79 protein-coding genes are annotated in these 101,548 nt (G+C 71.1%); 37 read left to right on the top strand and 42 right to left on the bottom strand.

Features of this window, described 5'->3' with window-relative positions; all coding sequences use genetic code 11:
• From R3E98_17835 to R3E98_17825, 3 genes are all read left to right on the top strand, one after another.
• Window positions 1-229 (top strand): hypothetical protein (locus R3E98_17835; GenBank protein MEZ4425264.1); only part of this gene is annotated, 229 nt, incomplete at its 5' end.
• Between the two features lie 116 nt (window positions 230-345).
• Window positions 346-597 (top strand): type II toxin-antitoxin system VapB family antitoxin, encoded by a 252-nt coding sequence (locus tag R3E98_17830; protein ID MEZ4425263.1) that lies wholly within the window; start codon window positions 346-348, stop codon window positions 595-597.
• Between the two features lies 1 nt (window position 598).
• Window positions 599-991, top strand: a complete 393-nt coding sequence (locus tag R3E98_17825; GenBank protein MEZ4425262.1) for a type II toxin-antitoxin system VapC family toxin — start codon at window positions 599-601, stop codon at window positions 989-991.
• Between the two features lie 18 nt (window positions 992-1,009).
• Here the strand turns inward: R3E98_17825 and R3E98_17820 are convergent, their stop codons facing one another.
• The 6 genes from R3E98_17820 to R3E98_17795 form a co-directional block, all read right to left on the bottom strand.
• Window positions 1,010-1,960: an aldo/keto reductase gene (locus R3E98_17820; GenBank protein ID MEZ4425261.1), complete on the bottom strand. Its 951-nt coding sequence runs from the start codon at window positions 1,958-1,960 to the stop codon at window positions 1,010-1,012.
• A gap of 159 nt (window positions 1,961-2,119) precedes the next feature.
• Complete coding sequence (locus R3E98_17815) at window positions 2,120-2,554, bottom strand: type II toxin-antitoxin system VapC family toxin (protein MEZ4425260.1); 435 nt, start codon at window positions 2,552-2,554, stop codon at window positions 2,120-2,122.
• Window positions 2,551-2,802, bottom strand: a complete 252-nt coding sequence (locus R3E98_17810; protein MEZ4425259.1) for an antitoxin — start codon at window positions 2,800-2,802, stop codon at window positions 2,551-2,553. Before R3E98_17810 ends, R3E98_17815 begins: the two co-directional genes overlap by 4 nt.
• A gap of 68 nt (window positions 2,803-2,870) precedes the next feature.
• The gene (locus tag R3E98_17805) at window positions 2,871-3,746 is read right to left on the bottom strand and encodes an MBL fold metallo-hydrolase (protein MEZ4425258.1); all 876 of its coding nucleotides are present in this window, start codon (window positions 3,744-3,746) and stop codon (window positions 2,871-2,873) included.
• Between the two features lie 269 nt (window positions 3,747-4,015).
• On the bottom strand, window positions 4,016-5,305 hold the full coding sequence (locus R3E98_17800) for an OmpA family protein (protein ID MEZ4425257.1): 1,290 nt from the start codon (window positions 5,303-5,305) through the stop codon (window positions 4,016-4,018).
• 196 nt (window positions 5,306-5,501) lie between these two features.
• On the bottom strand, window positions 5,502-8,276 hold the full coding sequence (locus R3E98_17795; protein ID MEZ4425256.1) for a serine hydrolase: 2,775 nt from the start codon (window positions 8,274-8,276) through the stop codon (window positions 5,502-5,504).
• 165 nt (window positions 8,277-8,441) lie between these two features.
• Between R3E98_17795 and R3E98_17790 the strand changes: the two genes are divergently transcribed.
• Window positions 8,442-9,041, top strand: coding sequence for a hypothetical protein (locus R3E98_17790; GenBank protein MEZ4425255.1), 600 nt, complete (start codon window positions 8,442-8,444; stop codon window positions 9,039-9,041).
• Between the two features lie 27 nt (window positions 9,042-9,068).
• Here R3E98_17790 and R3E98_17785 read toward each other — a convergent pair whose 3' ends face one another.
• The 3 genes from R3E98_17785 to R3E98_17775 form a co-directional block, all read right to left on the bottom strand.
• Complete coding sequence (locus R3E98_17785; protein ID MEZ4425254.1) at window positions 9,069-10,190, bottom strand: hypothetical protein; 1,122 nt, start codon at window positions 10,188-10,190, stop codon at window positions 9,069-9,071.
• Window positions 10,187-12,478, bottom strand: coding sequence for a hypothetical protein (locus R3E98_17780; GenBank protein MEZ4425253.1), 2,292 nt, complete (start codon window positions 12,476-12,478; stop codon window positions 10,187-10,189). Before R3E98_17780 ends, R3E98_17785 begins: the two co-directional genes overlap by 4 nt.
• 100 nt (window positions 12,479-12,578) lie before the next feature.
• Entirely contained in the window at window positions 12,579-14,804 is a 2,226-nt protein-coding gene (locus tag R3E98_17775) for a DUF11 domain-containing protein (protein MEZ4425252.1), read from the bottom strand.
• Between the two features lie 318 nt (window positions 14,805-15,122).
• Between R3E98_17775 and R3E98_17770 the strand changes: the two genes are divergently transcribed.
• Window positions 15,123-15,737 carry a TetR/AcrR family transcriptional regulator gene (locus tag R3E98_17770; protein ID MEZ4425251.1) on the top strand — a complete coding sequence of 205 codons (615 nt, stop codon included), beginning with the start codon at window positions 15,123-15,125 and terminating at the stop codon, window positions 15,735-15,737.
• A gap of 13 nt (window positions 15,738-15,750) precedes the next feature.
• Window positions 15,751-15,999 carry a hypothetical protein gene (locus R3E98_17765; protein MEZ4425250.1) on the top strand — a complete coding sequence of 83 codons (249 nt, stop codon included), beginning with the start codon at window positions 15,751-15,753 and terminating at the stop codon, window positions 15,997-15,999.
• A gap of 60 nt (window positions 16,000-16,059) precedes the next feature.
• On the opposite strand, the gene R3E98_17760 is transcribed toward R3E98_17765, so the two are convergent.
• Together R3E98_17760 and R3E98_17755 are read right to left on the bottom strand one after the other, a co-directional pair.
• Window positions 16,060-17,322, bottom strand: coding sequence for an HD domain-containing protein (locus tag R3E98_17760; GenBank protein ID MEZ4425249.1), 1,263 nt, complete (start codon window positions 17,320-17,322; stop codon window positions 16,060-16,062).
• Window positions 17,319-19,454: a hypothetical protein gene (locus tag R3E98_17755; protein MEZ4425248.1), complete on the bottom strand. Its 2,136-nt coding sequence runs from the start codon at window positions 19,452-19,454 to the stop codon at window positions 17,319-17,321. Before R3E98_17755 ends, R3E98_17760 begins: the two co-directional genes overlap by 4 nt.
• 227 nt (window positions 19,455-19,681) lie before the next feature.
• On the opposite strand from R3E98_17755, the gene R3E98_17750 reads away from it, so the two are divergent.
• Both R3E98_17750 and R3E98_17745 read left to right on the top strand, forming a co-directional pair.
• Window positions 19,682-20,998 carry a M20/M25/M40 family metallo-hydrolase gene (locus tag R3E98_17750; GenBank protein MEZ4425247.1) on the top strand — a complete coding sequence of 439 codons (1,317 nt, stop codon included), beginning with the start codon at window positions 19,682-19,684 and terminating at the stop codon, window positions 20,996-20,998.
• Window positions 20,999-21,093: 95 nt separating this feature from the next.
• Window positions 21,094-21,621: a hypothetical protein gene (locus tag R3E98_17745; GenBank protein MEZ4425246.1), complete on the top strand. Its 528-nt coding sequence runs from the start codon at window positions 21,094-21,096 to the stop codon at window positions 21,619-21,621.
• Between the two features lie 28 nt (window positions 21,622-21,649).
• Here R3E98_17745 and R3E98_17740 read toward each other — a convergent pair whose 3' ends face one another.
• Both R3E98_17740 and R3E98_17735 read right to left on the bottom strand, forming a co-directional pair.
• Window positions 21,650-23,248 carry a M28 family peptidase gene (locus R3E98_17740; protein MEZ4425245.1) on the bottom strand — a complete coding sequence of 533 codons (1,599 nt, stop codon included), beginning with the start codon at window positions 23,246-23,248 and terminating at the stop codon, window positions 21,650-21,652.
• Window positions 23,245-24,714 (bottom strand): amidohydrolase family protein, encoded by a 1,470-nt coding sequence (locus R3E98_17735; protein ID MEZ4425244.1) that lies wholly within the window; start codon window positions 24,712-24,714, stop codon window positions 23,245-23,247. The genes R3E98_17740 and R3E98_17735 overlap by 4 nt, the downstream gene beginning before the upstream one ends.
• Before the next feature lie 161 nt (window positions 24,715-24,875).
• Here R3E98_17735 and R3E98_17730 point away from each other — a divergent pair, with 161 nt between their 5' ends.
• Entirely contained in the window at window positions 24,876-25,376 is a 501-nt protein-coding gene (locus R3E98_17730) for a cytochrome c biogenesis protein CcdC (GenBank protein MEZ4425243.1), read from the top strand.
• Here R3E98_17730 and R3E98_17725 read toward each other — a convergent pair.
• The 3 genes from R3E98_17725 to R3E98_17715 all read right to left on the bottom strand — a co-directional run bounded on the left by R3E98_17725 (window position 25,346) and on the right by R3E98_17715 (window position 29,985).
• Window positions 25,346-26,890: a M81 family metallopeptidase gene (locus R3E98_17725; GenBank protein ID MEZ4425242.1), complete on the bottom strand. Its 1,545-nt coding sequence runs from the start codon at window positions 26,888-26,890 to the stop codon at window positions 25,346-25,348. The two genes, R3E98_17730 and R3E98_17725, sit on opposite strands and share 31 nt — an antisense overlap.
• Before the next feature lie 76 nt (window positions 26,891-26,966).
• Window positions 26,967-28,685 carry an amidohydrolase family protein gene (locus R3E98_17720; GenBank protein MEZ4425241.1) on the bottom strand — a complete coding sequence of 573 codons (1,719 nt, stop codon included), beginning with the start codon at window positions 28,683-28,685 and terminating at the stop codon, window positions 26,967-26,969.
• A gap of 37 nt (window positions 28,686-28,722) precedes the next feature.
• Window positions 28,723-29,985, bottom strand: coding sequence for a CapA family protein (locus tag R3E98_17715; GenBank protein ID MEZ4425240.1), 1,263 nt, complete (start codon window positions 29,983-29,985; stop codon window positions 28,723-28,725).
• A 458-nt stretch (window positions 29,986-30,443) separates the two neighbouring features.
• On the opposite strand from R3E98_17715, the gene R3E98_17710 reads away from it, so the two are divergent.
• Entirely contained in the window at window positions 30,444-31,829 is a 1,386-nt protein-coding gene (locus tag R3E98_17710; protein ID MEZ4425239.1) for a CapA family protein, read from the top strand.
• 80 nt (window positions 31,830-31,909) lie between these two features.
• Entirely contained in the window at window positions 31,910-32,506 is a 597-nt protein-coding gene (locus tag R3E98_17705) for a hypothetical protein (GenBank protein MEZ4425238.1), read from the top strand.
• On the opposite strand, the gene R3E98_17700 is transcribed toward R3E98_17705, so the two are convergent.
• The 4 genes from R3E98_17700 to R3E98_17685 all read right to left on the bottom strand — a co-directional run bounded on the left by R3E98_17700 (window position 32,461) and on the right by R3E98_17685 (window position 40,292).
• Window positions 32,461-34,593 carry a hypothetical protein gene (locus R3E98_17700; protein MEZ4425237.1) on the bottom strand — a complete coding sequence of 711 codons (2,133 nt, stop codon included), beginning with the start codon at window positions 34,591-34,593 and terminating at the stop codon, window positions 32,461-32,463. The genes R3E98_17705 and R3E98_17700 overlap by 46 nt on opposite strands.
• A complete protein-coding gene (locus R3E98_17695) occupies window positions 34,563-35,336 on the bottom strand; it encodes a TonB-dependent receptor plug domain-containing protein (GenBank protein MEZ4425236.1) in 774 nt (257 codons plus the stop codon). Before R3E98_17695 ends, R3E98_17700 begins: the two co-directional genes overlap by 31 nt.
• 160 nt (window positions 35,337-35,496) lie before the next feature.
• Window positions 35,497-37,050 (bottom strand): hypothetical protein, encoded by a 1,554-nt coding sequence (locus R3E98_17690; protein MEZ4425235.1) that lies wholly within the window; start codon window positions 37,048-37,050, stop codon window positions 35,497-35,499.
• Window positions 37,051-37,100: 50 nt separating this feature from the next.
• Window positions 37,101-40,292, bottom strand: a complete 3,192-nt coding sequence (locus tag R3E98_17685) for a SusC/RagA family TonB-linked outer membrane protein (protein MEZ4425234.1) — start codon at window positions 40,290-40,292, stop codon at window positions 37,101-37,103.
• Window positions 40,293-40,704: 412 nt separating this feature from the next.
• On the opposite strand from R3E98_17685, the gene R3E98_17680 reads away from it, so the two are divergent.
• Window positions 40,705-41,535 (top strand): peptidylprolyl isomerase, encoded by an 831-nt coding sequence (locus R3E98_17680; GenBank protein MEZ4425233.1) that lies wholly within the window; start codon window positions 40,705-40,707, stop codon window positions 41,533-41,535.
• The gene (locus tag R3E98_17675) at window positions 41,532-42,536 is read left to right on the top strand and encodes a HupE/UreJ family protein (protein MEZ4425232.1); all 1,005 of its coding nucleotides are present in this window, start codon (window positions 41,532-41,534) and stop codon (window positions 42,534-42,536) included. The genes R3E98_17680 and R3E98_17675 overlap by 4 nt, the downstream gene beginning before the upstream one ends.
• 43 nt (window positions 42,537-42,579) lie before the next feature.
• Here R3E98_17675 and R3E98_17670 read toward each other — a convergent pair whose 3' ends face one another.
• Window positions 42,580-45,270, bottom strand: coding sequence for an AAA family ATPase (locus R3E98_17670; GenBank protein ID MEZ4425231.1), 2,691 nt, complete (start codon window positions 45,268-45,270; stop codon window positions 42,580-42,582).
• Window positions 45,271-45,407: 137 nt separating this feature from the next.
• On the opposite strand from R3E98_17670, the gene R3E98_17665 reads away from it, so the two are divergent.
• Window positions 45,408-46,448, top strand: coding sequence for a zinc-binding dehydrogenase (locus R3E98_17665; protein ID MEZ4425230.1), 1,041 nt, complete (start codon window positions 45,408-45,410; stop codon window positions 46,446-46,448).
• Here R3E98_17665 and R3E98_17660 read toward each other — a convergent pair.
• The 4 genes from R3E98_17660 to R3E98_17645 form a co-directional block, all read right to left on the bottom strand.
• Window positions 46,435-46,935 carry a hypothetical protein gene (locus R3E98_17660; protein MEZ4425229.1) on the bottom strand — a complete coding sequence of 167 codons (501 nt, stop codon included), beginning with the start codon at window positions 46,933-46,935 and terminating at the stop codon, window positions 46,435-46,437. The genes R3E98_17665 and R3E98_17660 overlap by 14 nt on opposite strands.
• A 98-nt stretch (window positions 46,936-47,033) precedes the next feature.
• Entirely contained in the window at window positions 47,034-48,101 is a 1,068-nt protein-coding gene (locus R3E98_17655) for a DUF1028 domain-containing protein (protein MEZ4425228.1), read from the bottom strand.
• Window positions 48,102-48,214: 113 nt separating this feature from the next.
• Window positions 48,215-50,872, bottom strand: a complete 2,658-nt coding sequence (locus tag R3E98_17650) for an ABC transporter permease (protein MEZ4425227.1) — start codon at window positions 50,870-50,872, stop codon at window positions 48,215-48,217.
• Entirely contained in the window at window positions 50,869-51,210 is a 342-nt protein-coding gene (locus tag R3E98_17645; GenBank protein ID MEZ4425226.1) for a PadR family transcriptional regulator, read from the bottom strand. Before R3E98_17645 ends, R3E98_17650 begins: the two co-directional genes overlap by 4 nt.
• Before the next feature lie 155 nt (window positions 51,211-51,365).
• Between R3E98_17645 and R3E98_17640 the strand changes: the two genes are divergently transcribed.
• From R3E98_17640 to R3E98_17625, 4 genes are all read left to right on the top strand, one after another.
• The gene (locus R3E98_17640) at window positions 51,366-53,879 is read left to right on the top strand and encodes an ABC transporter permease (GenBank protein ID MEZ4425225.1); all 2,514 of its coding nucleotides are present in this window, start codon (window positions 51,366-51,368) and stop codon (window positions 53,877-53,879) included.
• A 135-nt stretch (window positions 53,880-54,014) separates the two neighbouring features.
• Window positions 54,015-54,419, top strand: coding sequence for a hypothetical protein (locus R3E98_17635; GenBank protein ID MEZ4425224.1), 405 nt, complete (start codon window positions 54,015-54,017; stop codon window positions 54,417-54,419).
• A gap of 62 nt (window positions 54,420-54,481) precedes the next feature.
• Window positions 54,482-57,661: a glycosyl hydrolase gene (locus tag R3E98_17630; protein MEZ4425223.1), complete on the top strand. Its 3,180-nt coding sequence runs from the start codon at window positions 54,482-54,484 to the stop codon at window positions 57,659-57,661.
• 80 nt (window positions 57,662-57,741) lie between these two features.
• Window positions 57,742-59,079, top strand: a complete 1,338-nt coding sequence (locus tag R3E98_17625) for a M24 family metallopeptidase (protein MEZ4425222.1) — start codon at window positions 57,742-57,744, stop codon at window positions 59,077-59,079.
• Between the two features lie 135 nt (window positions 59,080-59,214).
• On the opposite strand, the gene R3E98_17620 is transcribed toward R3E98_17625, so the two are convergent.
• Window positions 59,215-61,299 (bottom strand): M3 family metallopeptidase, encoded by a 2,085-nt coding sequence (locus R3E98_17620; protein MEZ4425221.1) that lies wholly within the window; start codon window positions 61,297-61,299, stop codon window positions 59,215-59,217.
• A 27-nt stretch (window positions 61,300-61,326) separates the two neighbouring features.
• Window positions 61,327-63,561 carry a hypothetical protein gene (locus tag R3E98_17615; protein MEZ4425220.1) on the bottom strand — a complete coding sequence of 745 codons (2,235 nt, stop codon included), beginning with the start codon at window positions 63,559-63,561 and terminating at the stop codon, window positions 61,327-61,329.
• A 289-nt stretch (window positions 63,562-63,850) separates the two neighbouring features.
• Here R3E98_17615 and R3E98_17610 point away from each other — a divergent pair, with 289 nt between their 5' ends.
• The 4 genes from R3E98_17610 to R3E98_17595 all read left to right on the top strand — a co-directional run bounded on the left by R3E98_17610 (window position 63,851) and on the right by R3E98_17595 (window position 67,000).
• A complete protein-coding gene (locus R3E98_17610) occupies window positions 63,851-64,906 on the top strand; it encodes a 2-dehydropantoate 2-reductase (protein MEZ4425219.1) in 1,056 nt (351 codons plus the stop codon).
• Window positions 64,903-65,883 (top strand): isoaspartyl peptidase/L-asparaginase, encoded by a 981-nt coding sequence (locus R3E98_17605; GenBank protein ID MEZ4425218.1) that lies wholly within the window; start codon window positions 64,903-64,905, stop codon window positions 65,881-65,883. Before R3E98_17610 ends, R3E98_17605 begins: the two co-directional genes overlap by 4 nt.
• Before the next feature lie 18 nt (window positions 65,884-65,901).
• Window positions 65,902-66,411 carry a DUF4143 domain-containing protein gene (locus R3E98_17600; protein MEZ4425217.1) on the top strand — a complete coding sequence of 170 codons (510 nt, stop codon included), beginning with the start codon at window positions 65,902-65,904 and terminating at the stop codon, window positions 66,409-66,411.
• 283 nt (window positions 66,412-66,694) lie between these two features.
• Window positions 66,695-67,000, top strand: coding sequence for a carboxypeptidase-like regulatory domain-containing protein (locus tag R3E98_17595; GenBank protein MEZ4425216.1), 306 nt, complete (start codon window positions 66,695-66,697; stop codon window positions 66,998-67,000).
• A 44-nt stretch (window positions 67,001-67,044) separates the two neighbouring features.
• Here R3E98_17595 and R3E98_17590 read toward each other — a convergent pair whose 3' ends face one another.
• Both R3E98_17590 and R3E98_17585 read right to left on the bottom strand, forming a co-directional pair.
• Window positions 67,045-67,803, bottom strand: a complete 759-nt coding sequence (locus tag R3E98_17590; protein MEZ4425215.1) for an SDR family NAD(P)-dependent oxidoreductase — start codon at window positions 67,801-67,803, stop codon at window positions 67,045-67,047.
• Between the two features lie 31 nt (window positions 67,804-67,834).
• Window positions 67,835-68,536, bottom strand: a complete 702-nt coding sequence (locus R3E98_17585) for a creatininase family protein (protein MEZ4425214.1) — start codon at window positions 68,534-68,536, stop codon at window positions 67,835-67,837.
• 310 nt (window positions 68,537-68,846) lie between these two features.
• Here R3E98_17585 and R3E98_17580 point away from each other — a divergent pair, with 310 nt between their 5' ends.
• Genes R3E98_17580 through R3E98_17565 form a run of 4 tightly spaced genes read left to right on the top strand, consistent with a single transcriptional unit; the run spans window position 68,847 to window position 71,822 of the window.
• Window positions 68,847-69,815, top strand: coding sequence for a homoserine kinase (locus R3E98_17580; GenBank protein MEZ4425213.1), 969 nt, complete (start codon window positions 68,847-68,849; stop codon window positions 69,813-69,815).
• Window positions 69,812-71,137 (top strand): threonine synthase, encoded by a 1,326-nt coding sequence (gene thrC, locus R3E98_17575; protein MEZ4425212.1) that lies wholly within the window; start codon window positions 69,812-69,814, stop codon window positions 71,135-71,137. The genes R3E98_17580 and thrC overlap by 4 nt, the downstream gene beginning before the upstream one ends.
• A 32-nt stretch (window positions 71,138-71,169) precedes the next feature.
• Window positions 71,170-71,442: a type II toxin-antitoxin system VapB family antitoxin gene (locus R3E98_17570; protein MEZ4425211.1), complete on the top strand. Its 273-nt coding sequence runs from the start codon at window positions 71,170-71,172 to the stop codon at window positions 71,440-71,442.
• Window positions 71,439-71,822: a type II toxin-antitoxin system VapC family toxin gene (locus R3E98_17565; protein MEZ4425210.1), complete on the top strand. Its 384-nt coding sequence runs from the start codon at window positions 71,439-71,441 to the stop codon at window positions 71,820-71,822. The genes R3E98_17570 and R3E98_17565 overlap by 4 nt, the downstream gene beginning before the upstream one ends.
• Before the next feature lie 47 nt (window positions 71,823-71,869).
• Here R3E98_17565 and R3E98_17560 read toward each other — a convergent pair whose 3' ends face one another.
• Both R3E98_17560 and R3E98_17555 read right to left on the bottom strand, forming a co-directional pair.
• Window positions 71,870-72,940: a Glu/Leu/Phe/Val dehydrogenase dimerization domain-containing protein gene (locus R3E98_17560; protein MEZ4425209.1), complete on the bottom strand. Its 1,071-nt coding sequence runs from the start codon at window positions 72,938-72,940 to the stop codon at window positions 71,870-71,872.
• A gap of 120 nt (window positions 72,941-73,060) precedes the next feature.
• Window positions 73,061-74,728: an SDR family oxidoreductase gene (locus tag R3E98_17555; GenBank protein ID MEZ4425208.1), complete on the bottom strand. Its 1,668-nt coding sequence runs from the start codon at window positions 74,726-74,728 to the stop codon at window positions 73,061-73,063.
• Window positions 74,729-74,992: 264 nt separating this feature from the next.
• On the opposite strand from R3E98_17555, the gene R3E98_17550 reads away from it, so the two are divergent.
• Both R3E98_17550 and R3E98_17545 read left to right on the top strand, forming a co-directional pair.
• Window positions 74,993-77,662 carry a tetratricopeptide repeat protein gene (locus R3E98_17550; GenBank protein ID MEZ4425207.1) on the top strand — a complete coding sequence of 890 codons (2,670 nt, stop codon included), beginning with the start codon at window positions 74,993-74,995 and terminating at the stop codon, window positions 77,660-77,662.
• A 101-nt stretch (window positions 77,663-77,763) separates the two neighbouring features.
• On the top strand, window positions 77,764-79,353 hold the full coding sequence (locus R3E98_17545; GenBank protein ID MEZ4425206.1) for a M20/M25/M40 family metallo-hydrolase: 1,590 nt from the start codon (window positions 77,764-77,766) through the stop codon (window positions 79,351-79,353).
• A gap of 97 nt (window positions 79,354-79,450) precedes the next feature.
• On the opposite strand, the gene R3E98_17540 is transcribed toward R3E98_17545, so the two are convergent.
• Both R3E98_17540 and R3E98_17535 read right to left on the bottom strand, forming a co-directional pair.
• Entirely contained in the window at window positions 79,451-80,881 is a 1,431-nt protein-coding gene (locus R3E98_17540) for an amidohydrolase family protein (GenBank protein MEZ4425205.1), read from the bottom strand.
• Window positions 80,882-80,939: 58 nt separating this feature from the next.
• Window positions 80,940-81,161, bottom strand: a complete 222-nt coding sequence (locus R3E98_17535) for a hypothetical protein (protein MEZ4425204.1) — start codon at window positions 81,159-81,161, stop codon at window positions 80,940-80,942.
• 208 nt (window positions 81,162-81,369) lie between these two features.
• Here R3E98_17535 and R3E98_17530 point away from each other — a divergent pair, with 208 nt between their 5' ends.
• Entirely contained in the window at window positions 81,370-82,365 is a 996-nt protein-coding gene (locus tag R3E98_17530) for a hypothetical protein (protein MEZ4425203.1), read from the top strand.
• Between the two features lie 58 nt (window positions 82,366-82,423).
• On the opposite strand, the gene R3E98_17525 is transcribed toward R3E98_17530, so the two are convergent.
• On the bottom strand, window positions 82,424-84,109 hold the full coding sequence (locus R3E98_17525; protein ID MEZ4425202.1) for a DUF885 family protein: 1,686 nt from the start codon (window positions 84,107-84,109) through the stop codon (window positions 82,424-82,426).
• Between the two features lie 269 nt (window positions 84,110-84,378).
• Here R3E98_17525 and R3E98_17520 point away from each other — a divergent pair, with 269 nt between their 5' ends.
• Window positions 84,379-84,975, top strand: coding sequence for a hypothetical protein (locus R3E98_17520; protein ID MEZ4425201.1), 597 nt, complete (start codon window positions 84,379-84,381; stop codon window positions 84,973-84,975).
• A gap of 453 nt (window positions 84,976-85,428) precedes the next feature.
• On the opposite strand, the gene R3E98_17515 is transcribed toward R3E98_17520, so the two are convergent.
• Together R3E98_17515 and R3E98_17510 are read right to left on the bottom strand one after the other, a co-directional pair.
• Window positions 85,429-86,010, bottom strand: a complete 582-nt coding sequence (locus R3E98_17515) for a nitroreductase (GenBank protein ID MEZ4425200.1) — start codon at window positions 86,008-86,010, stop codon at window positions 85,429-85,431.
• A gap of 51 nt (window positions 86,011-86,061) precedes the next feature.
• On the bottom strand, window positions 86,062-87,402 hold the full coding sequence (locus tag R3E98_17510) for a serine hydrolase domain-containing protein (protein MEZ4425199.1): 1,341 nt from the start codon (window positions 87,400-87,402) through the stop codon (window positions 86,062-86,064).
• Between the two features lie 293 nt (window positions 87,403-87,695).
• Here R3E98_17510 and R3E98_17505 point away from each other — a divergent pair, with 293 nt between their 5' ends.
• Both R3E98_17505 and R3E98_17500 read left to right on the top strand, forming a co-directional pair.
• Complete coding sequence (locus tag R3E98_17505) at window positions 87,696-88,046, top strand: hypothetical protein (GenBank protein MEZ4425198.1); 351 nt, start codon at window positions 87,696-87,698, stop codon at window positions 88,044-88,046.
• Between the two features lie 78 nt (window positions 88,047-88,124).
• Entirely contained in the window at window positions 88,125-88,553 is a 429-nt protein-coding gene (locus tag R3E98_17500) for a peptidylprolyl isomerase (protein ID MEZ4425197.1), read from the top strand.
• A 117-nt stretch (window positions 88,554-88,670) separates the two neighbouring features.
• Here the strand turns inward: R3E98_17500 and R3E98_17495 are convergent, their stop codons facing one another.
• The 4 genes from R3E98_17495 to R3E98_17480 form a co-directional block, all read right to left on the bottom strand.
• Window positions 88,671-88,979: a hypothetical protein gene (locus tag R3E98_17495; GenBank protein ID MEZ4425196.1), complete on the bottom strand. Its 309-nt coding sequence runs from the start codon at window positions 88,977-88,979 to the stop codon at window positions 88,671-88,673.
• Between the two features lie 109 nt (window positions 88,980-89,088).
• A complete protein-coding gene (locus R3E98_17490; GenBank protein ID MEZ4425195.1) occupies window positions 89,089-89,646 on the bottom strand; it encodes a DUF4287 domain-containing protein in 558 nt (185 codons plus the stop codon).
• 27 nt (window positions 89,647-89,673) lie between these two features.
• Complete coding sequence (locus tag R3E98_17485) at window positions 89,674-90,204, bottom strand: SRPBCC domain-containing protein (protein MEZ4425194.1); 531 nt, start codon at window positions 90,202-90,204, stop codon at window positions 89,674-89,676.
• A gap of 14 nt (window positions 90,205-90,218) precedes the next feature.
• Window positions 90,219-90,596, bottom strand: a complete 378-nt coding sequence (locus tag R3E98_17480) for a metalloregulator ArsR/SmtB family transcription factor (protein ID MEZ4425193.1) — start codon at window positions 90,594-90,596, stop codon at window positions 90,219-90,221.
• A 168-nt stretch (window positions 90,597-90,764) separates the two neighbouring features.
• Here R3E98_17480 and R3E98_17475 point away from each other — a divergent pair, with 168 nt between their 5' ends.
• The 5 genes from R3E98_17475 (at window position 90,765) to R3E98_17455 (ending at window position 98,678) form a co-directional block, all read left to right on the top strand.
• Window positions 90,765-93,269 carry a DUF1592 domain-containing protein gene (locus R3E98_17475; GenBank protein MEZ4425192.1) on the top strand — a complete coding sequence of 835 codons (2,505 nt, stop codon included), beginning with the start codon at window positions 90,765-90,767 and terminating at the stop codon, window positions 93,267-93,269.
• A 12-nt stretch (window positions 93,270-93,281) separates the two neighbouring features.
• Window positions 93,282-94,694 carry a DUF1552 domain-containing protein gene (locus R3E98_17470; protein MEZ4425191.1) on the top strand — a complete coding sequence of 471 codons (1,413 nt, stop codon included), beginning with the start codon at window positions 93,282-93,284 and terminating at the stop codon, window positions 94,692-94,694.
• 2 nt (window positions 94,695-94,696) lie between these two features.
• Window positions 94,697-96,694: an ankyrin repeat domain-containing protein gene (locus R3E98_17465; GenBank protein MEZ4425190.1), complete on the top strand. Its 1,998-nt coding sequence runs from the start codon at window positions 94,697-94,699 to the stop codon at window positions 96,692-96,694.
• A 190-nt stretch (window positions 96,695-96,884) separates the two neighbouring features.
• Window positions 96,885-97,964: a hypothetical protein gene (locus R3E98_17460; protein MEZ4425189.1), complete on the top strand. Its 1,080-nt coding sequence runs from the start codon at window positions 96,885-96,887 to the stop codon at window positions 97,962-97,964.
• 183 nt (window positions 97,965-98,147) lie between these two features.
• Window positions 98,148-98,678, top strand: a complete 531-nt coding sequence (locus tag R3E98_17455) for a hypothetical protein (GenBank protein MEZ4425188.1) — start codon at window positions 98,148-98,150, stop codon at window positions 98,676-98,678.
• A gap of 130 nt (window positions 98,679-98,808) precedes the next feature.
• On the opposite strand, the gene R3E98_17450 is transcribed toward R3E98_17455, so the two are convergent.
• Both R3E98_17450 and R3E98_17445 read right to left on the bottom strand, forming a co-directional pair.
• Window positions 98,809-101,118 carry an ABC transporter permease gene (locus tag R3E98_17450; protein MEZ4425187.1) on the bottom strand — a complete coding sequence of 770 codons (2,310 nt, stop codon included), beginning with the start codon at window positions 101,116-101,118 and terminating at the stop codon, window positions 98,809-98,811.
• Window positions 101,115-101,459: a PadR family transcriptional regulator gene (locus R3E98_17445; GenBank protein ID MEZ4425186.1), complete on the bottom strand. Its 345-nt coding sequence runs from the start codon at window positions 101,457-101,459 to the stop codon at window positions 101,115-101,117. Before R3E98_17445 ends, R3E98_17450 begins: the two co-directional genes overlap by 4 nt.
• Between the last annotated feature and the right edge of the window lie 89 nt (window positions 101,460-101,548).

The following is a 101,548-nucleotide window of genomic DNA, read 5'->3' as shown; positions in this document are numbered from 1 at the left end:
CGAATACTGGTCCAAACACCGCGAGTTCGTGGCCGGCCGCATTGCGCGCGGGATCGCCGCACCCGCCGAGGATCCGGACGTCCTGTTCACGGTCCCGGATCTGAACTCGAACCGGCGCATGGAGCGGATCGCCGACCGGATGTCCTCTCGCGGCCATCCAGACCGCGTCATCGAGAAGGTGATCGGAGCGAACTGGTTGCGGCTGTGTGGGGAGGTGTGGAAGGGCTAGGCGCCGGCCGAAGAGGTGCGGGTCAGCGTGGGAAGGGTGTCGATGAGCGGCCCTTTCTAGAATCGAGTCGATCGTATCGAACCTGTATCCAGCTCCCCTGGCGGCCCCCACCTATCATGGCCATCAGCATCAAGGACCCGGAAACCGACCGCCTCGCGCGCGAGCTTGCCCATCGCACGGGCGAGTCGCTCACGGAAGCGATCCGGCGCGCCCTGGAGGAGCGGCTGCGGCGGGTGAGCCGCTACGCCCAGCCTGCGTTGCGGGACGAGTTGCGCATGGTCCGGGAGCGGGTGGCCGAGCTTCCCGTGCGGGACACGCGCTCGGCGGACGAGATCCTTCGCTATGACACCAGCGGCCTCCCGGACTGAGATGGTGCTGGACACGTCCGTCGTCACCTGCATGCTGCTGGGGGAGCCGGAGGCGGCCCGCATGGAAGCGGCCGTCGAAACCGACCCCGTCCGCCTGATCTCGGCGGCGACGGTGGTGGAAGCTTCCACCGTCCTCGAGACCCCATTGGGGGAAGCGGGCGTGTGGGCGTTCGATCACTGGCTGAACGTGATGGCGGCCGTGACCGTGGACGTGACCGCCGAGCATGCCGAACTGGCCCGACGTGCGTATCGGCGCTTCGGCAAAGGTCGAGACGTGGCCGGGCTGAACTACGGCGACTGCTTCGCCTACGCCGCGAGCGTGGCCAGCGGCGAACCGCTGCTCTTCAAGGGTGGGGATTTCACCCGCACGGACGTGGCGGGAGTGGCCTACTGAACGACGCCGGGTCCCGCCCTACAACCCGTCGAAGAACGCCTCCATCCGTCGGCGCTGTGCCTCATCGGGCAGCGCGCCCAATCCGGCGCCCATGTTGTCCGTCAGGTGTTCAGGGTCGGACGTGGCGGGGATGACCACGGTGATCGCGGGATGGGCCAGGACGTACTTGAGGAAGAACTGGCCCCAGCTCGCGCAGTCGAACTCGGCGGCCCATTCCGGCACGGAGCGGCCGCGCACGGCGCGGAACACGTTGCCGGCGTTGAAGGGCTCGTTCACGATCACCGCCAGGCCGCGGTCCTGGGCCAACGGCAGCAGCCGCTCGGCCGCCTGTCGCTCGCCCAGCGAGTAGTTGAGCTGCACGAAGTCCATCGGCTCCCGGCGGAGCACCGCTTCGGTGGCGTCGTGCTGCGGGATCCGGGACGTGGTGACCCCGATGTAGCGCACCCGTCCCGCCTCCTTGGCCTCGCGCAGGTAGGGCAGGTGCTCCTCCACGTTGCGGAGGTTGTGCACCTGGTTCAGATCGATGACCTCGCGGTCCCACACCTCCCGTGAGCCACGCTCCTGTGCGGCGGCCGACTGTCGACCCCCGCCGGTCGAGATCTTTGTCGCCAGGAACAGCTCGCGGTGGATGCCGAGCTCGCGCGCGAGCATCCCGGACACGTCCTCCGCTCCCCCGTAGGTCGGCGCCGTGTCGAAGACCCGTCCGCCCTGCGCATGGAAGAGCCGCAGCACCTCGCGCAACGCATCCACCTCCGGGCTTCCCGGACGCACGCTGAACGTCCGCGCGCTGCCGAGGCCCACCACCGGCAGCTCCTCCCCGCTGGAGGGGATGGCGCGGGTGCGCTGTGCGGCGGCCTGGAGTGCGAACGTCCGGGACCCCTGCGCCGCGTCCAGACGGAAGGGATCCAGGTAGAGCGCGGCGGCCGCGGCGCTGGTCGTACGCAGCCACTGTCGGCGGTCGAAGCCCATGTGCGATCTCCGGCAGCAGGACGATCCCGCGCACCGGATCGGCGCCAGCGGGTCAGGGATGCGGAGCGGCCTCGAGGGGGGTCGTGGCGCCCGGGTGCGGCGCGACGCAGGGCGCGCGCACACCTGGGTGTCCATACGAGCGAACGTCCGGGCCGTTCCCTACGCCGCGTGCAGCGGGTTGATCCAGGAAAGCCCCGGAAACCGCGCGAAGTCCCCGTCGGTGCTGCAGAGCGTCAGCCCGTACTCGATGGCCAGCGCCGCGAGATGGGCGTCCGGGACCAGATTGGCGCGCCCGGCCGTGTGCGGGATGAGCTCCGCCAGGATGCCGGCATGGCGCTCGGTCGGATCGGGCGTGTAGACCACGGGGCTGCGGCGCCACGCCTCCACCTGCTCCCATGCCTGAGCGGTGGAGAGCGGCCGGCTGAAGACGCGCGGGTTCGAGACCAGGCGCGCGAACGCCAGCAGCGAACTCCAGGGAAGGCCCACGGCCAGGGGGCCGTTCAGCCGTTCGTCCAACCAGGTGCGGGCGGGCTCGTGCTCGGCCATCCCGGCCACCTTGGCGTAGACGAGCAGGTTCGCGTCGACGAGGATCACGACCGGAAGCGCTCCCCCTCCGCCAGCGCCAACGCCTCGGCGATGTCGTCGAGGGACCCGATGAGACACGGTCCCAGGTCCACCGGGTCGGTGGAAACCGGTGCGTTCCGCTCGGGAGCACGGGCTCGGGCCGCCACGCCCATCCGGATCAGCGTGTTGACCGCCTGCTTGAAGGAGCTGCCGTCCTCCTGCTGGACCCGTTCGAGGGCCTGCACGACGTCGGGGTCCAGCGTCAGGGTGGTCCTCATGCATCACAGCATCAGACAATGATGCCTTGATGTCAAACCCTGCTCGAGCCCGCGGGAATACCCCTCCCCTACCGGCCTCCCAGCCCGTGGTGGATGGTGGCCACGAAGGACTCCTCGGCCGCCTGGTCCTGACCCCACTGCTGCGCCTGGGCGCGCAGGGGCCGGGCGGCCTGGATCTGCTCCAGCGTCATCCCGCGCTCCATCATGGCCGCCACGGAATCACGCATGGTCTTGAGCGCGTCCCGGTAGCGCTGCAGGTCCTCGCGGGTGGAGAGCGCACCGTGGCCGGGGATGACCTGCGTGTTGGCGTCCATCACCGCCAACGCCCGACCCGCCGCCGCGATCACGCCGTCGATCGAGCCGCCGCTCGCGGTGTCGATGAACGGGAAGCGGTCGCGGAAGAACGTGTCGCCCATGTGCACCACGTTCGCGCGCACGAAGTGCACGATGGCGTCCCCGTCCGTATGGGCGTTGTCGACGTGGAAGGCGTGCAGCTCATCCCCATTGATGTGGAAGCTCACGTCGTCCGTGAACGTCACCACCGGCAGCGCCCCCTCCGGGGACGCGGGGGTGGTGCTCACCGGCCGCCCGATCCGCTCCAGCACCTGCTCCACGCTCATGCGCTGCCGCACGTTCTCGTGCGCCACGATCAGCGCGCCCGCCTCACCCATGTTCTCGTTGCCTCCCGTGTGGTCCCCGTGCCAGTGCGTGTTGAACACGAAGCGCACCGGCTCCGACGTCACCTCGGAGATGGCCCTGAGGATCTTCTCCGTGAGCGGGGCGAACTGGTCGTCGATCACGAAGGCGCCGTCCGGTCCCACCGACAGGCCGATGTTGCCGCCCTGACCCATCAGCATGTAGACGCCGTCGGCCACCCGCGTCGTGGTGATCTGCACGGCGTCCATGTCCTGGGCGGCGGCGGGCGTCGCGACGGCGGTGACCATCAGCGCGGCGAGAACGACGCCTCGCCCGCGACTCGCAAGAGCGGAGGAGGTGGCCCACCACCCGGAAGGGGAGACAGCGGAGCGGACCCGAACAGGGGGGCCGACGTGCCGACGGACGATGGAGTGGGGCATCGGAACTCCTGGGCTGGCTCGGGACAGGGGCATGACCTGGGGGGTCGGCGCTGCACCCAGCGCCGACCCCCGCAACATGCCCGCCCCGACCTGATCCGGAAAGCGCTGGCCCCCGGTCCGGCGTGGGGCCGCGCCCTCTACGGCAGCCGTACCAGGTCCACCCGCCGGTTCTGCTGCTTGCCCTCCGGGGTGGTGTTGTCCGCCACCGGCTGCGACTCGCCATAGCCGTGGGCTTCGAGCCGGCTGCCGTCGATCCCGTAGCGCTCCATCAGGAACTCCTTCACCGCCTGCGCCCGCCGCTCGGACAGATCCAGGTTGTGGGCCTCATCCCCGTCCGCGTCCGTATGCCCCTCTACGGCGAGCCGCAGGTCGGGATGGTCGGCCAGCATGGTGCCGATCTCCTCCAGGGTCGGTGTGGATTCCGGACGGATCTGGTCGCTGTCCACCGCGAAGAGGATCCCCTGGGTCGAGACCCGGCCCTCCGCCTCGAGGCGCGAGTACAGGTCCAGCCCACCCGCCGCGATCCGGATCGGCCCGATCAGGGTGGGCCGCCCTTCGCTGGCGGACGAGGTGTGGATATAGAGCGCGTCACTGCGGGGAAAGACCGCGTTGGGCACGTTGGCCACGCGCTTCTCGCCCACGTAGACCTTCATGTAGTCGCCGTCCGCCATCACCCGGAACGGCGCCGTGCCCTCCTCGGAGAACCGATGGTCGTGCCGGGTCCGCGCCTCGGGCCCCGTCTTCGCGACCGGCAGGAGCCCGGCATCGTTCAGCATCAAGGAGACGGCCGACCCCTCGAACGTGCGGTCGGGACCATGATACGCGGGCGCGGTGGTGATACGGATGTAGCCGTTCCCGTGCTCCAGGCTCGCGTCGAATTCCATGGTGAAGCGGTCGGGCAACGTCTCCGGCAACGGAATCTTGACCGAGCCCCCCGACGTCCCGCGCAGGTAGCGCCGCTCGCCCGACTCGACCACGTCCCAGTTGCCCATGATCAGCTCGAAGCGGCGCGGGAAATCCCCCACGCGGTCGTGCTGGAAGTCGTCGTAGAAGACGATCCGGTCCCCGGGCACGAAGTCGTAGTTGGCCCACAACCCCTCACCTGGCGCCTCCAGGGCCGGCGAGCGCTTCGCAGCCTCCTCGCGGTCGGTGATCGGCACGCCGTCGTCGTCCGTGATGATCTCTCCGTCCGCGTCGACGTAGATGACCTCCTTGCCGTCCGCTTCGGCCTGGCTGGTGCAGCGTGGATCGTCCACTGCGCAGCGGATCGCGTCACTCACCAGGCGATCGACGATGGCGCTCGTCTCCCGCTCCGCGGCTCGCTTGGCGGCGTCGCGGAGACGACGGAGCTGCGCGTCGGCGGGCTGGGGAAGCGCCAAGAACAGCGTGCACAGGAGAAGTCCGAGGATCGTCGGGGTGGTTCGCATCGCCCTGCTCCCGTGGAACGGATGAGAAAGGATCTGGACGGCGGACCTGGACGACCCGCTCACTTCCACCAACGCAGTCCGGGCGCCGACGCCGCCAGGGATGGAGATCGGGGAGCGCCACGCGCGTGCCAGGCCCAACGGCCGGGAGCTCCGCACGGGGTGCGCGCCGGACGGCTGCTCGGCCCCCGGATTCCGGTCAGGGGGGTGGTGGAGGCCGCAGGAACACCAATCGGGCGATTCGGGTGCCCAGGCCCTGGATGTCCGTCGCGCCTCCCGCGAAGGTGTTCTCCTGGTTGCTCAGGACCGCGACGACCAGGCGTTGTTGCGCCGTGGGACCGCGCCACAACCCCAGCCACGAGCGGGCGCCCAGGGCATATCCGCCATGCATGGCCACGGGCCTCCCCGCGTTCGCGGTCCCGAGCACCCAGGCCAGTCCCACCGGAGGCGCCACCCGCCGCCGCGGTCGGGACCAGGTGCGTGTGTTGTCGGTGTGCGAGGTCCAGAGCCGAGCGGTGTCGGCGATCTGCCCCATCAAGGTCAGCTCTCCGAAGCGCGCCAGATCACGCGCGTCCGCCTGCAGCCCACCCCCGAGGATCTTCCAGCTGTCGTCGGTGCGACGCGGGATCGTCAGCCCAACGGGTTGACCCTGCACCGTGGTGGTGTCGTACGAGTAGAGCTGCGCCTGGTTGAACCACGGCACACCGAACACGGGCCCCACGTCGGAGGAACGGTCCAGGCTCCAGAGCCCGAACGGTTCGACGATCTCGTCCCGCAGGAGCTGGACGATGTCCTTGCCCGTGACCTTCTCCAGCGCGGCACCCACGAACGTGAAGCCGTGCGTCGAGTAGTGATAGTGGCTGCCGGGGATGCAGCCTGTCATGATGGAGTCCGTGGCGCTGTACTGCGCGATCACCGAATCGCGCAACATGTAGAACCGCTCCGGCGGCTCCGGGCCCTGCGGGTAGTGCCACACGCACCCCGTCTTGGACAGCAACTGCTCCAGCGTGTGCGTGTGCGACGCGTTGGGCACCGAGACGTAGTCGCTGGTGCGGCGCGTCAGGTCGATCAGGCCGCGACTCTCCAGCCGTACGGCGAGCGTGGCCGCGATGGCCTTGGCCACGGAGGCCGTGGGATACAGGGTACCGGAGTGCGCATCCTTCTGCGCCGCGCGGTCCGCCTGGCCCGCTCCACCACGGTAGAGGACCTCCCCATCCCGCATCACCACCACCGAGACGCCGGGCACGGGATTGGTGGTGACGTAGGTGGTCAGCACCGTGTCGATGGCCATCCGGAACGGCATGTCGTAGCGGTCGTCGTTCTCCGCCCACACGCCCGCATACCGCGGTCCCGCCGCCGTCGTGTAGGACTCGTAGTCCACGAGCCGCATGCCCTGGTCCTCGTAGCGGCGGTGGTCGTTCAGGAATCCGTTCAGGTCCCTGCCGAACTCCACCGCCCACCCGCGCGCCGGATCCTTGGCCTCCCACACCGCCGCATAGCGCTGGCCTCCGGACGTCTCATACGACTCCACGTCGATGACCTGGAAGCCCGCGGCCGACTGCGTCTGGATCCGTTGTCGGAACGCGGTGGAATCCATGCCCCGGACCTCCGACCAGTTGGAGGCATCGCAGCTCCGGTACCAGATGGCCGAATGCAGGAGTCCGTTCGGTGTGGACCGCACCTCGAGGTCCACCAGCCGGTGCGAGCCGGGAACGGAGCTGCGCAGCACGTTCGCGAGCTCGGCCGAGGTGACCTCCACGTCCACGCGCCAGTCGACGCCCTGCAGGTTCGTCTCCCAGATGCCGGCATAGCGGACGCCCGCGGGCGTATCGTACGCCTCGACGTCCGTCGGTCGCAGGCCGGCGGAGCGCGCGGCCTGCATCCGCTGGTCCAGCTCCGCGCGCGTCAGGAGGAGGTGATGCTGCGTCTGGATGCGGCGCGAGCGTGCCTCGTGGATGAACGCGAAGCCGTCCGGGAAGCCGGGCAACAGCGAATGCTCCAGGTCCACGGGGGCCAACGCGGGCCCGCTGGGAAGCCCGCTCATCATGGCCTCCTGCACGCCCAGCACCTCGGCGAGCGAGTCGTTCCGGACGGGGACCGTAAGCCCCCACTGCCAACGCACGTCTTCGGCGTCGAGCGGTGTGGAGGTGGCCACGCACGCGCCACTCGCTGGCGGCGGGGTGAAGGTCGTGGGTGGGGTGACTCCCGGCGGACCGGCCGGCGGCTGCAGACCCGATCCGGGCGCGTTCGGATTGGCGGGCGGACCGGCGGGGGCCGTGCGCGCGGCCGCGACGGCGGTCGGACGCACCCAGATGGCGCCGTTCGACACCATGGGGGAGGCGCTGTCGATCCGCAGGCTGTCCGTGCCCAGGAGCGTGACCGTGGCAGGATGGTAGCGACCGTCCGAGCCCAGCACGTCGAGCGCGCCCTGTGCGCGGATGCCCTGCCACAGTCGACGTCCCACGCGGAAGCTGCGCGGAGCGGCCGCCGGGAGATAGCGGATGGACGCCTCGCTCCCGGTGGCCTGCACCCGCATGCCGTCCTCCGGATCGCCAGGGGGCGCGATCCGCACCCAGTCGCCCAGCACGGACGGTCCGGCGCGCGTCCACGTCTGGTCGTAGCCGGCTCCCGACGCCTGCACGTGCAGGCGCAGCGTGTCCGATCCCTGCCACGTGAACGCACCCGGGTAGTAGCTGCCGTCGCTGCCGCGCACGGCGACTTCGCCGCTCGGCTGGATGGCCCGCCACAGGATCTGCCCCACCTGCCAGTAGCGCGTGGACGAGCTCGGCACGACCGTGAGCGTGGCGTCGCCGTCCACGTGGATCCGCATCTGGTCGTTGCGGTTGTTGTTGCTGACGACGCGCACCCAATCCCCACGGAGCGAGGTGCCCTGCACGGTCTGGGCGATCAGGGCAGGAGGCACACCGGCCTGGAGCGCCAGCACGGACAGGAGGCGGAGGGTCTTGAAGGTCATGGCGCGGCTCACACAGGACGGACGGACCCCTCCGGGTCGGGGGCCCTACCTGCGTGAACGCAGAACGGGCGCCGGCGCCGACACCGATGCTCCGCGCGGGCGCCGCACCGGGACCGTTCGATTACCTTCACGCATCCCCTGGTCCTCCGCTTCCCCTCTCCGCCCATGCTCCCGCGCCCGCTGCTCTTCCGGCTGCTTCCCGCCCTGTGCGTCGTGCTCGGCGCCTGTCAGACGGTGCGCACGCCTCGCTCGGCGGAGGTGGCGCAGGGATGGGGAGGCTACGTGTCCGCGAGCCTGGCCAGCGCGGCCGACACGACGCTCGACGGCCGCCTCTGTCTGGACACGTGCGGGCCCGCGGGTGGTGAGGCGGGAGTGACCTGGAGTCCGGACGGGCGGATCCACACGGCGCTGGTCGTCAGCCCGGGAGACCTGCTCGTGGAGGCCGGCTACCAGCTCCATGACGGCATGCGCACGGACGCGACGGCCGCCGTCCTGCTCGGCGTGGGGGACACCCGGGGTGCGGTCGGACGTTTCGACTGGGCTCCGGTTCCCGATCTCCGTCTCGTGTGGGCCTCTTCGGTCGAGGACCGGCCGGGGGAGGAGTTGCTCCTGCACACGCACGGGCTGGCGAGCGAGATCCGCCTGGCGCCGTTCCGCCTCTGGCCCGCGCTCGCGCTGGCCTTCGCGCACGACCGGAGGATCCCGCAGCGAGAAACACGGCGATTCCTCGTCGTGTCGGTGGGTGTCGCGCTCGGCGGCACATAGCGACTCGAAGGGGCTGCCGAGCCGGTCCTACCCGGCGATCGCCTTTCCTGCCTCCTCCACCCACTGCCCCAGCTCGATCAGCCGATCCTCCGGCTCGGCCTCGTACGCGCTGCCGCACACGCACCGCAGCACCCATTCGGCGATGGCGCGGTGCTCCGCTTCGCGGGCGCGGGTCCGAAGCCCGCGCGTCTCCCGCTCGGACCCGCCCCCGGCCGCGGCGGCCTCCCACAGCGCGCCGGTCTGCGTGAGCATGTACGCGGCGGTGCGCATGAACAGCGTGTGGCCGTGCTCCTCCCAGGCCTCGTTGAACGCCTGCTGGCGGGCGGGCGGCACCGGGCTGAACGACCGGCGACGGGTCTCCGCCGCGAAGAGGGCCTGGGCGTCGCCCGCGTAGTCGTCCGAGTCGGCGTCCAGGGCCGCCTCGAACGCGTACCACGCCACCGCCACCGCAGCGACGAGATCCCAGCCGACCTGCTTGTCCGGCGTATCGTGCGACGCAAGACCGCGAAACCGGTCCCGCGCCTTGGGCAGCAGCGCCACGGCCGCGTCCAGGGCGCGACCGCGGATGGGTCGCACGCGCTCCAGCAGCGTCGGGCTCGGGCCCTGGCGCGCGCCGGGGAGCGGCGGCTCGGGCTCGTCCATGACCGAGAGGTCGGCACCGTGACGCGAGGCCTGCTCGAACGCCTCCCGTCCGCCCTTCCGATCGCCCGCCCGCTCCCGGGCGAAGCACAACCCCAACCAGGCGGTCCCGTCCGCGGGAGCCAGCGCCACCGCCCGCTCCAGGGCGGCGGCCGCGACGGCGACGTCCACGACGAGGAACAGCGCACCCTTGCGTCGCAGCAGGTCCGCCTGCCGGCCCCCGGCTGCCTCGATGAGCGCATCGTACCGGCGGGCGGCGATGCCGGCCTCTCCGTCCAGGAGATGCCCCAGCATCAAGCGCTCCTGCACGTCACCCGCCGTTCCGATCTCCACGATCGTGCGTCGGGTCAGGGCTTGCACCGGCGGAGTCGGCGGAGACGCCTGCTGCGCGGGGCTGCCGTGCGCCAGCACCTGGCGCAGCAGCACGGCGGCCACGACTCCATCGATGGATCGGGCAGCGATCCGCCGCCACAGGTCGTCCGGGGTCGGGAGCCCCGCGGTTCGGCTCATGCGTCCCCCCCGTCCCGTGGCGCATTGATGAGCTGCGCCGACCAACACTCGAGCACGTCGATGCTGACCACCCGCAGGGGATCCAGCTCCGTGAGCGCCGGAGGCATCTTCTCGAGGGGCGTGTCGAGGTGCTGGACCGCCAACTCGTACCAGAACTTCGGAAAGACCACCTGCTCGCGGTACACCTGGTCCAACCGCTTCCACGCCTGGCCCAGGCTGCCCTCCTGCGTGCGGACCTCGTCGATCCAACGGGTCGTCCAGGTGGGCACGTCCGCTCCACTGGCCCGCTGCCTCAGCACCGTCTGCAGGTTGAGCGCGCCGACGTCGATGATGTCGGACCCGATGCGCTGGAAGCGCTCCAGCCACGCCTCGGCGTTGGCGCCCTCCGACAGGTCCAGCAGGATCCGCAGCTCGTGCAGGTGGGGGCTGATCCGGTAGAGCGCCTCGGCCCACTCGGTCAGCGTCGTCACCGACTCCTTGATGGCCTGGAGCCGTGCCTGCAGGTCTTTGATGCGCGCGTTGATCAGGGTGCCGTTGTTCTCGAGGCTTCCCCGCTCGTCGGTCCGGACAGAGGCCTCGTGATTGGGATCACGCATCGTCTGGTAGAGGAGCAGCCCCGCCAACTGGGTGCCCGGCGCCCAACGGTGCGCATGCCAGCGCTCGACCAGGCCCCGCGCGTACGCGGTGCCGTGCGCCTCTCCCTCTTCCCAGACCAACCGACCGAGGGTGTGGAACGCGAGGTCCTCGTCCTCCGTCGGCTGCCCGTCGGCGCGCGGACAGGTGGCCAGCAGCCGCCAGAAGTCCCGCTGGAGCTCCAGGGTCCTCAGGTACGGCCAACTGTCTCCGGTCCAGGGTGGATCCGCGACCGACTCCGGGGAGGGGGCGCCGTCGTCCTCCCGCCGCGCCCGCAGACGCGGGACGTTCAGGAACTCCTCGTCGAAGGGGAGCGGCTCGAGCGCCGGTCGGCGCGCCCCCGCCACGGCCGACCAGAGGGACGGGACCCCCGTGAAGCCCGGAAGGGAGAACCAGCGCACGCCCGCCTGGACGATCTGGTGATCCCGGAGTCGGAGCCGCGAGGCCGGAGGCGGTGGACCGGCGTCCCGATCGGGCGCCCCCACGGGGCGGTTCCCGCGGAGGAACGCCGCCTTGAAGTCCTTGGGCAACCCGGCCTCGGGATCCGTGAGGAGCTCGATCGAGGCCCGTTCGTCCCAGGCCGCGGACCACTCCTCCAGACAGCGGAGGCTGAGGAGACGGAAGGGGTCGATCTCGGCGAGCTCGGGAACGGCTGGATCCGGTGACGCCCGCAGCGCCCGCTTCGCCGCCTCGTACCAGAAGCGGGGGACACGACGGTCCAGCCGGTAGGCATCGTCCAGGGCCTCTTCCAGACGTGCCACGCCCGTCCGCTCCCCCTGGGCGGGCTGCCCCTCCCGCGCCGATCGCAGCGCCTCCAGGTCCGCATCGAAGTAGAGCGGTGCGTGGGCAGGATCCAGCACCCGCGCCTCGGCGAACGCAGCCAACGCGCGCAACCGCTCCCCGGCCAGGCGCTTCAGGTGGAGCACCAAGCCCAGGCGCCGCTCCGTGCCTTCCAGCTCCGACCGGAGCAGGTAGAGGCTCAGCTCCTCGAGGTGCGGCCGCAGGAGGTAGAGCCGCTCGGCCCAGTCCGTGAGGGACGTGGCCGCCTCGTTGGCGTCCTCGAAGCGTCGGCGCGCGGCGTCCATCCGCGCTTCGATGAACCGGGGATCGGCGGACCGGGCGCTCAGCGTCTTCTCCGCCCTCTCGCCATCGGAACCCGCCCCGAGCATCGCTTCGTGGAAGAGCTCGGCCGTCATCGAGGCCCCGGCCGACCAGCGGTGCTGGTGCAGGAGCTCCACCAGAACCTTCGCGGAGATCTCTCCGCGCTCGACGCGGCGTTCCAGCACCGCGGTCGCCAGGACGCTCGCCACGCCTCCGATCGCAGGCCCATGGTCCGTGAGCGCCGACGACGCCGTCCGCAACCAGAACTCGACCTGGCGCTCGAGCAGGTCCGGGTACGAGAGCACGGGACCCGTGAAAGGCGGGTCCACCAGTCGATAGGCGGAGGGATCGTCGTACCGGCCCTCGGCCACCTCGAAGTACGGCAGCGCGATCAGGTCCTCTTCGGCGTCGAGCGCCACCCCGTCCAGCTCCTGCTCGAAGAGCCGATCGACGGCGGGCGGCGCGGCGCGGCCGGCCGACTCCAGCGCGGCCTTGTGTGCGACGAGCACGAGGTAGTCGCGTCCGAGCAGCCGGGACGGGTGGGGGAGCCGCATCTGCGCGTCGACCGGGAAGGGGGGATCCGGTGCCACCGGCCGGGAAGTGTGGGGGGGCCGCGCGGGGCGCCGCCAGGGTGGCGGCGCGCCCGCCCCTTCCTCAGTTCACGCGCTGCGTGTACACGACGCTGTTGTCGGCGCCGTCCGGATCCGGCTGGGCGCCGACCACCGTGAGGGTGTTGGTGTGCAGGCCCACCACCGCGCCGCGGAAGCGGATCACCACGTCCACCTGGGCGCCGACGTCCACGACGCCCACCCGGCAATCGAGGCCGCCGGTGGCGTCGAGCACGCAGGTGGCTCCGGTCGCGTCCACCAGCTCCAGACCGACCAGAGGCGCGCTCGTGATCTGCACGCGGGTGGCGGCGCTCGGGCCGTCGTTCGCCACCCGGAACGTGGTGCTCATGGTATCCCCCACGAACTGGTTGTCCTCCTGCAGCAGCTTCGTCAGCGTCAGGTCGGAGGCTTGATCGTCATCGAGGATCGTCACCGGCACCCGCGCGACGGCAAACCCCGCGTAGGTCGGATCGGTGGTCGTGAGCGCGTGGGACAGCGTGTCGGTGTGGGTACCTTCCACATCGGCGTCGTCGATGGCCGTCACCTCCACGGTGCGGGGCAGCATCCAGTCGGCCGGGTCGAAGGTCGCGACCGGGGACGCGCCCACTTCACCCGCGACGCTCGCAGGCGCGACCTCGACCGCCGCCAAGGGCGCGACGGAGCCCAGGCACACGCTGTAGGACACAGGCGGGCCGCCTTCCTCCACCGTCAGCGCGGCGGGCTCGACGCTCACCCGGGTGCCGGGGCGAAAACCGACGAGGTCCACGCCGGGGCTGCCGCTGGAGATGCGCCACCCGCGCTGGGCACCGGTGGCGGGCAGGGTGACGGTCTGGAACTGTCCGCTGATGGCGGCGATGCCAGCGATCAGGGGGATCCGATCTCCGCACCGGCCGCCCTGGAATCCGCCCACCGCGGTGACCCGCAGGTCGCCATCGAGCCCGAGGGGAGCGGGTGCGAGCACGTTTCCGAACAGGTAGAGCCGATCCGAGGGTCCGACGGCCGGATCGCGTACCTGGAGGTCGAGACGGCTCAACGCGTCCAGGTCCAGACCGGCCCGGAAGGAGAGGGTGCCGAACGGGGAGCCCGCGTCTCCCGGCGCGATGGTGGCGGCCGTGGCCACGACGCTGTCGAGGACACCGGTCCCGACCAGCGTGGCCGCAGCGAGCGTCACGGGACCGAGCACGAAGCTCTGGTTCCGTACGTCGAGGATCGACCCGGATGCCATGGTCACACGTGCGGGTGCGTCGATGTCCACCACCGCGTGGTTCACCAGACCGGTCTCGACGGTCAGATCCGCCTCGACGACGGTGAAGGAGTGGTTGACCAGCCGGCCTCCGATGAGGGTGGTGGGGGTCTCGAAGGAGACCAGGGCCTGGTTCTGGAACGAGGGCGGGAGGTCGAGCGACAGGGGGCGGAGCGTCGGATCGGTGGTGCGCAGCGAGCCGTGGTTCGTGACGGGCGCGGCGGGCGCGCCGCGGCTCCGCCGGATCACGGTGCTGCCCCCCAGGGCGCCCTTCACGCCGAGGAACAGCCGGACCCCGCTGCCGATGTCGCCGTAGAGGGTGTCCGCCCGCTGGAGGCTGAGCGCGCCGTCGAGGTCGGGCGCAGCCAGCCGCATGACCCGGGTGCTGAACGTCACCTGCAGATCGACGTCGCCGCCGTGCCACTCCACCTCCTCCGCGGAGACGGTGGCGGTGGAGGGGGCGAGGGGTGCGGTGCTCGTCACGGCCCCGTCATGGAGACGGATGCGCCGCCCGGTCCATTGCACGATTCCGGTCGGATCCAGCAGCACCGTTCCGTGGTTCTCCAGATCCCCGTCGACGGTGCCGCCGAGCAGGGTCACCGTGCCCTCGTTGACCACCCCGCCGGCGGCGAGGCGACTCCCGGAGTATCCGGTGACGTGCCCGCGCACGATCGCCGTGTCGGAGACCTCGAGGAGCGAGTGCGCGGCGAGCTCCCCCGACGCCCCCACCTCCAGTGCACGGACCACGACCGTGTCCGCCGCGATGGCGAGGCCGGACAGGACACAGACGATGTCGGTGCTTCCGGGGATGCCGGCCGGGATCCAGTGGCCGGCGACATGCCAGTCGTAGTCCGTGATGGAGGGGCCGGGCCCCGGGCTCCACGTCCGGGTGCAGGCCAGGGGCGGCGCGGGAGCATGGGCGACCGCCAGGGCCGGCGGGCCCGTCACGGGGCCCGCGGGCTCGGTGGGGAGGTCGGTGCAGGCGACGATCGACAGCCCGAGCAGGCACGGCGTCCAGGCGCGGCGCATCGGATGACTCCGGACGGAGAGGGGACCAGCAGCCCGTGGAGGGCCGCACAGCCGAGGCGACGATCGGCGGCGGAGGTGGACATCGGGCATCGGCGACGACGAGGCGGCCCCACGGTCCTGGCGGCGCATACACCGTAAGCGTACGATGTACGTATCGGATCGGCGACCTGACGATCGGCCGGGTTCGCCGAATCGGAGGACCGGTTCGGTTCCAGCGCCGAGAGGCGCGGTTCCACAGTGGAGGAGGGGCCTCATGTGCGCGCGACCGGAGCCCGGACGATGACCGGCGGACCACAGCCCCTCACGCGGGATAGGGTGGTGGACGTCGCCATCGAGCTGGCCGACCGCGACGGCCTGACCGCCCTCTCCATGCGTGCCCTGGGACGCGCCCTGGGTGTGGAGGCCATGTCCCTCTACAACCACGTGCGCGACAAGGACGACCTGCTGGCCGCCATGGTGGACCGCGTCGTGTCCGCCATCGCGCTTCCCACCGGCCCGGACTGGCGCGCGGCCACCCGCGCGCGATTGCTGTCCGCGCATGCGGCCTTCCTGGCACATGGGTGGGTGTCCGCCCTCCTCCTGTCCCGACCCTTCCCGGGCGAGGCGGCTCGGCGGTACCGGGAGGTCACCGCGGGCGTGCTCCGGTCGGCGGGGTTTCCGGACCCGTTGGGCGCCCGCGCCTGGGCCACGCTGGAGGCCTACCTGCACGGGTTCACCCAGCAGCGTCTGCAGATCGACGCCGGCGGGGACGGGAGGAGCGGCGGGCCTCGGGAGGCGGCGGCGACCGACCGGGGGGCGGTCGCGCCCGGAGCACCCCGTCCTGGGGACGGGATGCCGCCGGACGGCGGCGACGCTATGCTCGACTTCGCCTTCGGGCTGGATCTGATCCTGGAAGGGCTGACCCGACGCAAGGCGAAGCAGCAGGCCCCCTGAAGCCGGATGCAGCATGCCCTTCACCCCACCCCCCACCGACCCGCGCGCGCTGGCGGTGCTGCGCCGGTACTCGGCCGGCGAGGTGTCGGCGTACGACGCCGCCTGCGACGTGCAGGATCTGGGGTTGGCCGGCTACCACGACCCGAGCGCGGGCGACGTGGTCCACTGGGTCCGGGCGCTCGGCTTCGGCATCCCCGCCCCCAGCGAGGCCGAGGCGCGGGCGGAGGCGGCGGAGATCCTGAGGAGGCTGGAGGGGAAGTAGGCCCACCTGCGCTGTGGGGCACTCCTCTTCGCAGCGCTGATTCCCGCCGGCGCTGACGTCCTACCCCTGCTCCACCGTCCGGTCCGGCTCCCCCGGCCCCACGGCATCCTCCCGGGCCGTCACGCGCCGGAGCTTGGGTCCCCAGCGCCGCATCATCTCCAGGAAGGCCTTCCCCAGGACCGGCTCGAACTCGGTGCCGAGTCCCTGCTCCAGGTAGGCCAGCGTCCGATCCTGGCTCCACGCCTTCCGGTAGGGCCGGTGCGTGCGTAGCGCGTCGTACACGTCGCAGAGGTGCACGAGGTCGGAGGCGGGATGGCAGGCGCGCGTGAAGCGCCGCTTGGGATACCCCCCGCCGTCATGGCGGATATGATGCTCGTAGGCCACCGTGGCGGCCAGATCCAGGTTGGCCTGGCGCGCGATCAGCATGCGGGCTCCCTCCACCGGATGCCGGCGGATCTCCGCCAGCTCCCGGGGCTCGAGCGTTCCGGGCTTGACCAGCAGCTCCTTGGACACGCGGGTCTTGCCGATATCGTGCAGGAGACCGGCGACGCCGAGGCGACGCACGTCCGTGCTCTCGATCTCCAGGAACTCCCCGAGCGCCATCGCCAGCACGGCGATGTTCAGAGAATGCGTGGTGGTGTACTGGTCGAACCCCTTGAGCTCGACGAGCGGGATCATCATCTCCCAGTCGGCGTGCATGGCCACCGCGAGCGAGCGCACGATGGTCTCCACCTCCACCAGGTGCAGCCGTCCTCCCGCGCGCGCCTCGCCGTCCAGCCACCGCATGGCGGCGATCTCTTCGGCCAACGAATACCGGATCCAGTCGATGTCGGCGTCGGTGGTGTCCTCGACGGCGGACCTGATTCCGACCGCTCCGAAGCGGATCGCCGACGCGGGATCGGGCTCCACCGGCCCGACTTCGGGGCTCGACAGCCGCTGGAAGAGGACCTCCACGAACGCGTCCAGGTCGGGGCGGGTGACGGGCCCGTGACACTCGAAGCGCTGCACGCCCACCTCGGCGAGCTTGGGTCCCCACTCCCAGGTGCGCAGCGTCCGGAGCGGACGGCTGCCCAGCAGCACCTCGCCTCCCAGGAAGGTCAGCACCGGGTGGGGCTCCTGGCTTTGCAGCCCCACCAGCTCTCCGTGCGCGGCGCGCACGGCCCGCTCCACGGCTGGATGCTCGCGCGCGTACAGGCTGCGCGCCGAGACGGCCTGGGCCAGCGCGGTGAGGAAGCGGGCCGCGCGCGCCTGCATCTCCATGCCGGCTGCCTGCGGGGCGGGCGCACCCGCGCGTGTGCGGGCCCGCGTACCAACGTCGCTCACAGGTCCATCTCCGGCTCGGCGTGGACGGCGACCTCGTCTCCGACCGTGCCGAGAAGGGAGCCTGTCCCCTCCAGGATCGATCGCACGTCCGCGTCCCGCGTCTTCTCGGCCGCCTTCAGCAGCGGCGCCACGTGCGGGTCGGCCCGCCACCCGCGCACGAGCGCCTCGAGCGCCGCACGCACGAGGACGCCTTCCGGTGCCGCGAGGTCGCCCAGCCGCGGGCGCCCGAACAGGGAGCGTCCGGGGCCCGCCACCTTCAGCAGCGCGTCGCGCACCTGCGGGTCGGCGCTGGGCGCCAGCACGCGGATGGCCAGGAGTCGCAAGGAGACGGACTGCTCGTCGTCGTCGAGGCAATGCGTGATGACCAGCGGAACGATGCCCGCGGGCAGCTCCTCCTTCAGCTCCAGCAGCCCGGTGCGGACCATGCGTTCGTCCGATTCGCGGATGGCGAGCGTGAGGGCGCGCGCCCGGGCCTCGGGCTCCTTGAGCGCGAGGGGCAAGGCGGCCCGGCGCACACGCAGATCCGGATGGGAGGCGTAGTGCAGCGTGCTCAGGCCCGCCGGGCGCTCCGGGAGCGCGGCCACCAGCTCCAGCATGTTGCGCACGACATACCACCGGGGATCTTCGAGGAACGGCGTGATGGCCCGCCCCACGTGCTCGCCCATGTGCGTCAGCTGATTGAACACGGAGCGGCGCAGCGACCGCGAGGACGACTCCGACAGCAGCCGCAGCAGCGGGGCCACCGCCTGCTCCGCGCCGACCATCGCCACGAGTCGCTCGAGCGCTTCGTCCGAGATCTGATCCACGTCCGCCAGCGCATCGATGCGCTCCGGGCTGGCCAGACGCTGCCGGATGCGCGCTCCGGCGGCGGTGTTCGTCTCACCTTCCACCAGCGGAGCGATCAGCTCCAAGCCGCCCTTCGTGAGCAGCTCGTCGACGGCCTGCTCCACCATGTCCCCATAGGCATCCACCTCGATGGCCATCTGGATCACGGGCAGGGCCGTGCGCTTGAAGGTGGACCCGCGGCCGGCGGGACGAAGCGCGGGGCTGGTGCGCGAGAACTCGTCCAGGATGCGGACGTAACCCTCGGGGTTCGCGTGATCGGGGACCCAGGCGTCCAGCAGCTGGTCCACGCTCTCGCGAACGGCATGTGTCACCAGCGGACGCACGGTCTGCGCCCCCTTGTCCGCGTGGAAGGAGAGCTTGGTGAGCATCCGCATCAGCAGGACCGGGATCTCCTGCCCCGACGTGGACGCGGCCGCCTCGAGGAGCTTGAGGGACGCGGTCCCTCCGAGGCCCCGGAAGGCCTGGCGCACGATGTGGCGTCGACGCTGCGCATCGCCCCCCATCTGGAGGATCCGCTGCAGGGTGGGGCGGTCCAGCTCGGCCACGAGCTCCCGGATCCGCTCCCGCACCGGATCGGCCGACTCGCCGCTCTCTGCGAGGCGATCCGCGATCTGCAAGAGGTACCCGACGATGGCCTCGTCGTAGGCCGGAGCCTTCTCCCCCCGCAGGTGGGCGGCCACCTGGGACGGCTTCGGGATCCCCGTGCGCTCCGTCTCCGTGCGGAGGGTCTCGCCCGCCATGGCCGCGGCCGCCAGGCCCAGCCAGAGCTGCATGACCTGGTCGTCGGCCGTCGGGTTGCCCTCGTCGTCCAACGCGAGGTCCTGATAGCCGATGGGGAAGAGCGTGACGCCCGGCCACGACGGGATGCGGTCGGCCCCGCGCAGGCCGATGGGGTCCTCGTCCCCCTCCGCGAGCACCCCGAGCAGGCCCTCCAGCGCCGGACGCGTCAGGTCCAACGTGAAGCGGATGGCGCCGATGTGGTGCGCGTGGAGCCGCCCGGCGAGGTCCGACAGGATGGGATGGGTGCCATCCGTCGTGTGTCCGTTGATCACCAGCTGCCGGTGGGCCACGCCGAGCGTGAGCTGGGGCTCGTCCTCGAGCAGCTTTGCGAGCCGCGTCAGCAGGGCGTCGGCCGCCGGCGCCAAGGTGGGGTGGTTGGCCGGATACATGGTGTAGCGGTGGACGGCCACCGAGAACTCCACCAGGAGGTCGGCGACGTCCTTGCCGAGGCGACGACCCGGAGCCGGGGCGTTCCTCGACGTACGGCGAGCGGCGGTTTGCGTCATCGGCCGGTGCTTCGGGTCGGGGGGTTTGGATCCGAGGTGGGCAAGTTGCGTTCCTCGGGTCGCCGGGAGGCCGTGGGCCGTTGCGGCGTCCGCGCCTGAGGCAGGCGTGCAGCAGGGGGCCGTGGGCCAGCCACGTGGGCGCCGGGCAGCCACAGCGGAGTCGGGTAGCCCCAGGGACACGCTCGCCTTAGCCTGCAGGTCTTCCCCTTTCCTCTCGTGAGCTCGCGATGCGCCGCCGATCCCTTCCCCTGTGTGTGCTGCTCCTCTCCGCCTGTGGCGGCTCCACCGACGCTCGCTTCGCGCCGCCCGATCCCACGCGCATCGAGCGCTCGCACGTGGAGCGCGTGCTCTCGGTGCTGGCCAGCGACAGCCTGCGCGGACGACAGGCCTTCACGGACGATGCGCTGCGCGCCGCCGATTACCTGGCGGGCGAGTTCGAGGCCGCGGGGCTGGAGCCCATGGCGGGAACGGGGTACCTCCAGCGCTTTCCCGTCCGCTCACGCACGGCGCGCGAGATCCGGGTGACGCTGGATGGGCGCGCGCGTACGGAGCAGGAGGTCGTGGCGCGCGCTGGTGCTTCCTCGGTCCGCTGGTCCACGGGAGACGTGCCGGTGCTCCGGATCTCCGCGAGCGACGACATGCAGACCGCCCTGGGTCGCATCCGGGCGGTGGACGGAGACGCGCTGGTGCTGGTGCCTGCGGCGAACGGGGAGCTCTTCGCCACCCTGTCCGGCTTCTACGGACGGCCGGTGCGCACCTTGGAGGCAACGGACGGACCCACCACGGTGCTCGCGCTGTGGGAAGGCGACGGTGAGCCGACCTTCGAGGTGGCCGTCGACGCCGAAGAGACCGCCGATACGCTCGTCAACGTGGTGGGCGTGGTGCCGGGACACCGGGCGAACGAGTACGTGCTGTTCTCTGCGCACTACGACCACATCGGGATCCGACCCGCTGTGGACGGCGACTCGATCGCCAACGGCGCCAACGACGACGCGTCCGGCACCACCGCCGTGGTGGAGCTGGCCCGCTACTTCGCCAGCCGGGGCACGCCGGAGCGCTCGCTCCTCTTCGCCGCCTTCACGGCCGAGGAAGCGGGTGGATACGGCTCGCGCCACTACTCGAGCCAGCTCGACCCCGATCAGATCGTGGCGATGTTCAACATCGAGATGATCGGCAAGCCGGCCGTGGAGGGTCCCAACACGGCCTGGATCACGGGGTTCGAGCGCTCGTCCTTCGGGCCTCTGCTGCAGGAGGCCGTGGAGGGCACGCCATACTCCTTCTACCCGGATCCCTATCCCGATCAGAACCTGTTCTACCGGTCGGACAACGCGACGCTGGCGCGGCTCGGCGTTCCGGCCCACTCCATCTCCACCACCCCCATCGACGTCGACCCGGACTACCACCAGGTGAGCGACGAGGTCGAGACGCTGGACCTGGACCACATGACCGCCACCATCCGTGCCATCGCCATGGGCGCCGAGCGGATCATCGCCGGGGCGGCCACGCCGACCCGGGTGGACCCGGCCACGGTGGATCCGCGGTAGGGGGGTCGGCTCCGCCTCGGGCGATCTTGAATCCGGGCAGGCCTTCTCCGGGTAGTGTGGTCCAGCAGCACCAACCGCACACAAGGGGAAGGACCATGAATAGACGCGTGACGTGGTGCCTGGCGTTGGCCGCCGTCCTGGGCCTGCCGGCCCTGGCTTCCGCGCAGGCCAAGCCGTTCGAGTTCGCCCTGTACAGCCCCATCCAGGTCCGAAATCCGGACGACGAGATCCAGGTCCTGCGCCTGAGCCTGATCTACGGGCGCAACGAGAGCGTGAAGGGGCTCGACGTGGGCCTGGTGGCCCGGAACACCGGCGGCGTCTCGAAGGGCCTGCAGTACGCGCTGGTGGGGATCGTGGACGGAGACTTCGTCGGCTGGCAGAACAACGGCGTGAGCATCACGCGGGGCGAGATCACCGGGATCCAGAGCGGCCTGTACAACCAGGCCGCGCAGGGTGAGGTGGCGCAGTTCGGGCTTGTCAATCAGGCGCGTGACGTGAGCGGCTTCCAGCTCGGGCTCATCAACCTGGCCGAGAACCTGTACGGCGTGCAGATCGGCCTGGTGAACGTCATCTCCTCCAAGGAGGCGTTCGGCGTGCTCCCGCTGGTGAACTGGAAGTTCTAGCGGCGCCCGGCGGAGGGGGTGCGGTGGCTCACCGCACCCCCTCGCCGAAGAAGAAGCCGGAGGGCGGGCCCCGGCGGCGGCGGACCGGTGCGTCCGCATGCGTGATGGGCATGCCCTCCGCCTCCGCCAGATCCCAGGCCAGCCGTACGGATAGCGCGGTCAGGGCCACGGGTCCTTCGTACGACGCGGAGGCGTCGAAGTCGTCCGCCTGACGGTGGTGCGTGCGGGCCAGATAGGTCTCCCAGCGCCTCCGGCCCGCGTCCGGATCTCCGTCGACCGTGAAGCCCGGCATCAGGTACACGACCGGCACGCCGGCGATCAGGAACGGGTAGTGGTCGGACCGGTAGAGCAGACCGGCGGACGGAGCGAACGGCGCCCGCTTCTCCCGCGCCAGGACCAGGCCGCTCTCGCGCGCCGCCCTCTCCACGTCCGCCTCCACGGAGGAGAACTCGGGGCCCCACGCGAAGACGTCGTCCGTGCGCACGTCCACGAGCCCGCCATCGTGGTTGATGGCGGCCACCGTACGTTCCATCGGGACGGCGGGGTGGTTCACGTAGTGCCACGCCCCGAGCAACCCCCATTCCTCCGCTCCGGTCAGCAGGAACAGGACGGAGCGCGGAAGCCGGGCCCCGCGCAACGCCTCTGCCGCGGCCAGCAGCTTGCCCACACCGAGCGCGTTGTCGTGCGTGCCATTGAAGACGGAGTCCCCTTCCGCGTCCGGGGCGCCGATCCCGACGTGATCGAGATGCGCGGTGAACACCACGGCCTCGTCTGCGCGCGCGGATTCGGTGCCGGGCCAGCGTCCGCCCACGTTCCAGCTGCGCAGCGTCCGTAGCGTGTGCCGCGGCTCGAGGGTGACCGGCGGCGTCCCGCCCGCGAGGGCATCGATCAGGCGCCGCGAGGCCGCGGGTCCCACACGGGCCTGGGCCCGCGGATAGGGAGCCGTCCCGTCGGCCAGCACGCGGATCGGCCTCCCGGCCGCGGCCTGCCGCTGCCAGGCCTGCTCGTCCCCCTGCGGGTCGAGGACCACCACCGCAGCCGCTCCCGCCGACAGCGCCAGCTCCACGTGCGCCCGCTCGCGCATCGCGATCTCCGGCTCGTCCTCACGGCCGGCCGGCGCACCGGCCTCGATGAACGCGATGCGGCCGTCCAGGTCGGGCACGTCCGCGTCGGCGGCCACGAGGGCGTGACCGATCCACACGGCCGGACCGGTCCGCTGCACCGCCGCTCCCGTCCAGTCGGGCTCGACGATCACGTCCGGTGGGGTGAGCACGATCCCACCCACGACGAGGCGGCTCCCGTCGTCGGAGACGGCCTCCAGCAGGTCGAACGGTTGGAGGTACTCTCCGTCGAATGCGGGTTCGAGCCCGATGCGCTGCATCTCGCCGACCGCCCAGTCGCGTGCCTTCTCGTAGCCGACGTCGTCGGTGTCGCGGCCTCGCATGGAGTCGTGGGCCAACACGGCGACCCGGTCCCGGATGAGCTCCGGCGTGAGCCGCGCCACGGCGTCTTCGACGGAGATCGCGGAGCGCTCCTCCGCGCAGGCGCTGCCGAGCACGGACAGAGCGAGCGCGAGCAGGAGCGAGGCGGGGTATGCCGATCGGGACGGGACCGCGGCCTCACTCATCTGACCGCCTCCGGCGACCACGGTCGGCGCTCTGCCGGTCGGCCGCTTCCCGGCAGACCGGTCACCTGACCGTCCTCGAAGACCACCTCGCCGCGGCGGACGGTCAGGATCGGCCATCCCGTCAGGGCCCACCCCTCGAACGGGGTGTAGTCGGAGTTGGACGGGTCGTCCGCTGCGCTGACCGTGTGCGTCCGCTCGGGGTCGAGGATCATCACGTCGCCATACGCGCCTTCCGCCAACACGCCGCGGTCCGGATGGAGCCCGAACGCGCGGGCGGCCGCCGTGGAGGTCACCTCCACGAAGCGCTCCGGGGTGATGCGCCCCTTGGCCACCCCCTCGGACCAGAGCACCGGCCGCACGAAACGCAGGTCGCTGACCCCGGGGCGGAGGCGGGTGATGTCCAGCTCGGGGTCCAGCTTCTGCGCCCGCGTCCACGGCGCGTGGTCCGTGGCCAGCATGTCGATGCGGCCGTCGACGAGACCGCTCCACATGGCTTCCACATCTCCGGCGGGACGCAGTGGCGGCTGGCCGATATACAGCGGGCCGTCCGGTCCCCGCAGCCACTCGTCGGTGAAGTACAGGTAGAGGGGGCGCGTCTCGATGGTGAGCGGGAGCGGCCCGAGCGCGGGGTCGCGGGCGGCGTCCAGCGCCCGCGCGGAGGACAGATGCACGAAGTGCATGGGGGCGCCGGTCCAGGCACACAGAGCGGCCGCGTCCCGCGTCGCCGCGATCTCCGCCAGCTCGGGACGGCTCTGTGCGTACCAGGCGAGGGAGGTGCGGCCCTGCGCGCGCAAACGCGTGACCGCGGCGTCCAGCAGCGCTCCGTCTTCACAGTGCACCAGCGTCACGACACCGGCGTCACGCGCCGCTTCCAGGACATCCACCAGCGCGCGCCGGTGCTGACCGAAGTCGGCGCGCGTCATGAACACCTTGTGACTGGGTTGGCCGCGCTCGGCGAGCGCCGGCATCCGGGCCGCGAAGTCGGGGGTCGGCGGCCAGGAGGAGGCGTGGAAGAAGACGTCGCCGATCGCCGAGCGGGAGGCCTCGGCCAGCCAGCGATCGAGCGCCTGGACCGGGTCCTCCCCGCGCTGGGGGTTGGCGAAGGTCCCCACCGCCGTGATGCCCCCGGCGAGCGCGGCGGCGGTGCCGGTGGTCAGATCGTCCACGAACGATCCCTGCAGGTGCGCGTGCGGATCGATCCCCCCCGGCATCACCAGGTGCCCGGTGGCGTCGATGACGCGCGCCCCGCTCCCGGCCCGCAGGTCCACGCCGATCTCGCGGATCCGTTCGCCCACGATGCGCACGTCCGCACGGCGGCTCCCGTCGGCGTTGATCACCGTGCCCCCGCGGATCAGAAGCTCGGGAGCCGGTTGAGGCGAACGCTCGCGCGCGAAGAGCGCGCTGGCGCCGGAGGCCAGGCCGGCGGTGGTGACGGCGGCCGTGCGGACGGCCTCTCGGCGGTTCATCGAACCTCTCGGGGTTGGGGAAGAGAGCCCGCCGCAAGCTTCGTGGGCGCTGCGGACCGGGCAAGGTGGGACGCGATCCAGGGCCAGGAGGCCCCGGCGCCAGCGTCTTGCAGGAGGGACCGGCCCGTCCGGAGGCTACGCACCCGGGTTATCTTCCGGACATGGTTCCCGCCGCGCGCCTGCTGCCCATCCTCGCACCCCTGGCCGGGGGCGCGGCGGTCCTGGTCTGGCGCTTCCGCGAGACGCGCACGCCGGTCACGACGCGCAAGATCGTCCTGCCTCCGCTCGGCATGGCCACCGGCTTCTTCATGTTCCTCGCGCCGGAGCAGCGCATCCCGTGGTCGTGGGCGCTCACGTCCTTCGCCGCGGGCGCCCTCCTGCTCGCGGTCCCGCTGATGCGCAGCTCCACGCTCGAACGGGACGGCGCCGTGGTCGTGATGCGGCGCTCGCACGGCTTCCTCGGAATCCTGCTGGGCTTGCTGGCTCTCCGGCTGCTGCTGCACGAGTACGTCGGCCACCTGGTCTCGGCCCGCCAGACGGCCAGCGTCTTCTTCGTCCTCGCGTTCGGGATGATCCTGCGCTGGCGCGCCTCGATGTATGTGCGGTTCCGAACGTTGCGCCGAGCCGCCGCTCAGCGCCCGTCCGGCGTCCCGTACGGGTAGAGCTTCGTGAGATCGACGTTCTCGTACGGCAGGGCGTCGAGGAACGTGGTGCCGATGTAGGGACCCGGCGCCTCCACCACGAGGACCGTGGGGGCGAAACCCGTCTCGTCGAACCCGCGCCGGAAGTGGGCTCGGGACTTCACCACGAAGACCTCGTAGTCGGAGGGATCGACGCCCTCCACCTCGATGTTGTCGGGATACATGATCTGCGTGTAGGCGGGGGTGAGGAACACCAGGTTCCCGTCGCCGAAGCGGATCGCTGCGACGTACTCGTAGCCTTCCCACGGTCCCGCGTACGCGATCGTGCCCTGGATCGGGAACGGCTCTCCGCCGGACTCCGTGAAGCCCCCGATCGCCCCCTCGAAGGCGTCCCCGGCCCCGGCTCCGGCCTCCTGCAATCGGTCCAGCTGCTCGGGAGACGTGATGGCTGCATAGACCACCTTGCCTATCCCGGCATTCTCGAATGCCTGGAGGATGTGCGTCGCATCGCCCGGACGGTCCGAGTAGTCCCCTACCGCCACCGGCGTCCGGCCCCCAGCGATGGCCTCACGCACCTGGCGGGCCGCCTCCTCCGGACGCGGGTACCGGGCCCGCGCGAAACGGTCCCGAACCCGCCAGATGTACTCGTTCATGTCGTCGGCGATCTCATCGGCGCGGGCCTGATCCCCGTTGGTCATGACGTGGACGGTCGCGCCCACATCGGGGACGTCCGACCAGGGGAACCCGTAGAAGACGCTGACGAATGCGTCGGGCACGCGCGCCTCCCACCGTCGCGCCCGCTCCATGATGTCCATGGAGGGTGAGGCGCCGGTCCACTGCAGGACCGTTGCGGTGATGACGCCGGGCTTGCGGGTCGCGGTGGTCGGCGTGTAGGTCCCGCTCATGACCCGGTGGAGCGCTCGAGCCGCCCGCTCGCCCTGGATGCCGTCGTCGTAGTGCGGGAAGCGCTTGGTCACGAACGCGAAGTTGGCGTACCGGAGGAACTCGCCGTCCTCGTTCCCATGCAGATCGAACGTGCCCGCGATCGGTACGTCGGGGCCCACGACCTCCCGGAAGCGCCTTGCGATCTCCGCCTCCGGACGAGGGATTCCCCGCACCGCCAGCGCGCCGTGCAGCGCCAGATAGACGCCGTCCACCGGCAGCTGCGGCCGAAGCTCATCGAGCATCTGTCCGACGAACGTCTCGAAGGACTCCTGCGTGCTCCACGAGCGAGAGGAGCCGCCGAACGGATCGTTCGGCGAGGTCAAGGTGATCAGCTCCATGTCCCCGTAGTCACGGGCCTGCCGCACGAATCCGCGGATGTAGCCGTCGGACTGCAGGAGATCCTCGCCGGTCAGCAGCGGGCCGAGGACCGTCCAGTCCGCAGTCTCGAGGTCACCGCCAGGACAGAAGGTGCAGGTCTCCTGCTGGAACTTCATGACGGCCACGCGATAGGCGCGCTCCTCCGGCTCGGAGGGAGTGCAGGCGAACACGGCGAGCACCACGCCAGCGACAAGCATCCGGAACGCGTTCACAGAGCGCACCTCGGTTCGGGGGAAACGGTGGCGACGTCAGGCACGGCTGGTGTCCGGGGGATCGCCGCGATCGTGCTCACGGGATGGCCGGTGCTGCACGCCCGGCCGTCGGGGTGATGACGACGCCGGGAAGCGCTCCGGTCACCCGACCCTCCCCGTCCACCACGAACGTGCCGTTCACGAGAACGAACTCCACGCCCTGGGAGAGCTGGTGCGGATCGGTGAAGTCGGCGACGTCCCGCACGCGGTCCAGGTCCAGGACGGCCAGATCGGCCCAATAGCCAAGCTCGATCCGGCCGCGGTTGCGCAGACCGAGGATCTGCGCCGGCAGCGAGGTCCCCGCGCGCACGGCGGCTTCCACCGAGAGGACGCCCCGCTCCAGCGCGTACCTCCGGATCTTGCGCGGGAAGGTGCCGTAGTAGCGCGCGTGCGTGGTGGGGCCGTCTTCGGGGAGCGCGATCCCTCCGTCGCTGGCGGTCGCCACCCAGGGCTCGGCCGCGAGTGCCTCGATGTCCTCCTCGGCGAAGCTGAAGCCGCGGAGACGCGCGCCTCCGGGGCGGTCGGGATAGCCTTCGAGCTGCAGCGTGAACGCCAGCTCGAGGGGCGACACACCCCGCTCCTCCGCCAGATCCGCGACGCTCCGCCCGATCCACGACGGGTCGGGGTAGTCGAAGACGATCAGGTTCTCCGCGCCGCCCCGATACCAGATCTCGCGCTCCACGTCCCGGCGGAGTGCTCGGGCCGCGTCGGCATCCGCGAGCGTGCGGCGCAGCGCGGCCGCATGGTCGGGCCGTTCCTCGGACTCGTCCCCGGACCACCGCTCGGCGTCGATGGCCCATCCCGGGATGAGGGTCACCCTGCCGTCGCTGCCGCTCGTCGGATACGGATACTGGTCCCCGTAGACCTCCAGGCCGCGCTCACGGGCCCGGCGCACGACCGAGATGATCCCGGCGGCGCTTCCCCAGTAGCGGGTGCCCTTGGCCTTGAGGTGGGTCTGGACCACCCGCGCTCCCGTCCGCTCCGCGACCGTGACGAGGTCGTTGATGTTGTCGATCAGGGAGTAGCGGCCGACGCCGATGTCCTCCGGATCGTCCCGCGACGGCACCCACCAGACGGGCGCGTCCGCGCCCGATCGTTCGTGCTGGATGTAGACGCCTCCGAAGGGCACGATCTCCCCGACCAGCGCGATGACCTCCTCGTTGTCGCTCCAGATCCCGGGGACGTACTCGAGTCCGGCGGAGAGGCCGATCGCACCCTCCTGCATCCCCGTCCGCACCAGCGCGCGCATCCGCTCGAGCTCGGTGGGTGTGGCCAGCCGTCGGTGATCGTCACCCAGGACCGCCTGGCGCACCGTGTTGTGCGGGACCAGCAGGGCCGTGTTCAGACCGATCTGCAGGCGCTCCAGGGTGGCCTTCTGCGTGCCGATCCCCAACGGCCCCCCGCCGTCCGGGTTGATCACGATGGTCGTGACGCCCTGCGTGACCACGTTGGGGGCGCGCCGTCGGCGCACGTCCTCCGACGCCAGTCCCTCGCCCCCGTGGGAGTGGATGTCGATGAACCCGGGCGTCACCACCTTCCCCCGCGCATCCACCACCCGCGCGGCGCGGGCCGATGCGAGATCGCCGATTGCGACAACCCGCCCTCCCCGCACACCGACATCGGCGCGGAACCAGGGGTTGCCGGTGCCGTCGACGACGCGCCCCCCGACGATCAGCACATCGTACTCGGGTGCCTGGGCTGCAGCGGGCAGCGGCGCCCACAGCAGTGACGCTGCCAGCACGAGACGACGCTTCATGGTCCCTCCCGGACGAGGGCCGGGCCCGGACGCCCGATCAGGGCGTGCGGATGCGCCCGATGCCTTCAACGATGTCGATGCGCGTACCGAAAGGCCTGGACAGCTCCTGCATCTGCTGCAGGATGTCCTGGGCCAGGGCAGGGTCGGCCAGCATGGGACGCCCGATCTGGGTTCGCTCCAAGCCGAAGCCCAGGCTGATCGGGTGCAGCTGGACCTCCGTCAGACGGCCGCCCTCGAAGACGGGGAAGGCCACCACCGACTGCCAGTTCGGGACGTCCTGCGCCCAGTCGGTGCCCCGTTCCGCGCGCCGGTCGTGGAAATCAGCGGCCAGGGCCTCGGGCGGAAGGTCCCATGACTCGTAGTTGTCGCCCGGCTGGAAGTCCAACGTCTCGTTCTGGAAGATGAAGTTGCCAAGGCCGTAGAAGATCGGCTTGCCCTTGTAGATCTCGACGCCACGCAGCACGTGGGGCCCATGCCCGAAGTAGACGTCGGCACCCGCGTCGATGACGGCCCTGGCCAGCTCCATCTGGAAGTCCGGGGGCTCGAAGCGGCTGTTGCCACGCTCGTGCGTGTGGCTGGTCACGACGACCCAATCCGCGCTGCGACGCGCATTGCTCACCTCCGCAACGATCTCGGCCAGGTCGCGGGGGTCGGCCCGGGTCACGGTGCCGGGATCGCTCCCGACGCGGAACCGCTCGCGGAGAAAGGTGATGCGATCTGCCGGGCCGCTGGCGCCGCCCCCCAGCCCCAGCCGCTCCGCCACGCGCCGCAGCGAGACCAGATCCTCCTCCGGCACGACGTACTCGCGCGTGTGGCGTAGCGGGTTCAACCCGGGTCGACCACGGAGGTCCTTCCGCTGTGAACCGGCGCGCGCCTGATCCGGGAACGTGGTCGAAAGCGAGATCAACGCGACCCGCCCCGACTCCGTCTCCCGGTACGCAGGTGCCCGGGCCAGCGCCAGGTTCGCGCCTACGCCGGCCTGCGCCAGACCTGCGGCGGCCACTGCCCGGGTGGTGGCGTCCATCCCGCCCTGCCCGTAGTCCAGACTGTGGTTGTTGGCCCGGGCCACCATGTCGAAGCCCATCCACGAGAGCTCCTTGGCGATCTCCGGATCCGCCGCCATGTAGGCGCCGCCGCTCTGCGACGCCGGGATGACGTCCGGCTCGTACGCGTGGAACAGCACCTCGAGATTGACCACGCCCACGCCCGCGGAACGCACCAGCTCGACGAGGCCGCGGAACGGCGCCTCGTCGAACATCGAGATGCGTCGCGTGATGATGGCGTCCCCGGCGAGAGCCATGGTGATGGATCCGCGCGCGTCCTGGTAGCGCTCGGCCGAAGGCTGGCCGGGCCAGTCCTGGGCTGCGACGGGGCCGGGGAGGAGGAGCAGACCAGCGAGGATCGCCGTCGGCCACCCACCACACCTGCAATCGGACCGCAGAGGGGGCGTCGGGCACAGTCCAGCCCGGGTCATCGCGCGGGTGATCGCATGCCACGGCATGGTGCCTCCTCGACGCAGGGGCAGGCTCGGGCGGCGCCGCCGGCCCCTGGAGCGATGAAGCCCCCGGCCACGACAGCCTCCTCCGGCATTATGCCGGCCCCTGGCACCACCCGCAATTCCCCGAACAACGGCGCCAACCCGCGGGTCGGGCGGTGCGCCCGCGCCCGCGTCGCTTTGCGCAGGGGCGTTCCTGCCCCGTACATTGCGGGCCGGTTGGGATTCGAGCCTTCCCAGGCCCGTTTCGGAGGGAGCTGCTGATGCATTGCTTCGTTCCGCTTCGCACGTATGTGCTCGGTTTCAGCCTCGTCCTGGGCATTGCCACGCCCTCTGCCGCCCAGGAGTCGTACCCTCCCCAGCCTCATCGGGACGACTACGGCGACGCAACGTTCGCCCTCGCCGGTGACGCCATCATCACCCGCAAGCTGTCGGTATACACCGAGCCCGATTTCCTCGAGCTGCGTGACCTGATCCACAGCGCGTCGGCAGCGTTCGTGAACGCGGAGATGCTGTTCCTGGACTACCAGGAGCTGGATATCATCCCCGCTTCCCAGAGCGGTGGCACGTACATGCGAGCCGAACCCGAGCTCGCCGATGAACTGGTGTGGATGGGATTCGACCTCGTCAGCACCGCCAACAATCACTCACTCGACTTCAGCTTCGGGGGCCTGCGCTCCAACCTCCGCTGGCTTCGCGAATCCGGACTCGTGGCTTCCGGCACGGGCGAGAACCTCGCCGAAGCGCGCGCTCCGAAGTACATGGAGACGCCGCACGGTCGGGTGGCGCTGATCTCGGCTTCCTCGTCGTTCGTCGACTTCAATCGGGCGGGGCCGCAACGCAAGGACTTCCGCGGCAGGCCCGGGCTCAATCCGCTGCGCGTCGAGACCACCTACATCGTGCCGCCCGACCGCTTCCGTCAACTGCAGGAGCTGCGAAGCGGGTTGGACCTCGGGGGAGCCCGGAGCGACGACGAGCTGCGTCTCTTCGGCAGCACATTCCAACGCGGTGACGCGTTCAGCGTGCTGACCGAGCCGAACGCGGAGGACATCGCCGAGATCGCCGCATCGGTTTCCGACGCCAAGCGGCAGGCAAACTGGGTGATCGTCTCCAGTCACACACATCAAGGAGGCGGTGGAGTCGCCGACTTCCTCCGGGAGTTCGCGCACGCGGTGATCGACGCGGGCGCCGACATCTTCGTCGGGCACGGACCCCATGTCCTGCGCGGTGTGGAGATCTACAAAGGAAAGCCCATCTTCTACTCACTGGGCGATTTCCTCATGCAGAACGAAACCGTCGAGCTGCAACCCTGGGAGAACTACAACAGCGTGGGACTCGGTCCGGAGGCGCTGCCCGGCGAGTTCTACGTCGCGCGCAACGAGCAGAGCAACGGCAGCTTTCCTGCCCGACCAGGGGCCTGGGAGGCCGTTGTGGCCGTGCCGGTCTTCCACAGCGGGGTGCTCGAACGTATCGAGCTGCATCCGATCACCCTGGGCTACGGACTCGGTGTCCCGCAGCGCGGTCGGCCCCTGCTCGCAAAAGGCGAGTTGGCGGAGCGGATCATCCGCGGTCTCGCCGAGTTGTCCGAGCCGCTGGGCACCCGGGTCACCTTCGAGGACGGCATCGGCCTGGTCCGCCCCCAGAACTAGACCCACGGGGTGTGACCTCCAGGCCCAATGCAGGGTAACGGACAGCGAGGCTCTGCGGTCCTCGACATCAGGAGGATGCCATGGCTACGACCGCCGGCTGGCATCGCGCCCCTCCCCGCGTGCGACGAGGGTTCGGCACGTCCCACGACCTCGTACGCCCCTTCCGCGCCGTCGCCTGCCTGTTGACGGGGCTGTTGGGCTCGTGCGCGGGCTCCCTGGCCAATCGGGGGCAGGTCGAGACGACGGTCGGACGCGCCACCTTCAACGACATCATGAACGAAGTGCCCTCGATCCTGCGCCGGGTCGGGTACGCCATCTACGAGGTCCGGGAGACCGGCTCCTCGCTCTATATCGAGACCGGGTGGCAGGAGCGGGTCCCGTTCGACGACGAGGCGGAGGCGGGGGCCGACGTGGCCCGCACCCGGTTCGTGGCCCGCGCGCGCAAGGTCGGACCCGCCTTGTATACGCTGCGCGTGACGGCGGAGAACGAGGTGCACGGCGTCGAACCGCCAGAGGCCCTGCCGGATGCCGCGGGTGGGTGGAGCACGATGCCCGCAACCGGGATGTACAAGGCCTACGTCCTCGACATCACGACGGAGATCCAGATGAAGGTGGACGCGGGCCTGCGCACCTACGGCGTACCCGGCTCCGCGGCCCCTGCCGCGCTGTCCTCGTAGGCGGGCGACCAGCGCGCCTCGATCGCGGGCCCATACGGAAGCAATACGGCAGCTCCGCCCCGTCGGGCCAGAAGGGCGGGCCAGTGCCTGGGGAAGCGCGACAGCAGGCTGGCGTTCCGTTCCGGTCCGAGGTCGCGGACGTAGAGGGCACCGCCGCTCGTCAGGCCGGGCAGGTCGCCCTGCCACAGCAACGGCGCCAACGGATCGACGCCCGGCAGATCCGCCGCCGCTTCCCTGCGACAGACGTCGTCGAGCAGCTCGCCTTCCTCGGTACGGATGCGAGAGCCCGAATCCATCTGTACGATGCGGAGGCGTCGGAGGCTCGTTCCCTCGAAGGCCAGCACCTGACCGGCAGAGCCGCGTCCCGCCTCACGTGCGCGCACGTAGCGATCCACCTCGCACGTGGTGTTGAGACGCAGCGCAGCGCGCAGGGAGTCGAGCCGGACCCCCAGCGCGGACATGCGCGCGCCGAGGCGTGACTCCCAATCTTCGTGCACGAACACGAGGGTGGGTTCGTCGACCGCCGGGGCCCGCACCGTCATCCCCGTCGCTCGCGCGACCTCGGCCTGTCCACGGACTCTCGCCGGGCCCGCGACCAGGACGCCCACGAACCAGGCCAGGGCGAGCGTGAGCCCCACGGCCGTGCGGTGGAGGATCCGCGCGGACGGCCCCGCACGGGGAAGGCGGCGGAGCACCACCAGCGCGCTCGTCGACGCCAGGAGGCACCAGGCAGGTGCGGCCTCGTACAGCAGCCGCGGTCCGAGGTACAGGTCGTGATGCCAGTAGAAGGCGTTGGCCAGCACCGGAAGCAGCGCCCACGCGACCACCAGCGCGTGCCCTCGTCGCCAGCCCGCGTTCAGAACGAGGGCCGCCGCCACGAGCACCACCACCGGAATCGGGCTCTGCAGGAGGTCCAGGCTCAGGGACAGGAGATCGATGGACGTGTAGCGTAGCGCTTCGCCGACCCCGTACGGCGCTCCCCACGGATCGACGTGGAAGCCGAGCCCGTGGGCCGGCCCGGCGGCCGCTGTGTAGCCGAAGCGGAGAGGGCTGCCGAAGAGGAGGGCGTTGTACCCCAGGGTCGCCGCAACCGGGGGGAGGGCCCCGAGCAGCGCGGCCCCCAGGCGGAGCACCCAGGCCTGGACGGTCGCTCGCCCGACGGGAGCGAGGGCCCACACGCCGACGGTGGCCAGCGGACCCAGCACGACGGCCACATAGGGACGGGTTGCGAAGGTCGCGCCCACCGCGGCACCGGCGAGCAGGGCCCAGGGCCAGCGTCCGTCCAGCGCGCGTAGGGAGGCGTACCACGCGAGAGCGATCAGCGCCATCGCCAGGACGTGGTTCATCGAGGCTGCCGCGTGGAAGGCGAGGAATCCGCTGCCCGCCATCAGCAGCACACCGAGCCGCGCCGCCAGACGATCGAAGGCGAGCAGCCGCTCCGCGACGAGCGCGGTCAGCAAGACGGCCACGCCCAGGAGCAGCGGTCCCACCCACCAGACCGACCCCGCCGTCGAGGCCAGCGCCAACACCGCAGGAAAGCCGGGCGGGTACTGGGAGGCCCACCCCGCTTCGGTGAGCACCATGAACGGGAGCTGCCAGAACGCGGGATCCGGCAGCGGGGGTCCGGCGAGCGCGCCTGCGGCGAAGTAGCGCGCCTGGATCCATTGGCTGATCCCGTCGAGGAGCGCGGGCGAGCGGCCGAGCTGCGCCGTGGCGATCCACGCGGAGACGGAGGCGGCCACCGTCCCTGCGAGGGCGCCCAGCGCGACGACCGGTATCCGGCACAGCGCCGAAGCCCACGTCGTCACCCAGCGTTCGGGGGACGGTGTCTTCACCAGGGCGCCGAGGATCATCACCGCGGCCACGGCCAGCAGCCCCCCGCCCCAGTGCGCGCGGAAGTACTGTGCGCCGAGTCGCGCAGCCTGCTCCCCGACCGGGCCCACGGCGGTTCCGGCAAGACCGGCATGCGCCGGGACGGCAACGGCCAGGAGCAGGAGTCCAGCCAGCAGCCGGCGCCCGACGACCTCAGGGCGCGAAGGCTCGCGCACGTGACGGGTCAGGGCTCGGGTGCGAGCCGCAGGATGCATCGGGGCTCCGCGGCCGCGGCGGATCGGCTGGTGATCTCGATCACGCCTGCCTGCCCTCGCGCGCCGTAGAGGGCTCCTCCTGCGGCCCCCTTGAGCACCTCGATCCGCTCCACGTCGTTGGGGTCGAGATCGTCCAGCCCGCCACCGGTGATGATGCCGTCGACCACGAGCAGCGGCGCCTGCTCCGCGTTGATGCTGGACGGGCCTCGCAACTGGATCGAGAGCCCGGCACCCGGAGCCCCACTGCCTTGGACGACCCGTACGCCCGGAAACGCGCCGCGGATGAGATCGGCGATGGATCGGGCGGGATCCCGTTCCATCTCGGATCGCTCCAGTCGCTCGACCGTGAAGGTACGCTCCCCCTCCTGGTCGGCGCGCTGCCGGAGCCGGGCGTCGCGACGCAGGGCTGGACCATCCACCAGGATGGTCAGGGTCACGGGAGCGGTTGCCCGGACGTCGACCTCCGTGGCGAGGGGAACGCACCCGACCAACTCGACCCGCAGCTCCCGGGATCCGGCGGGCGCGTCCGAGAGACGAAACCGGCCGTCGACGTCGGTCTGCGCCGCGACTGCCACACCCTCCAGTGTGACACGCGCTCCGGGCACGCCTTCACGCTCGTGGACCGTCGTCACGGATCCCGAGACCACGCCCCCCTGTTGGACGGCGCCCCCGACGGGGGCCACGCCCGCCACGAGGAGAACCAGAAGCGCCGGGGGTTCGAGGAGGCGGTGTGCGCTGGGCATCGAGCACCTCCACGGAAGGACCGGGGCGGAAGGAGCCTGGGACAGGATCGAGGGTGCGCCGCACGCGGGCAAGCCGGGCCCGGGCAGCGCCGGCAGATCGGCGCGGAACGAGGTCGGGCCGAGGAGGACGCCGGCATCCCCCTCGGCCCGACCGACGCCGTCAGTTGGCGGAGCCGGGGCCACTCCCGCCGAAGGTGTAGACGGGGATGTCCAGCAGATCCAGGTCGACCTGGGGAAGCGGCGCCTGATAGGCGCGGCCACTGCGCAACGTCCCCATGCCGCGGTCGTCGTACCACGAGCTTCCCGCGTAGAGGAACGCCGTCTCCATCGATCTCTCGTAGATCAGGGTCTGGAGAAGATCGCCACAGTCCCCTTCCGGTCGACTCGATGCTTTGGCCAACAACCCGGCCGAGCGCGGCACGCACCGGGCGCCGGACACGCCATCGACGTCGGCAGGGGGAAGTCCTGCCTCGTCCCGCATCTCGTTGATGTAGGGGAGAGCCAGTTCTGGACTACCCGTGCGGATATGCGCCTCCGCCTTCAGGTAGCCCATCTCCAGCATGGTGAGATCCGGAGCGAATCCGAACCCGGTCTGGGAGATCTCGAAGTACCACCAGGGCGCATAGTTCCCGGCGTACCAGGCGCCGCGCTCCGCGGGTTGGATGATGGTGGGGCGGTAGTGTACGTACAGGCCCGGATCGGTGAGCGTGGCTCCTCGTATCCTCAGGTCGTCCGTGTCTACGACGAACGGCTGCTTCTCCGCAGGCGCGGAGGCTTCCCACTCCGAGTACTTGCCGGATTGGTCCGCCGGTCCCAACAACGCCAGGTCCGCATCCGATCCCAACCCCATGAAGGTCTTGAGCACCACGCCCCACTGACCGGCGGCCCCGTCCAGATTCACGCCGAAGTCGCTCGTCACGCCCGCGTCGATGTGCGCCAACACCGCGCTCCAGTCCACCTGCGCCCGCTCCTGCGGCGTGCGTGCCACCTGCGCCATGTAGCGCGCCTGGTAGGAGTGCGTGAGACGAGCCAGCTCCGTGCTGGAGTAGCTGTCCGTGCCCATCCAACCGGCCGGTACGGTGAAGGAGCCCTGGTTGGCCATGGACCTCGCCTCCTCCAGCTTCGCGAGGGCGGCATCCATCAGCTGGTCGTACGGGACCAGCTGCATCGCGGTGGGATCGGCCACGTCCTCATCCAGGATGAACCCCTGGTCGTACTGCAGGGCGATGTTTCCGAGCAGCAACCCCTGCATGAACTTCGCGAACGCCAGCGCTCGCGGTGTGTCCTGGCCGCCAGGACCGATCTCGAGGCCGAGGTCCGCGATCGACTGCAGACCGTCCCGGATGGACGCCAGTGCCCGGTTCGTCAGCAGCCAGGGGTCGTACACCCAGTAGCCCCACTGGTAGGCCGTCTGGTTGATGATGGGCTGGGCGGGCTCCATGCCCTGATCCTGGAACCCGTAGTTCGCCTGCGATCCCGACAACTCGTCGGCCATCGACGACATGGCGGGACCGGGTGCCTGCCCTTGCTGTAGATTCCACCACGTCCGGAAGGTGCCCGCGATGAGGGACTCCACGTCTCCTGCGGACGACAACGCCCGCTCCCGGTCGGGCTCGTTCACATTGGTCACGTCCAGCTCGAGGCACGCGGCCAGGGATGCCAGGACGAGGCCCGCCAGGACTCCACGCAGTACGGCTCGCGCTCGGTTCGACATCGAGATCACTCCGTCGGCTCGTTGGATGCTCATTGTCGGCTCTCCCCTCCCTAGAACACCAGTTCCAGATCGAGCCCGACGCTCCGGAAGTTCGGATAGAAGTACTCGTCGATCCGGCCGACGGCCGCGGAGCCCCCGAACGTGTTCTTGCCGACCTCGGGATCGAAGCCGCGGTAGTCGGTCCACGTCTTGAGGTTCCGGCCCGTGAGGTTGACCGTTGCCCGGGAGATGCCCAGTCGCTGAAGGGCGGCGGGCAGTTGGCTCTCGGGGAGGCTGTAGCGCACAGACAGCTCTCGCAGCTTGATGTAGTCCGCATCCTCCGTGAAGTAGCTGTTGTTCCGGTTGTTGGAGTAGAAGCCCAACGCGTTGTAGTAGGTGACGGGCTTCTGCCGCTCGTCCGGTTTGCCCGTCTGATCCATCATCGGGCAGTGACCATCGCGACAGCGCCACTGCATCGTCTGGTTGTAGACCTGAGCCCCGAACTCCGAATCGAAGAGCACGGTGAATCCGAAGTTCTTCCACTCCAGGTTCTGCAGGAAGCTGGCGTTCAGCGACGGCTCGCTGTCGCCGAGCTTCTGGTCGGGAGGGTTGTATCCTGAATTGAGCGGTCCGATCGGCAGACCCCAGCTGTAGTTGACCCCGTTCACCTCGCCGGTCGTCCCCCAGAGGTTCTTGCTCTTTCCTTCCGTCCAGCTGTTGCCGGTTCCGACATAGACGAGATACCCATCGTCGTTCACCTGGAATTGCCCGCAGTCGGTGCCCGCCGCGAGCTCTGCGCACGACGTCGGCCACTTGTGCCCGTAGTAGGACCCCAGCGTCTCGCCCTCACGGATGTAGAGGCCGGCCCGGTAGTCGGAGATCCGATACGGCGCAACGTTCAACTTCGTGATCTTCGTACGGGTCCGATCCAGGTTGAGGCGGGCCGTCCAGAGCAGATCCGACCGTTCGATCAGCGACGCCTCGAGGGCCAGCTCACGGGAGTTGGACTCGATCGTGGCACCGTTGCGCCATTGGTTCTCGAAGCCGGCCACAGACGGCAACGGCACCAACAGAAGCGCGTCCTCCACCTTCGTATCCACGTAGTTGGCCTGGATCCGGAACCGCTCCGCGATGACGGCATCCAGCCCGAACTCCTGCTCGGTGGCAAGCTCCGGCTTCAACTGGCTGTTCCCCAGTGTCCGCGGCGCGATCGCGCCGGCGGTCACGGCATAGGTCTGGTACTGGGCGTTGAAGCTGGGCCGCCCGCCTGCGGTCCCGATCGAGTAGCGCGGCTTCAGCTCCGTGAGCCAGTCCACGTTGAACCACGGTTCGGCGGACAGGCGCCACGCGGCGCTGAAGCGATAGTAGTTCTGCCAGCGCTCCTCTGCGCCGAAGAGCGAGCTGCCGTCTCGCCGGCCGAGCACGTCGAAGATGTACCGGTCCTTGTACACGAACGAGCTGATGGCGAAGAAGCCCATCGACCGGACCTGCCGATTGTACGAGTCGAGCGTCGGGGTACCGCCGATGAGCGAGATACGCTCGACGTTCGCCACCGGGAGGTTGTTCCCGCTCACACTGAAGCCGCTCTCGTCGAGAGACTCGAGGAGGTAGCGAAGCCGGCTCCGGACGGTCAGGTCCTCACCGACCTGGAACGTCATCGCTGCCGTCGCGGAGGCATTCATTTCGAGGCGAACGTCGTTCGCGTCGGAGATACTGCCGGTGGCGGGGGTGTTGAACGGACGCAGAAGTCCTGGACGCTGGTAGAAGTGCGTGTCCGTCTCGATGCGATCGAAGCTTCCGTTCGCTTGGAAGGACAGCCACGTGAGTGGAGACCAGTTGACGTCCAGGCCCCCGAGGCCACGCACCCTGCTCTCTTCGTTGGTGGTGTTCAGCAGGTCGTACAGGGGATTGCGGGTGACGTTGCCCTGATTGATCGGCTCACCGATGTGGGCCACGTCTCCCGTTGCCGGGTCGATCCGCGTCAGGTCCGCCGCGGCCGTCGTGAAGGTCAGTCCACGGATGATTCCACCCCCGCCCTCGTCGAACAGCCCCCGGTCCCGCTTGGCGAAGTATGCCTGCGCGGCGATGTCGAACTGCCCGAAGCGCTGGCCTACGTTGAGGCGCGCGTTGAACTGCTCGAGGCCCTGCGCAAGCTGGATGGCCCCCTCCTCGTTCGTGTAGTCGAAGGAGAGACGGTAGTTCGTGTTGCCCTCGTTGCCGCCGATGGCCACGTAGTTCGTGATGCGGTTGCCCGGGTTGAAGAACTGCTTCATCGGATCGCGCAGGGGAAGCTCGGCGGGATACGGGTTCAGCATGAACGTGGTGAACGCGTTCCGCCCGTTGCCGCCGTCGTTCAACGCTGGCGCCCCATCGCGCGGGAAGGTGATGGGGTTTCCGTTGCGGTCGAGGATCTGCGTCTGATCGGCGTTCATCATCCACTGATGATGGAACGGCACGCCTGGATAGTGCTCGATCGAGTTCGACTGGAACGAGCTTCGGAAGGTGAACTGGGTCTGCCCGTCGGCGAGGTTGGCACCCGAGCGTGTGGTGATCTGCACCACCCCGGCCGAGGCGCGCGACCCGTAGAGGGCGGCCGCGGCCGCGCCCTTCACGACCTCCATGCTCTCCACGTCCGCAGGGTCGATGTCGGCGATCCCCCCGTTCGTGATGACCCCGTCGATGACGACCAGGGGCGACTGGCTTCCGGTGATGCTGGTGGGACCGCGCAACTGGAAGGACGGCTCGCTGCCGGGTGCGCCGGAGCCCTGGACGACCTTGGCTCCGGGCACCTTGGCCTGGAGCAGGCCAGCCACGTTCACGGTCTGGATCTTCGTGATCTCATCCACGTCCACCCGTTCGACCGTGAAGGGAAGCTGGGTTTCCGGGGTCTCGGCAGCGACTCCCGTCACGACGATCCCCTCCATGGAGATGGCGCGCTCCTCGAGCTGGAAGTCCGCCACCGCCGTCTCGCCGGGTCGAACCTCGACGGTCTGCGTCACAGGCCGGAACCCGATGCGCTCGATGGTGATGCGCTGCTGACCCACGGGCACGTTCTGCACCAGATAGCGGCCCTGGGCATTGGACAGGCCTCCGATCTGCAGGCCTTCGATCACCACCTGGGCGCTCTGCAACGGGCGACCCTCCGTCGTGGTGACCACACCGGTGACTGCCCCGGTCTGGGCCTGGAGGGGATCGGGGGACGCCATGCATCCGAGCGCCCCCACGAGAAAGCAGAGAAGACGTACTACTTCGATCCGGGACATGACTCGACTCCTTTGGCACGCACTCGGCGCGCTGGATGGAAAGCCGATCTATGAGCATCACGCAGCCGGTGGCATACGATGACGCGCTGTCCTCACGCCTGACGGGCGTGCGATACCCGAATCGGAAGGCCGGCGAGGCGGAGTGCGCGCGGCGCGCACCAAGCGTCAGCTGAGCGGAGATACCGCCGAGCGGGCGCCAGAGGATTGCCTCTTGTTGTGCCGTTTCTACTCGGCAGAGTGGGCGCGCCTCGCGCCGTTTGTCAAGGCCCCGAGGACGGCCGTTTGATCGGGTCGGTGGGCGTGGTCCGTCGGAGGCCTGCGACGTCGGAAAGTCTCAGCATAGACGCAGTTGACAGGAGGCCGCTCCGGCCGGAATACACGTCAGGCAGACCCTCGTACGGCGGGAGGATCCATGGCCAGGCTCCCAGGCGGCGAGCGTGGGCGGGCTGTATGGCGTGAACCTACCGTCCACTTCGTCCTCATCGCGCTCTTGATGTTCGGCGCCCACACCGCCACGCAGCGGATCCGGGGCGCGGATCGTGTGGAGATCCGGCACGATCTGGTCCTCGCCCGTGCCGCCCAGATCGAGGCGGCCATCGGCCTGCCACTGACGCCCGACGAGCTCCAGCGCCTGGAGGACAACTTCATCGACGAGCAGATCCTCGTCCGTGAGGCACGGCTCCTGGGACTCGATGACGACCCGCAGGTGCACGATCTGCTCGCTCAGAAGATGCTCGACGTTCTCAGCGCGGGGGTCCTGCGGCCGTCGCGCGCGGAGCTGGAGTCGTTCTACGCCCAGCACCGGGCTGCCTATTCGTCCGCGCCCCGCGTGTGGCTGACCGAGCTGATCGTGCCCGCAGCCCACCCCGGGTCCGCCGCCCTGGCGGCGGCCTTGCAGAGCGGGTCGGCACCCGCGGACCTGCCTGGTGCCTCCACCCTGCAGGCGTCCCCCCTGGACAGCGTGTCCTCCACCGACCTGCAACGGATCTTCGGGGACTCGATGGCCACCCGGGTCCTGGCGGCATCTCCGACGTCCTGGGTGGGACCGTACACCAGCGTCCGCGGACAGCACTGGCTCTGGGTCGCGTCCGTGCTCCCGGGGTCGACCCCTCCGCTGGACTCGATCTCCGCCCAGGTCCGTGTGGATTGGGTCGCGGAGCGGGAGTCGACGGTCCTACGAGAGAAGGTGGACGAGCTCCGGGAGCGATACACGATCGTGTTCGTGGACGAGAACGAACGGTGACGGCGCTCGCACTCGTAGGCCTTGGCCTCCTCTTCGGGACCGTACCCGCCCGACACGACGTCGAGACGACCTCGATCGCTCGGGTGTTCCTCGACGAGACCGGTGTGGGTCGCTACGAGCTGACGGTCGTCGATACCGGCGCGCCTCCGTTGACGGCGCTTCCGGGCCTGCTGCCCTCGGTGTGCCGCGGGCGTCCGGACGGGCGCGGACCCGACCCGGCCCGCCACCTCGAGTTCACCTGCGAGCGCCCGCTGACCTTCTCGGATACGATCGAGCTGCCGTGGTCTCTCTCCGGCGTCGTGGTGTTGGCACGTTGGCAGGACGGAACGGAGGCGTCGGGATTCTATCGCGGCAGCGGTCGTTCCGTCCGGGTTCCGCTCGAAGGTCTTCGGGCCGATCGTGGATCCCTGGGCTCGGTCGCGCACCGCTACTTCGTGATGGGGGTCGAGCACATCCTGTTCGGGCTCGACCATCTCTTCTTTGTGCTGGGCCTGCTGGTGCTCGTGCGCGGCACACGGCCGCTGCTCGTCACCATCACCGCCTTCACCGTGGCGCACAGCCTTACCCTCGGCGCAGCGGCTGCGGGGTTCATTCCGCTCGACCCGGCGCCGGTCGAGGCGGCCATCGCGCTGTCGATCATGCTGCTGGCCCGCGAGATCGTCGTGCTCGGCCGAACGGGTGACTCCGCCCATCTCATCCACCGGCGCCCGTGGATCGTGGCGTTCGTCTTCGGGCTGCTGCATGGTCTGGGGTTTGCCGGGGCGCTCGGCTCCATCGGCCTGCGCTCGGGCGACATCCCGCTCGCCCTCCTGTTCTTCAACGTCGGCGTGGAGGCGGGGCAGATCGCGTTCGTCGTGGTGGCCGTGGCCGCGCTGCGCGCGCTCGCGGTCGCGGCCGCGCCCCTGGCCGAACGCGCTCCGCGGTATATCGGATACGCGCTGGGCTCGGTCGCCTGCTTGTGGCTGTTCGAGCGACTGCCGGCGGTGTTCCTGCCCTCCTGACCACGCGTTCCGGCCCTGGCCCGAGGGGGCGGGCCTCCGTCCCTCACGCCATCAGGTCGAAGTCCCCATCCAGCACCGCCTGGAAGCGCCCGGTCCGCCATCCGCGCACGGCGTCGCGGACGAGCGGGTCGGGAGCTTCCCGGTAGCGCCGGACGATCGTCGTGGACTGGTTCGGATGGCGCTGATCCAGGAGCGTCCGCGCGATGCGCTCGGCATCGCGGGGCACATCCACGGGCCGCAGCGGCTGGGCCACCACCCGCACCGCGACCCGCACCTTGGGGGAGCCGTCCCCGGTGCTCTCCAGCTCGAAGACGTGCTGTCCGGTCTCGGGCTCGAGGATCCGGTGTGCTCCGAACCCGGACACGGCCAGCAGACACTCCCAACGGCCGTTCGCGTCGTGGCCTTCGGCGAGCACCTGCACCTTCATGCGCCGTCGCTCGCCCCACCCGCGGTACATCGTCGCCAGCCGACGGGCCGCGCGCTCACAGTCGGGCCCCCGCTGCGGATCGGGCGCGGCCCGCACGTGCAGGTAGGCGTCTCCGAGACGCTGGTCCTCGAGCTCGGTGACGGCCTCCCGGATCAGGTACAGCAGCTCCGCGAGGCGCCGTACCAGCGCCCGCGGCGCGGCGGAGGTGGTGCCCAGGCGCGTGAGCAGCGATCCCGCGGTGGACAGCGCGCGCTCCACCCGGTCCATGTACTCGACGAGTCCGAGCGTGTGGAAGCGATCCTCACGCTGCCAGAATCCCGCCTCGGCCATGCGCGCCAGTCGAGCCTGTTTGGCGGTGCCCCACCCCGGTGCGGTGACCTGTTCGCGCAGCGCGTGGTAGCGGGTGGTCAGGAGGTCGAGCTCGGCTGCGCTGCCCTGGCCGTCGAGGGCCACGCCTTCCAGCGACGGCTCGCGCTCCGGGGGCGTTCCCGGCGCCACGGAGGCACGCGCGTCGTCGGGCGCATCGGGATCGACGAACTGCACCGCGAGGCGGCCGTCCTCCAGGCGCACGAACAGGAATTGCTCCCCTTCGGGCGCACGATGCTCGACGATCACTTCCGCCAGTGGGGCCAGGAACCGTTGCTCCACCGCTCGCTTGAGCGGTCGGGCGCCCAGCGTGGGACTGAATCCATGATCGATGAGGTGCTCGAGCGCCGCCTCGTCCCACTCGATGGCCCAGCCCCGGCGACGCAGACCGCGGCGCTCGTAGACCGCCTTGAGCTCGAGGTCCAGCAGGGTGCGCATGACCGGCCGGCTGAGCGGCCGGAAAAGGACGACCCGATCGATCCGGTTGAGGAACTCGGGACGGAAGGTGCCGTCCAGCGTGCGGCGGATGGTGGACGGTTCGAAGCGGACGTGGCCGGCGGTCCCGAACCCGAGGCCCGCGGTATGGGCATCGGCCGCGCCCAGGTTGGACGTCATGATGACGATGGCGTTGCGGAAATCGGCCGTGGTGCCGTCCCGTGCGGTGAGCCGGCCATCGTCGAAGACCTGCAGGAAGAGGTCCCAGACGGAGGGGTGCGCCTTCTCGAACTCGTCCAGCAGCACGATGGAGAAGGGATGCTCGCGGATGCGCGTGACCAGCGCGCCGGGATCGGCGACCGAGCCCCGCTCGCCCAGGATGCGATCGAGGGAGGCCGGATCCTGGAACTCGCTCATGTCCAGCCGCAGGAGGCGGGACGACGAGCGGAACAGATACGTGGCCAGCGCCTTGGCGATCTCGGTCTTGCCCGTCCCCGTGGGGCCGACGAACAGGAAGACCGCGAGCGGTCGCGTCGGGTCGGTGAGTCCGGCCTTCACGAGCGCGATGCGCTCCACCACCGCCTGCACCGCCTCGCCCTGGCCCAGGATGCGCTCGTCGAACCAGCCGCGCACGTCCGCCAGGCTCATCTGCCTGCGGTCGTCCAGCAGCTCGATCGGCATCCCGGTATGGCTCGACAGCGTGACCAGGATGTCGTCGAGGGCGACCTCGGTCGCGTGCGGCCGGGCGGTGAGCACGCGCTGCTTGGTGGAATCCAGCAGCTCCAGCAGTCGGCCGGGGTTCTCCCGCGCGATGAGGAACTGATCCGCCAGGCGCGCGGCCTCGGCGATGACCTCGGGCCGGAGATTTCCCCGACGCTTGCCCGCGAAGCGCGCCTCGGCCAGGGCACGCACGCGCTCGGGCTCGAGCGGCTTGATCCGGACCGTCTCCAGCACGCTGCGGACCTTGGGGACGAGCTGCACCATGAGCTCCCAGGCCGCCGGCGAGGTCTCCCCCACCATGCGGATGGCGCCGGTCTCGAGGTGCGGCACCAGCAACTCGAGCAACCCCACCGGGCTCTGGTTGTGACGGCCCGCCCAGGTGAGCTCGTGGAATGCGGGACAGATCCACAGCAACCTGGGGGAGGCGCGCATGGACGCCAGCAACTGCTGGACGCGCTCCTCCACCTGACCGATGTAGGAGCGTCCCGACATGATGTCGGACGCGGAGGTCTCGAAGACGGTCCACCCCTGCTTGCGCAGGCGTCGCCCCAGCGCGAGCGCCCACGCGGTCTTGCCCACCCCGGGCGGTCCCACGAGCAGGCTGGAGCGTGCCGGGGACGCGGAGAGCGCGGCTTCGATCCGGTCGAGCCCCTGCGTGAGCTCGTCGTGCTCGACCAGCGCCCGTGCGCGCTGTGACTCCCGCTTCCCCCAGGCCCGGGCGAAGTCGGAGATCAGCAGGAGATCGGGGGTGCTCATGGCGGCCGGCGCGGGGGGTGGACGGTGCACGTGCGCCTCCAAAGGACGGCCGGCGCGCCGCCGCCGCCAGTCGCAGCGCGCGCGGGGAGCGTCCGCGGACGGACCGGCGGAGCAGGTCGCCGACCCGTCGGGTCGCGGGCGGAGCGCCCTGCGGCCACCTTGGAGCCATGCGCGCCTGGCAGCTCTCCCGCACGGGACCCCCCGAGGTCCTCCGCCTGACGGACGTCCCGACCCCGGAGCCCGGACCCGGCCAGGTGGGGGTGACGGTGGAGGCCATCGGGATCAACTACGCCGAGGTGCTCTCCCGGAAGGGTCTGTACGGGTGGGCGCCGCCGAGGCCGTACGTGCCGGGGATGGAGGCCACCGGGCGCATCACGGCGGTCGGGCCGGACGTGCCGGAGGAGCGCCTGGGCCAGCGCGTCCTGTGCGGGATGCAGCATGGCGCCTATGCCGAGCGGGTGGTGCTCGACGCCCGGCGCGCCCTGCCCGCGCTCGCGGAGTACTCGGTGGAGGAGAACGCGGCCTTCGCGGTGAACTTCTTCACGGCATGGGTCGCGCTGATGGAGATGGCGCGCCTGCGTCCGAGCGACCGCGTGGCCGTCACCGCGGCCGCCGGTGGCGTGGGCACCGCGGCCGTGCAGATGGCCCGGGCCTTCGGCTGCGAGGTGGTGGGGCTGGCGGGCAGCGAGGCCAAGCTGGAGCGGGTGCGGGCGCTCGGCGCGCAGGCCACCGTCGCCTATCGCGACCCGGGCTGGGAGGCGCGGCTGGACGCACTGACCGCCGAGCGCGGCTTCGACGTCGTGCTGGAGGTGGTCGGCGGGGAGGTGTATCGCGCCTGCCTGGCCCACCTGGCTCCGCTCGGCCGACTCGTGGTGGCGGGCTACGCCGGGCTGGACTACTCGCGCTGGAACCCGCTGTCCTGGTGGCGGGCCTGGCGGGACGCGCCGCGGATGGACATCACCCGCGCCGCCCTGGCGTCCACGGGCGTGCTGGCCACCCACATCGGGTATCTGCTGCCCGACGCGCAGCGGCTCCTCGCGCTGTGGACGTCACTGACGGACTTCACGCGCGCGCACGGGCTGCGGCCGGTCGTGGGAGCGACCTACTCCTTTGCCGAGTTGCCGGAGGCGCACCGCTTCCTGGAATCGCGCGCGAGCGTGGGCAAGCTCGTGGTCCGGATGGAGCCGGAGGACCTCAGCGGGTCGTGACGGGCCGCACCGACGGGGCGCCGCGGATCTCCAGGGTGACCCGCTCCTCCACGCGACGCTCCCGGCCCGTGGGCGTGTCCTCCCAGACCACCTCGGGATCCCGGCGCAGCCGGCATGCGTCCGTGGGCCGGACCTCGGGCCGGTAGCCCGACCAGAAGTCGGCCGCCACCCGGGCGCAGATGACCCGCATCCCCTGCCCGCTCCACACGATCTCACCCGTCGGCTCCAGGGCCAGCCCGGGCAACGGCACCCGCGCCAGGACCGGGTCGTCCCGCTCGGGATCACGCAGCAGCTCGTCCAGCTCCACCACCGCGCGCGGGGTCTCGCCCGTCTCCCAGGCGAAGCGCCAGACGTGCTCACGCACGGGGCTGTGGTCGCCGGTCCAGGTGAGCTGCGCGGACGTGGAACGCCAGGGACCGGCGTCCGCGGTGCTGGCACAGGCGGCGACGACGAGCGGGAACAACAGCGCGGCGACGGGATGCTTCATGGGGACCTCCAGCGGATGCGATCTCCACGATGGGAAGCGATCGTATCCGTTGGGTGACGATCCTTCGATCGTCCGGCAACGGCAGGCGGGCCAGCGCGTCAGCGCGCCACGCGCGCCAGATCCCGCACCCGGGCCCGCACCTCGGCCGCACGGCCGGTCTCCTCGAGGCGCTCCCAGAGGCGACGGACGGTACGCGCGTCGACCAGCCCTGGCACCGTGGTCTGCCACCCCTGCTCCGCACGGAATCGGGTGACCGCGTCCATGGTCTCCGGATCGAAGACCCCGGCCCCTGTGGACGAGGGATCCACCGCCTCCGTGCCCGGCCGGTAGTAGCCCAGCGCGTGCAGCAGGACCTGGAGCTGGAGCACGTCGCGTCCCGCGAACTGCTGCAGCGTACGGTACCCGAGTGTCTCCGAGACAGCGTCGTAGATGCGCCGCATCTCGCCCACGGGCTCGGGGTGCTCGCAGACGTTGATGTCCACCGTGACCCGGTCGGGTCGCCGCGACATCCCCGGCCGCGGATCGGCCACCAGCACGGCGGCCGACTGGGTCTCGCCATGGCGGCCGTCGCCGCCCAGCGCGTGACCCGCCGCGAGCGCAGAGATCAAACGGTCGCCGAGATGGCGGCCCGACCCCTCGCTGGCGGCGAAGGCCTCCGCCACCGCGTCCACGACCTCGGGACCCACGAGCGAATTGCCCTGCACGGCCCACGTGGGGCCGGTGCGCTCCGCCACCCAGTCTCCCTGCGCCTCGGCGCCGTACTGCCCGGAGCCCGTCCACTGGGCGGTGCGCCCCTGCAGATCGATCACGCCCACCTGGCGCCGCTCGCGATCGGCGTCCGCGGCCACCACCCGGTCGAGGGCCTCCCGGGCGGGAACGCCCTGCTCCAGCAGATCGAGCACGTCGGTGCCGTACTCGATGCGCGTCCCCCCCTGGGTGGCCACCGCACCCACGCCCGCGCGCACCCACGGCACGGCATTGCCCACGCACGGCCGGCGCGTGGTGACCGCCACGCCGGACTCTCCCGTGGCCGGATCGATGGCCACGATCGAGAAGGTGTGGAATTCGAGGCTCGCTCCCCACGCGGCCGGCTCCTGGGCTCCCGCCGGAGTGGCGAGCGGCACGAGCAGGAGGGCGAGCGTGGGACGAGGGATGCGCGGCAGCATGGCGGCTCTCCGGTCGAGGACCGGGAGAGCATAGGGCGCGGCCCCGGCCTCGGGGAGAGGCACGGGGCCGCGCGGAGCGGAGGCCGGGTGGGCCGATCCGCGGGAGGGACGCGCTAGTCGCCGCGTAGCGTCTCGATGGGATCGATGCTGGACGCGCGGCGCGCGGGTACCCAGCTCGCCAGCACGCCGACGGCCAGCATGGTGGCCGACATGCCCACGAAGGTGGCCAGATCCGCCGCCTCCACGCCGAACAGGAGGCTGCCCAGGAAGCGGGTGGTGCCCACGGCCGCCAGCACCCCCATCAACACGCCGAGGGCCACCACACGCGTGCCCTGCGCCACGACCATGCGGCGCACCCGACCGGCTTCCGCGCCGAGCGCCATGCGCACGCCGATCTCCTTGCTGCGCTGCGCCACGACGAAGGACAGCACACCGAAGAGGCCGAGCGCGCCCAACAGCAGCGCCAGCGAGGCCACCACGCCCAGGGTCATCATGGTGAAGGAGAGGGGCAGCAGCGAATCGCGCGCGAGCTCCTCCATCGTGAAGACCCGATACATGGGCGCACCGGGCGCGACCTCGCGCACGAGCGCACGGATCTCCGGCGCGATGTCGGCCGCCCGCGCGGTCTTCACCACGTAGGCCGGTGATCCGAGGACCCAGGCGTCGGGCTCGGGTCCCACCAGCGGGAGATAGACCAGCGGCTGCGGCTCGTCGCGGAAGCTGTCCTGCATGACGTCCTCGACGACGCCCACCACCGTCATGGGCGGTGTCTGCTCCGTGCGGACCTGTCGTCCGATCGGATCCTCCCCGGGCCACAGCAGGTCGGCCGCCGTGCGGCTGATCACCGCGTTCCCGAGCTCCGTGGTGTGGTCGGCCTCCGTGAAGGGCCGTCCGCGCACCACCTCCACCCCCATGGCCTGGAAGTAGTCGCCGCCGGCCCACGTCACGCCGGCCAGGGTGCCCCCCGCGTCCGTCGCGTCGCGGTCGGTGAGGATGCGCACCTGCCGCACGCTCTCGTTGAGCGGCAGGTTCTCCACGATGCCCACGGTCTCCACGCCCGGCAGCGCACGGATGCGGTCCATGAAGTCCGTGTGGAAGCGCGCGTAGCTCGGACCGTCGTTCAGGTACTCGCCTTCCGGTGCGATCTGGAAGGTGAACAGGTCCTCGGTGTCGTAGCCGGCATCCACGTTCCTGAGGGCCTGGAAGCTGCGGACCAGCAGTGCCGAGCCGATCAGCAGCACGAGTGCCAGCGCCGTCTGCCCCACGACGAGGCCGTTCCGGCCCCAGCCCCGGCGCCGGGTCACGGTGCGGCCGCCGTCGCGCAGACCGTCGGTCCCACCCTGCGCCGCACGCACCGCCGGAGCCACGCCGCAGAGCAGCCCACACACGACGCACGCGACCAGCGTGAACGCGAGCGTGGCGGGCGAGAGCGCGGCTTCCTGCAACCGGAGGATCTGCGTCGGCGCGACACGTACGAGCAGCGGGATCCCGATCCAGGCGAGCACGGCCGCGCCCACTCCCGCGAAGCCGGCCACCACGACCGCTTCGAGGAGCTGCGCCCGGGCCAGACGGGCGCGGCTCGCCCCCAGCGCACGACGCACACGCCGATCGTGCGCGTGGTGCTCCGCCCGCACGAGGAAGAGGTTGGCGACGTTGGCGCAGGCGATCAGCAGCACGATCGCCACGGCACCGAGCAGGATCCACAGCGGACGCGACGCGTCGCCGACCAGTTCCGCCTTGAGGGGCCGCAGCACCGGCTGGTGGCGCGCGATGATGTCGGTGTACGCCGACGACCCACCGAAACGATCGGGCAGACGCTGCGCGAGCCGACCCAGCTCGTCGAGCACCGCCGCTTCGGTCACGCCCGGCGCGAGGCGCGCCACCATGGGAGCACCGAACCGGCCCGGTGTGATGCCGGTCGGCTCGATCGTGGTGGGAAACCACAGCAGCGTCTCCTCGTGCGGGAACCAGAACTCGGGACCCATGACGCCGATGATGGTACGGTCGGCGCCCGCGGCCGTGATGCGGCGGCCCAGCACGCCTGGATCCGCGCCGAACCACGAGGTCCACAGCGCGTGGCTGATCAGGACGACGCGGTCCTCTTCCTCGGGCGTGGGGAGCCGGCCGAGCAACGGAGGCACGCGCAGCGTGGTGAAGAGCGATGTGGTGGGCGCCGACATGCGCACGCGCTCGGCGCGATCGTCGACCTGCAGCGTGGCGGTGAACGAGCTGTAGAGCGCCACGCTCTCGAGCGTGCGTGCTTCCTCGGCGTACTGCACGTAGAACTCGGCGGCCACGCCGAACTCGTCGGGGAGATCGGAGCCGGGGGCGCTGGCCGCCACGTAGACGAGCTCGTCCGGCTCGGGGAACGGGAGCGGACGCAGGAGCACCGCGTCGATCACGCTGAAGATCCCGACGTTCGCGCCGATGGCGACCGCCAACGTGACGACCGCCACGGTCGTGAAGCCGCGGGCGCGCGTCAGCCCACGCACGGCCTGCTTGAGGTCACGGGTCCATCCGGTCCACTGCATGGTCGTCTCCCGGGGGCCCGCGGGTCCGCCGGTTCGGGGAAAGGAGGGGCGCCAACGCTCGGCGAGCGCGGTGCGCAGCAGATCGAGCGCGGTCACCAGCCCCACGGAGAGCACCGCAAGGCGGCCGCGCCGTCGGGCGGCCTCGAGCTCGAGACGGATCTGCTCGCGCAGCTCGTCCTCGAAGCGCCGGCGGAAGGCGGACGGCAACAGCCGCAAGAGGCCGTGGAGGAGCGCCGTCACGAGCTCCCCTCGGCCGCTCGCAGGCGGCGCTCGGCCAGGGCGGCAGCCCGCCGCAGCCGGCGCGACTCGGCCGCCAGCGCCGCCCGGCCGTGGGCGGTCAACGCGTAGTAACGGCGGGTGCGGCCGGGGTGGGGCTCGTCCGGATGCACGGGCTCGGCTTCCTCCACCCACCCCCACCCCATCAAGCGCGCCAGGACCCGGTACAGCGAGCCGGCGCGCGGTCGCACGGCCCCGTCCGATTCGGTCTCGACCGCGCTGGTCACCGCGTACCCGTGGAGCGGCCCTTCCGCCAGGGCCAGCAGCACATGGTACTCGAAGCGGCTCATCCCTTCGTCCACCGGCACCCTCCGGAATTGTGCGGTTCGCATATATGCGACAGGAGCAATTACGGGAGGGTTGCAGCGGGGGTTTCGGAGGGCGCGCAACGCGGCCCCGGGAGGGAGTGTCAGACCTCGTGCAGAGGAAAGCAGGACCATCACGGGAGGAGATGGGGATGCTGCAGGGCTGGGGGTCCGACCTTCGCTGGGTGTTGCGCGTCCTGCGCCGCAGCCCTGCCTTCACGGCGATCGCCGTCCTGTCCCTGGCGCTCGGGATCGGTGCCAACACGGCGATGCTGGGGGTGGTGCGCTCCCTCCTCCTGGAGCCCCTGCCGGTCGAGCAGCCCTACGAGTTGCGCCTGGTCGGATGGGAGCACCCCGGCGATCTGACGATCAGCCAGATCGGCTCGGCCGACTACCCCGATGCGCGCACCGGCCGTGTCTATCGCAGCAACCTGAGCTATCCGCTGTATCGCGCGCTGCGGGACGCAGCGCCCGCGGAGGCCGGGCTCTTCGCCTTCGCGTTCCTGCGCGGCGTCAGCATCGGCATGCCCGATGGACCCGCGCTCCACGCCGGCGGTGCGCTGGTGGATGGCCGCTACTTCTCCGGGCTGCGCGTGCCGATGGCACTGGGCCGCGGCCTGGACGACACGGACGATCGTCCGGACGCATCCCTGGCGGTGGTCCTGAGCCACGCCTTCTGGATGCGCGCCTTCGGCGGTGATTCCACGGTGGTCGGACGTACCGTGCGCATCAACAGCCGGCCCGCCGAGGTCGTGGGCGTGAGCGCCGCCGGATTCGTGGGCCTCTCCGCCGGCGGCTTCTTCCCGCAGACCGAAGTCACGCTGCCCCTGGCCGCGCAGCCGGTGGTGTATCCTCGCATGTGGAGCGACGGCTCGCTCTTCAGCGCCGAGGATGTCTTCTGGCTCCGGGTCATGGCGCGCGTGCCGCCGGGCGGGGCCGACGCAGTGCTGCGCACGGCGCTCGAGCGCGCGCTCCGCACGGCGTCTTCGCCCTTGACGGTCCAGGCGGGCCAGCAGCCCGAGCTCGCGCTCCTTTCCGGCGCGCGTGGCGCACAACCGATCCGACCGGAGACTGCGCGTCTCCTCTGGTTGATGCTCGGCGTGGTGGGGATCGTGCTGTTGATCGCCTGCGTCAATCTGGCCGGGTTGATGCTGGCTCGCGGGGTGCGGCGCCAGGGCGAGCTGGTGGTCCGCCGTGCGCTCGGGGGCGAACGCCATCGTCTGGTGCGCCAGATGCTGCTGGAGAGCCTCGTGCTCGGCCTCGCGGGCACGATCGCCGGGGTGGCATTGGCCCTCGGCGCCCGCGGTCTGATCCGCGGGCTGGTTACCGGCAGCCTGGGCGCGGGCGCGCCCGCCGGCGCCGATACGCAGGTGGTGCTGGATCCGGGGGTGCTGGCGGCGAGCGTGGTGCTGGGGCTGGGCTGCACGGTGCTGTTCGGCCTTCTGCCGGCGCTGCGTGTCTCGGACGTGGACGGGCTCACCGGGGCCCGCGCACGCGTGGTCGGCTCCTCCACCCCGCGGCTCACGGTCGGGCGCGTGCTGATCGCGCTGCAGGTGGCCGTCTCCGTTCCGCTGGTCGTGGGCGCGGCCCTCCTCCTCCGCACGGTGGCGAACCTCGGCCGCGTGGAGCTGGGCTTCGAGCCCGCCGGGCTCGTAGCCTTCCAGATCGATCCCGGGTTCGTCCTCGGCTCGGAGGCGGACTACCCGGCCCTCTACGTGCGCCTGCTGGAGCGGGTGCGCGCCGTGCCCGGCGTCCGCTCGGTCACGTTGCTGGAGAACGCGCTGCTGTCCGGGATCGCCTCCAACGGGCCGGCGACCGTGGACGGCGAACGCCACATGGTGTACCGCAACGCCGTGGGCCCCGCCTACCTGGAGACGCTGGGCGTGCCGCTCGTGGCGGGTCGGGTCCCCGGCCTGCAGGACGGTCCCGACGCGCCTCCGGTGGCCGCTGTGAACGAGACCGCGGTCCGTGCGCTGTTCGCGGGCGCCTCTCCGCTCGGTCGCACGATCCGCGTGGGGGGACGCGACGTGCAGGTGGTGGGTGTGGTGGGAGACACGCCGTACCGGAGCCAGCGCGACGCCGTCCCACCGACGCTCTACGAGTCCGCCCTTCAGCGGAACGGGTATGGGGGCCACACCCTCGTGCTACGCACGGACGTGCCCGTGGCCGCGCTCGAGCCCCGGCTGCGGGACGCCGTGGCGCAGGTCCATCCGGACCTGCCGGTCCCTGCGCTCCGCACGCAGAGCGATCTCATGGCGCAGACGAGCGCGAAGGAGCGGGTCTTCACCCGATTGCTCGCCCTCTTCGGGGGATTCGCGTTGCTGCTCGCGAGCATCGGGCTGCACGGAGTCACGTCCTACGCGGTGTCACGTCGCACACGCGAGATCGGCGTGCGGGTCGCGGTAGGCGCCCGGCCCCCGCAGATCCTGTGGATGATCCTGCGACAGGTGTTGGGGCTGGCGGGAACCGGCCTGCTGGTCGGTCTGCCGCTGGCGTGGGCCACGAACCCGTGGGTGGGAAGTCTCCTCTACGGCGTGGGCCCCGGCGATCCGGTGGCGCTGGGCACGTCGGGCCTGGCGCTCCTGCTGGTGGCGCTCAGCGCGGGCCTCCTGCCCGCGCTCCGCGCCGCGCGGCTCGACCCGATGGAGACGCTCCGGGTGGACTAGATCCCGGACGTCCGCACCCGGGCTCCCGCGAGTCGGCTGGGGACGGCCTCCATGGGGCGCGCCCGGGGCACCCATCGGGCGCCCCGCGGGTTTGGAAAGATGAGCCCCTCCCGCGCACCACGACCCCGAGCGCCCATGCCCACCCACCTCCTGATGACCTTCGTCGCCGTGCTCTTCGGCGTGGCGGGCGTGGCGCTGACCTTCCTGCCCGCCGAGCTCGCGCAATGGGCGGCAGGCGCGTCCCCTGGCCCTGGCGGCCTGCTCGTCCTCCAGGTCATGGGGGCGTTGTACTTCGCGTTCGCGATGGTGGCCTGGACGGCGCGCGGCAGCGTGCTGGGCGGCATCTACGGCCGGGCCGTCACCATCGGGAACCTCACGTACGCGCTGGTGGCCGGCCTGGCCCTGGCCAGGGCGGCGCCCGCGGGCTCGCTGGTGGTGTGGGCCGCGGCCGCCCTGCACCTGCTGCTCGCGCTGGTGTTCGGGCGCATGCTCCTGACCCACCCCGCGCGCGCCACGCCCCAGGCCCGCTCGTCGGATTGACGGGCCTGCGACCTCGGCTCTAGGCTCCGGACCGATCGGTCCGACCCCTGCCGGAGTGTCCCGTGCGTCGCCTCTCCCCGTCCCTCGCCCTGCTCTCCCTGGCCACCGCCCTCGCGGCTCTCCCCGCGGACGCGCGCGCCCAGGCCCCCTTCGACACGCTGGCGTTCGCGGGGCTCGACTACCGCATGGTCGGCCCCTACCGGGGCGGCCGCTCCACGGCCGCGACCGGCTTCCTGGACGATCCCGACCGTTGGGTGATGGGCGTCACGGGAGGCGGCGTCTGGCAGAGCACCGACAACGGCGTGAGCTGGACCAACCTCTCCGACGGATGGTTCGGCGGCTCCGTGGGTGCCGTGGCCGTGCCCGACTCGGACCCCAACGTGCTGTACGTCGGGCTGGGCTCCGCCGACATCCGCGGCAACACGTCGCACGGACGCGGGATGTGGAAGTCCACCGACGGCGGCGGCACCTGGTCCTTCATCGGCCTGCCGGAAGCCGGGCAGATCAGCCGCATCGTGGTGCACCCGAAGGACGCGGACCTCGTGTACGTCGCGGCGCTCGGGCATGCGTTCGGCAAGAACCCGGAGCGCGGCATCTTCCGTTCGCGCGACGGCGGCAGCACGTGGGAGCACGTGCTGGCCGTCAGCGATTCCACCGGCGCGTCCTCCCTGGCGATGAACCCGAAGAACCCGCGCGAGCTCTACGCCGGGATGTGGCGGGGGGAGCGGAAGCCCTGGGCCATGATCTCGGGTGCGGAGGACGGCGGCGTCTACAAGTCCACGGATGGCGGGGACACCTGGACGCAGCTCCGCGGCGGTCTCCCGGAAGGCGTCGTGGGCAAGGTGGGTGTGACCGTCTCCCCGGCGGATCCCATGCGCGTGTGGGCGCTGATCGAGGCGGAGCCCGCGGGTGGCGTATACCGCTCCGACGACGCCGGGCGCACCTGGACGCGCACGAACTCCAACAACAACCTGCGGCAACGCGCGTGGTACTACACACACATGCGCGCCGATCCCGTGGACCCGAACACGGTCTACGCGCTCAACACCAGTCTGTACCGCTCCGTGGACGCGGGCGTGACCTTCGAGGCCATCCCGGTGCCGCACGGGGACGTGCACGACCTGTGGATCCACCCCGACCACCCGAACCGCATGGTGGTGGCCGACGACGGAGGCGCGCAGGTGAGCGTCAACGGCGGCCGCACCTGGTCCACGTACTTCAATCAGCCCACCGCCGAGCTGTACGACGTGGTGGTGGACAACGCCTTCCCGTACCGGCTCTACGGCGCCCAGCAGGACAACACCACCATCTCGGTGCCGGCGTGGATGTCGTCCAACACGCTCTACCCCAAGCAGCACTGGCTGAACGTGGGTGGGTGCGAGACCGGGCCGGTCGCGCTCCACCCGGACCGCCCCCACATCGTCTTCGCCGGGTGCTACGGCGGCGTGATCGACCGCTACGACCTGAGCAAGGACCAGGTCCGCAACATGAACCTCTACCCGCAGCTCCAGCTCGGATCGGCGGGTGCGGACCTGAAGCACCGCTTCCAGTGGGTCTCGCCCATGCTGGTCTCGCAGCACGATCCCAACACCGTCTACCACGGCTCGCAGCACGTGAATCGGTCGCGGGACCTGGGCGAGACGTGGGAGACGCTGAGCCCCGACCTGACCACCGACACGCCCGAGCACCAGGTGCAGTCGGGCGGGCCCATCAACGCGGACGTGACCGGGGTCGAGATCTTCAACGTGGTGTTCTCGATCGCAGAGTCGCCCTTCACGGCGGAGGAGATCTGGGCCGGCTCCGACGATGGGCGCATCCACGTCTCACGCGACGACGGCGCCACCTGGACGGACGTCACGCCGCCGGGCCTGCCGCGCTTCGGCACCGTGGATGAGATCGACCTGTCCCGGCATGCGGCGGGTCGGGCCTACGTGGCCGTGCACGCCTACCGTCTGGACGACTTCCGCCCGTACATCTTCCGCACGGACGACTGGGGCGGCACCTGGCGTCTGCTCACGGACGGTCGGAACGGCATCCCGGCCGATCACCCGGTGCGCACCGTGCGCGAGGACCCCGAGCGCGAGGGGCTGCTGTTCGCGGGCACGGAGTACGGGATCTACGTGTCGTTCGACGGCGGGGGCCGGTGGCAGTCGCTGCAGCGCGACCTGCCGCGCACGCCGGTGACCGGCATGAAGGTGGCGCACGACGACCTCGTCCTCTCCACCCAGGGCCGCTCCTTCTGGATCCTGGACGACATCACCCCGCTCCGCGAGCTGAGCGCGCAGGTCGTCTCCGCTCCGGCGCATCTGTTCACGCCGCGCGCCGTGCACCGGGTCAACAAGGGTGGCGCGGACGGCGGCCTGGCGGAGCTGGCACCGGAGGGCGCACCGCAGGGCGCGACGATCCACTACTGGCTGCGCAGCGAGCCCGAGGGCGAGATCCGCCTGGACGTGGTCGATGGCCGGGGTTCGGTCGTGCGCACGTTCTCGTCCGACTCCGCCGTGGTGGAGGAGACGCGGGGCGTGCGCATCCCCAAGGAAGCGGGCCTGCATCGCATCACGTGGGACCTGCTCTACCCCGGCCCGGAGACGCCGGAAGGCGCGGTGGTCTGGGGCTACACCGGCGGCGTGAAGGCCCCGCCCGGCACGTATCGCGTGCGCATGGCCGTCGGCGCGAGCACGCCCCAGGAGGCGTCCTTCCAGCTCCTGCCCGACCCTCGCATCCCCGAAGTCACCCAGGCGGACTACGAGGAGCAGTTCCGGGTGGCCATCGCCGTGCGCGATTCCATCACGGCGGTCACGCAGGCCATCGAGAACCTCACCACCATCCGCAGCCAGGTGGGGGATGTGCTCGAACGGGCCGAGACCGCCGGTCAGGCGGATGCGCTCCGGCCGCTGGCGGACACGCTCGAGACCAAGGCCACGGACGTGCACGAGGACCTGCAACAGACGAAGAACCAGTCGGGCCAGGACCCGATCCGCTTCCCGCCCCGGCTCGACAACCAGTGGCTCGAGCTCTACAACAACGTGACCGGACCGGACGGCTACATCTCCGGAGGGCCGGAGGGACGGCCGCTCCCCGGCGCCTACGAGCGCCTGGAGGATCTGAACCAGGACTGGTCCGCCGTGCGCGCCCGATACCTGGATCTGCTGGAGAACGAGCTGGCGCGCTTCAACGAGGCGGTTGCGCGGCTGGGGTTGCCGGCCGTGGTATTGCCGGGTCGCGCGCGGATCGTGTCCTGATGACGAAACGCCGAGGCGCATCCGATCCGAGCGGCACGACCGCCTGCGCGCGGCACTCGTTCGCGGAGTCCGCGCGTCCGATGCGGCGGTTCAGAAGCCCGATGCTGAGCCTGCTGGCGCTCGCCGGCGCCGCCTGCTCGGCGGACGCGCCGCAGCAGCCCGCGGCGGACCCCCTCCCGTTCCCCGACGATGCCACCTTGTGGCCGTCGATCCGCGCGGAGCGCATCCGCACGCTCCTGGGTCCGGCGATGGCGCGTGCCGGTGTGGATGCGTGGGTGGTCCTGGGCCGGGAGAACGCCAACGACCCGATCGCCGCGCACGTGGGCGCGGAGAACGCCGGCGGCCTGGCGGCTTTCCTGTTCTTCGCCGGGCCGGACGGGTCGCTCCGCTCGCTGGCGATCTCACCGGTCACGGAGAGCACGGCGCTGGCCGAGGTGACGCCGCTCGATTCCGTGCTCGCCATCCCCAGGGACCGGAGCGTCTACCAGGTGGTGGCGGAGGAGCTGACCGCACGCGGCGCCCAGCGGATCGCCGTGAACAGCAGCAGCCGCAACATCGCCGATGGGCTTTCCTGGACGCAGCGCAACGCCCTCGAACAGGCGGTCGGCCCGCGACTGGCGAGCCGGCTCGTCTCCTCCGAGGACCTCGTGATCGAGTGGCTGTCGGTGAAGCTGCCGCGCGAGGTGGACCTCATGCGGCGCGCGGCCCGGCTCACCGCCGAGCTGGAGCTGGAGGCGTACGCCACCATCGTGCCCGGGCAGACGACGGACGCCGACGTGGCCCGGTTCCTCAAGCGGCGCATGGCCGAGCTGGGCGTCGCCGACGGATGGGCGGCGGATCAGAACCCGAACGTGAACTCGGGCCCCGACCGCGGGCATTCGCATTCCACCGACAAGGTGATCCAACCCGGCGACGTCATCCAGACGGACTTCGGCATCAAGGTGCACGGAATGTGGGTCACCGACATCCAGCGCTTCGCCTATGTGCTGCGGGACGGCGAGACCGAGGCGCCGCCGGAGATGCAGGAGCGCTGGGAGCGGGCGCGGGCGGGAAGCCGCGCCGCCTTCGCCGCGATGAGGCCCGGCGCCACCGGGTGGGACGTCGACCGCGCGCAGCGCGAGGTCCTGGGGGCGAACGGGTCGATCCCGATCATCTGGAGCACCGGTCATCCGGTCGGCTACTGGGCGCACGACCTGGGGCCGAGGCTGGGGGGTGCCGTGGGCGGCCGCACCGCCGAAGGCGACGCGGCTCGACCGCTCCGGCCTGGTCAGACGTTCGCGTTCGATGGGTTCTTCGGATGGGAACAGCCGGACGGCACCACCAAGACCATCTCGGTGGAGGAGATGGTGGTGATCACGGAGAACGGGGCCGAGTGGCTGATCCCGCCGCAGGAGGACTGGGTGCTGGTGGGTCGGTAGGCCGGCGCGACGCACCGGCAGGCGGCCGGCGGGGCGCGATCGGGCACCGGCCGGCGGGCTGGCCCACGGCGAGGACGCGCCGGCGGGTCACCCCGCCGCGGTCGGCGATGGGGCCGGTCTTCCGACCCGCCGCCGTCAGGCCGCGTCCGCCTCCAACGATCCCAGGTTCCGCTCCAGCAACGCGCCCGCGTCCGGATCGCGGCCCATGAAGGCGCGGAAGAGCACCTCCGGATCCTCCGAATCCCCCTGCGAGAGGATGGCGCGCACGTAGGCGCGGCCGGTCTCCCCGTCGAGCACGCCCGCGTCGCGGAAGCGCGTGAACGCGTCCGCGTCCAGCACCTCCGACCAGAGGTAGCTGTAGTAGCCGGCCGCGTAGCCGCCGGCGAACAGGTGACTGAAGGACGTGAGGACGTGCAGGTCCGCGAAGGCCGCGGTCGGGGAGAACTCGACCAGCACTTCGCGCACGAGATCGACGACCTCCTGTCCCTGCCGCAGGTCGAGGTCGTCCCCGTCCGTGGCGGCCTCCCGGCGAAGTCGGGGCGCCACGTCGGCGTGCAGGAGGAGGTCCAGCGTCCCGAACGACAGCTGGCGCATCTGGTACCAGCCGCCCAGGAAGCGGCGCGCGTCCAGCATGCGCTGGAAAATGTCCTCGGGGAGCGGCTCACCCGTCTCGTGATGACGCGCGAACAGGTCGAGCGCGTCGCGCTCCCACGTCCAGTTCTCCATGATCTGGCTGGGCAGCTCCACGAAGTCCCACGCGACGTGGATCCCGGCGCGCGCCGGCACCGCCACACGCGACGTGCAGTGATGCAGCAGGTGCCCGAACTCGTGGAAGAGCGTCTGCACCTCGTCATGCGTCAGCAGCGCCGGGGTGCCGTCCTGCGGCGGTGTGAAGTTGCCGCAGATGGCGCCCACGTGAGGGGTGAAGCCGTCCCCGTCGGGGCCGCCCGTCGCGAACGCGTCCATCCAGGCGCCGGGTCGCTTCTCCTTGCGCGGGAACCAGTCCGTATAGAAGACCCCGAGACGGGTCTCCCCTTCGTACAGCGCGAAGGTACGCACGTCCGGGTGCCAGACCGGGTCGTCGTCGATCTCCACGACGCGGAACCCGAAGACCCGTTCCACGATGTCGAACAATCCCCGCTCGACGCGGTCCAGCGCGAACCAGGGCCGGAGCAGCTCGTCGTCGAGATCGAAGTGGGCCTTGCGGAGCTTCTCGGCCACGAAGGCCACGTCCCAGGGCTGGAGGGCATCCAGACCGAGCGTGGCCGCGTGCGCCTCCAGCGCCCGCGTATCCCGCGCCCAGTACGGCCGCGTGCGGGCCACGAGGTCGGCCTCGAAGGCCCGGGCGCGGGTGCCGTCCCGGGCCATGCGGTCCTCGAGCTGGTAGTCGGCGAACGTGGCGTAGCCGAGCAGCGTGGCCAGCTCGTCGCGCAGGCGGAGCAGCCGGGCGATGAGCGGCCGGTTGTCCCACTCGCCATCGCGACAGCGGAGACAGTAGGCGGCGTGGATCTCGCGCCGGAGCGCCCGGTCCTCGCAGTGCTTGAGGATGGGCTCCACGGACGGGTAGTCCAGGGTGAGCAGCCAGCCTTCCTTTCCGGCCTCGCGTGCCTTGGCGGCCGCGCGCTTCTTCGCGGGCTCGGGGACGCCCTTCAGGCGGTCCTCGTCCGTGACGAGCAGCTCGTAGGCGGCGGTGGCGTCCAGGACGTTCTCGGAGAACTTCTGCTCCAGGCTGGCCATCTCCACGTGGAGCGCGCGCAGGCGCTCCTTCTGCGCCTCCGGCAGGTCGGCGCCGGCACGGCGGAATTCGCGCAGCGTCTTGTCCAGGTGGCGCCGCCGGATGCCGGTCAGGGACTGCGCCTCCTCGGTGGTGGAGTACGCCTCGATGCGACTCCAGAGACGCTCGTCCAGGTGCAGCCCCGACCAGAAGGCCGAGATGTCGGGCAGCACCGCGTTGTAGGCTTCGCGCAGCTCCGGCGTCTGGGCCACGGCCACCAGGTGGGAGGCCGGCGCGATGCGCCGGGCCAGCCGCTCGGCGGCCTCGTCCAGCGGACCCAGCGTGGTCTCCCACCGGGGTGAGGCGTCGCCCGCCGCGATGGCGTCCACGACCGCGCGCGCCTCGGCGAGCGCCTGACGGATGCCGGGCTCCACGTGCTCGGCACGGATGCGGTCGAACGGGATCGGGCCGGCGTCGGCGAGCAGCGGGTTCGGATCGGGCGTCACGGCGGTTCCGGAAGGAGGGAGGAGCGTTCAGCGCTCCAGCCGTACCGGCATGGTCATCGCTCCGTTCCCTGCGGTGTCCCACGCGGCGAAGCGCACCCAGGCCTGCCCGCGGGCCGCGAAGGGGATCCGGAACGTGTGGGTGCCGAACGCGGGCAGGTCGGCGGCCTCCACCCGGTGGGTGGTCGTGCGCTCGCCGTCTCCCGTCACGACCTCCACGAACGCCAGCGGGAAGCTCCACCGGACGTCGGCCACCAGCGTCCGGGTGTCGCCCTGGCCCTCGTAGCGATGCTCCGGGATCAACACCTCTCCCGAGGTCACGAAGTAGTCCCCCTCACGCAGCGCCCGCACCACCGGGGCGTAGTCGTCCCCGGCAGGCAGCCGATCCAGGCGCAGGTAGGTGACCGGTCCGTTCGCGTAGATGTCGTCGCCCGGCGCCTTGGCGTACGTCTCGGTGATGCCGACCAGACCCTTCAGCCGCAGGTCCGAGTCGGCGATCCAGTTGTTCATGTCGTCCAGCAGGGGGATCACGCGCGTGCCGGACAACCGCTCCTCCGACAGGTCGGAGCCCATCCCCCAGCGCCACCCGACACCGCGATACCAATCCGACAGGAACTGCGGGCTCTGGCGGATCGCGTCCGGATAGCCCGTCGAGCCCTTCGTGCGCGGGTGGGGCATGAAGACCAGCATGTCCTCCGCCTCGATCATCGCCCGCATGTCGTCGACGCTGCCGATGTTGTAGACGCGTCCGTACTCCGGATGCTCCGTCACGAGGGGCGTTCCGGGCTCACGCGTGTCCACGTAGTGGACGGGGTGGGAGAAGAACAGGTCCCAGTGCCCGCCGAGCAGATTGCTGTTCTCCATCTCGGGCAGGACCAGGAAGCGGTCGTCGGAGTGCCGGCGGGCGCCCTCGAACAGCCAGCGCTGCTCCTCCAGCTGGGTCTCGTCGCGCGGGCGATCGACGGGACCCGCGATGTCGATGCCCGCAGCGCGCAGGGCCTCGAAGTCGGGCAGACGGGTGTCCACGCTGCCACTCGCCATCAGCGTGCGTCCCACGTCGGTGTGGTAGTGGCTGCCCAGGACCTTGTAGCCCGGCAACGTCGGGTACACGTCGCCGTTCGTGAACGCGAGCGCCGCGGTGAAGGCGGCCTCGCCATCCCCCGGCACCGGCAGGAAGTAGGCCGCCATGTGCTGCTCCGTGCCGGGCGGCGCGCTGTAGAGGGACCAGTTGGCGCGGTAGCGCTCCACCACCTCCGCCTCGCCCTGACGTACGCCGAAGCTGAAGACGTCCGGCCCGTCCTTCCGATACCAGTCGTTGCCGACGACGATCTCCACCTCGCGCGCCCAGAAGAACGTATGCGGAGGAGGGAACGCGGCGATGGCCGCCCCGCCCGTCTCTGCCACCACCACGCGATTGGCCGCCCGCAACGGAACCAACGCATCGTTCACCGGACCGCGGAGCCCGTACGACTGCGGCCGGTTGGACAGGTCGCGCCAGTGGACGCGGCTGCCCTGCACGGGGAGACCGCTCAAGCCGAGATCGTACTTGTAGGCCACCGACGGGAGCGTGGTGCTCGCGATGGCCTCGACCCGCAGCAGGCTGGTTCCGGCATACGCAGTGAGGACCAGCTCGCCCTGGAAGGAGCCGGCAGCGAGCCCCGGGAAGCGCACGCGCAGCCGACGGCCCTCGCTCTCGACCGCGCATCCGCCGCCCGTGAAAGCGACCCGACCGCGGCGGATCTCCTCCGGCCGACGCGGAAGCCCCGGCTGGTGCGCGACGCCGTCCGCCGGCGGCGGGTTGGCGCTCATCATCCCGCCGCCGGCGGGCGGCGCCAGGTCGAGCGGCGCGTCCCAGAAGACGTCCCACTTGTAGCGATCGACGACGTCGGAGGTCAGCTCGACCCCCAGCTCACGGAGCGGCACGAGCTGTTGATTGCTGATCCGGCGGTATCCCTCCACGACCTCCAGGTCGAACCCGACATCGCGCGCGATCGTGCGGAAGTCGGCGCCGGCATCCGCCAGCTCCCACTGGACGATCCGCGGCCCGCTGCTCCCACGTTCCAGCGCCATGCGCACGCGCGCTCCGTCGGTGCCGTCCCAGGTGAGTCGCACGCCGGCGGCACTCGGCTCGGCCAGGACCGGCGCACCCGTGGAGTACCCGTCCAGGGTGCAGGCGGCGGTCTGTCCGGCGAGCGGCGCCGCGAGCGCGGTGCAGAGGAGGGCGGCGGAAAGCGGGCCGGCGAGGGGGACGTCGCGACGTTTCACGAAGGCTCCGGTGGAGGGTCCACGGCAATATGGAGCGGCGCAGTGCGTGCGCCAGCGCCCCCGGGCCGCCGGGCCGCCGGGCCGCCGGGCCGCCGGGCCGCCGGGCCGCCGGCGGCTCGCACACCCGATGACTCCGTGGGGTCCACGGGGGGCGGACACGAACCGCCCGACTTCTTGACGCGCCGACCGCACGCAGCGAAGTGTCTGCGGCGCCCGCACCCCGCGTTGGAACCGCGCCGCTGCGCGCCAGCTCCCGGCCGGACCCGCGATCCCACCGACCCCGAGGCCCATGACCGACCCCCACGATCCCCTGCTCATCTGGGGCGCCGGCGCCATGGGCGGCACCATCGGCGGGGTGCTGGCGCGCGCCGGACACGCCGTCCGCTTCGTGGACCGGGATGGGGCGCACGTGGCCGCCCTGAACCGGGACGGCCTGCGCGTCACGGGCCCCCAGGCCGAGTTCACCGTCCCCGCGGACGCGGTGACGCCGTCCGCGTTGACCGGCCGCTACGGGCGGATGCTCCTCTGCGTGAAGGCACACCACACGGAAGAGGCCATCCGCGAGGCGGCCCTGTTCCTGACCGACGACGGGTGGGTGGCCTCCATCCAGAACGGGCTCAACGAGCCTGTGATCGCCGCCGAGGTCGGAGCGGCCCGCACCATCGGCGCCTTCGTGAACTTCGGCGCCGACGTGCTGGAGCCCGGCGTGGTGCACTGGGGTGGCCGGGGTGCGGTCGTGGTGGGCGAGCTGGACGGACGCTCCACCGAACGCGTGCGGGCGCTGCACGATCTGCTGCGCATCTTCGAGCCGAATGCCGTGCTCACGGACACCATCTTCGGCTATCTCTGGAGCAAGCTCGCCTACGGTGCGCTGTTGTTCGTCACCGCGCTCACGGACGATCCGATCGCCGACGCGCTCGCCGACCGGGAGCATCGGCCCGTGTACGTGGCGATCGCGCGGGAGGTGTGTCGCGTGGCCCACGCCGAGGGCATCCCCCTGCAGGCGTTCGACGGCTTCGATCCGGCCGCGTTCGCACCGGATGCGTCCCTTGCCACCGCGCATGCGTCGCTGGACGCGCTGGTGTCCTTCAACCGCCGCTCGGCCAAGACGCACAGCGGGATCTGGCGCGACCTGGCCGTGCGCAGACGGCGGACGGAGGTGGATGCCCAGCTCGGTCCGGTGGCGGGCGCCGGTCGCCGGCTGGGCGTGCCGACCCCGGTCGTGGACGCGGTGATCACGCAGATCCACGAGATCGAGGCGGGAGCGCGGCGGCAGGAGCGTGCGAACGTGGACGTTCTGGTCGCCGTGGTGGGTGGGACCCCCGACCGTGAGGAGCGCCCATGAGCGGAGCAGCGAGAGTGCGCATCGCGCACGGTGTGGCGATCCACGGCGGCGTGGGGACGCTCACCCCGGAGCGGATGACGCCGGAGCTGAAGGCAGCCTACGAGGCAGACCTGGCGGCGTCCCTTCAGGCGGGCCGCAGCGCGCTCGACCAGGGGGGCGACGCCGTCGACGCCGTGGTGGCCGCCGTATGCGTGCTGGAGGACTCGCCCCACTTCAACGCGGGGCGGGGCTCCAACTACGACGAGCGCGGCGTGATCACCATGGACGCCTCGATCATGCGCGGCGCGGACCGGGACGCGGGCGCCGTGGCTGGCGTGACCGGCGTGCGCAACCCGGTCGTGCTCGCGCGCCGCGTGATGGAGCGCTCCGAGCACCTGATGCTGATCGGCGAGGGCGCGGAGGCGTTCGCTCGGACCCAGGGCCTGGAGCCCGTGGACCCGGGCTGGTTCGGCACGGAGCGGAGGCGCGCCGAGCTCCAGCGCGCGCTGGAGCGCCGCGGTGGACGGCCCAACGTGCTCGGCGACGCCGAGCCCACGAGCGACCCGACGTCGAAGGCGGGCACGGTGGGCGCCGTGGCGCTGGACCGCAGCGGCACGCTCGCCGCCGCCACCTCGACCGGCGGCATGGCGGGCAAGACCTGGGGCCGCGTCGGGGACACGCCCATCATCGGCGCCGGCACGTGGGCCAGCCTGCGCTGCGCGGTCTCCTGCACCGGCTGGGGCGAATACTTCATCCGCCTGGCGCTGGCGCACGCGGTGGAGGCCCGCATGGCGCTGACGGGGGCGTCCCTGTCGGAGGCCGTACGCGCCGTGATCTGGGACGAGCTGGCCCGTCAGGTGCCGCGGTCGGGTGGTCTGGTGGCCCTCGACGCGGACGGCCACGTGGAGCTGTGCTTCAACACGCCCGGCATGTACCGCGGGTGGGTGGGAGAGGACGGGGTACCGCACGTGGACATCTGGGGGGAGGGCACGTCGTAGGGGGGGAGCGCGCCTGCGATCGTCGTCCTGGAGGCGAGCTTTGTCGTCTTCCGCCTTCCTCCCTGGGTCCGCAATGTCCGGAAGCGGGTCGTGAAGACCCCCAAGCTCCATTTCGTGGACACGGGACTCGCCTGCCACCTCCTGGGAATCCGGAGACCCGACCAGCTACGCACCCACCCTCTGCGAGGCGCCCTCTTCGAGTCATGGGTGGCATCCGAAGTGCGTAAAGCGCGGCTCCACGCGCGCCGTCCCGCGGACCTCTTCCACCTCCGGGAAAGCCGCGGCCGCGAGATCGATCTGATCGTCGAGGGCGGCGATCGACTCCATGCGGTGGAGATGAAGTCCGGCGCGACCATCGCGACCGAACACCGTACGGCGTTGCGCAGCTTCGTGGAAAGCTGCGCGAACGACGCCGAGCAGGCCCATCGCGAGGTCGTCGCTCGCCTGGTCCACGGCGGACGCGAACGCCAGCGTCGGAGCGACATCGACGTCCTGCCGTGGCGAGAGGTGCAGGACGCTGCGTGGTGACCTGCGCAGGTCGGCGGAGCTGCTGGAGGCCCGCGACCCGTAGCAGGTCTTCTCAGCGACGGCCCCCCCAGCTCCGACCGGTAGCTCCCCCCATGGCCAACCGCGTCGCTCTCCGTCGCCTCGGTGGATGTGGAGCGAACAGGACCGTACGAAGCCGGTCCGCGCGAACGATCCGCCGGGCATCGAGCGGCGACCCGAGGGGGGAGGAGAGACAATGTCCAGGAGCGCGAAGTGTCGGCGCGGGCGTGCATCCGTTCTGAGGCTTTCCGTACTCGGGCTGGCGATGAGCACGTTCGCAGCCTGCAAGCAGCAGATCCAGGTCGCGGGCCGGATCTCGCATCGGGTCGAGGCCGGTGTCTTCGTCCCGATCCCCGGCGCTCTGGTGACCTTCACCGGGGAGGATGGCGTGACGCACAACACCACCTCGCTCGACCCCAGCGGCATGTATGCGCTGGACCTGCTGGAAGGCACCTACGTCGTCCAGGTCGTGCACAGCGACTACCAGCTCGAGGATGAGCCGCAGAGCTTCACGGGGGAAGCCCAGTTCAGCCCGTACACGCGGAACCTGTACATGCGGCCCCGGAACTAGAAGCGCGCGCACGCGTCGAGCGTTCGATCGGGTCGCCCCGCCCCTCAGCGCCCCCCGTTCACCGACAGCACCTGCCCGGTGATCCAGGACGCGAAGTCCGACGCCAGGAACAGCGTGGCGTGCGCGATGTCGTCCGGTCTACCCAGCCGCCGGAGCTGGATGGATTCGATCAGCCGCCGCTGTCCCTCGTCCCCGTAGCGGGCCCACTGCCGCTCCGTGTCGGGGTTGGACAACACGAAGCCCGGCGCGATCGCGTTCACGCGGATCCCGAACGGACCCAGCTCGTGGGCGAGCTGACGCGTAAGGCCGATCTGCCCCGCCTTGGCGGACGCATACGCTTGGATGCCGGTGAGGCTCACCCCCAGGCCGGCGCCGCTGGAGATGTTGACGATCGCGCCGCGACCGGCGCGCTTCATCCCCGGCGCCACCGCCCGCGAGCAGTGGAAGGTCCCGTCCAGGTTCACGGCCACGATGTCGCGCCAGTCGGCGTCGCTCACCTCCTCCACGGGACGACCGCGCTGGCCGCGCACGCCGCCGGCGTTGTTCACCAGCACGTCCACCGGCCCCGCGTCCGCCTCGATGCGCGACACGAGCGCGTTCGCGCCCTCCGCGTCCGTGACGTCCAGGTGAGCGGTCCGGCCCTGCGCGCCCAGCAGTCTCCCGGTCTCGGAGAGCTCGGCGTCGGAGACGCCGGTCGCCCACACACGCGCGCCGCGCTCCGCGAAGGCGACCGCGATGGCGCGTCCGATCCCGTGATCGGCGCCGGTGACGAGCACGCACTTCCCGTCAAAGGTCACGTGCACGGGTGCGCTCCCGCAGCGTTCGGATCGTCCTTCACGCCCATGGTCCTTCCAGGGCCGCCCGGGTCTCCTCCACGCCCGCGGCCCACAGCCGCAGCATGTCCTCGTCGCCGCGCTGATAGCGGCCACCCATGTTCCCCTCGCCGAGATAGGCGCGCACCTCGGCGGGAGACATCGCGGCCATGCGCACCCGGTCGATCGAGGGCGCCGGATCCTCCGGCTGTTCCACGCCCTGGAGGCGCGTCCAGGGGAAGTTCTCGGCCCACGAGGCGTGGGAGCCGACCGGGTCGATGGCCTGCAGCACGGACAGCGTGCGCGGTGCGTTCCACCAGTTGTGCATCTTGACGCGGACACCGGCATGGCCGGCCGCCCACTCCACCGCGAAGGCCGCCGCGGGTGCGTTGCCACCGTGCCCGTTCACGAGGAGGATGCGGCGGAAGCCCATGCGAGCCAGGTGGTCGAGCACGTCGCCCACGAGCCGCAGGTAGGTCTCGACCCGTAGGGACACCGTCCCCGGATATCCGGTGAAGTAGGGCGTCACACCGTAGGGCAGCACCGGGAAGACCGGGACACCGAGCGGCTCGGCGGCCTCGAGCGCCACCCGCTCGGCGAGGATGGAGTCGGTGGCAAGGCTCAGCCGGGCGTGCTGCTCGGTGCTCCCGAGCGGGAGGACGGCCCGGTCCTCGTGCTCGAGGAGGCGTTCGAGCTGCTGCCAGTCGAGGTCGGCGATGCGCATGGGACTCCGGTTCGAGCGGGAGGAGCGGTGTGCGCGCGAACGTGGAGCCTGCCTCCACTCCGGTGCAAGGTGGCGCGCAGGGGCGGCCGAGCGGCTCGCCGACCGCCGCGCCTGGAGCGGGGCCGGAGGCGGACGCCGACCGCCCTGCCCGGTCCTGGTGCGACGTGGGAGGCCCGACACCCTGCGGGACTCCCCCACCGCGCGCCGGCGCATACCTTTCGGCCGGGCCCGCCCGCGGGTGAGCGCGTCCCGGACGGTCGGGCGATGCTCCGGGGTGTGCCCCAGGTCTCCGCCGCCCGAGGTGCACGTCGTGTCCAACGCCCCATCCGAGCTCCGCGCCGTCACCGCATTCGCGCCCGCGAGCGTCGCGAACGTGTCGGTGGGCTTCGACCTCCTGGGCTTCGCGATCGGGGGTGCCGGCGACCGGGTGACGATCCGTCCCGCGCCCGACCGCAGCGGCGTGCGCATCACCGCGCAACGCGGGGTGGTCACCTCCCTGCCCTCCGATCCTGCCCGCAACACCGCCACCGTGGCGTTGCACGCGCTCCTGGCCGAGCAACCGCTCCCGTTCGGGCTGGACGTCGAGATCGACAAGGGCATCCCGCTCGGGTCGGGGATGGGCGGGTCGGCTGCCTCCGCGGTCGCGGCCGTGGTCGCCGCCAACGCGTTCTTGCCCACCCCCGCGTCGTCGGACGACCTGCTGCGGTGGGCCACCGTCGGGGAGGCCGCCGCCAGCGGCGCACAACACGCGGACAACGTGGCCCCCTGCCTGCTCGGGGGGCTCACGGCGGTGGTGGGCATGGATCCTCCACGCGCGATCGCGCTTCCGGTCCCGCCGGGCCTCGAGTGCGTGGTCATCCATCCGCACCTGCAGATCGAGACCCGCCGCGCGCGCGCCGCGATGCGCGCGGAGGTCCCCCTGCACGACCACGTGCGGCAGTCCATGCACCTGGCCGGCTTCGTGGCCGCCTGCTATACCGGCGACGCGATGCTGCTCGGACGCAGTGTCGTGGACCTGGTGGCCGAGCCTGCGCGCGCGCCGCTGATCCCCGGATTCCACGACGCGCGCGTAGCCGCCGAGGCCGCGGGCGCGCTGGCGTTCGGCATCTCGGGGTCGGGTCCCACGGTCTTCGCGCTCACCGCGGACCCCGCCGTCACCGCACGCGTGGAGGAAGCGGTGCTACACGTGTTCGAGGCCGGCGGCGTCGCCGCGGACCCCTGGAGCGGGCCGGTCGGACAACCCGGTGCCCACGTGCTCGACGCCATCGAGGCCGCATGAGATACCGCAGCACGCGCGGCGAGGCGCCGCCGGTCTTGTTCAGCGAGGCCCTGCTGCAGGGTCTGGCCCCGGACGGCGGGCTCTACGTGCCCGACCGCTTTCCGGAGCCGGACCGCTTCCCGGCGGAGGCCGGCTCCGACTACGCCGCCTTCGCCGCGGCCGTGCTGCGTCCCTTCCTCGAAGACGACCCACTCGCCGAGCACGTGGAGGGACTCTGTCGGGAGGCGTTCGATTTCCCGGTCCCGCTCGTGGAGCTGCCGCGGCGTACAGCCGTGCTGGAGCTCTTCCACGGGCCCACGGCCGCGTTCAAGGATTTCGGCGCCCGCTTCCTGGCGGGCTGTTTCCAGCACCTGCCACCCGATCCCGACGATCGTCCCCGCACCATCCTGGTGGCCACGTCGGGCGATACCGGCGCGGCGGTCGCGGCCGCCTGCCACCGGAAGCAAGGTCTCGAGGTCGCCATCCTCTTCCCGGAAGGCGCCGTCTCTCCCCGTCAGCAGCACCAGCTCACGTGCTGGGACGGAAACGTCACCAGCTTCGCCGTGCGGGGCACGTTCGACGACTGCCAGCGCATGGTGAAGGAGCTCTTCCAGTCGGGATCGTGGCCCGGGGGAGGTCGGCTCACCTCCGCCAACAGCATCAACGTGGGGCGGCTGCTCCCGCAGGTCGTCTACTACGCCTGGGCTTCCCTGCAGTACCGCGCGCGGCACGGGCGCGCGCCGGGATTCATCGTCCCGTCCGGCAACGTGGGCAACGCGGTGGGCGCGTTCTGGGCGCAGCGCGCGGGCTTCCCGGTGGCGCGCATCGCGCTGGCCACCAACGCCAACGACGTCATCCCCACCTTCGCGGGGGGAGGCCCGTGGGAGCCCCGCCCCTCCGTCTCCACGCTCGCGAACGCGATGGACGTCGGGCATCCCTCGAACATGGAGCGGCTGTTCGACCTGGCCGGAGGTCCCGAGGCGCTCCGTCCGTTGCTGCACGCGCGCACGGTCTCCGACGAGGAGATCCGCGAGACCATCCGGAACGGTCCCGCCCGTTGGGGCCAGGTCTTCTGCCCCCACACCGCGACCGCCGTGCGACTGCGGGAGGAGATGTCGAGCGCGGACCTGGTGGTCGTCGCGACGGCGCACCCGGCCAAGTTCGAGCAGATCGTCGAGCCGCTGGTGGGTCACCCCGTGGAGGTCCCGCCGGCCCTGGCGGAGCTGCTGGCCCGACCCACCCACGTGCGGGTCATCGAGCCCACGGCGGATTCACTGCGGACGGCGTGGGCGCAGGAGCGAACGAGCGGTCGCGGCGGGGGGCCTTCCTCCGAGGTGGAATAAGGGTAGATTGGTGTATTCTGAGGACGGATCCGATGCCGCTCAACATCAAGAACGCCGAGGTCGAGCGCCTGGTCGCCCAGGTCGCGGACCTGACGGGTGAATCCAAGACCGAAGCGGTCCGGCAGGCGCTCGTGGAGCGCTACGCGCGGCTCCGGCAGCGGGTCGGCGAGCAGGCCAAGGCCGATCGGCTGCGGCGGTTCCTGGAGACCGAGGTGTGGGCCCGCGTGCCCGCCGACCAGCGGGGCGCCGGACCGGACAAGGCGGAGCGGGAGGCGATCCTGGGCTATGGAGCGGAGGGCGTATGATCGTCGACGCTTCCGCCCTCCTCGCGGTCGTCTTCCGGGACCCGGGCTACGAAGACGTCCTGGATCGCCTCCGCACGGCGGAGGCCCTGGCCGCCGCCACCCCGACCCTCGCCGAGGCAGGCATCGTCCTCGAAGCGCGACTGGGTGACGCCTCCCGCGGGCTGCTGGAGCGCATGCTGGACGAGCTCGCCATCCAGGAGATCCCCTTCGGCGAGATCCACTGGCGTGAGGCCGTCGAGGCCTACCGCAGGTTCGGGAAGGGACGCCATCCCGCGCGATTGAACTTCGGCGACTGCATGACCTACGCGGCCGCCGCACTGGCCGGTGAGCCCTTGCTCTTCACCGGGGACGACTTCGCGCAGACCGATCTTCCACGGTAGCGCGCCCCGGACTCGATCCCCGATCCCCGGGTTCGCCTCGACCCGCCTCAGCCCGCCAACCGCTCCTCCGCCAACCTCCGGGCCGCCTCTTCCGTGCTGACGCCCTCCCGGTCGGAGAGCTCCAGGATCCGCCGCACCGCCTGCTCCGCCGAGCGCGTCACGCGCTCCGTGGCCTCCGCCTCCGTCCAGCCGAGCGCCTCCATCCCCGTGATCGCCATCGCCCCCCCGATGTTGATCGCGTAGTCGGGCACATAGAAGATGCCGCGCTCGGCGAGGCGCAGCTCATCTCCTTCCGTGGCGAGAGGGTTGTTGGCGCCGCCCGCGACGATCCGGCAGCGCAACGTGGGGATGGTCCGTGCGTCGAGGACGCCCCCGAGCGCGCAGGGTGCCAACACGTCGCAGGGATGCGCGAGCACCGCGCCCGGATCGAGGGACCGGGCGCCGGTGCGGCGCTCCAGGTCGTGCACCACACCCGCGTCCAGGTCAGCGAAGCGCACGTCGGCGCCCGCGTCCACCAGACGCTCGACCAGCCCCGCGCCCACGCTCCCCACCCCCTGCACCACCACCCTTCGGCCGCTCAGATCGTCGGTGCCGAAGACGTGCGCGCAGGCCGCGCGGATGCCGGCGAAGACGCTGAGGGCCGTGTACGGACCGGACGACCCCGCGCCCCCCGCCGCCGGGGTGCGGGCGAAGACGTACGGCGCCCCCGTCTCGGCGATCACGTCCATGTCGGTGGGGGAGGTCCCCACGTCCGGGCCGGTGTAGAAGCGGCCGCCCAGCTCCCGCAACAAGGTGCCGTACCGGCGGAGCAGCGCCTGCCGCTCCCCGGCGTCGAGCTCCGCCGGGGCGTGGATCACGGCCTTGCCCCCTCCGCGCTCGAAGCCGGCCACCGCGTACTTGCGGGTCATCCCTTCGGAGAGCCGCAGCGCGTCGGTGACCGCGTCCGCCAGGCGGGCGTAGGCCTTGAAGCGCGTCCCGCCCGTCGGAGGCCCCAGGCGCGAGGAGTGCAGCGCCAGGATGATCCAGGCGCCCGATGGCGCATCGTGGTGCAGGATCAGCTCGTCTCCGCCCCAGCGAGCGAGCTGCTCCTCGAGCACATCCGTCAGTGCGGGGTCCATTCGCATCTCCGGAATGGGAGGGACCGGGCCGTCTCCATCAGGACCGTCGACGTCCGGCGACGGTCTCGTCGTCGTCTCTCTGGGGTCCGGATGTCGACCGTTGCGACCCCTCCGGCGTCGCTACCAGTGGGTGGGCTTGTAGTCCTTCAGGAACCTGCCCCAGACGTGCTCGCCGGTGTTGAACCCGTGGAGGATGGGGTCCACGATCCGGGCGGCCCCGTCCACGATGTCCAACGGCGGGTGGAAGCGATGCTCCACGCGCTTGCGCTCCGCGATCTGCACGGGATCCTCGTCGGTGACCCACCCGGTGTCCACTGCGTTCATGTGGATCCCATCGTTGTGATAGTCCGCGGCCGAGGTGCGCGTCATCATGTTGAGCGCCGCCTTGGCCATGTTGGTGTGCGGGTGACGCGTGGTCTTCGACGTCCGGTAGAACTGCCCTTCCATCGCCGACACGTTGACGATGTGCTTGTCGCGCTCGGGCGTGGACGTCATGAGCGGCTTGAGGCGCGCGTTCAGCAGGAACGGCGCGACCGCGTTGACCAGATGCACCTCCAGGAGCTCCACGGTGGGCACCTCCGCCATCAGCATGCGCCACGAATTCATGTCGCGCAGATCCACCTGCTGCAGGTCCTGATCGAGCCGACCCATCGGGAACAGCGCTCGCTGCGCCTCCACTTCCTCCGGCAGCAACGCCACCTGACTCAGCTCCGCGGCGCGCGCGATCCCGGCCGCTTCGCGCACGGTGGCGTCGCGGGCCGCGGCCTCGGGTCCTTCCGGCAGCATGTGATAGCCGCGAAGCCCCTCCCAGCGGCCGATCAGACGGCGCACCGGCGGCGGAAGGGTGTGCAGCGCCGCCGTCTCCTCCTCCATCATGTGCTCGTAGAAGGCCGGAGGACGCCGCACGGTCTGGCACGCGTTGTTGACGATGAAGTCGAGCCTGGACTCCGTGGCCATCAGCTCGCGGCAGAACGCCTCCACGCTGGGTGTGTGCCGTAGATCGAGCCCGAAGATCTCGAGTCGGTCACTCCAGTCGGCGAAGTCGGGCTCCCGCGCGAAGCGTTGCGCGCCGTCGCGGGGAAAGCGGGTGGTCACGATCACGTGCGCACCCGAGCGCAACAGCTTGATGGCCGCCTGGTAGCCGATCTTCACGCGCCCGCCCGTGACCAGCGCGACGCGGCCATGCAGATCCGCCAGCTCCGACCGCTTCCGGAAGTTGAACTCCGCGCATTCCGGACAGAGCTGGTCGTAGAAGTGGTGGATCTCGGAGTAGTCCTGCTTGCACACGTAACAGTGCGTGCGCTCGACGGTGACGGGCTCGTCGGTGTCGGGGTCGACCTCGTCGGGCTCGCCGATGCGCGGTGGGAAGACGTTCGGCGTGGTGAACGTGGGCTTGCGCCGGAGCTGGCGGATGCCGGTCTCCTCCAGCGCCGCCTCCTCGCGGGCGGCCTGCTCCGCGTTGCGGCGGCGGACCAGCTCCTTCACCAGCCGTCGACGCTGGGCCTTGTCCGGACAGAAGACGGCGCCGGCGGCCTGGATGAGACGCTGCTGCTCGCCCTTCCGCAGGCTCGCCAGGAGGCCCCGGTCGTCGACGACAGCCTCCAGGACGCCCAGCGCGTCGCGAAGGCGCTCGGGCGGGAAGGATGGGGCGGTTCCGGAAGCACCGGTCGTTTCGCGGACGCCCTCCGGAGGGTCGGGACGTGCCGATGCGGCGTCCTGGGCCGGACCCGGGGTGGACGGCGGGGGGTGCTCGCCCGGGGCGGGCGCGTCGGAAGTCGGGGAATCCATGGGCGAACCCTACACCGGGGTCGGAGCGGGTCAAGCGGGGACGCCGGGCGGTGTCGGGGAAACGCACCCGCCGGCCTCGCCCCGTCCGGCCCGCGCCGGGCGGGGACCTGTTCCGCGCACCGGTCCATGTCCAACTCCTCCCCCCGTTCGTCGCTTTGCCAGATGGGGGCCGCCGTGGCTCCATTCAGGAGGCACGAGCGGCGGGGCCGGCGGGGGGCCGGTCCCGCCCCCACCCTGCAACCGGAGCGCCGGGACCGAGCGCGCATGTCGTCCGAATCGTGGGACCGTCTGGCGACGGTGTTCTTCCGGGCCCTGGAGCTGCCCGCGACGGAGCGCGCGCGCTTCCTGGATCAGGCCTGCGCAGGGGACGCGGCGTTCCGGCGCGAGGTGGAGAGCGTGCTCGACGCGCACCTGGCGGTGGACGCCTCCGGTGGGGCCGAGCCCGTGCGCGAAGAAGCTCCGCCCGCACCGCGCGTCTCCGGCACCCGGATCGGCGCCTATGCGCTCGAGGCCCTGATCGGCCGCGGGGGGATGGGCGAGGTCTATCGGGCACGTCGGGCCGACGCGCACTACGAGCAGCAGGTCGCCATCAAGCTGATGCGGCCGGGCCGGGACACGGAGGCGCTCCTGCGGCGCTTCGCCACCGAGCGTCAGATCCTGGCGCGCCTGCAGCATCCCCACATCGCCACCCTCCTGGATGGCGGCGTCACGGCCGAGGGCGAGCCCTACCTGGTGATGCAGCATGTCGAGGGCCAGCCCATCACGGCCTGGGCGAACACGCAGGCGCTCCCGCTCGAGCGCAGACTGGGCCTGTTCCTCACCGTCTGCGATGCCGTGCACTTCGCGCATGCGGGCCTGGTGGTGCATCGTGACCTGAAGCCCAGCAACATCCTCGTCACCCGGGAAGGGGACGTGCGGCTGCTCGACTTCGGCATCGCCAAGCTGCTGGACGGCGATACGCGCAGCGGGGCCACGACCGGTGACCTGATGCTGCTGACGCCCGAGCACGCCGCGCCCGAGCAGTTCCTGGGCGGCATGGTCACCACGGCGACCGACGTCTACGCGCTGGGCGTCCTGCTCTACGAGCTGCTCACGGGTACGCGGCCGTTCCAGCTGGTGCCTCCGCTCGAGATGCACCGCGCCGTCTGCGAGCGGGAGCCGGTGGCGCCGAGCGTGGCAGCGGCCGATCCCCGGCGGCTGGGCGAGGCGGGTCTGGAGCGCGCGCCCGTCGCGCCGGAGCGGCTGCGCGGAGATCTCGACGCCGTCGTGCTGCAAGCCCTGCGCAAGGAGCCGGAGCGGCGCTACCGCTCGGTCGCCGAGCTGGCCGATGACATCCGTCGGCACCTGGACGGGTTCCCGGTCGAGGCCCGGCCCGAGACCTTCGGGTACGTGGCGGGGCGCTTCGTGCGGCGGCACCGCACCGAGGTGGCCTCCGCGGGCCTCGCGGCCGTGTTGTTGCTGGCCCTCGCGGTCGTCTCCATCCGCTCCGCGGTCACCAGCCGCCAGCAGGCGGCTGCCCTCGCGGTCGAGCGCGACGTCGCGGTCGAGGTCTCCACGTTCCTCGAAGACCTGTTCCGGTCTTCCAATCCATTCGCGGCCGGCAACGAGCGGCGCGACACGCTGCGGATCGCCGCCCTCCTCGAGGACGGCGCCACCAAGGTACGCACCGAGCTCGACGCCCAACCGCTGGTGCAGGCCCGTCTGCTCACCGCGCTGGCGCGCGCCAACGGCAACCTGGGCCGGCACGATCGCGCCTTGCCGTTGCTGGAGGACGCGTTGGCGCTGCGGGAGGCGGCACTGGGCGCCGACGACCCGGAGACCGCCTCCACGCGGCGCTCGCTGGGAATCTCGCTGTGGGAGTTGGGCCGCGGCGCAGACGCGGAGACGGCGCTGCGGGCGGCCGTCGCCGCCCTGGATGCGGCCGCCGACGCCCCCATGGAGGAACGCATCCGCGCCTGGGAAGGACTCGGCAACAGCCTGCACGCGCAGGGGCGTTTCCCGGAGGCGGAGGCGGCCTACCGGCAATCGCTGGACCTCGCCGAAGCGTACTACGAGGGCCAGGGGACCGAGCTGGCCAACCTGCTCTCCAACCTGGGCACCGTCCTCAACAAGCAGGCCCGGCTGGACGAGGCGGAGCCGCTGCTCCGACGCGCCCTCCAGCTCCAGGAGGCGGATGGCGGCGCGGATCACCTGCGGGTGGCGGGTGCGCTCAACAACCTCGGCTCACTCCTCCTCAGCCGCCGCGACTACGAGGGCGCCGCGGAGCTCCTGGAGCGGGCACGCACCATCGTGGAGCAGACGATGCCGGGCCCCCACCCCCGCACGGCGGTGCTCCTGAACAATCTGGCCGTCGCCTACCTGCAATCGGGCCGGGTGGACGAGGCCGAGGCGCTCTTCCGTCACGTCCTCGACCTGCGGCGCACCCTGTTGGGGGATGCGCACCCGGACGTGGCCTCCGCCCTCATCAACCTTGCCGCTGCGGTGGACCGGCACGGCCCCGAGCGGCGGGAGGAGGGCTTCGCGCTGAAGCGGGAGGCCCGCGACCGCATCGTGGCCACGCTCGGCCCCGACCACCCGGCGGCGGCCACGGCGTCCCAGAACCTCGGGGTCACCCTCCACCTCCTGGACCGTCATGCGGAGGCGCTCGCCGAGTACGAGAATGCGCTGCGCATCCGGCGCACGGCGCTGGGACTCGCCCATCCCCTCACGGCGAACGTGACCAGCAAGGCCGGCCAGTGCCTGATGGATCTCGGCCGGCTGGACGAGGCCGAAGCCCGCTTCGAGGAGGCGTACGCGGGCTTCGAGCCGCTGAAGGTCCCGGAGGCGGAGCAGTGGCGGCACCTGCTGGGACTGATGGCGGAACTGTATCGCCGGACGGACCGGCCCCTGGAAGCCGAGCGCATGGAGGCGCTGCGCGACTCGGCCCCCGGCTGAGCCAGAACCGGTCCGCTTGCTTGCCGCCCCTCGCGGCCCCCGCCAACTTCGCGCGGTCCTACAGAGCGCGGGTTCGCGAGGCTTCAACGGAGGTGGCAGGCATGCAGGTGCGGCGGTGGGGGCTCGGAGTGATGATGGCGGCCGCGCTGGCGGGATCCGCCCCGGCTTCGGCCCAGACGCTGGCGACGGACGATCCGGTGTTGCGCCAGATCTGGGAGCAGGCGATGAACCGCTCGCGCATCGAACCGATGGCGCAGGCGCTGCTGGACTCGATCGGGCCTCGCCTCACCGCGTCTCCCGGCATGGAGCGCGCGCAGGACTGGGCCGTGCAACAGCTGGCCCGTTGGGGCTACGACGCGCAGCGGGAGGAGTACGGCACCTGGGAAGGCTGGGACCGGGGGCCCAGCACGGTCGCCCTCATCCAACCGCGCGTACGCTCCCTGGAAGGGCGCATCCTGGCCTGGAGCCCGGGCACCGGCGGGCGGCCCGTGGAGGGCCCGGTCGCGGTCCTGCCGACCATCCGCTCCGCGGCGGATTGGCAGCGCTTCCTGGGCGAGGTGCGCGGCCGGTGGGTGATGATGTCCTTCCCGCAGCCGACGTGTCGGACGGACGACCAGTGGCGCGAGTTCGCCATGGAGGGCTCGTTCGAGCGCATGGATGGCGCGCGGGACGCAGCCGAACGCGCCTGGAACGAGAGCCTGCGCAACACCGGCAGCGCAGACGCCCGTGGCCGGGAGCTGCACCAGCAGCTGGAGGCAGCCGGCGCGCTCGGCGTGGTCACGTCGCAGTGGCCGGGCTCCTACGGCACCACGCGCGTGTTCAATGCCTATACCCGTCAGATCCCCACGTTCGAGCTGGGCTGCGAGGACTACGGGCTCGTGGCCCGGCTGGCCGCCAACGGGCAGGGTCCGGTGCTGCGGCTCACCGCCGAAGCCCGCAACCTCGGCGAAGTCCCCGTCTACAACGTGATCGCCTCGAAGCGCGGAACCGAGCTGCCCGACGAGTACGTCATGCTGTCGGCGCACTACGATTCGTGGGAGGGCGGTTCGGGCGCCACCGACAACGGCACCGGCTCGGTGCTGATGATGGAGGCGGCCCGCATCCTGTCGGAGGTCTATCCGAACCCCAAGCGCTCGATCGTGATCGGGCTGTGGAGCGGCGAGGAGCAGGGGCTGAACGGCTCGCACGCCTACGTCGAGGACCACCCCGAGGTCCTCGAGGGTCTGCAGGCGTTGTTCAACCAGGACAACGGCACGGGCCGCATCGTGAGCGTGAGCGCGTCCGGGTTCGTGGACGCCGCGGGGAGCCTGGGCCGGTGGCTCTCGCGCGTGCCCGCCGAGGTCACGCGTCACATCGACGAGAGCTTCCCCGGCATGCCGTCGGGCGGCGGTACGGATCACGCCTCGTTCGTCTGCGCGGGCGCGCCGGGGTTCGGACTGGGCGCGTTGAGCTGGGACTACGGCTCCCACACCTGGCATACCCACCGCGACACGTTCGACAAGCTGGTCTTCGACGACCTGAAGAACAACGCGGTGCTGGTGGCTTCGCTCGTGTACCTGGCGTCGGAGGACCCGGAGCGTGTGGATCGCACGCGCCGCGTGATGCCGGTCAACGGGAACACTGGTCAGCGCATGCCTTGGCCGGAGTGCGCGGCAGCCGTGCGCGACAGCCGCAACAGCCCCCGCATGTGACGCTCAGACCGGGCGGAGGTCGCAGCCCGTCTGGTGCGACCCGCAGGCCGGCGCGAACGGTGGGAGCTCCCGGGCGGGAGCTCCCACCGTACCCCGATCAGCGCACCCCCACCCAGCCCTTCACGGACGCGAAGAGCGCGGCGGAGTCGTAGCCCACGCCGTCCTTGAAGACGGTCTCGATCCTGCGGAACGCGTCCGGATCCGTGGTGGGATCGCCGCGCATGAGGACCAGATCCGCCCGCTTGCCGGTCTCCACCGTGCCGATCTCGTCCTCCAGCTCCAGGTAGCGCGCGCCGTTGCGCGTGGCGACCTCCACGGCCTGCTCGGCGCTCAGTCCCATCTCCATCAGGAGCTGCAGCGCGCGCTGGTTGGCGTAGCCGGGTACGACGTCCCCGCCGCCCGTGGGATCGGTGCCCACCACCAGGAAGCCGCCCGCATCGTAGAAGGCCTTCTCCATGGCCATGTACTTGGCGAGCAGCGCTCCGCCCACCTCGTTGGCGGGATCGTCCGCCCGTTCCAGGCGCGCGACCACCTGCTCCCGTAGCTGGGGCAGCATGGCGTCGAGCGCGCCCTGGGGGGGACGGGGGCGGTCCTGCGCGCGGCGCTCGACCACGGTCAGGGTGGACGTGAGCGCCACGCCCGCGTCGATCAGGTGGCGCACCAGGTCCGTGAAGGCCGGGCTGTCCAGATCGAGATCCAGATAGCTCTGGTTGGCACCCTGTGGGCACTCGTCCGGCCGCTTCCCGGGCACCCAGTCCGTGGCCGCGAAGAACCCGTGCTCGAGGTTGTCGATGCCCAGGTCCGCGGCTTCGCGGTAGGTGACCGAGCACAGGTGGCCCGTGACCTTGATCCCGCGTGCATGCGCGGCCTCGATGGCGGCACCCAGCGTGGCGCGGTCGATCTGGTTGTACGCTTTGAACGAGGTCACGCCGCGGTCGGCCCAGAAGTCGACGTGGGCGCGCGCCTCCTCCGGCGTGCGCAGCACGGGAAAGGCGCGGATGAAGCCGCCTTCGCCTTCCAGGTACGGGCCGGTCACGTCCATGGTGGGGCCGGGGATGCGCCCTGCCTCGATCAGCCGCCGCGTGCTCAGGTCCGTATAGGGGTCGAGGCTGCCGCCGGTGCGGATGGTGGTGGCGCCCCCCGCGAGGTACAGCGGCGGGAACGACACCTCGTTGGTGTTGTAGCGCGCCTGTCCCGACGGATAGAACATGTGCTCGTGCAGCATCACCCAGCCGGGCGTGAGCGTGCGGCCGCTGCCGTCCACCACGGTGGCCCCCGACGGCACCGCCACCGATCCGGACGGCCCCACCGCGGTGAGGATCCCGTCCGTGAAGACCACGGTGACGTCCGTCCGCGCAGGGGTCCCCGTCCCGTCGATCAGGCGCACGTGGGTCACGGCCACCGTGGCGCCCGGCACGGTGACGAAGCGCAGCACGGCGTCCGACAGGTCCGGGGGCCGCTGGGCCGACAGCGGAGCGGCGGCCAGGAGGAGGACGGCGGAGAGGAAGGTCGGAGCGCGAGGCTTCATGGGTGCGACCGGATCTCGAGGGAGGGACGGAGGCGAGGCGGCAGCCGGGTGCCGGCCGTCAGGGCTCGCCGCCGTCCTTGGTGCCGCCCCCGAGGAGGCGGTAGAGCAGGTAGACCACACCGCCCACGACCAGCAGCGTGGGGATCCACCCGAGCAGCTTGAGCACGACCCCCACGGCGAGCACGGCGCCCGCGCCCTGCACCCAACCCATCACCTGGCCCTTGGTGCGCGCGGTCTCCAGGTCCGACTTCGAGTAGATCTTGGCGGGGAGCTGCTCCACGAGGCCTCCGGGCGGTGGCGGGTGGGGGAGGTGTGAACCTGAGGGCGGCGGCAGGGGCGGCGCCACCCCCGGCCATCGGCCGCGGACCGAGGACGGTGACGGTCGCCTCCACGGTCCTGCGCAAGGCAGGAGGAGCGTTGCGGCCTCCCCTGCACCGCGGCAGACTGGCGCCCAGCGCACGCACTCCCCCGCTCCTCGGAGGTGGCCGTTGTCCGAATTCCCCGACTGGCCGGAATGGCGCTACAGCCCCTTCTCCAACCACACGGAGGAGGAGCGCGACGCGGCCCAGGCCCGGGTCGCCGCCCTCGGGTCGGCGGCGGCCGTCGCGGAGCTCCTGCGCAGCCACCCCAGCGTGGTGCTGCGGGAGCGGGCCGCCTGGGCGCTGGGGTACGTGCGTGAGAACGGCGAGCCGGAGTACGCCACGCAGTTGCTGGAGTCCGACCCGGAGATGGTGTTCGACCTGCTCCGCCACGAGACCAACTCCTGGGTGTACGCGGGGCTGATCGAACAGGTGGTCGGCGCCCGCGATCTGTCCCCGGAGACCGCGAAGCGGCGGGTGGCCGTGGTGCAGGAGCTCCTCCGCACGGGTCAGCCCTCCTCGCGGCGGTGGTTGACCTGGCAGGTGATCCTGCGGGGCGACCCGGACACACGGGCGTTCGTGGAGCCCTGGCTCGAGGGCGTCGCCCGTGAGCGTCTGCTGTCCGAGCCGGAGAACTCGATCCGGTACCAGTTGGCCGAGGAGATCCTGGGCACGGGCTACCGGATGCCACCCGGTCTGTTGGAATTCACGAACCAGTGGGCCAAGCACGTCGGATACAAGACGGGATACGCGCCACCGCAGGGCGGGAAGTGGCCTCCCAAGGATCCGGGCTTCTTCGCGGGAGAATCCCGTCCCTTGTTGGCGCCGAAGCGGGCGGCGCCTCCGGCAGCCGCGGGAGCGGCCGCCGCGGCCGCCGCTGCGCCCGCGAGGTCGCGCAGCGGGGAGGCGACCGCCCCCGCAGCGGGCTCCGGTCACGTCACCATCGAGCACACGAAGAAATCCATCAAGGCCCAGGGCGTGCTCGCCCGCGTGCTCCTGGGCGCGGGGTTCATCGTGCCGTTCACGTCGGTGGAGAACCGCTTCGTCGTGGCGGCGGTGATGATCGCGGCGGCGTTCGTCTGGCTGCAGTGGTTGAAGGTCCAGCGCTGGTGGGAGCACGGCTGAAGCGTCGACGGGGTCCGCCGATCGGCACGGCGCCCGCCGGCCGTCGTCGCGTTCGCCGCTACCCTTCCGGCCAGCGGTCCGCGCCCGCCTCCAGGATCGGATCCTTCTCTCCGGTCAGTTGCCAGCGCACCAGCACCACCGGGATGACCCCCGCGGCGAAGAACTCGTCGAAGAACCGCTTCTGCGTGAAGTCGTCCCCGAGCTGCAGCGCGCGCTCCGCCATCAGGCCTTCGATCTCGATCTTGCCGGTGATGTAGCTGGTGCCGTAGCCGGGCTGGCGGAGGTAGAGGTGCTGCTCGCCACGGACCAGGTCGCCGTCGGTGAGCCAGCCGCGGGGGGTCCAGCGCATCGCGTGCTCGACCGCCTGCTCCATGTCGTATTCGCCGCCGTGCAGACGCAGGCCGCTCAGGCCGCGGGCGGCGCGCTGCGCCAGCATCACCCACACCAGCTCGCGCGAGCGGGGCCGGTCGTCGAACAGGCCCGCGTGCATGGCCATCTCCTCGATCCCGGTGGCCAGGCCTTCCGAGCGGGCATCGAAGATGTTGTAGAGCGAGGGAACGCTCCGGATGGGGCTCGGATGCGGATCCTCACGCATGCGCGCCAGCTCGATCCAGTGGTGCATGTGCGTGCGCATGACCAGCGGATCGCGGTAGTTGACCTCGTTGAAGAAGTTGCGCAGCTCGTCCGGCTCCACGGGCTGGAAGGTGCCGTTCACGGCCCGCAGCGCGGCCTCCATCCACGGCTGCATCGTGTGGATGCCCTCCCCCTCCAGGAAGGCGAGGTAGTCGTCCACGGCCTCGTTCAGGCGCCGATCGTACTCGGCCGGCGAGGCGATGCGCTGGAGCCGGGGGAGGTCACGATTGCGGTTCTCCTCCAACCGCAGGGAGCTGTGGGCCCGGGCCAGCTCGCGCTCCAGCAGCGTGACCTGCTGCTCCCACGACCAGGGGACGAGGTGCACGTTCCGCAGATACCACGTGTAGTGCTCCTTCCCCACGCCGGAGGGCCCCGTCTTCGTCGGAGCCTGCTCCTCCAGCCACGCGCGGAATGCGTCGGTCGCGACGCGGGCGCCCCGGATCGCGTCGTCGAGATCCGCGTGCCGTCCTTCCACGCGCTCCGCGAAGGCCGCCAGATCCGCGCTCTGCGCGGCGAAGGAGCGGAACCCCGCCAACCACAGGTCCCGTGCGTCGCCCGTCAGGTTGCGCCGGGCCTGATCCAGCAGCGCGGGAATGGCGCCGATCCGCGCGGTCAGCTCCTCGGCGTCCGCGTCGGAGAGGGGCAGCGCATAGGTCCACAGGTCGATCGCGCCGTGGATGAGCGGGCCTTCGTGCGCGGGCACGTCCGACTGCGCGGCGTAGACGGAGGCATAGAAGGCGGGGTCCCGGGCCCAGGGCCGGCGCACCCGATGATCGAACTCGAGCCCGTTCATCTCGGCCCGCACCAGGTGCCAGTCCACCTGCTCGGCCACACTCCAGCGCGCCGGTTCGAGCGCATCCAGGCGGGCTCGCCACTCCGGCAGGGCCCGGTGCTGCGCCGCCATGGCCTCGGCGCTGTAGTCGGGCACACCGTCCACGAGGACGGGGTGCTCGAACTCCCGCCACTCGCGGAAGAGGGCCACCAGGTCGTCATGGGTTCCGGGGCCCTGCGGCGCGCCGGTGGCGTTGGCCGCCTCGTCCGGCGCGCACGCGCAGACGCCGAGGATCAGGAGCAGCGGCAGCGAGCGCCGGACGCATGGCGCGAGAGACATCGTGCACCCCGGGTGCGGGTCGCGAGTGTGGTCGGTCGGACGGTAGGGAGGGGCCCGGGAGCGGGGCAAGGCGCGGAGGCGGAGCGGAGCGTCGCGATCGATCCAGCAGGCCGGGCCGGGGAGCGACAGCCGCCCTCCTTGGGTCGCGGTCCGGCAGCCCTCTCCCCGTTGCTGGAAGCCGTGCCCATCTGCATTCTGACCGGCGCCTTCCCACGTCGTTCCGCACGGTCCCGCGCAGCACTGCCACGCCTGGCAGAGGAGACCTTCCCATGAGCACGCCGTCTGGACGTACCCCTGCCTCGTCTCGTTCCGGCGCCTTCGCTGCGCGCCGGTGGATCGGTCCTCTGCTCCCGGCGGTGGTCCTGCTCCTGGGCGGCTGTGCCGGCGCCGCCAGCGCTCCGCCGCCCGGCGCGCCGGAGATCCGCCGCGGCGTGGAGGGGACGGAGCGCGTGGTGCAGCGCGGGCAGGCGCTGACCGCCGTCTACCCGGTCCCGCGCGCGACGGCCTGGACGGCGATGCAAACGCTCCTCACGGAGCTGGAGATCCAACCCACCACCGTCTCTCCGGGGGACGGTCGGTTGTTCGCGGATGGATTCCGGATCGTCCGCCTGGCCGACCGTCGGGCCTCCGTGTGGGTGGACTGCGGCACCGACCTGAACGGGCCGGTGGCGGACGCCGCCCAGGTGCTCGGCACCCTTCGCCTCGTCGCGTCGCCCGAGGGTGCGGAAGGCACCCGCATCTCGATCCAGTTCGACGCCGAAGCCCGCGCCCGTGGAGGCATGGAAGGCGTCCGCTCCTGCACCTCCACCGGACGGCTCGAGGAGCGGATCTTCCAGACCCTCTCGGAGCGGTTGGGCGCAGGGTAGGCACGCGCCGATCCGGGGCTCGTTCCAAGTCCTGTGCGCAAGGAAGGCCGGATCACGGCGGCAGGTCGAGCGCGGCACGGGGGCCCGACTTCCTGGCTCGCTTGTCGAGCCACTGAACCGCAAGCGGCCGACGGCAGGCCGTCAGGCCCGCGCGTCGGCCGCTGCCGGCGAAGGGGAGCCTCTCCGGTGCGGAGGAGGGCGCCCGGGTCCCGCCACCGTGGCTCCGATCAGCCCTCCGGCGTCTCCTCGCGCGGAGTCTCGTCCGGTCCGGTGGCGTCGTCGTCGCACGCGGCGAGGCCGAAGAAGGGCAGCATGAACACCAGGAGCAGCAGGGCACGGACGCGCATGGCGGAAGCCTCCTCTGGGAGCGGGGTACGGCGCGGACCTCCCGCGCTCCTCTCCAGGCGACACTCCGTCGGCGAATTGGTCACCCCTCCGGCCCGTGCGCCGGACTCAGTCCCTCCAGGTGGTGAAGGACGTCGCGGCGCTGCGCTGTTTGGGCGAGGGGATCTCCGCCGGAACCCCGAGCGGGATCGTGGCCACGACGCGCTGGCCCTCGGGCACCCCGATGGCCGCGCGCGCCCCTGGATCGTCCATCACCGCGCCGGACTTGATGTGCGTCCCCAGTCCCACGGTCGCCGCCACCACGGTGAGGTTCTGGATGGCCATCATCGTCGACGCGTAGTCCTCCTCGCGGATCTCCGGGTTGTCGTCGAGCACCATGGCCACCGCCAGCATGGCCGGCAGCGCTTCGTGCTCGTGGGCCACCTTCTCCCGCACCAGGCGCGCGGCCTCGGGGTCCTCCACCTTGCGGGCCTTGCGGCCCCCCAGCACCTCCCCGAACGCTCGACGCGCCTGCGGTCCCAGCACGTAGAAGCGCCACGGCTCCGTCATGCGGTGGTTGGGCGCCTGCACGGCGGCCTCCAGCAGATGCTCGATCTGCTCCCGGGAGACGGGCTGGTCGGTGAAGCGCTTGATGGAGCGGCGCGCGTGGATGGCGGAGACCGCGTCGGGCGCGGTGGAGCTGGACGACATGCGAGTCCTCCTGGACGGTCAGAACGGGCTGGATGGGAAGACGGCGGCGGCCTACCGACCGATGCGCCGCAGGACGTAGTGGCCCGCACCCTGGGCGATCCGGAGCTCGGTGGCCGTTCCGCCCGGAGTGACGAACCAGAAACGGGAGCCGCCATCGCGCCACACCCCGTCTCCGACGTGGGTGGGCCGGAGCGGCGTGGAGGACGTGGCGGGCTGGAGGACGAGCTGGTCTCCGTCGCGCGTGACCTCCATGTGCGCGTGTGTGCCGCGGGCGGGCCCGGCGTACTCTCCCACCAGCGCGTCGAGATCGCCGCGGTACGGCACCGCGGTCGGTGCGGGATCCGCACCCACCAGCAGATCCAGGAAGGCGCTGGCCAACGCACCCGGCGGCTGCGGACCCGTGGAGTTCTGCAGGACCACCACCGCCATCTCCTGCGCGGGAAACCAGAACGCTTCGCTCAGGAAGCCGTTGATGCCACCGCCGTGCGCGATATAGCGCTGGCCGGCGCGTTCGCCGACGCCCAGGCCCATCGCGTAGGTGATGGGCGTGCCGTCCCGCAACGGACGAGGCGTGATCATGGCTTGGTACGACGCTCCCGACAGGATGCGGCCGCCGTGCAGCGCCCGATTCCAGCGTACCAGATCACCGGCGGTGGAGCAGAGCGAGCCCGCGGCGTACGGCCACGTGTGGTCCAGATACCCTTTGCGCACGAGACCGTCGGGGCTGCCGTCGTACCCGTGGGCCGCCCGGGCGCGCACGGCCGACTCCGAGCAGTAGTACGACGCGTCCATCCCGGCCGGCGCGAACAGGTGCTCCGCAACGTATTCCTCGTAGCTCTGGCCCGACTGCTTCTCGATGATGAGACCGAGCAGGAAATAGGCGGAATTGTTGTAGATCTGGGCGGTTCCGGGCTCGAACTCGAAGGGCTCCGCCTCCACCAGGGACACCAGCGTGTCGCGTGGCAGATCCTTGACCACCAGCTCCGCGAAGACCGGCATCTCCGTGTAGCCCTTGATGCCGGACGTGTGGTCGAGCAGGCGCCGGATCGGAACCGGATGACCATGCGTGTCGAACTCGGGCAGCACCTCCGAGACATCGGCGTCCAGGTCGAGCTTGCCCTGCTCCACCAGCTGCAGGATCGCCGCCGCCGTGAACTGCTTGGTGACCGACCCGATCTCGTAGCTGGCGCTGGCGTCGGTCGGCGTGGGAACCGACCACTCCAGGTCCACCTGGCCATAGCCCGCCAGCAGCAGCGTGTCCGCGCCGCGCACCACGGCCACGGAGACGCCCGCGACCATCGGGTGGGCCACGTGCGCGCGCGCAGCGGAGTCCAACGCCGCGACGAGGCGGGTGCGATCGGCGATCTGCCCGTGCGCGTGCGCGGCGGACACCGCCGAAAGCCCCACAACGGGACCGAGGCGGCGCGCGCAGCGGAGAAGGGAGCCGAAGGCACCCATGGAACCCCCTGGAAGGACGGACGTTTGGCAGGTCGAGCCCAACGATAGGGCCGTCAAGACACCAGAACCAGCGCGCGCACGCGGCCCGCCCACGGACGGCCTCGACGTGGCGTTCGTTGCGACGGGGGACCGTTCCTGCGCTTCAAGTGTATTAACGCCAAGCATCTAGCGAGTTTGCGCGGCCGCTGCTGGATGCCGTGGTTCCCACCCCAGGCCCGAAGACGCCGATGACATCCGACTGGATCGACCGCAACGATCTGAGCGTCTACGTCCTCTCCGGGGCGACCAAGGCGTTCGAACGCGAGACCAAGAACAGACTGAAGAAGCTGAAGGAAGACGCCGGCTTCGTGCGCCTCGACGGCGAGTTGGCCGACTGGGTCGTGGCACGCGTGCAGGGGCACAAGCGCTCCTCGCGCGGCCGCACGCCGGCCACAAAAGCGCTCTGGCGGGCGTTCCGTGCCATCGCCGCCGCGCAGTATCACCTCCGGGACGACGACGAGAAGTCCGCGGAGCTGCGCGATCTGCGCGACCGGATCGAGCGCCTCTGGCACGAGACCAGCCCGCAGCCGCAGGAGTGAGATCGAACCCGCGCACGGCTCGCGGGTCTGACGAGGCTCGGCCCCCGTTACGGCACCCGAACCCACAGGACATCCAGAATGGCGCAAGCGAAGAAGGGCGACGTCGTGCACGTGCACTACACGGGTCGTCTGCAGGACGGCACCGTGTTCGACTCGTCCCAGCAACGTGACCCGCTCCAGTTCCAGGTCGGCGCCGGCCAGGTCATCCCGGGCTTCGAGAGCGCCGTCGAGGGGATGGAGGAGGGAGAGACCCGTACGGCGACGATCGAGGCGCTCAACGCCTACGGTCCGCGGAACGAGGACATGATGCTGACGGTTCCGCGGGAGCAGTTGCCCGATGGGTTGGAGCCGGAGGTGGGCGCCTCGCTTCAGGTTTCCACGACGGAGGGGCAGGTCTACCCGGTCCGCATCGCGGAGCTGCAGGAGCAGACGGTGGTGCTCGACGCCAACCATCCGCTGGCGGGAGAGGATCTCACCTTCGACATCGAGCTGGTCCGCATCGGCTGAGGCGGCCCGACCCGCGCGGAGCATGCGCGCGGGTCCGAAGGTTCGAGGACGCGAACGGGCCCCCGGCGACGCGAGTCGCCGGGGGCCCGTGAACGTACGGATGTGGGATCGATGCCGTCAGGCAGCCGCGCCCGCCAGCTCCTCCTGCTCGGAGGCGCTGTCGTCTTCCGTCCATTCGTCGCGATTGCGGGCGTCGAGTCCGCGACCGTGGGGGATCGCGGGCCGCAGATAGCGGCGACCCATGCTCTCCAGGTGCGCAAGCTCGAGCTTGCTCAGGTCCGGATAGCGATCTCCGATATATCCCATCGTATCGTCCAGCCACTCCGTCTGATCGGATTCCGACGCGCCGAGCACGCCGCACCGCTGGATGTGGCTGAAGAGCTCGTTTCGTGCGAGTTCGATCGTACCGTCTCGATGTTTACCCAAACCGTTCATCCTCTCTTCTGATGTAGGACGGGATCCGCTCGGTCGTCGACCGACCCGGATCGGCGCATCATGTCCTACACCGCTGAGGACTGAACGTTCGGACGAGCCCTCATGATTGCTCGTACGCTGCGCGAAGCCATCGCTCCACGTCGGCGTCGACGTCGGATGCGGACTCGAGACGCACACGGTGGGAGACCATGGCATTGAAGGAGCCCGAAGCCTCCAAGCGCCCCTCTGCGGGGTGATCCTTCAGATTGAGACCCAGATCCACGCGGCTGCGGGTGGAGGGCTGCACCAGACCGAACTGCTTCGAGCGCCGCAGGCTCACATAGGTCTTCTTGGGGGCCAGCTCCACGTCGGGCCCCAAGCCCCGGACCACCTCGGCGATCCGGTCGTAGATCGGTCGCAGAGCCTCTTTGCCCTGATACTGGGCTTCCACCAGGTCGGGCTCGGCGTCGCCTGCCGTGTTTCCCTTCCGGTACTCGTGCACGATCAGGTTGGCGAAGCCGTGCCCGACGCCATGTTCCTTCTTGAGCCAGCCCACCAGCTCGCCGTGCTTCTCCAGGCCGGTTCGGGGGAGCAGGGCCATCCATTGTTGCAGGCTCTTTCCGGTCTTCTCCGGAAGGTTTGCGATCATCGTCGCAGCCTGTTCTTCGGGCGTCGCCATCGTTCAGGTCTCCTGGATGGGGGGCGCCTACCAGCCCTGCTGGTCGGCGTGGGCCCGCGTCGTCTTGGCGGGCAGCGCGAACGAGAACCAGCCCATGACGCGGTAGAGGATGCGCGTCTTGAGGGGGATGCTTCCCGTCTCCAGCTCGGACTTGAGCAGCGCCAGGATCTCCCTCCAGCCGGCTCCGGTCTTGTCGCGAGCCTCGTGCTCGGCGGCCCACCCGGAGTGGGTCACCGTGACCCGGCACCCTCCGGCCTCCTCCTCCAGCTCCCAGGTGACCAGGGTGGGTCCGCCCCCCCGCCACATGGTGAACCAGTAGGTGTGGGCGAAGCGCCGGGGTGGCTCCACCTCCACGACCTCGCCCACCACGAAGACCCGCTGCTTGTCGGGGCTGTAGAAGCGCAGCCGGCTTCCGGGCTCCAGGCTGCCCTCCAGCACGGTGTTGTAGAGCGCCCTCTGGATCTTCCCCGTCTTGGTGATCTCGTCCCAGACCTTCTGGACGGGCACCGCGATGTGGATGGACAGGACGTGGTCGGGGAACGTGGGTGCGTCGGTCATGGGACTCCGCGCGGTCAGGCGCCTTCGTCGGGGGGACGGCTCTCCAGGTCGTGCCGGAGGCCGACCAGCGCCTCCGTCCAGGGCTGCATGTAGCGCGACACCCAGCGATCGTAGATCTGCTGGATCGGGACGGGATTCAGATAGTTGTAGCGCTCGCGCCCCCGGCGGCGGGGGACGACCAGCTCCGCGTCTTCCAGCACCTTCAGGTGTTGCATCACCGCGAACCGGGAGAGGTCGGGGAAGCGCTCGGCCAGCTCGCCGGTGGTCCGCGGACCGTCGCCGAGGACGTCCAGGAGCGTCCGGCGCACGGGGTTGGCCAGGGCCTTCCAGACGGCCTCCAGCTCGGCTGCCCGCGGGGAGATCCCGCGTTGGGGTCGGGCCGAATCGGTCATATGTGATGATATCCTCACATTACGGCCCCGGCAAGGGGGCCGGCGTGCCGCCGGAGGTCCGCCGAAGGCGCCTGGCCGCTCGCCCGCCCCGGCCCCGCTTTTGCTTGCGGGACAACAGGATCCGCCCTACGCTGAAGGACTGAGCAACCCCCGGGGAGACGGCCCCACATGAAGAGATCCACCACCCCGTTCGTTGCGCTTTTCCTGCTGTCCGCCGTGGGCGGTTCCGGCGTGCTGGAGAGTGCCCTCCCGACCCCCCTGGCCGCGCAGACCGCAGCGCACGAGGCGGGCATCCACCCGGGTTCCGCCGCCCGCTATTCGCAGCTCCACGCCAGCGGTCCGCGAACGGCGCCCGAACTCGACGTCAACGAGGTCGTTCGCGGCACCTGCGTGCGCTGCCACAGCGAGCGCAGGATGTCCGGCAACCTGTCGCTCGAGGGCTTCGACCTGGGCGCTCCGACCGAACAGGCGGAGACCGCCGAGCGCATGATCCGCAAGCTGCGCGCGGGCATGATGCCGCCGCCGGGCACGGATCGTCCCGCCGGCGACACCATGCAGGTCCTGGTCGAGACCCTGGAGAGCACCATGGACCGCGTGGCCGCGGCCCAGCCGAATCCGGGGCGTCGCTCCTTCCAGCGCCTCAACCGGCCCGAATACGAGCAGGCCATCGACGATCTGCTCGGCCTCGAGGTGGACGCGTCGAACTGGCTGCCCCTCGACCAGATGAGCAGCAACTTCGACAACATCGCGGACGCACAGCAGCTCTCGCCCACGCTGCTCGAGTCGTATCTGAACGCCGCGTCCGAGATCAGCCGGATGGCCCTGGGCGATCCGGGCGCTCCGTCCGCCACGATCGTCTACAAGAACTCCGAATACCTGTCGCAGCACCCGTGGGACCACGTCGAGGGGGCACCCTACGGGACGCGCGGCGGTCTGGTCGCCGAGCACGTCTTCCCGGTGGACGGGGAGTACCAGTTCGAGATCACGTTCGCGTCCGGCGACAACGCCCGCTTCGAGGACGTCGACGTCTCGGTGGACGGGGAGCGCGTGGCGCTCGTCCCGTTCTCGCAGGACGTGACGGCGGCCGACGGACGCGGCGCCCCGCCCGTGCGGACCGAGCCCGTGCTCGTGCGCACCGGTCAACATCGTGTCTCGGCCGCGTTCGTGCGGCGCTTCGAGGGCCCGTACGAGGATCTGATCCGGCCGCACGACTGGTCCATGGCGGGCGGCGGCTCCGGCGGTCCGGGCATCACCACGCTCCCGCACATCAAGAGCGTGGGGGTGGTGGGACCCCTGGCGCGGACCGGCCTCTCCGAGTCCCAGACGCGTCAACGGATCTTCTCCTGTCGTCCGACGCCGACCCTGCCCGAGGAGGCCTGCGCCCGGCAGATCGTGCAGCGTCTCGCCACCAACGCGTTCCGCCGACCCGCCACGGACGAGGACGTGGACGGGCTGATGGGCTTCTATGCGCGGGGCGCGGAGCTGGGCGGCTTCGAGATGGGCGTCCGCACCGCTCTCGAGGCGGTCCTGTCCAGCCCCTTCTTCGTGCTGCGCCTGGAGCGGCAGCCCGAGAACGTCGAAGCGGGCGCGGTCTACCGCCTGAGCGACTGGGACCTGGCCTCGCGGCTTTCGTTCTTCCTGTGGGGCGCGCCCCCGGACGCGGAGCTCGAAGCCGCTGCCGCCGCGGGACGCCTGTCGGATCCGAAGGAGCTGGAGCAGCAGGCCCGCCGGATGCTGGAGGATCCGCGGGCCGACGCGCTCGGCACACGCTTCGCGGCCCAGTGGCTCCGTCTCCAGGACCTCTCCAAGGTCCACCCCGACCCGAACTTCTACCCGAACTTCGACGAGAACCTCGCGGACCTCATGCGCGAGGAGACCGTCACGTTCTTCAACCACCTCGTCCGCGACGATCGTAGCTTCTACGACCTGTTCACCGCGGACTACACGTTCGTCAACGAACGGTTGGCGCAGCACTACGGGTTCGCGGGCGTCTCGGGCTCCGACTTCCAGCGCGTGACCTATCCTGGCAACATGCGCCGCGGCGTGTTGGGTCACGGAAGCGTCCTGGTCCTCACCTCCCTCGCCAACCGGACCTCGCCCGTGTTGCGCGGCAAATGGGTGATGGAGGTCCTGCTGGGCGCGCCGCCGCCACCCCCGCCGCCGAACGTGCCTACGCTCGAGGAGACGGAGGGGACGCAGGAAGGGCGCATGCTCACCACGCGTGAGCGCATGGAGCTCCACCGGGCCAACCCGACGTGCAACTCGTGTCACCGCATGATGGACCCGATCGGGCTGGCGCTCGACAACTTCGACGTCACGGGCAAGGCGCGCCTGCGGGAGAACGGCATGCCGCTCGACACCCGCGGCGACTTCTACGACGGCACGCCCGTGTCGACGGCCCGCGAGCTGGCGGACGCCCTGCTGAAGCGACCGCTGCCCCTGGCCCGGAGCTTCACGGAGAACCTGATGGCCTACGCCCTGGCCCGTCGGGTGGAGTACTTCGACCAACCGCGCATCCGCGAGATCGTGCGGCAGGCCGAAGCGGATGACTTCCAAATCCGATCCTTCATCCTCGGCGTCGTCACCAGCGATGCGTTCCGGATGAAGACGGCGGCTCCGGTCGCCACGGAGATGGATGGCACGGAAAGCAACGCGCACAACCCACAGGACTGAGGAGAGGCGGACATGCACTTCATCACCGGGAAGCATATGCACCGGCGCACGTTCATCCGGGGTGTAGGGGCTTCGGTCGCGCTGCCTTTCCTGGACGCCATGAGCCCGGCCGGCCGGCTGCGGGCCTGGAATCGCGCCGCCGCGGCGCCCACCCGCCTCGTTTGCATCGAGGAGGTGCACGGGCTGGCGGGCTGCAACGACTTCGGCGCTTCGCGCTTCCTCTACGCACCCGCCACCACCGGCAGGGACTTCGAGATCCTGGACGAGAGCGCCCTGGCGCCCCTGCGCCCCTTCCAGGACTACCTGACCATCGTGAGCAACACGGACGTGCGGATGGCGGAGGCGTTCTCGCCGCCCGAGATCGGCGGAGACCACTTCCGCTCCAGCGCCGTGTTCCTGACGCAGTCGCACCCGAAGCAGACGCAGGGGTCGGACATCTACGCCGGCACCTCGCTGGACCAGATGTACGCGCATCGCTTCGGGCAGGACACGCCGCTGCCGTCCATGCAGTTCTGCATCGAGAACCTCGATCAGGCCGGCGGCTGCACGTACAACTACTCCTGCGCCTACACGGACTCCATCAGCTGGGCGTCGCCCACCGAGCCACTCCCCATGATCCGCGATCCGCGCGTCGCGTTCGACATGCTGTTCGGAGCCGGCGGCTCGGCCGAGGACCGCGCGCTCCGGCGCCGGGACCGCAAGAGCATCCTCGACTGGATCGCCGGCCAGGTGGCCCAGGTGCAGCGCGAGCTGGGCGCGGAGGATCGTCGACGGATGGACCAGTACCTGACGAACGTCCGCGAGATCGAGCGCCGGATCGAGATGACGGAGGCACACAACACCAGCGGTGAGGCGCGGGACATGCCTGAGGCCCCCGCCGGCGTGCCCGACTCCTTCACCGAGCACATGAGGCTCATGTTCGACCTGCAGGTGCTCGCGCTCGAGACCGACATGACGCGCGTGATCTCGTTCAAGACGGGTCGCGACTCCGACAACCGCGTCTTCCCGGAGAGCGGCTCCGACAAGCCGTTCCATCCCGCCTCCCACCACGGGAACAAGGAGGAGGCGATCCTGGAGTTCAACAAAATCTGCCAGTACCGCGTGGGTCAGGTCCCGTACTTCCTGGAGAAGCTCAAGAACACCACGGAGGAAGGGGTCCCGCTGCTGGACAAGACGGCGGTCATCTGGGGATCGCCAATGGCGGACGCCAACGTCCACAACCACCGGCGCTGCCCGTTGATGCTGCTCGGCAAGGCCAACGGCCGGCTCGAGGGCAACCTGCACTTGAAGGCGCCGGACGGAACGCCCATGGCCAACGCGATGCTCGCGCTGATGCACGAGCTCGGCATGGACGACATGGAGACCTTCGGGGACAGCACCGGCACCTTCTCGTTGGCGTCCCCGGCGGAAACGGCGGAGACCTGAGCATGGTCAGACGCACAGGCCCGCGGGGACGGCGCGTCCCCGCCATCCTGGTCCTGGGGCTCGCATTGCTGGCGGCGGGCCCGCCGGAGGCCCCGGTGGCCGACGCCGCGATGCGCGGGGACCGCGCGGCGGTGCTGGACCTGATCGCCCGCGGTGCAGACGTGAACACGGCCCAGGGAGACGGCATGACCGCGCTCCACTGGGCAGCCGACCGCGGCGACGCGGAGCTGGCGGACGTTCTGCTGGGAGCCGGCGCCGCAGCCGCACCGGTGACCCGGATCGGGCAGTACACGCCGCTACACATCGCGTCGGCGCGCGGGCACACGACGGTGGTCGAAGCGCTCCTGCGCGGCGGCGCCCCCCTGGAGGTCCGTACACAGCCCGGCGGGGCCACGCCATTGCATCTCGCGGCCGGCGCGGGGGATCCCGCTCTGCTGCAGGCGCTGCTCGACGCGGGCGCCGATCCCAACGCCCGCGAGGCGGAGTGGGAGCAGACGCCGCTGATCTTCGCCGCGGCCCGCAACCGGGCGGCCGCCATCCGCACGCTGATCGCCGCGGGCGCCGACCCCAACGCGACCAGCCGCGTGCTGGATGTGGTCAAGACGTACGAGGTCAACAAGGCCGCGGCCGAGCGCAAGGGAGAGATCCTCAAAGCGCTGCAGGGTGAGGATGCCGAGCGCCCCCCCACGCCCGCTCAACTGCGCGCCGCCATCCTGGCGGAGCGTGAGGTGCAGCGCACGGGGGAGGTCCCGGGGGCGGAGGACGCGGAGAAGGAGCGCGAGAACGACTTCGGCTTCCCGCAACGTATCGACAGCAAGGGCGGCATGACGCCGCTCCTGCACGCCGCCCGGCAGGGCCATCTCGAGGCTGTCGAGGCGCTCCTGGAGGGCGGGGCGGACATCGACGCGCAAGGCGCGGGGGACGGCACGACCGCGCTCCTCATGGCCGCGATCAATGGTCAGTTCGACGTCGCCCTGCTGCTCCTGGAGCGCGGGGCCGACCCCAACCTGGCCTCGACGCTCAACGGGGCCACGCCCCTGTTCGCCGCGATCAATGCGGAGTGGCAGCCACGCACGCGGTACCCGCAGCCGCAGGAGTTCGCCCTCCAGTCCGCCACCTATCTGGACGTGATGGAGGCCCTGCTGAAGGCGGGCGCGGATCCGGACGCGCGGCTCACCCGGCACCCGTGGTACATGGAGTACACGGGGTGCGGGAACCGCAACTGCGGGCTGGTGGACGCGGACGGCGCCACGGCGTTCTGGCGGGCCGCGTACGCGACGGACGTGCGGGCCATGCGCCTGCTCGTCGAGCATGGCGCGGATCCGGACATCCCCACCAAGGCCCCACCGCAGCGCGAGCGCCTCACGCCGGACGAGTTCCTCGCCCGGCAGCATCGGAACGAGCTCACCAACGAGTTCGACGAGCTCGACGACGAGGGCAAGCTGAAGCTGTTGGTCAGCGTGCGTGACGACCTCCCGGATTCGGTGCAGGCCCTGTATCCCGAGGACGCGATGGCCGAGCGCCTGGCCGACGTCCGGACCGAGCTGCTGGAACATGCCGAGCGCGCGGATTCGGCGAAGGCCAACGCGCCCGACGCGTCCGGGCTGCCGCCGGTGGAGCCGGGCGGGCCGGGCGTGTATCCGATCAACGCGGCGTCCGGCGCCGGCTACGGCGAGGGCTTCGCCGGGAACGCGCATCGACATGTGCCCGACGGATGGATGGCGGCGGTACGCTACCTGGTCGAAGAGCTCGGCGCCGACGTGAACCTGCGCGACCACGGAGGCTACACGGCGCTGCACAACGCGGCCTCACGCGGCGACAACGAGATGATCCAGTACCTGGTCGATCACGGGGGCGACGTCACCGCCGTCAGCCGGAAAGGCCAGACCACGGCCGACATGGCCAACGGTCCCGTCCAGCGCGTCTCTCCGTTCCCCGAGACGGTGGAGCTGCTCGAACGGCTGGGCTCGAAGAACAACCACAACTGCCTGTCCTGCTGACCGGCGGGGGCGTCCCGCTCCAACCTGAGGGCCCGGCGCTTCGGCGCCGGGCCCTTCGTGTTTCTCCGCACGGGGACCGGAACCGACCCCTGTCGGCCGGTGTCTCTCAGAAGCACCCTCCGGAGTCCGGTCCCCCGCTCCATCCCTGACCACGACCCCGGGCCCCCGCCGGTTCACGCGCGGAGAGCCCATGCACCGCCCCACCGTCCTTGCCGCCGTCCTGCTGACGGCCTGCGCCACCCCTGCACTGCCGCCGACCCCCAGCGAGCCACTCGCGCCGGACGCCATCGAACCGGCCGTCCGGATGGACACGGACGCCGAGCGCATCGTCGTGGAGCTCGGGCCGTTCGACGTTCCGGCGATGGAGATGGGACACGCCCACGAGACGTCGGGCATGGCGCACGGGAGCACCAGCCCGCTCATGCCGCTGGAATGGCCCGTCGACGGCTGGTTGCAGGGCTTCCAGGTGCGCCTGCTGGACCGGAACGGCCATCCCGTCCCGCGCGACGTCCTGCACCACCTGATCGGTGTGAACTTCGATCGCCGGCAGCTGGTCTATCCGGTCCCCGAGCGCTTCATGGGCATCGGCACCGAGACCGAGGACGTCCAGCTGCCGGAGTCGCTGGCCGTCCCCATGGAGCGCGGGCAGCGGCTCGGGCTGTACGCATCCTGGCACAACGACACGGGGGAGGACCTCGACGGGCTGTTCATCCAGGTCACGATGGACATCGCTCCCGAGCCGCGTGCCTCCAACGTGCGCGCCGTGCTGCCCGTGTACTTCGACACGAACAACGAGATCGGCGGGAGCAACGCCTTCGACCTCGCGCCGGGGCCCACCACCCGGGCGTGGGAGTTCACGGTCCCCGTGGACGGCGAGTTGCTGGCGGCGAGTGGGCACCTGCACGACTACGGCCGTTGGGTGCGGATCGAGGACGCGGAGACCGGCGAACCACTCTTCACGCTCGACGCCGAGCTCGACGAGGGTGGGCACATCCACTCGGTGGAGCAGCGGCTCTTCCGGAAGTGGCTCGGACTCCGGCCCGATCCCGTGCGCCTGGAGGCCGGCCACCGCTACCGCGTCGTGGGACACTACGAGAGCCCGCTGGACTCGACGCTCGTGCAGGGCGCCATGGCGCATGTGGTGGGGGTCTTCGCGCCGGACGACCTCGAGGCCTGGCCCGAGCTGGAGCGGGGCAGCACGAGCGTGGAGCAGGATCTGGCGGCACTGCCGCCGCCGCTCGAGCAGCGCGGACCGACGCTGCGGCGGTAGGGGATGCGCCGCCCGCGCAGGGCCCGTCTCCGCACTCCCGGGGCCGGCCCTCGTCGTTCTGGGGGAACGGGCTCCCCTGCGCTACGTATCCATGGGTAGACCGGCGCCGGCCGCCGTGTCCCCCACATCGAGCTCCCCGGTACCGGTCTGGACGCCACCAGCCCCTGCTACGGGAGCACGCGCATGAACACCACACCTTCGGGCCCGGCTCGGACGGCGGATCTCGCCTACGACTCGTTCTACTCGGCGGCCATCGGCGGCTCGGTCGTCGCGCTGTTCTTCCTCGCCCTCGACAGCCTGCGCGGGGACCCGCTCTTCACGCCCTCGCTGTTGGGGAGCGTGATCGTCGGCGGGATGGACGCGCAAAGCGTCTCGACGGTCCGGCTCGACATGGTCGCCTACTACAGCATCCTGCACTTCGGGGTGTTCGGCCTGCTCGGGTTCGGTCTGGCCCTGCTGTTGGACCGACTGGACGGGGCCGCTCGCAAAGCGTCCGTCTCCGGTTTCCTCTGCGCCCTCGTGATCGAGGTCGTCGGAAGCGGCGGGCTGCTCCTGATCGCGCCCGCTGCGGTAGGTCGCATCGGGCTCGGGTGGGTTCTGCTGGCGAACGCGCTGACGGGCGCGGCCATGGGCCTGTTCCTGGCACGCGCCCACGAGCCGGGCACCCGCGCGGTGGAGAACCAGGTCCCGGTGACCGGAGGCGGCCGGGTGTAGGAACTCGAGGATCGGATGGGAGCATCCGGGCCCGGCGGGAGAGACCCGCCGGGCCTCGTTGCCCAGGGCGGCCGGCGCGGCGGGGCGTCGGCGCGGCCGATGGGGTTGTGAGACCGGCTCCGCGTGGAGGCTATTCGGCCCGCAACACCTCCGCAGGATCGACGCGGGTGGCGCGAACCGCCGGGACCCAGGCGGCCACCGCCGCCACGGCCAGGATCACGGCAGCGGCGGTCGCGAGCGCCCGCGGGTCGCGCGGCTCGAGCTCGTAGAGCAACGCGCCCACGTAGCCCGCACCCGCCATCGCGACCGCTCCACCCACCATCGCTCCCAGGCCCGCCAGCTTCACGCCGTCCAAGAGCACCGAGCGCCGGAGTCGCCGCAGCCCCGCGCCCAGCGCGATGCGGATGCCGAGCTCGCGACGTCTGCGCTCCACAGCGACGGCGAGGACGCCGTACACACCCAGCGCTGCCAGGAGTGTCGCCAGACTGGCGAGGGTCGTCATGATGGCCACGAGGAAGCGAGGAATGCCCTCCTCCTCCGCCAACGCCTCCTCCGCCGTGCGCACCGACCAGATCCACTGCTCCGGATCCAACTCACGTAGCGTCTCACGGAAAAGGGGCGGCAGGCGTGCGGGATCGCCCGCAGTGCGCATGCGGAACTCGGCATATCCGCCCGTCTTCGCCGGATCCGCGGGCAGGAGGTATTGATACGGGCCGGAGCGCTGATCCCGTCCCATGAGACGCAGCTCCGGCACGACGCCGACCACCGTCCACCACGCGCCTTCCGCACCGAGGCGAAACCGGCGCCCCACGGGATCACCCTGACCCCAGAGGAAGCGGGCCAAGTCAGCGTCGACGACGGCGTGGTCCGTGCCGGCATCCGCTGTCACGAATCCACGGCCGCTCACGGGCGCGATACCCAGTACGTTGAGGAAGTCCTCCTGGACGGCTGCAAATGGGACGAGCTCGGGCTGGTCTTCCCGGACGCGCCGTCCCTCCGCTTCCAAGGGGTCCCCGAACGCGAAGCCGCTGGATGACACGACTGTCACGCCGCCGATCTCCGGCCGGGCCTCCAGCGCGTCTTCCAGCCGACGGAGGAGATCCGCGCGCGCGGCGTCCGTCTCGTAGCGCGTCGGCGAAAGCATCAGACGAGCCTCGGCAATCCGCTCCGTCTCGAACCCTGGATCCACCGCGAGGAGCCGCACGCGCGCCACCAGAACAGCCAGCGCGCCGGACGCCAGGCCCAGAAGGAGTCCTTCCGCCAAGAGCAGCCGGAACAGCGCGCCGCGCGTCCCTCCCAGGGCCGTACGCACAGCCAGCTCTCGGGTGCGCGTGGTGGCACGTACGAGAACGAGGTTGACGGCACTCACCAGGCCCATGACCAGAAGCGCGAGCGTGGTCCCGAAGAGGACCCACAGGGCCTGGCGCGTTTCGGCCCCCGCATTCAACGCATCGATGGGGCGGAGTCGCACGCCCCAGGGGTTGGGAAGCGGCTGCTGCTCCTCCAACGCCGCGGTGCGTGCGTCCAGACGCGACTGCTGCACCGCCAGTGGGACGCCTTCGGGAAGCAGGCCCCACAGGGCCTGGACTCCGCGTGCGGACCGATCGAGGTAGGAAAGATCGGAGCGCAGGACCGCCCACATCTGCCGCTCGTCCCCGTAGCTCGGGAACCGCAGCCCGCTCCCGACCACGCCGACCACCGCCGCCGGGCCCGTCTCCAGCCGGATGGTGCGACCGATGAGCGAGGAGTCGGCTCCCGTGCGACGCCAATACGCCTCCGTGAGCAGCACCACGTCCGGCGCGCCGGGCACCGCATCCTGCTCGGTGAATCCGCGCCCCGCCACCACGGGGATGCCCAGCTCGCGCTCGGTCCCCGGCGTCACGGTGACGACCGAGAGCGCCTCCGGCTCCAGGCCATCCAGGCGGACGACCTGGTCGGAACCCCACCCGACCAGCCCGTCGAAGACGTCTTTGCCCTCGGTTAGCCAATAGCGCGCCTGTGCAGCGTGTTGCCCCTGTGTGGCGGCGCCGCTCGGCGTGGTCGCATTCAAATAGACCCAGCGCTCCGCGTGGCGGTACGCGAGCGGGCGCAGCAACAGCGCGTCCAGCACCGCGAACGCGGACGCCGCGGCCCCGATCCCGAGCGCCAGGCTGAGCACCACGGCCCCGGCGAAGGTGGGCGCGCGCGCGAGGGACCGAGCGGCGAGGCGCAGGTCCCGCAGGAAGCCCCGACCCCAGGCGCCAAGCGGACCGCCGCGTCCGCGGCGGATGGCCTCGAGCGCCGCGCGAACCCCGGCCGGATCTCCGAATCGGCGGCGCGCTTCCGCTTCCGCCTCCGGCGGATCCCAGCCGCTCCGGATCAGCGCGTCGGCGCGCTCCCGGATGTGGTGCGCGATCTCGTCGTCGAAGTCGCGGTCCGGAGGCTGAGGAGGCGGCGTCATGATCCCGCCTCCGGAGCCATCACCTTGTCCATCAGGGCGGCGTAGCGCGCCCACTGCACGCGCTCTCGCGCCAGCTCTTTCCGCCCGGCCGCCGTGAGGGTGTAGTACTTGGCCCGGCGCCCCTTCTCGGAGATCCCCCAATCCCCCCGGATCAGTCCGCGCTTCTCCAGCCGGTGCAGCGCAGGATAGAGTGCCCCCTCCTCGACCAGGAGCTGGCCGTCGGTCTGTGTCTCCAGCCAGGACAGCACCTCGAACCCGTGCATGCGCCCACCCTGTTCGAGAGCGCTCAGCGCCAGGGACGTCACGGTTCCGGGAAGGACCGACAGGGCGGGACGGGGCATTGGAGCCTCCTCGACGTCAGGAACTCCCTCGAGAGTATTGACCTAAGTTATTTAGGTCAACAACCTCGTCCCGGATCGCCGATCCCACG

Source organism: Gemmatimonadota bacterium (genome assembly GCA_041390125.1).
Lineage (GTDB): Bacteria > Gemmatimonadota > Gemmatimonadetes > Longimicrobiales > Gaopeijiaceae > JAGQIF01.
This window is presented reverse-complemented; position numbering and strand designations above follow the sequence as displayed.

Excerpts from the sequence above, each read along its gene's own strand:
- R3E98_17480 (MEZ4425193.1), bottom strand. The coding sequence starts at position 90,596 with ATGACCGATTCGGCCCGACCCCAACGCGGGATCTCCCCGCGGGCAGCC.
- R3E98_17475 (MEZ4425192.1), top strand. The coding sequence starts at position 90,765 with ATGAAGAGATCCACCACCCCGTTCGTTGCGCTTTTCCTGCTGTCCGCC.
- R3E98_17520 (MEZ4425201.1), top strand. The coding sequence starts at position 84,379 with ATGAGCACGCCGTCTGGACGTACCCCTGCCTCGTCTCGTTCCGGCGCC.
- R3E98_17585 (MEZ4425214.1), bottom strand. The coding sequence starts at position 68,536 with ATGCGCATCGCCGACCTCGACTGGCAGCAGCTCGAACGCCTCCTCGAG.
- R3E98_17730 (MEZ4425243.1), top strand. The coding sequence starts at position 24,876 with ATGGTTCCCGCCGCGCGCCTGCTGCCCATCCTCGCACCCCTGGCCGGG.
- R3E98_17715 (MEZ4425240.1), bottom strand. The coding sequence starts at position 29,985 with ATGGCTCTCGCCGGGGACGCCATCATCACGCGACGCATCTCGATGTTC.
- R3E98_17765 (MEZ4425250.1), top strand. The coding sequence starts at position 15,751 with ATGCCCTTCACCCCACCCCCCACCGACCCGCGCGCGCTGGCGGTGCTG.
- R3E98_17560 (MEZ4425209.1), bottom strand. The coding sequence starts at position 72,940 with ATGGACCCCGCACTGACGGATGTGCTCGAGGAGCAGCTCGCTCGCTGG.
- R3E98_17540 (MEZ4425205.1), bottom strand. The coding sequence starts at position 80,881 with ATGAAGCCTCGCGCTCCGACCTTCCTCTCCGCCGTCCTCCTCCTGGCC.
- thrC (MEZ4425212.1), top strand. The coding sequence starts at position 69,812 with ATGAGATACCGCAGCACGCGCGGCGAGGCGCCGCCGGTCTTGTTCAGC.
- R3E98_17745 (MEZ4425246.1), top strand. The coding sequence starts at position 21,094 with ATGAATAGACGCGTGACGTGGTGCCTGGCGTTGGCCGCCGTCCTGGGC.
- R3E98_17795 (MEZ4425256.1), bottom strand. The coding sequence starts at position 8,276 with ATGACCTTCAAGACCCTCCGCCTCCTGTCCGTGCTGGCGCTCCAGGCC.
- R3E98_17465 (MEZ4425190.1), top strand. The coding sequence starts at position 94,697 with ATGGTCAGACGCACAGGCCCGCGGGGACGGCGCGTCCCCGCCATCCTG.
- R3E98_17825 (MEZ4425262.1), top strand. The coding sequence starts at position 599 with ATGGTGCTGGACACGTCCGTCGTCACCTGCATGCTGCTGGGGGAGCCG.
- R3E98_17565 (MEZ4425210.1), top strand. The coding sequence starts at position 71,439 with ATGATCGTCGACGCTTCCGCCCTCCTCGCGGTCGTCTTCCGGGACCCG.
- R3E98_17755 (MEZ4425248.1), bottom strand. The coding sequence starts at position 19,454 with ATGACGCAAACCGCCGCTCGCCGTACGTCGAGGAACGCCCCGGCTCCG.
- R3E98_17790 (MEZ4425255.1), top strand. The coding sequence starts at position 8,442 with ATGCTCCCGCGCCCGCTGCTCTTCCGGCTGCTTCCCGCCCTGTGCGTC.
- R3E98_17500 (MEZ4425197.1), top strand. The coding sequence starts at position 88,125 with ATGGCGCAAGCGAAGAAGGGCGACGTCGTGCACGTGCACTACACGGGT.
- R3E98_17455 (MEZ4425188.1), top strand. The coding sequence starts at position 98,148 with ATGAACACCACACCTTCGGGCCCGGCTCGGACGGCGGATCTCGCCTAC.
- R3E98_17810 (MEZ4425259.1), bottom strand. The coding sequence starts at position 2,802 with ATGAGGACCACCCTGACGCTGGACCCCGACGTCGTGCAGGCCCTCGAA.
- R3E98_17700 (MEZ4425237.1), bottom strand. The coding sequence starts at position 34,593 with ATGCATCCTGCGGCTCGCACCCGAGCCCTGACCCGTCACGTGCGCGAG.
- R3E98_17800 (MEZ4425257.1), bottom strand. The coding sequence starts at position 5,305 with ATGCGAACCACCCCGACGATCCTCGGACTTCTCCTGTGCACGCTGTTC.
- R3E98_17710 (MEZ4425239.1), top strand. The coding sequence starts at position 30,444 with ATGCATTGCTTCGTTCCGCTTCGCACGTATGTGCTCGGTTTCAGCCTC.
- R3E98_17775 (MEZ4425252.1), bottom strand. The coding sequence starts at position 14,804 with ATGCGCCGCGCCTGGACGCCGTGCCTGCTCGGGCTGTCGATCGTCGCC.
- R3E98_17665 (MEZ4425230.1), top strand. The coding sequence starts at position 45,408 with ATGCGCGCCTGGCAGCTCTCCCGCACGGGACCCCCCGAGGTCCTCCGC.
- R3E98_17545 (MEZ4425206.1), top strand. The coding sequence starts at position 77,764 with ATGCAGGTGCGGCGGTGGGGGCTCGGAGTGATGATGGCGGCCGCGCTG.
- R3E98_17550 (MEZ4425207.1), top strand. The coding sequence starts at position 74,993 with ATGTCGTCCGAATCGTGGGACCGTCTGGCGACGGTGTTCTTCCGGGCC.
- R3E98_17830 (MEZ4425263.1), top strand. The coding sequence starts at position 346 with ATGGCCATCAGCATCAAGGACCCGGAAACCGACCGCCTCGCGCGCGAG.
- R3E98_17750 (MEZ4425247.1), top strand. The coding sequence starts at position 19,682 with ATGCGCCGCCGATCCCTTCCCCTGTGTGTGCTGCTCCTCTCCGCCTGT.
- R3E98_17525 (MEZ4425202.1), bottom strand. The coding sequence starts at position 84,109 with ATGTCTCTCGCGCCATGCGTCCGGCGCTCGCTGCCGCTGCTCCTGATC.
- R3E98_17505 (MEZ4425198.1), top strand. The coding sequence starts at position 87,696 with ATGACATCCGACTGGATCGACCGCAACGATCTGAGCGTCTACGTCCTC.
- R3E98_17720 (MEZ4425241.1), bottom strand. The coding sequence starts at position 28,685 with ATGAAGCGTCGTCTCGTGCTGGCAGCGTCACTGCTGTGGGCGCCGCTG.
- R3E98_17635 (MEZ4425224.1), top strand. The coding sequence starts at position 54,015 with ATGCCCACCCACCTCCTGATGACCTTCGTCGCCGTGCTCTTCGGCGTG.
- R3E98_17660 (MEZ4425229.1), bottom strand. The coding sequence starts at position 46,935 with ATGAAGCATCCCGTCGCCGCGCTGTTGTTCCCGCTCGTCGTCGCCGCC.
- R3E98_17685 (MEZ4425234.1), bottom strand. The coding sequence starts at position 40,292 with ATGTCCCGGATCGAAGTAGTACGTCTTCTCTGCTTTCTCGTGGGGGCG.
- R3E98_17485 (MEZ4425194.1), bottom strand. The coding sequence starts at position 90,204 with ATGACCGACGCACCCACGTTCCCCGACCACGTCCTGTCCATCCACATC.
- R3E98_17450 (MEZ4425187.1), bottom strand. The coding sequence starts at position 101,118 with ATGACGCCGCCTCCTCAGCCTCCGGACCGCGACTTCGACGACGAGATC.
- R3E98_17785 (MEZ4425254.1), bottom strand. The coding sequence starts at position 10,190 with ATGAGCCGAACCGCGGGGCTCCCGACCCCGGACGACCTGTGGCGGCGG.
- R3E98_17555 (MEZ4425208.1), bottom strand. The coding sequence starts at position 74,728 with ATGGATTCCCCGACTTCCGACGCGCCCGCCCCGGGCGAGCACCCCCCG.
- R3E98_17805 (MEZ4425258.1), bottom strand. The coding sequence starts at position 3,746 with ATGGTCACCGCCGTCGCGACGCCCGCCGCCGCCCAGGACATGGACGCC.
- R3E98_17735 (MEZ4425244.1), bottom strand. The coding sequence starts at position 24,714 with ATGAACCGCCGAGAGGCCGTCCGCACGGCCGCCGTCACCACCGCCGGC.
- R3E98_17655 (MEZ4425228.1), bottom strand. The coding sequence starts at position 48,101 with ATGCTGCCGCGCATCCCTCGTCCCACGCTCGCCCTCCTGCTCGTGCCG.
- R3E98_17690 (MEZ4425235.1), bottom strand. The coding sequence starts at position 37,050 with ATGTCGAACCGAGCGCGAGCCGTACTGCGTGGAGTCCTGGCGGGCCTC.
- R3E98_17470 (MEZ4425191.1), top strand. The coding sequence starts at position 93,282 with ATGCACTTCATCACCGGGAAGCATATGCACCGGCGCACGTTCATCCGG.
- R3E98_17820 (MEZ4425261.1), bottom strand. The coding sequence starts at position 1,960 with ATGGGCTTCGACCGCCGACAGTGGCTGCGTACGACCAGCGCCGCGGCC.
- R3E98_17740 (MEZ4425245.1), bottom strand. The coding sequence starts at position 23,248 with ATGAGTGAGGCCGCGGTCCCGTCCCGATCGGCATACCCCGCCTCGCTC.
- R3E98_17705 (MEZ4425238.1), top strand. The coding sequence starts at position 31,910 with ATGGCTACGACCGCCGGCTGGCATCGCGCCCCTCCCCGCGTGCGACGA.
- R3E98_17780 (MEZ4425253.1), bottom strand. The coding sequence starts at position 12,478 with ATGCGGCTCCCCCACCCGTCCCGGCTGCTCGGACGCGACTACCTCGTG.
- R3E98_17695 (MEZ4425236.1), bottom strand. The coding sequence starts at position 35,336 with ATGCCCAGCGCACACCGCCTCCTCGAACCCCCGGCGCTTCTGGTTCTC.
- R3E98_17515 (MEZ4425200.1), bottom strand. The coding sequence starts at position 86,010 with ATGTCGTCCAGCTCCACCGCGCCCGACGCGGTCTCCGCCATCCACGCG.
- R3E98_17610 (MEZ4425219.1), top strand. The coding sequence starts at position 63,851 with ATGACCGACCCCCACGATCCCCTGCTCATCTGGGGCGCCGGCGCCATG.
- R3E98_17640 (MEZ4425225.1), top strand. The coding sequence starts at position 51,366 with ATGCTGCAGGGCTGGGGGTCCGACCTTCGCTGGGTGTTGCGCGTCCTG.
- R3E98_17570 (MEZ4425211.1), top strand. The coding sequence starts at position 71,170 with ATGCCGCTCAACATCAAGAACGCCGAGGTCGAGCGCCTGGTCGCCCAG.
- R3E98_17605 (MEZ4425218.1), top strand. The coding sequence starts at position 64,903 with ATGAGCGGAGCAGCGAGAGTGCGCATCGCGCACGGTGTGGCGATCCAC.
- R3E98_17680 (MEZ4425233.1), top strand. The coding sequence starts at position 40,705 with ATGGCCAGGCTCCCAGGCGGCGAGCGTGGGCGGGCTGTATGGCGTGAA.
- R3E98_17595 (MEZ4425216.1), top strand. The coding sequence starts at position 66,695 with ATGAGCACGTTCGCAGCCTGCAAGCAGCAGATCCAGGTCGCGGGCCGG.
- R3E98_17625 (MEZ4425222.1), top strand. The coding sequence starts at position 57,742 with ATGCGGCGGTTCAGAAGCCCGATGCTGAGCCTGCTGGCGCTCGCCGGC.
- R3E98_17490 (MEZ4425195.1), bottom strand. The coding sequence starts at position 89,646 with ATGGCGACGCCCGAAGAACAGGCTGCGACGATGATCGCAAACCTTCCG.
- R3E98_17460 (MEZ4425189.1), top strand. The coding sequence starts at position 96,885 with ATGCACCGCCCCACCGTCCTTGCCGCCGTCCTGCTGACGGCCTGCGCC.
- R3E98_17445 (MEZ4425186.1), bottom strand. The coding sequence starts at position 101,459 with ATGCCCCGTCCCGCCCTGTCGGTCCTTCCCGGAACCGTGACGTCCCTG.